We start from the raw sequence: 115,343 nt of genomic DNA on the forward strand, positions 1-115,343 counted from the left end.
TCGAGTGGTTGCGAAGTACCGGCCTGGCCGACGAGATCGTCGCGCGAGCAGGTCGCGGGCAAGCAGTCCTGGGAATCTGCGGCGGTTACCAGATGCTGGGTAATTCCATCGTCGACGACGTCGAATCAGGATCAGGGACCACCGCGGGACTGGGTCTGCTGGACCTCGATGTCGAGTTCGCTCCGGACAAGGTGCTGGCGCAGATGACCGGTACGGCAGACGGTATCTCGGTGTCCGGGTACGAGATTCATCACGGACGCGTCGTGCGCAACGGGGACCGCCCATTGCTGGCGGACTCGAGCGGTATGCCGGAAGGCAGTGTGCGAGGGCCTGTTCGAGGGACACACTGGCACGGTCTCCTGGAAAGTGACGACTTTCGGCGCAGCCTGCTGCGTGAGCTCGCGGTTCCCGGTTTTGTTGCTGCACCCGACACCGCGGTTGCCGCGGTGCGAGAACAACAACTCGACCTTCTCGCTGATCTCGTCGAGCAGCACCTCGATCAGGATCTACTCGAGAAACTGATCAACGGTGGGGCGCCTATCGGGCTCCCCGTCATTGCTTCCGCACTCGAAGCCTGAGAGCGCTCCCGCGGGTGTCGACGTGGACGCGGTAGAATAGCCAGGCCTCACTCCCGCGACGGCTCCCTAGTAGGAGTGTGCGCGGTGACAGATCAATTCGACGGCTTGCTGACCGACTTCAGTGACGAGGTGCTGGTCGACTCGGCAATGCTCGGCGATCACGCGGCCTTCGACGTCATCGTCCGCCGATACGGCCCGCACTTGTATCGATTTGCCCGTCGACTGCTCGTGAGCGAGAGTGACGTCGACGACATCGTCCAGGAAACCTGCGTCGCTGCGTGGCGCCAACTTCCGGGGTTTCAGCGGCGCTCGAGCATCAAGACCTGGTTGTTCGCGATCTGTTCTCGCAAGATCTCGGATTTCTATCGAAAAGTCGGCTCCTGCGCCGCCGATATGGACGAACTTCGGGAAGAAGCTGATCCCCGTTTGCGTGATCCGAGCGAAGAAGTCTGCGGCACAGCATTTCTCGACGCCCTGGAATCCGAACTCGATCGACTGCCGCTGCGTCAGCGTGCTGCCTGGGTCTTGCGAGAAGTGGAGGGCATGACGTATCCACAGATCGCTGTTGTCCTGGAGCTGAGTCCGGACGCGGTTCGTGGCCAGCACACTCGGGCGAGGCGGAATCTCGGTGTCGCGCTTGATCGATGGCGATGACGACTCGCCGGTTTGCCGGGTTCTGTCACCGAACTCACTCTCCTTGGTGCCCGTGAAACTGGAAGAATGCTTCGTCGTGGATACCGCTTTCGACCCCAGAGGCTTCGACCCGAGAACCGAGGATTCGGTGCCGTCGGTACTGCCGGACGATGCGACGGCAACTGGTGCTGACGTCGCCGTCGAGGCTGCGGAAACTCGGCTGACGGCACGTGCGGTCAGAGAGTTGCTGGCAGCGCTCGGGGGAAGTATCGGCGACGAGGACGAACTCGTGGTTCTACTCCAACGCGCCGTCGAAATCGCGAACGACGCCATCGACGGCGCCGACAGCATCGGCGTCACCATCGATCTTGCCGGGCAGACCTACACCGCCGTTCACACCGATTCGCGGACCCTGCGCGTCGACATCGAGCAATACGACGCCGGCGACGGACCATGTCTGCACGCGGCTCGAACCGGTGAAACCGTAGTCGTTGATGCCGAGACCAGCGCAGAACGCTGGCCGCGGTTCGCGGCGGCCGCGAAGGACGAAGGGATCAAGTCCTTTCTCGCGGCGCCGCTCTTCACGCCGGATCAGCGACTCGGTTCGTTCAACCTGTACGGACGTGCCCCAGCGGCCTTCGACAGCGTCGACGCGGAAGTCATGGAGATTCTCACGACAACAGTCTCACGCGCGATCGGAGACTTCTCCCGTTTCAAGTCCGCCAAGGCGGTAGCTGACGCCTTGCAACGCGCGCTCGAGACTCGGGCGCCGATAGAACAGGCCAAAGGCATGCTGATGGCCATCCATCGGATCGACGCCGACACCGCATTTCACATGCTGCGCAAGCAGTCTCAGACCACGAACACCAAGTTGCGTGACGTGGCAGCCGAGATCGTCGAGACGTATTCCGCGCCGCCTACCGCGGTCTAGTTCGACGGAGACCGACGTACGGCCTCGAGCGCGACGACCACGCTCGCGGCGACAACCACGTGCATCAGCGCGAGCGTGACCGTGCTGGCGGCGTCGAAGTCCGCGGCGATCGTCAGGGCGATGGTGCCGAGCGCAAACACTGCACCCACGACCTGAGCGATGCGGATGATCGGCTCCCACTTCAGTGAGATCAACATTGCGAGCGACAAACCGACCAGCAACGGCACTACCGTAAGTGTGATGACCCCGCCGGGAGCTACGCTCGCCACCTTTCCCTGATCTGTCATCTCGAACGATCCGCCCGATGCCAGGCCGATCAACCACAGGATCAGGTTGGCGACGAGGGCCATGACCGTGGCCCCGAGTACGGCACGCGGCTTGGTGAGGTGGAGGTTGTGTGCGGTTGAAGCGATTGCAGACATGATGTTCTCCCGGCTCGATGCGATGGTCTTGTGACGTCGCTCTGGTGAATAGACCCGCCGGCCGGGAGAAACTCATCGCTGGTGGTTACCGGGGGTCGTCTGTCGGCACGGCGGTGCCGGTGACCGCGATACCGCCGTCGACCGGGATCTCGACCGCGAGCACGCTGGGACGCCCGACGTGTCGGCCCTGGTGGATGGTGATCCGCCGCGGAGTGGCCGCGGGTTCGAGTTTGCGCAGGTAACCGCCGGTCGACGCCGCTGCGGACCCGGTCGCGGGATCCTCGACGATGTTTCCCACCGGAAACAGATTTCGAGCTTCGAAGGTGTTGTCGTCGAGGGGATGCAGGATCGTCACCGTGCCCGCCCACCCCTGCGCGTCCATCAGAGTTCGCATTGCGGATGGATCGAAGGTGAACTCGTCGAAGGCTGCCTGATCACGAAGTACGACGATCGGGTGCGTGTTGCCGGCGTACGAGAGCATTGCGGGATACCGCGCGTCGAGCGCAGACGAATCGACGCCGATGAGCCCGAGCAGTGCTGTCAGTACAGCATGATCGATCGGCGAGACCGATGGTTCGACGCTGGTGAAGGTCGCGGTGGACGTTCCGTCCTCGTCGGTCGCCGTGTCGATGGATACCGGTCCGATCGGTGTTTCGAATGTGAAGGTTCCGTCACCGTCTCGCTCGGTGAGCGCGATGGCCGTCGCAATAGTGGCATGACCGCAGAACGGTACTTCGGCGATAGGGGAGAAGTACCGGATCCGGCTGTGGCGCGGGTTGCCTCCGAGTACCGGTTCGATGAGGAACGCCGTCTCGGCGTACCCGACTTCGGCTGCAACGGATTGTAATTCGGAGTCGTCGAGTCCACGCGCGTCGAGCATTACGCCGGCCGGATTACCGCCGGCCGGATCCGAACTGAACGCAGTCAGCCGGAGGATGTCGCGAGAAGTTGCCATGTCGACCATCTTTGTCCGCTGTCGTCCATCGGGGGAAGAGACATCGCGCGATTGCGGTCCGCGATCTTCGAACTGGACTGCCTCCGGAACAAACCGGCCGCACGGCGTCGTTGCTGCAGACATGAGCAATGACACAGACACCGACGAAGCGTTGTTCGCACTCGTGGCCGAGGGAAAACAAGGTGTGTTGGCAACCGTCAAGCGTGACGGCCGCCCACAGTTGTCCAACATCATTTACCGCTGGGATGACGAGTCGAAGACGGCTTCCGTGTCCATCACTGCCGATCGCGCCAAGAGTAAAAATGCGATCCGCGATCCGCGGGTTTCCCTTCACGTCAGCGCGCCCGACTTCTGGAGCTACGCCGTGATGGAAGGACTTGCCGTGGTGACACCCGTCGCGGCCGATCCTCACGACGAAGTGTCTGACGCCCTGGTCGAGCTGTACCGGGACATCAGCGGCCAGGAGCATACCGATTGGGAGGAGTACCGCGAAGCGATGGTTGCGGAGCGTCGACAGATCCTCACGGTGCGCGCTGATCACGTCTACGGAATGACGAGGCTCCCCAAGCCGTCCGGTACCTAGAGCCGCGCCCCACTGGAGTTCGGCCCACCCCCACTTTCGAGCGAACGGTACGCCCGTCGCCTCAGATGCGCCGAAAGCCACTTTCGCTCGGAAGGGAGGGGGCCAAGAGCGAACAAATCGGGCCCGCAGCGGCGCGTGAATGTATGAGTGGTCATACTTCTGTCGACTCCAGGGTCCTCCACTGTGTGGATCGCGTACCGTTTCCAGACATGGAATTGACTCGAGTAGCGGTGGGCAGTGGTTCGTGCACCGTTCGGATCGACGGGCCGGTCAGCAAGCATGCGGTACTCCTGCTCCCCGGCAAGGGCGACCCCGTCGACTTGTACGACGATGTGTGTGAGCGACTGCACCATTCGGATCTGCGGACCGTCGCGGTGGAATCGATCGAGAATCTCGACGAGACCTCGGCAGTGGTACTTCTGGACGAGTTGAACATCGCCTGGGTGAACCTGGTCGGTCACCGGGAGGGCGCCGATCTCGCGTGGCTGTTGGCTGCACGTCAGTTCGGCCGCTTCGCGAGTTTGATCGCCGTGGACCGTGGACATCCGTCGGCCAGCGATATTGCCGGCGTACCGCCGGTCGAGGTTCCGACCACCGTAGTCGTGGGCAGTGGAGGTCGGGCCATCGCCGACGCCAGCGGTCGTTTCGTGTACTCCGACTTCCGCGTGACGGAACTTCCGGGTGTCGACGACGTCGTCAAGTCGGCACCGGCCGAACTCGCAACCGAGATCGTGCTGCGTACCAGCCCCTGGTGAAACTCTGACCTACGAAAAGGCGGGCGCTCCCATTGCGAGGAGTGCCCGCTTTTTCGGCGTCATAAGGGCTGCGGGGCTCAGATGTCGAGGCCGAGCAGCGCGTTCTCGACCACTTCGGCCAGGGCCGGGTGGATCCAGTACTGGCCGCGCGCCATGTCCTGAGCTGACAAACCGAAGCTCATCGCCTGAATGAGCGGCTGGATGACGGTCGGAGCCTGCGTACCCATGACGTGGGCGCCGAGGATGCGTCCGGTGCCGCGCTCGGCGATCACCTTGCAGATGCCCTCCTGATCCTCCATCGCCCAGCCGTACGCGACGTCGCCGTAAGCCTGCACCTTGACCGTGATGTCGAGTCCGGCGTCGCGAGCCTGCTTCTCCGTCATTCCGACGTCGGCGATCTGCGGGTCGGTGAACACGGCTGCCGGTACGAAGCGGTGATCGGTGCTGCGAAGCCCGGACGTGTCCTTCCACGCGTCCTGGAGCAGGTTGTGTTGAACAACGCGCGCTTCATGGTTGGCGACGTGCTTGAGCTGGTACGGCGAGGAGACGTCACCGAGTGCGAAGACGCCCTCTGCGGTGGTGCGTTGGTACTCGTCGACCACGATCGAGCCCTTGTCGTCGAGTTCGACGCCGGCCTTGTCGAGACCGAGTAGGTCACCGTTCGGCTGACGACCGACCGCGACGAGGAGAACGTCACCGGAAACGACTGTGCCGTTTGCCAGTTCGACGGCGATGTTGTCGCCGTCGCCGCGTACCGACGTGAGGGGGGAGCCCAGATGGACGTCCCACTTCTGTTCGGCCAACTCGGTGAAGCGCTCGGAGATCTCGTCGTCGAGGTGCCGCAGCAGTCGCTGGCTGCGACCGATGATCGACACGCGAGAACCCAACGCGGAGAACACGTGTGCGAACTCGGTGGCAATGAATCCTGAGCCGACGATCACCAGGTGCTCGGGAAGTTCGGGCAGTCGCATGATGTCTTCGTTGGTGTAGTACTTCACACCGCTCGACGCGATCTCTTCCGGGATGATCGGACGCGAACCGGCAGCGATGACCACCTGATCGGCGGTGATCGTCTCGCCGGTTCCGGTGTCGATCGTCTTCTCGCCGGTGAACGTTGCGTGGCCGCGGTAAACGGTGGTGTTGGGGCTGTCTTCGCTGCGATACCGCTCGCCACCTGCAGAAATGGGATCGATGCGGCCGAAGACGCGCTTGACGATGTCGGACCAACGAACGCCGTCGAGCGTGGCGTCGACGCCGTACTTCTCGGCAGTGGTGACGGTGCGTGCCACCTCGGCGGCGTAGACGAACATCTTGGTCGGGATACACCCGACATTGAGGCACGTTCCGCCGAAGGTGCCCTCTTCGAGGATTGCGATCTTCTTGCCGTCGAACCGCTCGTCTGGCAGCGAGTTTCCGGATCCGCTGCCGATGATTGCAAGGTCGTAGTGCGTCACTGCGCGATCTCCTGTGTGTTGCTTGCTGTGCTTGCCGAACTTTCTGCGGCCGGCGTGAGGTGGCCGTCGAGCCACTCCAACCACAGGTCGAGTTCGGAAAAGGCTGTGGCCAAGGGCTTCTCGGTCGAAAGGAACACGTCGTGACGGGCGCCGTCGATCGGGACGATGGTGGTGCGATCGCCGAGGCAACCGGCCCAACGTGCGATCTGCTTGACGTCGAGCACGGAATCGGCGAGGTCGACGCTCGGGTTGTACGCCTTCGCGAACTGCGACTTCTTCGAGCGCAGAATCAGCGCGGGCACTCCGATGTCTAGGCCGCGGTGAAGTTTTGCGTGACCCGCTCGGACGGCCCGCATCCAGCCGAAGGTAACGGGGCAGCCTGCCAGTGGCTTCCAGTCGAGGTTGTAATCCCAGACGCCGTTGGCCGAAACATGAAGACTGGAACCGTAAGTCGGTAGCCCAGTTCCCGGGATCACCGTCTTCGCCGATACCCGTCCGAGCGCATCGATCGCCGTAGTACCGACGTTGCGCACCACTGAGGGACCCTGAAGGTCGAACCAGGGGCTGTTGAGTACCAGCCCGCAGATTCCGGCGCCGTCGCTGCCACCGGGCTTGCGCTGCAAACGGTTCAGCCAGAGCGGAACGATCAGACCGCCGGTGGAGTGCGCCATGAGCAGCACCTCGCTGCCCTCGGTCTCGCTGCGGACGATGCGCAGCGCTTCGTTCAGTTCGGCGTCGTAGAGCGCAAGGTCGGAGACGTAATGAGCTGTGTGCCCCGGTTTGAGGGAGCGGCCGCACTTACGCAGGTCGAGTGCGAAGAAGGCGTAACCCTGCTCGGCAAAGTGCTCGGCGAGGTGCTTCTGGAAGAAGTAATCGGTGAAGCCGTGCACGTACAAAACGGCACGGTGTGTCTTCACCGCCTCCTTCTGCGGTTGGTAGCGGACCAGTGTTGCGTCCACCTCGCCTTCGCCGTCCGGATCCGTTCCGAGCGGGATCGTCAGCTGCTGATATCCGTCACCGAGGACGTCTGGAACCCAAGTAGTCACAAATCACAATCTAATCGTCGTTTCGAGTGCGCGTTGTAGAGCACAATTGGGGGTGGTGAACCGCGCGTGTACGCACGGGTAACCTATTCGGCGTAACACAGCAGGCGGATGCGCGCACGGCTAATGACAAGGAAGTCGATTCTCCAGTGTCGAATCAGAACGCGGTAGAGACGAAGACGGATGTAGTGCTCGTGGGCGCAGGCATCATGAGCGCCACGCTGGGTGCATTGCTGCGCCAGCTGCAGCCCGATTGGTCGATCTCGACCTTCGAGCGGCTCGATGCCGTCGCAGCCGAGAGCAGCGACCCCTGGAACAACGCGGGAACCGGTCACTCAGCCCTGTGTGAGCTCAATTACACACCTGAGAACTCGGACGGCACGGTCGACATCAAGAAGGCCGTCAACGTCAACGAGCAGTTCCAGGTGTCACGCCAGTTCTGGGCACACGCGGTAGAGCAGGGCGTCCTGACACAGCCCAAGGAATTCATCAACCCCATCGCGCACGTGAGCTTCGTTCACGGTGAGGCCAACGCCAAGTACCTCCGTGCTCGTTACGACGCACTTGCCGGCCACACGCTCTTCCGCGGTATGGAGTACATCGACGATTCGGCCGAGTTCAGCAAGCGTTTGCCGCTCATGGCCAAGGGACGCGACTTCTCCGATCCCATCGCCCTGAACTGGAGCCAGGACGGCACCGACGTCGATTTCGGAGCGCTCACCAAGCAGCTCATCGGCTACATCGGCAAGACCGGCGGCAAGATGTACTTCGGCCACGAGGTCACCAACCTGACCCAGAACTCGGACAAGTCCTGGACCGTCAAGGTCACCAACCGTCGTACCGGTGAAAAGCGCACCGTTCGCTCGCGCTTCGTGTTCGTCGGTGCCGGTGGCGGCGCCCTGCACCTGCTGCAGAAGTCGGGCATCAAGGAAGCCAAGGGCTTCGGTGGCTTCCCGGTCAGCGGTGCCTTCCTGCGATGCACCAACCCCGAACTCATCGACCAGCACAGCGCCAAGGTCTACGGCAAGGCTGCCGTCGGCGCCCCGCCCATGTCGGTGCCTCACCTGGACACCCGTGTCATCGGCAACAAGCCGGGTCTGCTGTTCGGTCCCTACGCTGGTTGGTCGCCGAAGTTCCTCAAGCAGGGTCGCGTCACGGACCTGCCCGGCTCGGTCAAGCCGAACAACATCCTCTCGATGCTCGGTGTCGGTGTCAGCGAGCTCGGCCTGGTCAAGTACCTGGTCAGCGAGCTTGCCAAGAACGAAGCCGGTCGCATCTGGGATCTGCGTGAGTTCGCGCCCAAGGCGCAGGCCCAGGACTGGGAACTCATCACCGCGGGCCAGCGCGTCCAGGTGATCCGCCGTGCCAAGGGCAAGGGTGGTGTCCTCGAATTCGGTACCGCTGTGGTCGCCGCTGAGGACGGTTCCATCGCCGGCCTGCTCGGTGCTTCGCCCGGTGCGTCCACGGCCGTCCCGGCGATGCTGGACGTACTCGAGCGCTGCTTCCCGACCGAGTTCCAGGGTTGGAAGGGCAAGCTCCGCGAGATGGTTCCGTCCATCGGCGTCAAGCTCACCGACAACGAAGGCCTGTTCAACCAGGTCTGGGATTGGTCCTCGAAGGTTCTCGAGCTCGATTCCGCCGGTGCTTCCGAATCGGCTCCGGTCGCGGATACCGCCGCGACTGTGTGATAGTCCAACCCATGACGGCAACAGCAGCTTTGAAGCGTTCATGGGCACTCGATCTCGACAACAAGACGTTCTACGAGTTGTTGAAGCTTCGAGTGGAGGTCTTTGTCGTCGAGCAGGCTTGCCCGTATCCCGAGTTGGACGGGCGGGACCTGCTGACGGAAACACGCCACTTCTGGCTCGAGCAGGACGGCCAGGTGGTGTGCACTCTCCGGCTGCTCGAAGAGCACGACGACGGAAACAAGAGCTTCCGAATCGGACGCCTCTGCACGTCGCGTCAGGCTCGCGGCCAGGGCCACACGACCCGCCTCCTGCAGGCCGCACTGGCCGAGGTCGGCGAAGCGCCGTGCCGGATCAATGCACAGACCTACTTGGTCGAGATGTACGCCAAGCACGGATTCAAGGCTGACGGCGAAGAGTTCATCGAAGACGGCATCCCGCACACCCCGATGCGTCGTGGTGGGGGAGAGCCTTTCGTGGCTGTCAGCTAGTTTGTTCGAGATTTGACCCTGGTCGGCTCATGGGAAAGTGAGCCGACTAGGGTTTTTTCGATACCGAATGCTCGCGGGGAAGTCCTGTTCGATTCAGGCGCGGTCCCGCCACTGTGAAAGATCTCTCCTCTACCGATTGTCCGGGAGATCTCAGCCAGGTTGCCGCGACATTCGAGTGCAGCCAAATTCTCGGCGAGGAAACCGAGAGGTGGAGGGATATCGACGTGCGAAGTGAAGAAGATCGACCAGTGGCGGGCTTCCCGTTCAGTGCTGTGGTCGGCCAGGATCAATTGCGATTGGCGCTGATCCTGTGTGCGGTGCATCCAGGGATCGGCGGGGTCTTGGTCCGCGGTGAGAAGGGAACTGCCAAGTCGACGGTCGTGCGCGCGCTGACTGCGCTGCTGCCCGCGGTCGACGACGCCGGAACGACACGACCGGCCCGCTTGGTCGAACTGCCCGTGGGCGCCACCGAAGACCGGGTGATCGGTTCGATCGACTTGGAGAAGGTTCTGCGTGACGGTGAGCGCGCATTCCAACCTGGACTGCTCGCCGCCGCTCACCAGGGTGTTCTGTACGTCGACGAGGTGAATCTGCTTCACGACCACCTGGTCGACGTGCTTCTCGACGCCGCGGCGATGGGTCGGGTTCACATCGAGCGTGACGGCATCTCCCATTCGCATCCGGCCAAGTTCGTACTCGTCGGCACGATGAATCCCGAAGAGGGAGAACTGCGTCCGCAACTTCTGGACCGTTTCGGTCTGGCTGTCGACGTCGCCGCTTCCCGCGACGTCGACATTCGCATGGAAGTGGTGCGTCGCCGACTCGACTACGAGCGTGACCCCGATGCATTTGTCGCTCGGTACGTATCCGCCGATGAGGAGTTGGCGTCCGAAATCCTCACGGCGCGTGAGAAATTGGACTCGGTCGAGCTGAGCAACCGCGAACTGCGTCGTATCGCCTCGCTGTGTGCGTCGTTCGACGTCGACGGTATGCGCGCGGACTTGGTGCTGGCGCGCACCGCGACGGCCCACGCTGCCTGGCGCGGCGACAGTGAAGTCACTGCGGAGGACGTACGAGTAGCGGCGGAACTGACGCTGCCGCATCGCCGCCGCCGCGATCCGTTCGACGAGCCCGGCTTGGATCAGCAGCAGTTGGACGATGCGCTCGAGCAGGCTGATCAGGATGCTCAGTCGCAGGTAGAGGACGACGCGCGCGACGGAGAGCCCGAACCTCCCGAAAATCACGAAGACCGTGGCCCGGAAGATGGCGGCTCCGATGACGGCGGTCCCGGACACGAAGGGCCGGACGACGACGGGCCTGACGACGACGGCCCGGACGACCCTGACGGACCTGGTGGGGGAGTACGCGCCACCGATCGCCCCTCGGCTCCACCGGCCGGCGAATTCAAGGCCAAGCTCCTCGAAGTTCCGGGAGTCGGTGAAGGTGCACCGGGACGACGCTCGCGGTCCATGTCGTCCCGTGGACGAGTTGTGCGGTCCACGCGGGAGCGTGGGCACGGATTGCATCTGACGAGCACGGTCTTTGCCGCAGCCGAGTCTCAAGTTGCCCGTGGTCGCACTGCTGGACGGTTGCGGCTGGCACCCGCTGATCTCCGCGGCGCGATACGTGAAGGGCGAGAAGGCAATCTGATCGTCTTCGTTGTCGACGCGTCGGGGTCGATGGCAGCACGCGACCGCCTCTCCGCGGTCACCGGTGCGGTTGTCTCGTTGCTCCGCGACGCCTATCAGCGCCGCGACAAGGTCGCCGTCATCACCGTCCGTGGTCGTGAAGCGGAGCTCGTACTGCCGCCGACATCTTCGGTGGACATCGCTGTCCGTCGCTTGCAGTCGATGCGTACCGGCGGCAAATCCCCACTCGCAGAGGGATTCCTGCGTGCTCGCGAAGTGGTTCTGCGTGAACGACTTCGTGACCCGCAGCGTCGCGCCCTCGTCGTCACACTCACCGACGGCCGGGCAACCGGCGGCAAGGACGCGCTGCACCGCGCCCGCGTCGCCGCGCATCTTCTCGCCGACGCGTCCGTTGCGTCCATCGTCGTCGACTGCGAGACCGGGCTCGTGCGTCTGGGGCTGGCGGCCGAGTTGGCGCGAGAACTACGTGGCGGATACGTCCGCCTCGCCGAATTGTCAGCGCAGCAGGTCGCGGGTGTCGTCCGCGCCGCAGCCTAGATCCCAGCTCAGGAGTTCACGATGCCCAAGGGTGTTCCCGAGACAGTTCCCGACGACGGTCTGACCACGCGTCAGCGTCGTAACGCGCCGGTACTTGCCGTGCACACCGGCCCGGGAAAGGGTAAGTCCACCGCCGCTTTCGGCATGGCGCTGCGTGCCTGGAATCAGGGGTTCGACATCGGCGTGTTCCAGTTCGTGAAGAGTGCTAAGTGGAAGGTCGGAGAGGAAGCAGCGTTCCGCGCGCTCGGAAACCTGCACGACGAAACCGGCGTCGGTGGGCCGGTGCAGTGGCACAAGATGGGCGAAGGTTGGTCATGGACACGCAAGGCCGGTAGCGAGGAAGATCATGCTGCTGCCGCTGCGGAGGGTTGGCAGGAGATCGCGAGAAGGCTTGCGAGCGAGGAACATCGATTCTATGTCCTCGACGAGTTCACCTATCCGCTCAAGTGGGGCTGGGTCGACGTCGACGAGGTCGTGCAGACACTGCGCGATCGTCCGGGCAACCAGCACGTTGTCATCACGGGACGCGACGCCCCGCAGGCGTTGATCGACGCCGCCGACCTCGTGACCGAGATGACCAAGATCAAGCACCCGATGGATGCCGGCCGAAAGGGCCAACGGGGCATCGAATGGTAAGTCCTTCCACTCCGGCCGTGGTGATCGCCGCTCCTGCCTCGGGTAGCGGAAAGACCACGGTGGCAACGGGATTGATCGGCGCGCTGCGACGGTCCGGTAGCAGCGTTGCACCCTTCAAGGTGGGGCCGGACTACATCGACCCGGGTTATCACGGACTCGCGGCAGGGCGGCCCGGACGCAACCTCGACACTGTTCTGGTGGGCCCGGATCGCATCGGACCGCTCTACCGGCATGGAACCGCTGGTTGCGACATCGCCGTGGTCGAAGGCGTCATGGGTCTGTTCGACGGGAAGATCGACGAGGCAAACTCGCAGCCGTCGGCGGAGGGATCGACGGCGCAGGTCGCGTCGATCCTCGGTTCGCCGGTAGTCCTCGTGATCGACGCCCGTGGGCACAGTCAGAGTCTGGCCGCCGTACTCCACGGCTTCGCGACCTACGACGCAGGTGTGCGCATCGGCGGCGTCATTCTCAATCGCGTCGGGAGCGCTCGTCACGAGCAGGTGTTGCGTCATGCGTGCGACAAGGTCGGCGTCGCAGTGCTCGGAGTTGTGCCACGGTTGACGGAACTCGAAGTTCCCTCCCGGCACCTCGGCCTGATTCCGGCGGCCGAGCACGGCGCCGCCGCTGTGGCCGCAGTGGACGCGATGTCCGACTTGATTGCCTCGCACGTCGATCTGGGTGCTGTTCGCGCACTGGCCGCCTCGAACGTGAGTGCAGCTGCATGGGATCCGGTTGCCGAGGTCGGCGCACACGCAGAGTCTCGGCCTGTGGTTGCCATGGCGGGTGGCCCGGCCTTCACCTTCGGCTATGCCGAGCACCGGGAGCTGTTGACTGCCGCCGGCGCGGACGTGCAGGTGTTCGACCCGTTGCGGGACGAGCTTCCTGCGGGAACTGCCGCTCTGGTCCTTCCCGGTGGCTTCCCGGAAGAACACGCGGTAGACCTTGCGGCCAATACCGTTCTGCTGCAGCAGGTTCGCGATCTGGCGGACGGCGGTGCACCGATTCATGCAGAGTGTGCGGGCCTGCTCTACCTCGCTCGCAGCTTGGACGGTCACAGCATGGCCGGTGTGGTCGGAGTGGATGCGACGTTCGGGAAACGCCTGACCCTCGGGTATCGCGAAGCAGTCGCGATCAGCGACTCCAGCCTCTTCGACGCAGGCTCCCGCGTCACCGGTCACGAGTTCCACCGAACGTCTCTCGTCTCGGCAGACGCGGACGGTTGCGGAAGTGCGTGGGGGTGGCGGCCCTGGGACGGCGGCAGTGTCCGCGAAGGGTTTGTTCGCGGTGGCGTCCACGCGTCGTATCTGCACACTCATCCGGTGGGGCAGCCCGAATCGATCGCGAAGTTCGTCGATGCCGCACGGCGATGACCTCTGTATAGGCGTGGGATTCACGACGAGTGTCACCGCGAAGGACATCGTCGCTGCGGTGAAGGCTGTGCCCGCGGCGCAAGGGAAGATCGTGGTACTCGCCACTGTGGCGGCAAAAGCTGAGTCTTCGGCTCTTCTGACAGCGGCCCATGAACTGGACGTCCCGATTGTGAGTTTCGCCTCGGACGTACTTGCGCGAGTTCAAGTTCCGTCACCATCGCCTCGCGTCGAGAACGCCGTCGGAACGGCAAGCGTCGCGGAAGCGGCTGCGATCCTCGCGTCCGGGGGCGGCCGACTTGTGCTGGCCAAGACTGCCAGGGATGGAGTGACCGTGGCCGCGGCCCGTAAAGTTCCCTCCAGCTTGACCAATTCTGACAACGAAACGGAGTGCGAGTGAGCGAGTCCACCGCAGACGAGACCAACTACCTGGTCGGCCTCAACCTGACCGATCGACGCGTGGTCGTGTTCGGTGGCGGCACTGTGGCTCAGCGCCGACTCGGACTGCTGGTCGCCTCTGGTGCCCGCGTTCACGTCATCAGCCGCGCGTTCACTCCGGCCGTCGAAGGTATGGCCACGGCCGGGCAGATCACGGTCGAAGAGCGTCCGTACGCCGACGGCGACCTCGAAGGTGCGTGGTACGCCATCGCCTCGACCGACGAGCCGGAAACCAATGCGGCGATCGTCGCCGAAGCGGAGCGTCGCCACATCTTCTGCGTGCGCGCCGACAACGCGAAGAACGGCACCGCCGTCACTCCCGCCAGCGCCGAGTACGACGGTATGAGCATCGGAATTCTGGCGGGCGGCGATCACCGTCGTTCGGCAGCCGTCCGCACCGCCGTCGTCGAAGGTCTTCAGTCGGGCGTGCTCGCCGATACGGCCGAGCCTGCCGCTGCGGGTGTTGCTCTCGTCGGTGGTGGCCCCGGTGATCCCGATCTGATCACCGTGCGCGGACGCCGTTTGCTCGCCCGCGCCGACGTCGTCGTGGCCGACCGATTGGCTCCGCCGGAGTTGCTCGCCGAACTGGGTCCGGACGTAGAGGTGATCGACGCCGCGAAGATCCCGTACGGCCGTGCCATGGCTCAGGAGGCCATCAACGCCGCGCTGATCGACAACGCGAAGGCAGGCAAGTTCGTGGTCCGCCTCAAGGGCGGGGACCCGTACGTCTTCGGACGGGGATACGAAGAACTCGAAGCGTGTGCCGCTGCCGGCGTTCCGGTGACCGTAGTGCCCGGAATCACGAGCGCGATCTCGGTCCCGTCGGCCGCAGGCATCCCGGTCACCCACCGCGGCGTCACCCACGAGTTCGTCGTCGTCAGTGGGCACGTGGCTCCGGATCATCCGGATTCGCTGGTCGACTGGTCGGCGCTGGCCAAGTTGCGCGGCACGATCGTGCTGCTCATGGCGGTCGAGCGCATCGATCAGTTCGCGAAGGCACTCGTCGACGGTGGACGCCCGGCAACCACGCCGGTCACCGTCATCCAAGAGGGCACGCTGCGCACTCAGCGTGAACTTCGGGCCGATCTGGCGACCGTTGCTCAGCGCGTCAAGGACGAGGAGATCAAGCCTCCGGCGATCATCGTGATCGGGCCGGTCGCGGGCTTTTCCGTCGACGCTGGGTAACGTGAAGTCTTGTGTCTGATTCCCCAACATCTGAAACCGCTTCGGCGAATGCCCCGGTAGCGACTCGAGTCATCGGGCTCGCCATCATCGTCCTGAGTGGTTTGCAGATGATGGTGGTGCTCGACGGCACCGTCGCGAACCTCGCGCTGGCGCCATTGCAGGCAGACCTCGGGCTGAGCGACAGTGGTCGCAATTGGGTGTTGACTTCGTACGCGCTTGCGTTCGGTGGGCTCATGCTCCTCGGTGGTCGCCTCGGTGACGCGTATGGGCGCAAGAAGATGTTCATCGCGGGAGTCTCGCTGTTCACGGTGGCGTCGTTGCTCTGTGGTCTCGCCCTGAACGAGGGCATGTTGATCGCAGCGCGGGCGCTTCAAGGTGTCGGCGCAGCCGTGGCGTCGCCCACCGCCTTCGCCCTTGTTGCCACGACTTTCGCCGCGGGTCCGGCTCGTAATCAGGCCATCGCGATTTTTGCCGCCATGACGGGCGTCGGATCGATCGCCGGTCTGATCATCGGCGGCGCATTGACCGAGGTGTCATGGCGACTGATCTTCCTCATCAACGTCCCGATCGGGATCGCGCTCGTCGGCATGGCGTTCCGCGCCCTTCGCGAGACGAATCAGACGCGTCTGGCTTTGGATGTCCCCGGCGCGATCCTCGCGACTCTCGGGTGCACCGGTGTTGTTTTTGCTCTCACCGAAGGCCCGGAAATGGGATGGGGGAGTATCGCCGTCATCGGGGCATTGGCGGCCGGATTGGTCGCCCTCGCCGCCTTCCTCTTCGTCGAGCGAACTGCGGACAACCCGCTCTTGCCCTTCTCGTTGTTCGCCGATCGCAACCGTGTCGCGACGTTCCTCGCCATCTTCTTCGTTGGTGGCGCGATGTTCAGCATGACGGCCTTCGTCGCGCTGTTCGTGCAGGACATCATGCAGTATTCGCCGTTGCGTGCCGGTATCGCGTTCATTCCGTTCGCGTTCGGATTGGGCGCCGCCGCGTCGGTTGCTTCCAAGCTCGCCGTGAAGGTTCAACCCCGTTGGCTGGTCCTCACCGGCGTCGTGATCATGATCGTCGGACTCCTCTACGGATCTACTCTCGATTCCGATTCCACCTACCTGGCCAACTTGTTCGTGCCCGTGATCGGGATCGGATTCGGTATCGGCCTCGCGATGGTGCCCTTGCCACTGTGCGCGATCGCCGGTGTCCCGGAGACCGAAATCGGCCCGCTGACGGCCATCGCTCAGGTTGCCCAGACGCTCGGTGGGCCACTGGCGCTGTCGGTGATCGGTGCAATGGCGACGTCCAAGACGCTCTCGCTCGGCGGCACTTCGGGCAAGGCAGCGGACATGAATCCGGCGCAATTGATCGCACTCGGAGAGGGATACACCTTCGCACTTGTGGGCTGCGCGGTCTGCGCCGTGTTCGCCGGTATCGCGGCGCTGTGCATCAGGTTCACACCTTCTCAGGTAGCCCAGGCACAGGCTGCGGAGAAGGCAGCTCAGGGAATCGCCTGATCAGTCCTGTTTTTCCGCTTCGCTAGCCGATACGATCGTTGCAGGACGTGCCGAGAGTCTCGACGGATCGGGGTGCCGTGATGCGGATCGCGGACATATTGCGAAACAAGGGCAACAGCATCGTCACGATCGACGCCCACACGACGGTCAACGGGTTGCTGTGCGATCTTGCCCGCCACAACATCGGAGCCATGGTGGTGGTCGACGACGACGCGGTGGTCGGCATCATCTCCGAACGCGATGTCGTTCGACGCCTGCACGAGCGTGGCCCGGACCTTCTCGGGATCCAGGTTTGCGAGGTCATGACCGCTCTGATGTACACGTGCGTTCCGGCAGACGCGGTGGACAGCATTGCCGCGATCATGACCGAGCGTCGAATCCGGCATCTGCCGGTGATCGAGGACGGCAACCTCCTCGGCATCGTCAGTATCGGTGACGTGGTGAAGAGCCGCATCGACGAGCTCAAGAGCGAACGCGATCAGCTCGAGTCGTACATCGATCAGGGCTGATCGATAGTCCATCGCACGGTGACTACTCTCGTGTGATGGCCGCATTCCAGGAATCCACAGCAGACACGGTCACCATCGTGGCCGGCCTCGAGAGCACGTTCGCCGACGAACTCGGCGCTCTGACGGTGCCGTGGCAAGGTGCTGCCGCCCCTGACCCGCAGTTGCTCGTGGTGAACGAGCAGCTGGCTGCGTCGTTGAGATTGGACGTAGCAGCGCTGCGAAGTGTGGACGGGATCGGCGTCCTGTCCGGCTCGACGGTGCCGGTCGGGGCCACACCGGTGGCGATGGCGTATGCGGGTCATCAGTTCGGTGGGTACGCACCAATTCTCGGGGACGGTCGGGCTTTGTTACTCGGCGAACTCGTCAGCAGTGACGGGCAGCGAGTGGACTTGCATCTGAAGGGCTCCGGGCGCACGCCGTTCTCTCGGGGCGGCGACGGGTATGCGGTCGTAGGGCCGATGCTGCGCGAATATCTCGTCAGCGAGGCGATGAATGCCCTCGGTGTCCCCACTACGCGCGCGCTGTCGGTGGTGGCGACGGGCCGAGACGTTCGCCGCAACGGCGCAGAACCCGGTGCCGTGCTTGCACGGATCGCGTCGAGTCACCTACGCGTTGGGACCTTCGAGTTCGCGGCCCGGCAGGGCGAGGTCTTGCAGCCGCTCACCGATTACGCGATTGCCCGGCACTACCCGGAGCTGACCGAACTTCCGTCGACGGGTACACACAATCGCTACCTGAAGTTCCTCGAGGCAGTGGTCGAGGCGCAGGCATCACTGGTGGCGAGGTGGATGCTCATCGGTTTCGTGCACGGGGTCATGAACACCGACAACACGACAATTTCGGGGGAGACCATCGATTACGGTCCGTGCGCCTTCCTCGACGCGTTCGATCCGGCGGCAGTGTTCAGCTCGATCGACCACGGGGGCCGCTATGCATTCGGCAATCAGCCCGCTGTACTGAAGTGGAACCTGGCGCGCTTGGCAGAAACACTGTTGCCACTGATCGATTCCACACCCGACGAAGCAATTTCCGCGGCGTCAGCAGTTCTCGAGACCTTCGACGAGCGCTACGAGGGTCACTACGCGGCCGGTCTCGCGGCAAAGCTGGGTCTGGCCCAGCCGTTTGTCGATCGGGCGCTCGTCGACGATCTGCTGACGTTGTTGGCGGAACACGGTGCTGATTGGACGGGCAGTTTCCGCGCTCTCGCCGACGAATTGCGCGGAAATTCGGTGCCTCTCGACAACCTCGTGCCACGGGAGCACATCGCGCCCTGGTTGCAGCGGTGGCAGGGAGCCCTGACCGAAAACGGACACGGGGCCGCGGAGACCGCGAGCGCGATGGATCGCGTCAACCCGCTGTACATTCCGCGTAATCATCGGCTCGACGCTGCCCTGCGCGCCGCGACCGACGGCGACCTCGCTCCATTCGAGAAGCTGCTGGAGGTGGTCACGCATCCATTCGACCGACGCGACGAGTGGGCTGACTACACCGAGGCGGCTCCGCAGTCTTTCAGCGAAACATTCCAAACCTTCTGTGGCACTTGACAGGCGAAGCCATCAATCCGTCAGGATGATCAATTCACGCTCCGACGCGATTTCGACGCGCAAGCCCGCCTTCGACGCCACCCGCGCAACACCCTTGATGTCGGTCGGTTCGGCACGCGAGACCACCAGCGCACGGGCGAGCAGACCTTTGTGGTGCTTGTTGAAGTGACTGACGACAGTGCGGGTGCCGTCCGGCTTCTCGGTGAGGACCGTTGCGATCAGTGCGTCCGGAACCGGTCCGAGGTCTTGGTAGGTGCCGGACCGTAGATCGATGACAAGGCCGTCGGCTTCGGCCGCCAAGGCCTTCGGCAACTCCGGCTTCCACAGTGAGCGGAGCGTGCCCATCCCGGGCAGCTTGGACCCGCCGGAAAGGCGGTAGGCGGGGATCAGATCTCCTGCGCGGACAGCACCGAACAGAGCGGAACCAATGGCGATCCGATCGAGCGCCTTCGCCTTCTGGGCGCGGGTGAACGACTTTGCGTCGAGGGCGTCGAAGAGCACCCCGGTGTAGCGCTGCAGCGCGGGCCGCGTCGCGGACACCCACAGCTTGGCGTTGCGTTCCACTTCGTCTGCTTGCGTCGGACCGAGCCCGAGCGCTTCGCACGACGCCTCGACGTCAGCGGCCAGATCGACCAGCGTCTGAACCAGCAATTCGCGCGTTTCGGTCAACTGTGGCATCGACAGTTCGGCCAGATCGAGGGGCGCATCCTTGCCGCCGTCGGACTTGGTTTCTGAGGGAGGCAGCAGTACAAGCACGCTGTAACCGTACCGAGGCCCGCTCGGCCGACTGCGGCGACTATCCTTACACCTCGTGATTACCCGTCTGTCCCACCTGTTCCTGCGTACCCTGCGTGACGATCCCTCGGACGCCGAAGTTGCCAGCCACAAACTGCTGGTTCGTGCCGGCTACGTGCGTCGTATCGCTCCAGGCGTCTACTCGTGGTTGCCGCTGGGATTGCGGGTGCTGCGCGAGGTTGAGCGTGTTGTCCGCGAAGAAATGAATGCCATTGGCGGACAGGAAATCCTGCTGCCTGCGCTGCTCCCGCGCGATCCCTACGAAGCGTCGAACCGCTGGACCGAGTACGGCCCCAACCTGTTCCGCCTCAAGGACCGCAAGGGCAACGACTACATGCTCGGCCCGACCCACGAGGAGCTCTTTGCTCTGACGGTCAAGGGTGAGTACAACTCCTACAAGGACTTCCCGGTCACCCTGTACCAGGTGCAGACCAAGTACCGCGACGAAGAGCGTCCGCGTGCCGGCATTCTGCGTGGCCGCGAGTTCTTGATGAAGGATTCCTACTCCTTCGACCTGACCGACGAAGGCCTGACGGAGTCGTACCAGGCGCATCGCGGCGCCTACGAGAAGATCTTCACGCGTCTGGGCGTCAAGTACGTCATCGTCTCGGCCACCTCCGGTGCGATGGGCGGCAGCGCGTCCGAGGAGTTCCTTGCCGAGAGCGAGATCGGCGAAGACACCTACGTCCGCTGCCTCGAATCCGGCTACGCCGCCAACGTCGAGGCCGTCAAGACTGTTGTTCCCGATTCGATTCCGTTCGACGGGCTGCCCGAAGCCAAGGTGTACGACACCGCGAACACACCCACCATCGACACCCTGGTGGACTGGGCGAACGGCGCTGATCTCGGCCGTACCGTCACCGCCGCCGACACACTCAAGAACATCATGGTCAAGACCCGCCTGCCCGGCGGCGAGTGGGAACTGCTCGGTATCGGCATCCCCGGCGACCGTGAGGTCGACGAAAAGCGCCTCGAAGCTTCGCTGGAGCCGGCCGAGTTCGTGATGATCACCGAGACCGACTTCAAGAACAATCCGTTCCTGGCCAAGGGTTATATCGGCCCGAAGGCGCTGCAGGCCAACGGCGTTCGCTACCTTGTCGACCCGCGCGTCGTCGACGGCACCAGCTGGATCACCGGCGCCGACGAAGACGGCAAGCACGTGGTCGGCCTCGTTGCCGGTCGGGACTTCACCCCTGACGGAACCATCGAAGCCGCCGAGGTTCGTGACGGCGACGCCTCTCCCGATGGAGCCGGCACGCTGGTCTCGGCTCGCGGTATCGAGATCGGGCACGTCTTCCAACTCGGCCGCAAGTACACCGACGTCTTCACCGTCGACGTCCTCGCCGAGAACGGCAAGCCCGTCCGCCCGACCATGGGTTCGTACGGCGTCGGCGTCTCGCGTCTGGTGGCCGTCATTGCCGAGCAGCACCATGACGAGAAGGGTCTGCGTTGGCCCGCTGAGGTCTCACCGGCCGACGTTTACCTCGTCATTGCGAACAAGGACGAGACCGCTCGCGAAGGCGCCGAAGGCCTCGCCGCGCAGCTCGACCGCGCGGGACTCGAAGTGATCCTCGACGACCGCAAGGCATCGCCGGGCGTGAAGTTCAAGGACTCCGAGCTGATCGGTGTTCCGCTGATCGTTGTCGTCGGCCGTGGTTGGGCCGACGGCAAGGTCGAGATTCGCGACCGCTTCACCGGCGAGAGCCGTGAGATCGACGCCAATTCAGCGATCGAGGAGATCATCGCCGCAGTTCGCGGCTGATTCGAATAGCTGTCCGGGCCGCCGCAGTCACCTTCCGAGGTGTCTGCGGCGGCCCTTCTTTTCTGCCACAATCGTGGCTATGGAACGCGAACCGGATTGGGCAGAAGTCGACGGCTATCTCGTTTCCACGTTGGTAGGTGAAGATCCGGTTCTCGACGCGGCACTCGCCGCCAATTCCGAGGCAGGTCTCCCGCCCATCGACGTGGCGCCGAACCAGGGCAAGCTCCTCAACCTTCTGGCGCGAATGTGCTTGGCGCGCAATGTTCTCGAGATCGGAACGCTCGGCGGATACAGCACGATCTGGCTCGCTCGCGCGGTCGGTCCCTCGGGCCAGGTCATCACGCTGGAATTCGATCCCACCCATGCGGATGTCGCTCGGGCGAATATCGAGCGTGCCGAACTGGCTGACCGTGTCGACATCCGCGTCGGCGCTGCGCTCGACAGTCTCCCGTTGATCGCGAAAGAAGAGTTGGGACCTTTCGACTTGGTCTTCATCGACGCCGACAAGGAGAACAACACCGAGTACGTGCGGTGGGCGTTGGCCCTTTCGCATCCCGGAACCGTCATCATCGTGGACAACGTGGTGCGTGGGGGACATGTGTCCAACCCGGATATCGACGACGAGCGCGTCAAAGCGAGTCGAGCGGTGTTGGAGATGATCGCGGCCGAGCCGAAACTCGACGGCACCGCCATTCAAACCGTGGGTTCGAAGGGATGGGACGGGTTTGCCGTTGCAGTAGTGAACGAGTGAGCGCAGACTCGAAGCGGTGAGGATGCTGGGGGCAGCAAAGGCGGCATGGCGATGGGTGCGCAGTGCTCCCGGTACCTACGTCTGGTTGCTGGCCCTGCTGTTCACCACGCTCTTCCTTCGGCATCTGCCCGACAATGTCGAGGAGCGTTTTCTCGGCAAGCGCTCGACCAATCTGCATCACCTGGCCGAAGACCCGCTGCGAGTCCTGTTCTCGAGTGCCTTCTGGCTCGAAGGTGGCGGTTGGTTGGGATACCTGGTTCTCTTCACCATCTTTCATGCAACGGCTGAGCGTTGGCTCGGGACGTGGCGGTGGCTGTGTGTTGTCGTCATCGCCCACGTCGGAGCCACGTACATCAGCGAAGGTGTTCTGTACGAAGGTATTCGGCACGGATACGTGGCGGAGTCGGCGGTCAACACTCTCGACGTGGGTGTGAGCTACGGTCTGGCCGGCATCATGGGGATTCTGGTGTACCGCATCGTCGATCCGTGGCGATACGTCTATCTCGCGGGGCTGTTGCTCTTCTACGGTGTACCTCTGATTTTCGCCACCAATTTCACCGCCATCGGCCACATGTCTGCGTTGTTGCTCGGGTTGGCGTGCTACCCGATCACGCGTGCTCGGGCGGGCACGTGGAATCCGATGGACCTGTGGCATTCGCGAAGAATCGCAGGTCTTCCATGAATCGCACCGCGGAAAGTTACCCGCTGGTAGTTTAGCGTCATCGACGAAAGGTAATGACGTGTCTGGCACCGATGGATTGCTCTTCAACCCCCATACTTACGACCCCGCTCAGTTCGATCCGGAGACCCGCCGTTTGCTGCGAGCCACCATCGAATGGTTCGAGAGCCGCGGTAAGAAGCAACTGCTTCAGGACGACCTCGACGCCGTGTGGGTCTCCGACTTTCTCGAATTCGTCGGCAAGGAGAAGTTGTTCGCGACGTTCCAGACTCCGGCGGCATTCGCCGACGGTGACGAGAACCGTCGTTGGGACGGTGCCCGCAACGCGGCCTTGAGTGAGATCTTCGGTTTTTACGGACTCGCTTACTGGTACGCCTGGCAGGTCACGATCCTCGGACTCGGACCGATCTGGATGAGTGACAACGACGCTGCGAAGAAGCGTGCAGCGCAGGAACTTGCCGACGGTGGTGTCATGGCGTTCGGGCTGTCCGAGCGCGACCACGGCGCCGACGTGTACTCCACCGACATGCTCCTCACTCCCACCGACGGCGACGTCGCCTTCCGCGCGAGCGGCGAGAAGTACTACATCGGAAACGGCAACGTAGCCGGAATGGTGTCTGTGTTCGGGCGTCGTACCGACGTCGAGGGCCCCGAAGGCTACGTGTTCTTTGTCGCCGACAGTGCACATCCGAACTATCAGCTCGTGGACAACGTCCTGCGCGGGCAGATGTATGTCAGCAATTTCCGCCTCGACGATTACCCGGTGCGCGAGGAAGACATTCTGCACACCGGCGTCGCCGCATTCGAGGCCGCGCTCAACACGGTCAACGTCGGAAAGTTCAACCTCTGCACCGGCTCCATCGGCATCACCGAGCATGCGTTCTTCGAGGCAATAACTCACGCGCAGAATCGAATTCTGTACGGCAATCCCGTCACGGATTTTGCCCACGTTCGCGCCGCCTTCGTCGACGCGTACTCACGTCTGATCGCGATGAAGCAGTTCAGTGCGCGGGCGGTCGACTACTTCCGCAGCGCCAGCCTCGAGGACCGTCGCTACCTGCTGTTCAATCCCATGACCAAGGCCAAGGTCACCTCCGAAGGTGAGAAGGTGGTCGGGTTGCTGCACGATGTGATCGCAGCCAAGGGATACGAGAAGTCAACGTACTTCCGCGAGGCAGCGCAGATGATCGGCACGCTGCCCAAGCTCGAGGGCACCGTCCACGTCAACGTCGGCCTGATTCTCAAGTTCTTGCCGAACTATCTGTTCAACTCGGCGCAGTTCCCGGAGATCGTCACGCGCGACGACGCCGCCGACGACGAGTTCTTCTGGAACCAGGGGCCTACCCGCGGCGCTGCGAAGATTCAGTTCCACGAGTGGAAGCCCGTCTACGAGAAGCACTCTTCGATTCCGAACGTCGCCCGTTTTTACGAGCAGGCGATCGCGCTCACCGAATTGCTCACTGCTGCAGCGCCGGACGCGCAGCAGCAGAAGGACCTCGATTTCATGCTCAACGTCGGGCACCTGTTCTCTCTCGTCGTCTACGGTCATCTGATTCTCGAACAGGCCGAGATCAGCGGGCTCGACGCCGACGTTGTCGATCAGATCTTCGACTTCCAGATTCGTGACTTCTCGGGATACGCGATCGCGCTGCACGGAAAGCCGTCGTCGACACCCGAGCAGCAGAAGTGGGCCCTGGCCGCGGTGCGGAAGCCTGTTGTCGACAGTGAACGCTTCGACCGGGTGTGGCAGCAGGTCAAGGCGTACGACGGTGCATACGAGATGCGCGCATGACCGCGCCGGTGACGCGCGAGCAGTTGATGGCCGTCGTGGAGGGATCCCCGAAAGCCGTCGGCGCGCATGACCGCTCGACCTGGGTGGCCCTGTTTGCCGGCGACGGACAGGTCAACGACCCTGTAGGTTCACGTCCGCACAACGGTCAGGCGGCGATCGAGAGTTTCTACGACACGTTCATCGCCCCCAATTCGATCACCTTCCATGTCGAGCGCGACATCGTGTGCGGCCGGACGGTGTGGCGCGATCTGAGCCTCGCTACCGAGATGTCGACCGGAGTCGTTCTCGACGTTCCGATGCACTTGCGCTACGACTTGGTGGGGGAGCCCGATTCCTTGCGGATCGGAACCCTCTACGCGCATTGGGAATTGGCGACGATGTTGAGCCAGCTCGCGACTGCTGGTGTGGCGGGGGTGAAGGCGGCCGCGAAGTTGACGCCGCAGTTGCTCTCGAACCAGGGGATCGGCGGGGCGCTCGGGTTCTCGCGCGGCATCTTCGGCGTCGGAGACAAAGGCAAGAAGGCAGCGTCGCGGTTCCTCGATGCGGCCGCTGTCGGCCGAACGCCGCCGGTACCCGTCGAGCTTCCGGCGGGGACGCAGTTGTCCAACGCTGATGTCAACGCTCTGCTCACCGGCGTGACGAAGAGCAAGATGCTGGTTGCCGGTCGCACCGTGACGGCGAGCGTCATCGTGTGCGGGGAACCGGCCATCGCATTGTTCGGCTTCGAGGCGAGCGGTCATCGACTCAATCGGGTGCGTTTCTTCACCGAGAGCTGACATAGAGCCCTCCACATGCAGGTCAGGCTCGGCGCGCCACTCCGGCGCGCCGAGCCTTCGCTTTTCTGAGAATTGTCAGATCGCCCCGAGATCCGCAGACAGCCAGTGCTGCGGATTCATGTAGATCGCTACCTGTTCGCCCAACTGTGATCGCGCGAATTCGAGATACCCGTCGACCTTGTCCGGAGCCAGGTAACGTCGCGAGACTTCGACCAGCATCTCGTCGGTGCCCGGAACGATCTTGTCGACGGATCCGCTGACGCTGACGTAACGGATTGTCGGATCGAGCCTTTCGGCCATCAACGAGAAATGCCCGGCCGACTCGATGAGTCGTGCCTTTCGCGAATCCTTGCCCGTGAGGATCCATGGTTTGCCACCGGGTGAGTACAGGTACCAGATCGGGACGGTCAACGGACCGCGCTCGGTGCCGTCCGCCACGGACAGCGCCCCGATGTGGGGTTCGGCCAGGAACTGTTCACGCTCATTTTCGGAGAGTGCCATTCCTCGAGATTACCGCGACGTTTGACATGGCGTTGTGACTCCGTACACAATCGATGTGCTCATTATGAACAGGCGTTCGCAATGCGAACACGTTTCGATCCGAACTACTGGATCCCAACCGGTCGCGAACGCCCACAAGCAGTGAATGTCGAGGATCCGATGACCGCACATACGCAGTCGAGTTCAATCACCGGTTCGCCTGGGGCGCGTGCCGCAATGTGGGTAGCACCGTTGTGTTGGATCGCTGTGCTTCTGGACGGATTCGACCTGGTCGTACTCGGCGCGGTCATTCCTTCGCTTCTCGACTACGACGCGTGGGGTTTGAGTACCGGCACGATTACGATGATCTCGACCTTCGGGCTCATCGGCATGACCATCGGCGCCCTCGTCATCGGCACTCTCACCGACGTCATCGGTCGACGCCGCGCGCTGCTGTACGCCGTTGCCGCATTCTCGATTCTGACTCTGTTGTGCGCAATTGCGCCCAATCCGTTCATCTTCGGGCTGCTGCGCTTCTTTGCCGGTGTGGGGCTGGGTGGCGCCCTACCGACGGCATTGGCTCTGGTCAACGAATTCTCGAAGAAACAAGGCGGTGGATCTGCGTCGACCATGCTGATGACCGGCTACCACGTCGGCGCCGTTGCCACCGCAGCGCTGGCGCTCGTCGTGATCGAACCTTTCGGTTGGCGAGCGATGTTCGTTGTCGGCGCACTTCCTGCCGTCGCCCTGATTGCACTCATGTTGCGGTATCTGCCGGAATCCCCGTCGTACCTTCTCGCTCACGGAAAGCGTGCCGAAGCCGAGGAAATCGCTGCCCGTTACGGAGTCGAACTCGAGATTGCGCCCACGTCCGAAGTTGAGCGCGCCGAAGCCGCCAATCCCGTTCGCGCACTGTTCTCTTCGAAGTTCCTGCGCAACAGCATCGCCATCTGGATCACCAGTTTCATGGGCTTGCTGCTCGTCTACGGATTGAACACGTGGCTTCCGACGATCATGCGTGAGGCCGGTTACAACCTCGGGGCGTCGTTGACGTTCCTTCTGATCCTCAATGCCGGCGCCGTCGTCGGACTCTTGATCGCCGGGGGCGTCGCGAACAAGATCGGCCCGCGGACTGCAGCCATCGTGTGGTTCGCCGGAGCTGCACTGTTCCTGGCGCTTCTGAGTGTGAAGGTGTCGTTCGGAATCTACGTGATGGTCTTCCTCGCCGGATGCTTCGTGTTCAGTGCGCAGGTACTGGTCTACGCCTTCACGAGCGCCAATCACCCACCTCAGATTCGCGCGACCGCGCTCGGATGGTCGGCAGGTGTCGGCCGGGTCGGTGCGATCTGTGGCCCGATCCTGGGCGGAGTCCTCCTGGGTGCGGGTTACGCCGTGCCGTGGGGCTTCTACGCTTTCGCGCTCGTCGGACTGCTCGGAGCAATTTCGATCTCCTGCACACGGGTGCGCACCTGAAATACCAGTTTTGCTGGTTGGCGTGCTACTGCTATCGTAAAACATGAGTATGAAGAGTAGCGCTATCGTCTCGCCGCAGGAACCGCTACCGATGCCATCGTCTCGATCCGGTTTGTGGTGGGGCTTGCTCGGTGTGCTGGCGTTCTCGTTCACCGTTCCGCTCACGAGGGTCGCCGTCGCGGATCTCGACCCCCTGTTCGTCGGTGCGGGCCGCGCTGTCGTTGCCGGGGCCCTTGCGATTGTGATGCTGTCGGTTACTCGCGCGACGCTTCCGACGCTTCGGCAGTGGTTGCGCATCGCACTCGTGACTGTTGGTGCGGTACTGGGGTTTTCACTGTTCACCACGTTTGCGTTGCAGACATCGCCGGCGAGTCACGCGGCAGTCGTGATCGGGCTACTTCCCGCTGCGACCGCGGTATTTGCGGTCGTCCGAGGAAAAGAGCGTCCCAGTAAGGGATTCTGGTGGGCAAGCGCCGCCGGCGCGGTATCGGTCGTAGGGTTCGTGGCGATTGCAAACGGCGGACTCGGCTCGTTTCATCTCGCTGATCTTCTTCTGTTCGCCGCGGTGGTGTGTGCAGCGCTGGCATATTCGGAAGGTGCGTTGCTGGCCCGCGAGATCGGGTCGTGGCAGACGATTGCCTGGGCATTGATTCTCGGACTGCCGGTCACGATTGCGTTGACGGTGGCGTCCATGGCCCAGGCTCCGGTCTCTGCCGATGTGAATTCGTGGCTTTCGTTTGCCTACCTGGGATGCGTGAGTATGTTTCTCGGGTTCTTTCCTTGGTACCGGGGTCTGGCGATCGGTCCCATTTCCACTGTGAGCCAAACACAGTTGGTTCAACCGGTGCTCAGCATTGCCTGGTCGGCGCTGATACTCGGTGAGACGTTGTCACCCTCGATCGTGGCCGGCGGTGTCGTCGTCATCGGGTGTGCCTGGCTTGCCCTGAAGGCGCGAGTGGCAGCGCCGCGTGCTGTGCCGGCACGCGACGCGACCACTGCTACTGATGAATCAGAAAAGCGGGCCGCCACCGAAGGCACTGCGGTGTGACGCCGGTTGTTTCCCGTTGGCGTCGGTGATTCCGTACTCGACGGCCGTCTCGGCGGTGATCAGTGTGTGACCGCTGCGCGCGTTCACTTCTGGATCGTTGGCCAATGCAGTGATGACTTGGCCGACGAATTCCGGGGTTTCGGCCTCGGCCAGTGAGAAGCCTTCGAAGCTCTCGATCCCACTCGCCTCCATCCGCTCGTTGCGGATCAACCCGAGCCAGAAGGAAAGTGCGGTGACGCCGGTCCCCTTCAATTCGACAGCCATGTCTGCGGCCATCTTGTCCAAACCTGCCTTCGACATCCCGTACAGCACAGAGTGCAGGTACCCGCGGGTGCCGAACGACGAGATGTTGCCGATCACTCCACTGCCCCGGGGAACCATCAACTTCGCCGCTTCCACCGAAGCAACGTAGTGGGCGCGCAGTCCGATTCCGATCAGCGAATCCCAATCGTCGATCGGCCTCTTCCAGAACGGATCGGCGAAGCCTGCATAACCCGCCGGGTTTGCCCAGACGTTGTTGACCAGAAGATCGAGGCGGCCTGACTGTTCCTCGGCGATGCGGGCAAACAGGTCGACGATCTGTTGATCGTCGGCGTGATCGCACTGCACGGCAATGCCGTGACCACCGCGCTCGGTGATCTCGGCTGCGGTGCGATCGAGTGGGCCGTCGTCGCCGACGGTTCCTCGGGCCGTCACGTACACCGTCCATCCGTCGCTTCCCAGCGCGAGGGCAATGCCCTTGCCGACGCTCCGGCTGGCACCGGTTACGAGCGCAACTTTTCCGTTCGTCGTCATCGCGGCCCACCCAACGAACCCTCGGCGATGTCAGCGTCCGGGGACAGGGGAGTGGTGATCGACCACGTCTCCGTGAAATGGCATTGACTCATTTTCCACATACCGTCCTCGATCACGTACTTGTCGTCGTATTCGCCGGTCATCAACTTCTCGGTGCGCCCGACGGTGTCGATCTGGCGGAACTGCAGAGCCCATCGCCCCACCGCCGACGTCTCCGAGGTCAGTGTGATGTCGGGATGCAATCCGTGATGCATGTCGAGGACCGCGTACCGGCCGTCGACCTTGCGAAGAGCGATCTTCTCGAAGATGTCCGCCATCGGCCCCGCGTCGTCGAAGGCGCCGAGGCGGCCGTAGTCGATCGACGCTCCGGAACGGATGAAGCTGTTGCGGAACCCAACTGGATCCTTGGCATCACATGCTCGCCAGTAGCCGTGCTTGAGCTTCTTGATTTCCTCGATCTGTTCGAGCGCGTCGAGGCGTTGTGCGAGATCCAACGTCGGTCCTTTTCGTCTGGGTTTCCCGGAGACATGTCGGATCGACTGTAGGGTGTCCTCAGTCACATGTGTGTAGTTTTTCCCAGTGACCGGTCAGGAATCGGTGTCGGTTTCGCTCGAGGATCCGTCGCCGGTGAGCGTGATCGCAGTCGAGTCGCTGAAGACGCTGCCCCAGAGCTCGCCGAGGGCTGGATCTTCTTCGGCGTGTTCGGGCGCCATCATTGCGAGCAGATTGTTGATCAGCATCCCGTTCGCGATGAACAAACGCGCTTGCTCGGGTGTGCAACCGGTGCGCTCGCGCAGCAAGGTGTAGATGCCGGACATGGCGTTCCGGGAGACGGCGGCGACATCATCGGTGCTGGTGGCGAAGCCGTGCAACATGACAAGCAGTAGATCTCGGTCGAGAACCAGCTCGCCGTAGGCGGATCCGAGTTCGGCCCAGAACTGCGGATTGCTCGGATCGATCGTGACCGTATCCAATTTGTCGTTGAAGGTGCGGACGATTTCGTCGAGCGCGCGCGTGAACACTGCGTGGAACAAATCTGCCTTGGTTCCGAACATGCGCACGACGTAGGGCTGCGAGACACCGGCTTCCTTGGCGACGGCGTCCGTACTGGTCCCCGAGTATCCACCCTTTGCGAATGCTCGCGTTGCCGCGGCAAGGACCAACGCGCGACGTTCCGGTGCGCTCATCCTGCGGGTACGTGGTTCAGCTGCACCGATCGACATGTTGACACGTTATCACCGGATAGCTTAGTTTCGACCTAAGTAATCATTCGATGCCTTAAGGCACCTTCACTCGAGGAATCACGATGACCGTTTTGACGAAGTCCGGATCGGACGCCGCATCTGGGTCGGAAAGCAGTGGAGGACGTAAGGTTCCGATCGCGATAGCGATGGTTGCTGCCTCTCTGCCCATGTTCATGGCCACCCTCGACAACCTCGTGATGACGAGCGCGCTGCCGGTGATCGAGAAGGAGCTGAATGCGTCCGTCGGGCAACTTCAGTGGTTCATGAATGCGTACACGCTCTGCTTTGCGACGCTGATGCTTTCGGCGACGACGCTCGGCGATCGGTGGGGGCGCCGCAAGATGTTCGTGTTCGGGATCGGGCTGTTCACGGCGGCGTCGATTGCTTCGGCGTTGTCGACGACACCAAGCCTGCTCATCGCGGCCCGAGCCTTTCAGGGCGCCGGCGCTGCCGCGATCATGCCGCTCTCACTCACTCTCCTCGTGGCAGCGGTACCGGAAGCCAAGCGTGCCATGGCAATCGGCGTGTGGGGTGGCGTCTCCGGCCTGGGGATCGCGATGGGTCCCGTGGTCGGTGGAGCGGTAGTCGACGGGTTCTCGTGGCAGGGGATCTTCTGGATCAACGTGCCGGTTGCGATCGTCGCTGTTCCTCTCGCGTTGTATGCGTTGCGTGAATCGACCGGTCGCACACAGCCTCTCGACCTTCCCGGTGTCGCACTCGCCGGACTCGGTGTGTTCCTGGCGGTGTGGGGGATCGTTCACGGCAACGACGAGGGCTGGGGGTCGCTTGGAGTAGTTGCGTCGTTGGTCGGTTCCGCAGTCGCGTTGGCACTGTTCGTGCTTCGCGAGATGACGACCTCGCATCCGGTCATGCCCCTACGTCTGTTCCGCTCACGCAGCTTCTCGATGGCGAACGTCATCGGCTTGACCTTCTCGATCGGAATCTTCGGGGCGGTGTTCCTGCTCTCGCAGTACCTCCAGATCGTGATGGGCTACAGCCCGTTCCAAGCAGGCCTGCGGACGCTTCCGTGGACGGCAGCGCCGATGATCTTCGCGCCTCTCGCCGGTTTTCTGGCGCCGAAGGTCGGGCTGCGTTCGCTTCTGCTGACCGGTCTGTTGCTCCAGGCCGGAGCATTGTTCTGGTTGGCAGCGTTGATCGGTCCCGACGTGACGTACGGGTCGCTGGTTCCGGCTCTACTGATGGCGGGAATCGGCATGGGCCTGACCTTCGCGCCGAGTTCGACGGCGGTACTCGTCGACATGGACGAGCCTGATCACGGAACGGCCAGTTCGACCAACTCGACGCTTCGTGAGATCGGTGTTGCATTGGGAATCGCGGTTCTCACTGCGGTCTTCCTTGCCGCCGGCGGTGCCCTCACGCCACTCGGTTACGGAGATGCGCTGACACCTGCACTGCGCGTCGGCGGTTGCTTCGTATTGGTTGCGGTTGTCGCGGCGTGGTTCGTGCCCTCGCATCGCAAGGCCTGAGCCGCTGTGCGCCTTTATTAACCTCCGGCGGTTAATAAAGGCGCACAGCAGTTACGAAGCCGGGTCCCCCGGGAACGCTGAGGTGGCCGGAGCGGTTCCCAGCGCGGACCGCCATCCGGCACCGCGGATTGCCGCATCGGTCAGGCCGTCGATTCCGAACGTGCGGAGTTGGTCGGTATCGACCTGTTCGACGAATGCCCGGTAGGTCACGGCGGTGTCGGATTCGATCTGTGCTGCCAGCTGTGCCGCGGTAACGGCGTCCGTCACCGGAAACGGGATCTCGTACGCTGCCGCGGCTGTCGGCGGGGTCACGCCCGCGTCGGTCGACAGGGCAACCAGCGCATCACGTCGCGCGCGGTGCGCTGCTGTGTGCGTGGCAACCTCGTTGACACGGGCAGGATTCGAAAACGCGGCAACCACTCCGTAAGCGAAGATCGCGGCATTCTCTGATTCGATTGCGGTCAGCAAGGCAGAACTCTCGGATCGACGGGTGTGCGAAGTGATCACGGAAGCAACACCGCAACCTGAGTCGAGCACGACGCGCTGATCGAACCGAGCAGGCCCGCGCGATAGCCGGACATCGTCCGAGCGAGGTCCGCGGCACTGCGCGCCGAATCGGCCAGCGAGGTACTCAAGGTTTCGACGCCCGCAGGAGCGTTTGCGACCGAGGTCGACGGGGGCGCTGTGGTCGTAGCGGCGCCGCTGCCCGCTGCTCGCGCAATCTCGGCGTCGAGTTCGAGTGCATGCGCTGTGCGTTCGGCGCTGATCGTGGTCAGTGATGCCGACTTGTCCGGTGCGAGTGCGATGGCGGCGGTTGCGGCTGCCGCGTCGGAGCGGGCTCGATCGGCCTGGGCCGTCAGCTGGTCGACTTCTGCAGCCGCCTCCGCTGTGCCGTTATCGGTGCAGGCGGACAACGAGAAGGCAGCAGCGCCCAACGCTGCTGTTCCCGTCATCTTGAGCGCACTCCGCCGGGAGAGTGGGGTAGTAGTCATGGGCGTCAGCACCAGTCCATCGTGCCAGGTGGTCGGCCGATCGTTCGAATCCGCGGCACGTGTTCAAGTGTGACGTGCGTCGGGCACTCTGGTCACGGAGACGCGCAATGAGCGGTACTCTTGGATGCTTGCAGCATGTGGCACCTGGTGTCTTTTCATGCTCGCAGCCGCCCACGTCGACAGTCGACACAAGTCGGACAATCGACGACAACTGAAATGAGGAGTTCGCGAGATGCCGGTGCCATCCAGGGAGAGGGTGATCGAGCTGATCTCCGAACTCGTGCACGCCCAGGGTTATGACGTCGAAGACGTTGTCGTGACCAGTGCGGGCAAGCACAGCGCGGTGCGCATCATGGTCGACAGCGATGCCGGGATCGAGCTCGATGCCGCCGCGGAGATCAGCAGACTCGTTTCGGAACTTTTCGACACCCTCGAGGAAATCGGTGAAACGCCGTACACCCTCGAGGTGACCTCTCCGGGAATCGATCGCCCACTGACGCTCGATCGTCACTGGCGTCGGGCTCGCGGACGTAAAGCGCGAATCGATCTGGCCGGCGAGACCGTGGTGGGCCGTATCGGAACGTTGAACGACGATTCCGTGGCAGTTGTCATCGGTGGCCGTGGCGGACTGACCGTGCGCGAGATTGCACTGGGCGACGTTCAGAAGGCTGTAGTTCAGGTGGAGTTCTCGAAGCCCAGTGAGGCGGAGTTGGAACTCGCGGGCGGCATCCCGGAGGGGCGCGCAGTTCCCTCCGATGCGGTTGACCTCACCGAGGACTCGGGCGTGGACAGTGTCGAAGACGACGAAACAGAATTAGAAGACGTAGAAAACGAAGAAGGGTTCGACAAGTGAATATCGACATTGCAGCGTTGCGAGCGATCGAAGCCGAAAAAGGTGTCTCGATCGAAACTGTGATCGCCACGATCCAGACCGCGCTGCTGACGGCGTACCGCCACACCGAGGGGCACAAGCAGAACGCTCGGATCGATGTCAACATCAAGACCGGTTCGGTGCGAGTGATGGTGCACGACACCGATGCCGACGGCAACATGATCGGTGAGGAGTGGGACGACACTCCCGAGGGATTCGGACGCATCGCGGCCACCACCGCACGCCAGGTCATCCTGCAGCGTCTGCGCGACGCCGAGCACGAGCGCAGTTTCGGTGAGTTCTCGACCCATGAGGGTGAAATCGTCGGCGGTGTCATTCAGCGTGACACGCGTGCGAATTCCCGCGGAATGGTCGTCGTCCGAATCGGCAGCGAATCCAATGGCGCCGAAGGATTGTTGCCGCCTGCAGAACAGGTTCCCGGCGAGAACTACGAGCACGGTGAGCGCATCAAGTGCTACGTCGTCGGGGTTGCTCGCGGAGCCCGCGGCCCACAGATCACCCTCTCGCGGACCCACCCGAACCTGGTTCGCAAGTTGTTCGCACTCGAGGTTCCAGAGATTGCGGACGGCAGCGTCGAGATCATCAACGTCGCGCGCGAAGCGGGGCACCGTTCCAAGATCGCCGTCGCCTCACGTGTGCAGGGGCTCAACGCAAAGGGTGCATGCATCGGCCCGATGGGTCAGCGCGTCCGCAACGTCATGAGCGAACTCGCGGGGGAGAAGATCGACATCATCGACTTCGACGAAGATCCCGCGACGTTTGTGGGCAACGCACTTTCCCCGTCGAAAGTGGTCTCCGTCACTGTCGTCGATCCCGAGGCTCGTGCGGCCCGTGTCATCGTGCCCGATTTCCAGCTTTCGTTGGCCATCGGAAAAGAGGGTCAAAATGCCCGCCTGGCTGCGCGGTTGACGGGTTGGCGTATCGACATTCGTAGCGATGCGGCACCCGTTGGCGACGCGTCCGACCGGCCCGCCACGTCCAACGGATAACGGTGGAATGCAGTGATCGAGACGGTTCGGCGGTAGAGTGGACAATGGTTCGACGTGAGTCCTCGGATTCTGCGCGCGTGAAACCCGGTTCGCCGGTCAGAACGTGTGTGGGATGCAGGGAACAAGGGTCGGCTGTCGATCTGTTGAGGGTCGTGGTTGGTGAGCAGGGGCCGGAGGGTTCCCCGCTCGTCCCCGACGTATCGCGAAGACTCCCCGGTCGAGGTGCATGGCTGCACCTGGATCCGAGTTGTCTGAGCCTGGCAGAGCGGCGCCGAGCATTCAGCAGAGCACTGCGAGTGTCCGGAAATCTGGACACGTCCGCTGTCGACCAGCTGGTCGACGCAGTTCACACAAAAGCAGTACCTCTCGAGAAGAACAGGCACAAGCACTCATGAGCACACCGTGAAGCACCAACGATGAACGTCCATCGGCGATAACCCGAGGTCGTGCGGGACCCACATCTGTGGGATGCCTCCTGCTCGACCTCATCAGTGAGGAGAGCAGTGGCAGGCAAGGCCCGCGTGCACGAGTTGGCTAAAGAACTCGGTGTCACCAGCAAGGAACTACTCGCAACGCTCAAGGAGCAAGGCGAGTTCGTGAAGTCTGCGTCATCCACAGTGGAGGCGCCCGTCGCCCGTCGTCTGCGGGAGTCATTCCCGTCGGCAGGCGGAGCAGAAACCAAGTCCGAGACCGGCGCAGCCGCTCCGGCGGCTCGCCCCGCGGCAAAGCCCGGCGCACCGTCGCCGTCGGCTGCAAAGCCTGGCGCACCGCGTCCCGGCCCCAAGCCGGCCGCACCCGCACCGGCTGCTCCCGCAGCTCCGGCCCCGGCAGCCCCCGCGGCTCCCGCAGCCGCTGCTCCGGCAGCACCGTCAGCGCCGGTCCCCACCCCGACGTTCAACGCTCCGAAACCAGCACAGCCGGCACGTCCGGCTCCGGCTGCTCCCGCAGCGTCGGCACCGGCAGCCCCCGCGGCTCCGGCCGCACCGTCCACCGGCGCAAAGCCCGGCGGACCGCGTCCGGGACCGAAGGCACCTCGCGTCGGTAACAACCCGTACTCCTCGGCACCCGCCGAGCGTCCGGCACCTCGTCCGGCTCCCGGCGCACCGCGTCCGGGCGCAGGTCAGGGCGGTTCTCGTCCGGCTCCGGGTCAGGGCGGTCCCCGTCCGGCTCCGGGTCAGGGTGGACCTCGTCCGGCTCCGGGTCAGGGCGGTCCCCGTCCGGCTCCCGGTCAGGGTGGACCCCGTCCGCCTGCAGGTCAGGGCGGACCCCGTCCCAGCCCCGGCTCCATGCCTCCTCGCCCGAACCCGGGTGCAATGCCTGCTCGTTCCGCTCGTCCCGCGCCCGGTGGCGGCGGACGTCCGGGTCGTCCCGGTGGCGCTCCCGGTGGTCGTCCGGGTGGCGGCGGCGGTGGATACCGCGGTGGCGGCGCTCCCGGCGCCGGTGCTGGTGCAGGTGCTCCCGGTGGAGCAGCTCCGGCCGGTGGATTCCGCGGTCGTCCCGGCGGCGGTGGCCGTCCCGGTCAGCGCGGCGCAGCGGCAGGTGCATTCGGTCGTCCCGGCGGAGCAGTTCGCCGTGGACGTAAGTCGAAGCGGGCGAAGCGCGCCGAGTACGAAAGCATGCAGGCTCCCGCAGTCGGCGGCGTCAGGCTGCCACGCGGCAACGGCGAGACCATCCGTCTCGCTCGCGGCGCATCTCTGTCGGACTTCGCGGACAAGATCGACGCGAACCCCGCAGCACTCGTGCAGGCGTTGTTCAACCTCGGTGAGATGGTCACGGCAACTCAGTCGGTCAACGACGAGACGCTGGAGCTGCTCGGCGGCGAAATGAACTACGTCGTGCAGGTCGTCAGCCCGGAGGACGAGGATCGCGAGCTGCTCGACAGCTTCGACCTCACCTACGGCGAGGACGCCGGCGGAGAAGAGGACCTCGAGTCCCGTCCGCCTGTGGTCACCGTCATGGGCCACGTCGACCACGGTAAGACCCGTCTGCTCGACGTGATCCGTAAGGCGAATGTCCGTGAGGGCGAAGCCGGCGGCATCACGCAGCACATCGGTGCCTACCAGGTGCTGACCGAGCTCGAGGGCAACGAGCGTCTCGTGACGTTCATCGACACCCCCGGTCACGAGGCCTTCACGGCCATGCGTGCTCGTGGTGCCAAGGCCACCGACCTCGCGATCCTTGTTGTCGCAGCCGACGACGGCGTCATGCCGCAGACGGTGGAAGCGATCAACCACGCCCAGGCGGCCGACGTGCCGATCGTGGTCGCGGTGAACAAGATCGACAAGGAAGGCGCGAACCCGGACAAGATCCGGCAGCAGCTCACCGAGTACGGACTGGTGGCCGAGGAATACGGCGGAGACACCATGTTCGTCGACATCTCGGCGAAGCAGGGTCTCAACATCGACGCACTGCTCGAAGCAGTGCTGTTGACGGCCGACGCTTCCCTGGATCTGCGCGCCAACCCGGACATGGACGCGCAGGGTGTTGCCATCGAGGCGCACCTCGACCGTGGCCGCGGCCCCGTCGCTACCGTGCTCATTCAGCGCGGAACGCTGCGGGTCGGCGACTCGATCGTTGCCGGCGATGCTTACGGCCGCGTCCGCCGCATGGTGGACGAGCACGGTCAGGACGTCCACGAGGCACTGCCTTCACGTCCGGTCCAGGTCATCGGCTTCACGTCGGTCCCCGGTGCAGGCGACAACCTGCTCGTGGTCGACGAGGACCGTATCGCTCGTCAGATCGCGGACCGTCGCAACGCACGTAAGCGCAACGCGCTTGCAGCGAAGAGTCGTAAGCGCATCAGCCTCGACGATCTCGATGCAGCTCTGAAGGAACATTCACAGCTGAACTTGATCCTCAAGGGTGACAACTCGGGAACCGTGGAGGCCCTCGAAGAGGCTCTCCTCGGAATTCCGATCGACGACGAGGTGCAGTTGCGCGTCATCGACCGCGGTGTCGGTGGCATCACGGAGACCAACGTCAACCTGGCTGCTGCGTCCAACGCGATCATCATCGGCTTCAACGTCCGCGCCGAAGGCAAGGCAACGGAGCTGGCGAACCGCGAGGGCGTCGACATTCGCTACTACTCGGTGATCTACCAGGCCATCGACGAGGTCGAGAAGGCACTCAAGGGTCTGCTCAAGCCGGTGTACGAAGAGGTCGAGCTGGGCAAGGCAGAGATCCGCGCCATGTTCCGTTCGTCCAAGATCGGCAACATTGCCGGTTGCTTGGTCACGTCGGGCAGCATCCGTCGCAACGCCAAGGCACGTCTCATCCGCGACAGCAAGGTCATCGCCGAGACGGTCACCATCTCCTCGCTCAAGCGGGAGAAGGAAGACGCTACCGAGGTTCGCGAAGGCTACGAATGTGGTTTGACCGTCACCTATTCCGATATCAAGATCGGTGACGTTCTCGAGTGCTACGAGCTTCGCGAGAAGCCGCGCGACTGATTATGTCGACACGGGCGTTGGGGCGGACGCACGTGAGTACTAGCTGACATGGACTCTCTCGGACTTGAACATACAAGTCCGAGAGAGTCCATTCGGCTCTGTATAGGGGGAAAATGTTTGTAGGGGCACTGGAGTTCGACATCCTTTTCGGCGATGTCCACTCACTCAAGGAAAAGCGTTCGATGCTGTCGCCGATCCTGACGGAACTCCGTCGATTCGGTGTGAGTGCAGCGGAGGCGGGGGAGCAGGGACGCCTGCGTCGTGCGCTCGTGGGAGTCGGTGTGGTCAGTTCGTCCGTCGATCACCTGCACGACGTTCTCGATCATTGTGAGCGGGCGGTCGCCGAGCGTCCGGAGATTCAGTTGCTGGCTGTGCGAAGGCGAATCTTCGGCCCGGAAGACTGAGCGTCATCGGGCGGTGTCGATGAGCCACGCTTCCAGACGGCGTACCGAATCGAGTTCGTCGGCAAGGGATTCGGTGGCTTCGGGACCAACTGTGGCGGTGTTTGTGCTCACGCTCGACGCATGCGACAACTGTGGAGATCGACGACGGGCCTGGCGGCGGTGGCTCGTGGTCGAAGACCTCTACCGATGGTGATTTGGTTGCCGGGTAGCCGATGGACGAGACTGTTGTCGGTAATAATTCTTGTTAACCAGAACTTTGATCGATCGAGTCACCTCGATTCGAGTGGCCAGGTAGAGGAGACTGACAGTCATGGTAGATCCAGCCCGGGCACGCAAGTTGGCAAAGCGTATCGGAACCATCGTCGCGACCGCGATCGATCACGAGATCAAGGATCCGCGACTCGCATTCGTGACCATCACGGACACCAAGGTCACCAACGATCTGCACGACGCGACGGTGTACTACACAGTCATGGGCGAGAAGGTTGATTCCGCACCCGATGTGGAAGCCGCCGCCGCAGGTCTCGAGAAGGCCAAGGGTGTTCTCCGCTCGAAGGTCGGTGCCGGAACCGGAGTTCGCTTCACACCGACTCTGACGTTTGTCGCCGATACCGTTCCCGACACCGCGCGTCATATGGAAGAACTGCTGGCCCGTGCCAAGGCCGCCGACGACGAGGTCGCCAAGGCGCGTGAGAATGCACAACCGGCCGGAGATGCAGATCCGTACAAGGAGCCGCGAGTGGCTTCGGACGAAGACGAGGCGTCGCCAGATGTTCGTGAAGCCGACTGACGCGCACCGAGAATGACGATCACCGCACTTTCGGACGTCGACCCCTGCGAGGCGAAGTTCGCTCAGGTGGCCGAGGTTCTCGAATCGGCACACACGGTGACAATTCTCTGCCATGTGCAGCCGGATGCGGACACGATCGGCAGCGGACTTGCGCTCGGTCTCGTTCTCGAGCGTCGGGGCATTTCGGTGCAGGTCGCGTTCAGTCGGCCGTCGGCGCTGCCCGAGTCGATGCGCGATTTCCCCGGTCTCCACTTGCTCGTGGCGCCCACTGATGTTCGGGAAAGTGTCGATGTACTGGTGACGGTGGATGTCGGCAGCGAGGGCCGTCTCGGTGAGTTGTCGAGTCGACTCGCCGGCGCGAATCGCACGATCGTCCTTGATCACCATCGCTCCAATTCCGAATTCGGAAGTATCAACGTCGTCGACGAAGCCGCGGCTTCGACGACGGCGCTCATCGCACGATTCTTCGATGCGTGGGGAGTCGCGATCGATCGCGATATCGCGCACTGTCTCTATGCCGGACTGGTCACCGACACCGGCTCCTTCCGGTGGGGAGGTCCGCTTCCGCACGTGCTCGCGGCGCGTTTGCTGGCGACCGGCATCGACGGCGACGCGATTGCGCGAAAGCTGCTCGACACCCATCCGTTCGGGTGGTTGCCGATGCTGGCTTCGGTACTCGGGTCCGCGGTGCTGGTCCCGGAAGCCGCGGACGGCCGTGGGCTGGTGTACGCGGTCATCCGACGCAGTGACATCGGCGATCTTCGCTCCGAGGAGATCGAGAGCGTCGTCGATATCGTGCGAACCACTTCGGAAGCCGAAGTTGCCGCCGTACTCAAAGAGTCGGTTTCCGGAAGCTGGTCGATCTCGTTGCGTGCAAAGTCGGCGATCGACGTGTCGGCGGTCGCTGAAAGTCTTGGTGGCGGCGGGCACCGGCTGTCGGCCGGATACACGTCGACCAGTTCCAGCGACGAGATTGTTGCCGCGCTCGTCGCGGCACTCGGCTGAATCCGCGGCATTGAGCGAATCTGACGCCACCTCGGCAGGATCTTCGGCAGCTGATTTCGACGTCACTGGGCGTCGAATCTTTTCCCTGGCGTTTCCGGCACTCGGGGTACTGGCAGCCGAACCCCTATATCTGTTGTTCGACATCGCCGTGGTCGGCCGACTCGGGGCACTCCCGCTGGCCGGGTTGGCGGTCGGTGGTCTGATCCTGTCGTTGGTGAGTACGCAGCTGACCTTCTTGTCGTATGGGACGACGGCGCGCGCGGCACGGCTGCACGGAGCGGGGCGCGAGCGTGATGCGGTGGGCGAGGGTGTTCAGGCGACCTGGCTGGCGGCCGCGATCGGCCTGGCCTTGGTCGTGATCGTGCAGGTGATCGCCGGCCCGCTGACTTCGGCGGTGGCCGGGACTCCCGACATCGCCGCGGCTGCGGAAAGTTGGCTCCGGATAGCGGTGTTGGGTGTTCCACTCATCCTGGTGGCCCTGGCCGGCAACGGCTGGATGCGCGGGGTTCAGAACACGGTGCGACCGCTGCGGTTCGTCCTTGTCGGCCTGGGTATTTCGGCGGTGTTGTGTCCAATTCTGGTGCACGGCTTGCTCGGTGCTCCGCGTCTGGAACTCGAAGGATCAGCTGTTGCGAATCTGGTGGGCCAGAGTGTTTCGGGTGTGCTGTTCGCCTGGGCGCTCTTTCGTGAACCGGTTTCGGCTCGACCACATTTTGCGATCATGCGGGCGCAGATGCTGATGGGCCGTGACCTGATTCTGCGCAGCCTCGCATTCCAAGCGTGTTTCGTTTCCGCGGCTGCAGTGGCGTCGAGGTTCGGTGCGGCCGTAGTCGGTGCACACCAAGTCGTCCTCCAACTGTGGAACCTGGTTTCGCTCCTTCTCGATTCCTTGGCGATCGCAGCTCAGACGCTGATCGGAGCGGCGCTCGGCGGTGGATTCGCAGCCGCGGCGAAAAGGATGACCTGGCGGATCACCGCATGGTCGACGGTATTTGCCGTGGTGCTCGCGATCTTCTTCGCCGCCGGCCACTCCGTGATCCCCGGACTCTTCACGTCCGACGCCGAGGTGCTCGGTCAGATGTCGATCGCATGGTGGTTCTTCGTCGCGATCATGCCGGTGGCGGGAATCGTCTTCGCACTCGACGGTGTTCTACTCGGCGCCGGGGACGTGGTGTTTCTGCGCAACGCGACCATGCTGTGCGCAGTTCTCGGGTTTCTGCCCGCGATCTGGCTCTCTCTCGCCTACGACTGGGGGCTCGCCGGAATTTGGGCAGGGCTTACCGTGTTCGTAGTACTTCGGATGGTCGCGGTGTCGTGGCGAGCGTTTTCCGGCAAGTGGGCAGTGACAGGTCCGGCGACGGCGAAGCGCGGAAGTTCAACTGAGGAAGCAGAGGGATCGTGGCAGCAAAGCTGATGGCGGTGAGCGACATTCATGTCGGTCACAACGGCAACAAGCCGATGACGGAGGAACTGTTTCCGGATTCGCCTGACGACTGGCTCATTCTCGCCGGAGATGTTTCCGAGAAAACTGACGACATTCGGTGGGCGTTGAAGCTCCTTCGCAGCCGATTCGCAAAGGTCATCTGGATTCCGGGCAACCACGAACTGTGGACGACCGCCAAGGATCCGGTTCAGATTCACGGAGCGCCGCGCTACGAGTATCTGGTCAACATGTGCCGCGAACTCGACGTCATCACACCCGAGGACCCGTTCCCGGTGTGGGAGGGAGACGAGGGACCGGTCACGGTCGTCCCGATGTTTCTTCTCTACGACTACTCCTTCCTGCCGGAAGGTGCGCGAGACAAGGAACACGGGCTCGAGATCGCGCGTGACAAGAACGTCGTCGCCACCGACGAGTTCCTACTCTCACCGCAGCCGTATGCGACGCGCGACGCATGGTGCCGGGCGAGGATCGAGTACACCCAGGCGCGGTTGGATGCGCTTCCCGAAGGAACAAGAACCGTTCTCGTGAACCATTTCCCGATGGTCCGGCAGCCGACGGACGTACTCATGTATCCGGAGTTCGCACTGTGGTGCGGAACCACCGCTACCGCCGACTGGCACGTGAAGTACAACGCGGTGTGCTCGGTGTACGGGCACCTGCACATCCCTCGAACCACGTACTACGACGGCGTCCGCTTCGAGGAAGTCTCACTCGGATACCCGCGCGAGTGGCGTCGGCGTGGACTGCCGGAGAAGTTGTTGCGTCAGATTCTTCCCGTTCCGGAGTACCCGCCGGGAACGCTCAACAAGTGGGGTGGCCACTTCAAGGTCACGCCGGAGCAGGAAGCCGAAGTCGAGCGCATGCGCGCCGCACGCTGAGAGGTATCGCTACGTGATCGAACAGATTCTTCCCGGTGGAGTTGCGACGGCCGAGGCCTTCGTGGATCCGCCCGGTCTGGTTCCGCACCCCAGTGAGGAGGCGTTGATCGGCCGCGCGGTCGAGAAACGTCGTCGCGAGTTCGTGACCACCCGGCACCTTGCGCGTCAGGCGATGGGCAAGCTCGGTGTTCCGTCTGCCGCTGTCATGCGCGGCGAGCGTGGTGCGCCGCTCTGGCCGCAGGGAGTGGTCGGGAGCCTCGCCCATTGCGACGGCTACCGCGGCGCTGTCCTGGCGTACTCCATGCAGGTCCGCTCACTCGGTATCGACGCCGAACCGCACGGCCCGCTGCCGGACGGGGTATTGCCCGCGGTCAGCATCGAGGCGGAACGAACGTGGTTGGACACTCAGGAAACCGGCGGTCCGGTGCACTGGGATCGAGTGCTCTTCTGCGCGAAGGAAGCCACGTACAAGGCGTGGTTTCCGCTCACCGGGCGCTGGTTGGGTTTCGAGGACGCCCACATCACGTTCGAGGCGGAGTCGGAAACGTCCGGCACTTTCAACTCGCGTCTGCTGGTCCCCGGTGAGGCGACGTCCGGTCCGCCGCTCACCTCTTTCGACGGCAGGTGGTTGGTGTCGGACGGACTCATCCTGACGGCAATTTCGGTGCAGTGAGCGCGACTGGCAGAATCGGCACACGTGTCAGCTCGTGAAAAGCCTTCCTCCGGTCTTGTCGGCGCCGGAATTCTGATTGTCGACAAAGAGGCGGGTATCACCAGCCACGACGTGGTCGCTCGGTGCCGCAAGTTGTTGAACACCCGGAAGGTGGGACACGCCGGGACGCTGGATCCCATGGCGACCGGTGTTCTCGTTCTCGGCGTCGAGCGTGCGACCAAGTTGCTCGGACTCCTGGCGCTGACAACCAAGGCGTACTCGGCGACCATTCGCCTCGGGGCAGCGACGGACACGGACGATGCCGAGGGGGAGGTCCTGACCTCCGCAGACGCTTCGCAGGTGACGGACGCGGAGATCGCGGCGATCGTGGCCACGCTGACCGGGGACATCAAGCAGATCCCGGCAAGCGTGAGCGCTATCAAGGTCGACGGTCAGCGCGCACATGCTCTGGTGCGTGCGGGAGAAACCGTCGAACTCGCGCCTCGCCCGGTAACGGTGTCGACTTTCGAGGTTCTGGCTCGGCGAGATGTCCCGGGTGGCTTCGTCGATCTGGACGTCGACGTGGAGTGCTCGTCCGGTACGTACATCCGCTCGCTTGCCCGCGACCTCGGTCGTGAGTTGGGCGTCGGCGGTCATTTGACGGCATTGCGCCGCACCCGCGTCGGGCCGTTCACTCTCGAACATGCGCGCACGCTCGAAGATCTGGCGCAGCAGCCGGGTGTGAGCCTCGACATCGATCAGGCCGCGCAGACAGCCTTTCCGCATCGGCAGATCACGGCGGAGGAAGCCGAGGCGATCAGCCAGGGGCGCTGGCTCGAGCCGATCGGGATGAAGGGGATCTGTGCGGCGATCGATCCCACCGGTCACACGATTGCGCTCCTGCAGGAGAGGGGTCGACGCGCCAGTTCGGTGATGGTCGTGCGACCGGCGACGCTTCGCGGGTGATCGTCCGCGAGCGTGTCGACGGCGACCTCGACGGCTGCGTCGACGCGCTGGCACAGGTCCACGAGTGCGACGGATATCCGAACACGTGGCCGGAACACCCGCGCCGCTGGCTCAGTTCGCCCACGGTGGTGAAGGCGTGGGTCGGTGAGAGCGACGGTCGTGTTGTCGGTCATGTGGCCGTCGACAGCGAGGTCGCAGGTGCGCCCACAACCGCGGGATCGATAGCCGTGTCGCGACTGTTCGTTCATCCTGGCTCACGTGGAAACGGCCTCAGCGATGCGCTACTCGATGCCGTGACGGATTTCGCAGCCGAGAGTCGGTTGGAACTGGTGCTCGACGTCGTCGACGACGCTCTGCCGGCGATCGCACTGTACGAGCGTCGAGGGTGGGTGTACGTCGACGAGAGGCTCGCCGACTGGACCCGGACCGACGGCGTCCGGCCCGTGGAACGCCGATACCGACTGCCGCTTTGACTACCTCGGCTAGACGAGCCAAATTGCTTGAGCGACTGGACTTCCCAAGTCGATGGTGTTGGGGCTGTCGCCGAGTCGAACGGATACTGTCCCGGCGAAATCGCGGCGCTCCTCGACGGTGATCTCGACATCGAGACTGACGCCGACGGAATCGAAGTACCGGAGCATTTCGGGATCGGAATCGGAGATCCGGGCAACGCGGCCCCGCTCACCGTTGGCGAAGTCGCTGAGCTGGCGGGCCGGGGGAGTCGGCACCGAACCGTCGGTGGCGGGAATGGGATCACCGTGCGGGTCACGTTCGGGGAAGCCCAGTTTGGCGTCCATCCGAGAGATCATCAGATCGGAAACGGCGTGTTCGAGGACTTCGGCCTCGTCGTGGACTTCGTCCCAGCCGTATCCGAGTTCCTGAACCAGATAGGTCTCGATCAACCGGTGGCGCCGGACCATGGAGACGGCGGCGGCGCGGCCGCTGTCGGTCAGGGCGATGGATCCGTAGCGGGCGTGATCGACCAGGCCCTGGTCCGAGAGTTTGCGGATCGCCTCGGAGACCGTCGAGGCCGAGACGCTCATTTTCTCGGACAGGAGCTTGGTGGAAACCCGCTCGTGGGACCATTCCTGGATAGTCCAGATGACCTTGAGGTAGTCCTGGGCCACCGACGAGAGTGCGAGCGTGTCGATTGCCGCGTCGTGCGCCGAAGTGCTGTCGCCGTCCGACGTCGATGATGCTTCCGAGGTTCCGGTCTTGTGAGCTGCCACAACGCTTAGCTTAGGCTACGAAATCCGGAACTTCCGTACGTGAGCGGCAGCACAGCGGTGATTCGCTGGGCGGGTCCGAACGTGACCCGCCGCCGGTGGACCCGTAGGCTGCCAATCGTGCTGAGATGGCGTGGTCTCGACGAAGTTCCGGCCGATTGGGGTCGTTGTGTGCTCACTATCGGTGTGTTCGACGGTGTGCATCGTGGGCATGCCCAATTGATAGCGAGAGCGGTTACCGCTGCCCGCAAACGTGGTGTTCCGAGCGTGTTGATGACGTTCGACCCGCATCCCATGGAGGTTGTGCGGCCGGGTAGTCATCCAGCCCAGTTGACGACGCTGCAACGGCGTGCGGAATTGGCTCAGGATCTGGGCATCGACGTGTTCTGCGTGATGCCGTTCACCGCTGATTTCATGAAGCTGACGCCGGAGCGTTACGTCCACGAGATTCTCGTCGAACGTCTACATGTCGCCGAGGTCGTGGTGGGGGACAACTTCACCTTCGGCAAGAAGGCGCTCGGCAATGTCGATCTTCTTCGTGAAATGGGCGCTCGCTTCGGCTTTGCCGTCGACGGCGTCCAGCTGCTCGCCGAGCATGCGGTGACGTTCTCGTCGACCTACATCCGCTCGTGCGTCGACGCAGGCGACATGGAAGCGGCTACCGAAGCTCTGGGCCGTCCACATCGTGTCGAAGGTGTGGTCGTCCACGGTGACAAGCGTGGACGCGAGTTGGGGTTCCCGACGGCCAACGTTGCACCGCCGATGTTTTCGGCGATTCCGGCCGACGGCGTGTACGCGGCGTGGTTCACGGTGCTCGGTGCCGGCGAGGAACTCGGAACCGTCGTTCCCGGTCGCCGATACCAAGCCGCGGTGTCTGTGGGTACCAATCCGACCTTCTCCGGCCGGACCCGAACCGTCGAGGCATACGTTCTCGACACCGAAGCAGACCTGTACGGACAACACGTCGCGGTCGACCTGGTTTCGCGGATTCGCGGTATGGAGAAGTTCGACTCGATCGAGTCGCTCATCACGGCGATGAACCGAGATGTCGAACGCGCACGCCGGATTCTGAGTGAGGATGCAGAACGTAGCGTCGGTTGAGTTCCTCCTGTGTCAGTGGCGGCCGCCACATTCGCTCCAGGTGGGCGAGAGCGCCTCATTGCTGCTGGTAGGATCTTCTCTCGGTGCGTGCTGCGGTTTGCGGTGGCCGCGCCCGATCTAGTTCCTTTCACGCAAACGTCATCACAGGAGTGAATCAAGTGGCCTTGACCACGGAAGAAAAGAAGGCCGTTCTCGGCGAGTACGGCTTGCACGAGACCGACACGGGATCGCCTGAAGCTCAGGTGGCAATGCTCACCAAGCGCATCACCGATCTCACCGAGCACCTCAAGACCCACAAGCATGACCACCACTCGCGTCGTGGACTGCTCTTGATGGTCGGTCGCCGTCGTCGTCTGCTGAAGTACGTGGCAAAGACCGACGTCGCTCGCTACCGCACGCTCATCGAGCGTCTCGGCCTGCGTCGCTAGATTTTTCTCACGACGCTGATCGAAAGCAACACGGCATGCTTCGGTTTGCCGAACACTCCGTCAGCCGGCGAAGCCACGCATATACTGGGCTTCGCTGGCTTTCGGCGTTAGCTGCCGCAAGGCAGTTTCCGCTGTCGGCGCTATGCACAGTTGTCCAGGCGCAGTTGTGCAGTACGCAGCCAGCACACCGTATGCACCAGAGAACGTGGTGTCGGTTGTCGGTAGTGGTTCTCCGGACCGGGCAAGTGCCCGAAAGCTCCGGCGGACTTCGATCGACGGCCGCCCGAACGTCGTGACGTCCCGAAGCAGAAATCGCTCGCATCGCAAGGAGCGTCTGCAATTCAAGAGGGGGACGTCCCTCGGTGCGCAGTTTCCACCAGGAGGGTGGAAACGCCCGCGCGGGTACGGCGAAGACGAGAGGGAAGTGAAGAGAAAAGAATGACAGAGAATTCCGTAGTAGAGGTCGACGAAGGCGTGTTCGAATCCACCGCCGTGATCGACAACGGGTCCTTCGGTACCCGCACCATCCGTTTCGAGACCGGACGCCTTGCTCAGCAGGCCGCCGGCGCCGTCGTTGCTTACCTGGACGACGAGACCATGCTGCTGTCCGCCACGAGCGCCAGCAAGCACCCCAAGGAGCACTTCGACTTCTTCCCCCTGACGGTGGACGTCGAAGAGCGTATGTACGCAGCGGGCCGCATCCCCGGTTCGTTCTTCCGTCGTGAGGGACGCCCCTCCACCGACGCGATCCTGACTTGCCGCCTCATCGACCGGCCGCTGCGCCCGTCCTTCGTCGACGGTCTCCGTAACGAGATCCAGGTCGTCGTCACGGTCATGAGCCTCAACCCGCAGGATCTGTACGACGTCGTGGCCATCAACGCTGCTTCCGCGTCGACGCAGATCGCGGGCCTGCCGTTCTCCGGACCCGTCGGTGGCGTGCGCGTTGCACTCATCGTCTCGGACGAGAACAAGACCGGCCAGTGGGTTGCATTCCCGACGGTCGATCAGCTCGAGAACGCCGTCTTCGACATGGTCGTCGCCGGCCGCGTCGTTTCCGGTAGCGGTGACAACGCCGACGTCGCGATCATGATGGTCGAGGCCGAGGCCACCGACAACGTCATCGCGAAGATCGCCGACGGCGCTCAGGCACCGACCGAGGCCATTGTCGCCGAGGGCCTCGAGGCCGCCAAGCCGTTCATCGCACGCCTGTGCGCTGCACAGGCAGCACTTGCATCCAAGGCTGCAAAGCCCACGGGTGACTACCCGGTCTTCCCGGCGTACCAGGACGACGTTTTTGCTGCCGTCGAGGCTGCTGCGTCCGAAAAGCTCAATGCCGCACTGACAATCGCCGGCAAGCAGGAACGCGACGACAAGACCGACGAGGTCAAGGTCGAGGTTCTCGAGCAGGTTGCACCCAACTTCGAAGGCCGCGAGAAGGAACTGGGAGCAGCGTTCCGCTCGCTCACCAAGAAGCTGGTTCGCCAGCGCATCCTGCGCGATCAGTTCCGCATCGACGGCCGCGGCGTCACGGACATCCGTTCGCTGTCCGCCGAGGTTGCGATCATCCCGCGCGCACACGGCTCCGCACTGTTCGAGCGTGGCGAGACCCAGATCCTGGGTGTGACCACTCTCGACATGGTGAAGATGGCTCAGCAGGTCGACTCGCTCGGTCCCGAGACCACCAAGCGCTACATGCATCATTACAACTTCCCGCCGTACTCCACCGGTGAGACGGGCCGCGTCGGTTCGCCGAAGCGTCGCGAAATCGGTCACGGTGCACTCGCCGAGCGCGCTCTCATGCCGGTTCTGCCCAGCGTCGAAGAGTTCCCTTACGCGATTCGCCAGGTCTCTGAGGCTCTGAGCTCCAACGGTTCCACCTCGATGGGCTCGGTGTGCGCGTCCACGCTCGCACTGCTCAACGCCGGTGTGCCGCTTCGCGCTCCGGTTGCCGGTATCGCCATGGGTCTGGTTTCCGACCAGGTCGACGGCGAAACCCGCTACGTCGCGCTGACCGACATCCTCGGCGCCGAAGACGCCTTCGGCGACATGGACTTCAAGGTCGCAGGTACCAAGGACTTCGTCACGGCCCTGCAGCTGGACACGAAGCTCGACGGCATCCCGTCGCAGGTCCTTGCCGGTGCACTCTCGCAGGCCAAGGACGCACGGACCACGATCCTCGAGGTCATGGCGGAAGCCATCGACACCCCGGACGAGATGAGCCCGTTCGCTCCCCGCGTGACGGCCATCAAGGTCCCCGTCGACAAGATCGGTGAGGTCATCGGCCCCAAGGGCAAGATGATCAACTCCATCACCGAGCAGACCGGTGCCAACATCTCCATCGAAGACGACGGCACCGTGTTCGTCGGCGCCACCGATGGACCGTCTGCACAGGCCGCGATCGACATGATCAACGCCATTGCCAACCCGCAGCTCCCCAAGGTCGGCGAGCGGTTCCTGGGCACGGTCGTCAAGACCACCGCCTTCGGTGCCTTCGTTTCGCTCCTGCCGGGACGCGACGGACTGGTGCACATCTCGAAGCTGGGCAGCGGTAAGCGCATTGCCAAGGTCGAAGACGTGGTCAACGTCGGATCCAAGATCCGCGTCGAGATCGCCGACATCGATGCTCGCGGCAAGATCTCGCTGATCCCGGTCGAAGAGGGCAACGACGAGGCTGCCGCTCCGGCCGCCGACGAGGCTGCTTCCGAGTAGATCTCACTTCGTACTCTGATGCGGCCCCGCGCGGATTTCCGTGCGGGGCCGCATCTGTACTGTCTGTAGACACAGAGCCTGTAGATACCTGATTGACCACTTGCACCGAGGACTGCTGAACCTTTTCATGGCAAAGACCACTCCCAACACCACGCGCAGCCGCAGCGCTGTGCTGAAATCGCCGATCGATGCGACTCCCGAATCCGGAGTACAGCGCACGGTCCTTCCCGGCGGCCTGCGCGTCGTCACCGAGTTCATTCCCGGTGTGCGTTCCGCCTCCGTCGGTGTGTGGGTCGGAGTCGGCTCGCGCGACGAGCAGCCGAGTGTGGCCGGTGCCGCGCATTTTCTCGAGCACCTGCTGTTCAAGTCGACGCCGTCACGGACGGCGTTGGACATCGCGCAGGTCATGGATGGTGTGGGCGGCGAACTCAATGCATTCACGTCGAAGGAACACACCTGTTTCTACGCGCACGTGATCGACGACGACCTTCCGATGGCGGTTGACCTTGTCGCCGACGTCGTGCTGCGAGGGCGTTGCAGAACCGCGGACGTCGATGTCGAGCGGCAAGTAGTGCTCGAAGAGATCGCGATGCGTGACGACGATCCGGAAGACTTGCTCGGCGACGCGTTCCTGACCGCGTTGTTCGGCGATCATCCTGTCGGCCGTCCGATCATCGGTAGCGTCGAATCGATCGAGTCGATGTCGCGCAATCAGTTGCATTCCTTCCATGTTCGGCGTTACACACCGCAGCGGATGGTGCTGGCCGTAGCGGGAAACGTCGACCACAAGCAGGTAGTGACGCTCGCTCGCCGTGCATTTGCCGGACATCTCGAGCGCGGGGTCAAGCCGGCGCCGCGGCGCGAAGGCACTCTGCGGTTGCGCACGATGCCTGAACTGAGCTTGACCCACCGCGACAGCGAGCAGGTCCACCTTGCGCTCGGGGTACGCGCGTTCGGCCGGCACGAGGGCCATCGCTGGGCGCTGTCGGTGCTCAACGCCGCAGTGGGCGGTGGGCTGAGTTCTCGTCTGTTCCAAGAGATTCGGGAGAAGCGCGGGCTTGCGTACTCCGTCTATTCGGGCGTCGACACCTTCGCGGACACCGGAGCGTTCTCCGTGTATGCAGGTTGCCAGCCGGAGAACCTCGGGGAGGTTGCCACGGTGATCCGCGAGGTACTCGCGAACGTGGCGACGGACGGAATCACCGATGCCGAGATCGCCCGCGCCAAGGGATCGCTGCGCGGCGGATTGGTTCTGGCACTGGAAGATTCAGGCTCACGCATGAACCGTATCGGTCGCAGCGAACTGAACTACGGCAACCATCGCAGTGTTGCGCAGACGCTCGCAACCATCGACGCAGTCACCTCCGAAGAGGTGCTCGAGGTGGCGCAGGTGCTCTTGACGAGGCCGTTTGCAGCCGCCGTCGTGGGTCCGTACAAGCGGGTTCGTGACCTCCCCGCGTCGGTACGCGGGATCGTGGGCAAGTAGTTCGAACTATCGAAATCGGGGTGTGCAGTTGAAGATCCGTGGTGCAGTGCTCGAAGAGATCGGCCGGAAGCGTCCCTTCGCAGAGTCGACTCCGATTTCGATTTCGGAACTCGACCTCGAATCCCCGGGCCCGGGTGAGATCCTGGTCAAGATCGAAGCTGCCGGGCTTTGTCACTCCGACCTCTCCGTGGTCGACGGCAATCGGGTACGACCGGTGCCGATGTTGTTGGGCCATGAGGCGGCAGGTCGAATCATCGAACTCGGCGACGGAGTTGATTCGTTGTCGGTGGGCACCCGCGTCGTGATGACTTTTCTTCCACGGTGCGGTGAATGTGCGGGATGCGCCACTGACGGCCGGATGCCTTGCACGGTGGGTAGCGCTGCCAACAACGACGGCAGTTTGCTCGGTGGCGCGCATCGACTGCGGCGCTCCGGCGAGAACGTCAAACATCATCTCGGTGTTTCGGGTTTCGCGACGCATGCTGTGGTCAACGCCAAGTCGGTTGTTCCCGTCGACGACGACATCCCGGCCGAAATTGCAGCCGTACTCGGTTGTGCGGTGTTGACCGGTGGGGGAGCGCTCCTCAACGCGGCGAAGCCTCGCCCGGCAGACACCGTGATGGTGGTCGGCTTGGGTGGCGTCGGGATGGCCGCAATCCTGACGGCGAGGGCACTCGGGGTCGAGAACGTCATCGGTGTCGACGCACTGGAATCCAAGCTGGCTCAGGCGCTGGAACTGGGCGCGACCGAGGTCTTCACACCGTCCGGCCTGTCCGAGAGTGGCGTTCGCGCAGACATCGTCGTCGAGGCCGCGGGAAATGCTCGGGCCTTCGAGACAGCGGTGGCTGCGACGGCAGCGGGTGGCACGACCGTCACGGTCGGGTTGCCGGCGCCTGACGCGCGCTCGTCGATCTCACCTCTCGGACTGGTCGCCGAAGCGCGGACCATTATCGGCAGCTACCTGGGATCTGCGGTCCCGTCCCGCGACATCCCGATCTACGCGCAGTTGTGGCGCGACGGGAAGCTGCCGGTCGAGAAGCTCATTTCCTCGCGAATCGAATTGGCCGACATCAATTCGGGTATGGACGAACTCGCCGACGGAAAAGCAATCCGACAGGTCATTATCTTCGACGCGGAGTAGGTGCACGTCGGTGTTATGCAGCGGAAATGAGGCGTTTGCGCTCCCGATTCCCTCCCGAGTCGCCACGGAAAATCGTTACCCGTTGTAACGCTCCTCTCGTACTGGACGACTACTCGAATGACGTTGCGTGACGCCCCGGGGGTCGGTCGTACGTTTTCCAAAAGTTGATTGGGGAGAAGATATGCCGGTTCGTGGGTTCTTTTCGCGACATCGAATACTGGCGGGTGCAGTAGCGCCCGCAGCGCTCGGCGTGGCCGCACTGGTCGCGGTCGCAGTTGCCGTGGATTCTCCGCAATCGCAGACGATCGAGACCGAATTGACCGCGTCTGTCACCGAGTGTCACGACACGGTCGGGATCGGTGTCGCCGGTCGCGGTGACACGCCGGTCGAGGGTACGACGAAGATGCTCGTCGGTGCGGATGGAAAGACACTCCTCCCGGCGGCGCTCACAGACGACTACAGCAGCCACTGGGTGGACCCGGTACTCAAGGCGCCCGCCGGGTCGGTCAAGGACGGCTCGTACGCCTCGGTCTACATTGCGTACCCCGCCAACATGGACAGTTACGAAGAAGCCGTGACGACGGGCGCGGACAACACGCGAGCGGTCATGAAGGCGATCAGTGCCGCATGCCCGAACACGAAGTTCTCGATTGTCGGCTACAGCGAGGGCGCTGACGTAGTGCGCCGCGTGGCGATGGACATCGGCTCGGAGTCGAGCACCTCCGGCATCAATCCGGACAACGTCGTCGGTGTGGTGATCTTCGCCGACGCCGGTCGACTCGCGGGCGAGGGCCCGTTCCCCGGCGCGAAAAACCCCTACATGAACCCTGACGGTTTCAACGAGCAATATCAGGACGGTAAGAACACCGCTTCCGGATCTGGTGCACTTCCAGGTACCAGTGGGGACTTCGGGGCCCTGAAAGGCAAGATTGCGTCGTTCTGCTCTGACGGCGACCTCACCTGCGCAGCCCCCGAGAACATTTCACTCCTGATCCTGGCGGCAAACGTCGGTCGGCAGCTCAACGTCGACCAGTTGCAAGCGCAGAATCTGACGCCCGCCACCGGCATGGATATCGCGGTTGTGATGGGACGCGTGATGTTCGACGCGTTCAACGACATCTCGAGCAATCCCACCTGGATGCAGAGCGACGAAACCTTCCTCGATGTCTTGCTGAAGGTGTCCGACCCGGCGTACAAGCCGAGCGAGGCCACCACCAAGCCAGTCGCAAAGGACTCGGTTTCCACGGAGGAAGTGTCGCCGTTGGCGTACCTGCCGCAGAAACTGTTCAAGGAAATCGTCGGCCTCATCGCCACGAACCAGAACACGATCCCCGTCGTCATGAACGATCCGTACGGCCTCACTTTGGGCCCGGACGTCGGTCACCACTTCGACTACTGGCGTGATTCGGATGCTGCAAACGGCAAGCCCCTGACGTCAGCGGAGTATGCAGCGGCGTGGCTGACTTATCTGGCCAAACAGGCGCAAGACGGCAAGCCGGTCGATTCGTCGGCGAAGCCGACCGCAGAAGAGATGGCGGATGCCATCGATGCCTTGGCTGCTTCGCCTTCGGTTACCGACTCGGCCAAGCCCACCACAACCACGGGCGCAGCTGCACAACCCGCACCCGCAGGTTCGGGATCTGCAGCACCGGCACCCGCGGTGCCGACGACGTCATCGGTTGCGCCGGCCGCGACGCCGAGTGTGACGTCGACCGTGGCGCCGTCGACTTTGGTCCAGTCGAGTGCACCGCCCGCCGCGACCACGGCGACGACAACATCGACGACAACGACGACACAAGCTGCAGCCGGCTAGAGGTTTCCGTTCGTCAAAAACGCTGTCACAGGCTGCGATCCGCAATTAGTTGCGGATCGCAGCCTGTTTTCGTGTACGGGTTACGCACAACGACCGTTGGTGCTTATCGTGGAAGGGAGGTTTCCGGATCACGAATCGTGGGTTTCACCGTGCACGAGCTGTCCATTGCGCAGAGTGTGGTCGAAGCCGTGTGTGAGCGCGCCGGCGAGCGACGAGTATCGAGCGTGCGGCTTGAAGTAGGGCAACTCTGCGCGGTGGTTCCACACTCTCTGCTGTTCTGCTTCGACGTCGTCACCGCGGGTACTCACGCCGAAGGTGCCAGCTTGCACATCGATGAGATTGCAACCAGCGCGCGATGCAAAAGCTGCGGCGTGATGTTCTCGCCGCCCGACATGTTCTTGCTGTGTGAATGCGGCAGTGCTGATGTCGAGGTGCTTGCCGGCCGAGAGTTACGGATCCTGTCGATGGAAGTGAGCTGAGCATGTGCGCGACGTGTGGGTGCGGGGACACCACAGGACCTCGGGTGTCGGTAGTCGCAGACGGAGAACACGAGCAGGAACACGACGGTCACGGGCACGGTCACGAGCATGACCATGAGCACGGCCACCCCGACCACACCGTGATTCTCGAGCAACAGGTGCTCGCCAAGAACGACGGCATTGCGGTTCACAATCGTCAGTGGATGCGGAGCCGCCGAATCACGGCGCTCAACATCATGAGTTCCCCCGGCGCGGGGAAGACAACGTTGCTGGCGCGAACTATCCGGGAGCTCGGATGTCAGCGACCGATAGCCGTGATCGAAGGTGACCAGGAAACCCGGCTCGACGCCGAGCGGATCCGAGAGACCGGCGCGTCGGTGGTGCAGGTGAATACCGGGGCCGGATGTCACCTCGATGCCGCGATGATCGACCGCGCACTGCGCGCCTTGGATCCCGCTGAAGAATCGCTGCTTCTGATCGAAAACGTCGGAAACCTGGTGTGCCCCGCGCTCTTCGACCTCGGCGAGGAAGGCAAGGTTGTCCTAATTTCGACGCCGGAGGGGGCAGACAAGCCGAAAAAGTACCCACACATCTTCGCTGTCGCGGACCTCGTGGTGATCAACAAGATCGACTTGCTCCCGTACGTCGAGTTCGACGTCGATGCCTGCGTCGAGCAGGCGAGAATACTCAATCCTGCTGTGCGCGTTGTTGTTTTGTCTGCCACGACAGGTGAGGGCATGGACGAGTGGTACGAGTGGATCGGTAGTCGTTCGGCGATTTCTCCGGTGGCCGTTGACAACTGATCTGCTCGGGTAGTTAATGAAATGAGTGGGTGCCACGCAAGTGGGCCGAGGTTCGACTCCGGTGGCGTCAGCGTTTCGGTGCCGCGGCAATTCGAGGCCACAGAGTCTTGAGGCCATAGCGTGTCAGGCCAGTCGCGGCGCTGAGAGTCAAGGCGCAAGTGCACCCGTGAAAGCGGCTGACATGGACACACAAAAATCGACTGCTGGCACCACGGCGGAACCTGCCTCCGAAAGCGCAGCTACCCCCGCAAGCGCAGCGGCCAAAGCGGAAGAAACTCTGATCCACGTGCTGTGGATCAATGCCGGTCTCAGTTGCGACGGAGATTCGGTGGCGCTCACTGCAGCCACGCAACCCAGTATCGAGGAGATCGCGCTCGGCGCCTTGCCTGGCCTGCCGCAGGTAGCGGTTCATTGGCCGCTCATCGACTTCGAATGCGGACCGCAGGGTGGCGCTGACGATTTCCTGGAGTGGTTTTGGAAAGCCGACCGCGGAGAACTGGAACCCTTTGTTCTTGTCGTCGAAGGATCGATACCGAACGAGAAACTTCACGACGAGGGGTATTGGTGCGGCTTCGGGAACAATCGCGAAACCGGCCAACCGGTCACCACGAGCGAATGGCTCGACAAGCTGGCACCGAAAGCCACTGCGGTAGTTGCGGTCGGTACGTGCGCGACCTACGGCGGCATACATGCGATGGCCGGCAATCCGACCGGTGCGATGGGCGTGCCGGACTATCTCGGGTGGACCTGGAAATCGAAGGCGGGCATCCCGATCGTCTGCGTTCCCGGGTGTCCCATTCAGCCGGACAACCTCTCCGAGACCCTGACCTACCTTCTGTACATGGCCACTGATCAGGCGCCGATGATTCCCTTGGACGAATCCCTGCGCCCGCAGTGGCTTTTCGGTGCCACCGTACACGAGGGCTGTGACCGTGGTGGGTACTACGAGCAGGGTGAGTTCGCGACGGAGTACGGGTCACCGAAGTGCATCGTCAAACTCGGATGTTGGGGACCGGTCGTGAAATGCAATGTCCCCAAACGTGGTTGGATCAACGGAGTCGGCGGGTGTCCTAATGTCGGCGGGATCTGCATCGGGTGCACGATGCCGGGATTCCCCGACAAGTTCATGCCGTTCATGGATGAACCACCTGGCGGCAAACTCTCCACCAATGCGGTGGGAATGTACGGGTCCGTGATCCACAGTCTCCGCCGGATCACCGGAAACACGTTGGACAAGGAACCGCACTGGCGCGAGCGCGGGTCGAAATTACTCACCGGTGCGACGCGTACGTGGTGACCGACCGGATACATTCAAATCAGTTCGTGAGCAACGTCTCTGGGAGGCACTGCAATGACGGCCATCGTTCCCGAACCCACCTCGACTGCGGACCGCGACGGTCTTGTCGAGATGGCGTGGGACCCCATCACCCGAATCGTCGGCAGTCTGGGCATCTACACCAAGATCGACTTCGCCAATCGCGAAGTGGTGGAGTGCCACAGTACGTCGTCGATCTTTCGCGGGTATTCCCTGTTCATGAAGGGGAAGGACCCGCGCGACGCGCATTTCATCACCAGTCGTATCTGCGGCATCTGCGGTGACAATCACGCCACATGCTCGTGCTACGCACAGAACATGGCGTACGGCGTCAAGCCGCCGCATCTGGGCGAGTGGATCGTCAATCTCGGCGAGGCCGCCGAGTACATGTTCGACCACAACATCTTTCAAGAGAATCTTGTCGCCGTCGACTACTGCGAGAAGATGGTCTCCGAGACGAATCCCGGTGTGCTGGCGCAGGCAGAGAACACGCGCTGCCCGCACGAGGAGCAGCACGGGTATCGCACGATTGCGGACATCATGCGGACTCTCAATCCGTTCACGGGTGAGTTCTATCGCGAAGCGTTGCAAGTCTCGCGTTCGACTCGCGAAATGTTCTGCTTGATGGAGGGAAGGCACGTTCACCCGTCGACGCTCTATCCCGGCGGCGTCGGCACCGTCGCGACGATCGAACTGATGACGGACTACATGTCGCGGCTGATGCGGTACGTCGAATTCATGAAGAAGGTCGTGCCGATGCACGACGACCTGTTCGACTTCTTCTACCAGGCGCTGCCTGGTTACGAAAAGGTTGGCCTGCGGCGGACCCTGCTGGGTTGTTGGGGATCGTTCCAAGACCCCGAGTACTGCAATTTCTCCTACAAGGACATGACCGACTGGGGCCGGAAGATGTTTGTCACTCCCGGTGTGGTTGTCGACGGAAAGTTGGTCACCACGGATCTGGTGGACATCAACCTCGGTATCCGAATCATGCTGGGCTCCTCGTATTACGAGGACTGGAGTGATCAGGAGATGTTCGTCAAAACCGATCCGCTGGGTAACCCGGTCGATCGCAGGCACCCGTGGAATCAGCACACCAACCCTCACCCGCAGAAGCGGAACCTCGAGGACAAGTACAGCTGGGTCATGTCACCGCGATGGTTCGACGGAAAAGACAACCTTGCTCTGGATACGGGCGGGGGAGCATTGGCTCGTCTGTGGAGCACCGCTCTGGCCGGCCTGGTCGACATCGGATACCTGGAGTCGACCGGACACAGTGTGAAGATCAATCTTCCGAAAACAGCACTGAAGGGTCCTGTCTCGCTCGAGTGGGTGATTCCCGAACATGGCAGCAATACCCTCGAAAGAAACCGCGCGCGAACGTATTTCCAGGCATACGCAGCCGCGGCTGCCCTTCATTTCGCCGAGAAGGCGCTTGTCGAGATCCGGGCCGGCCGGACCAAGACGTGGGAGTCGTTCGAGGTCCCGGACGAGGGTATCGGTTGCGGATTCACCGAAGCCGTCCGCGGAGTTCTCTCACACCACATGGTGATTCGTGACGGAAAAATCGCGAACTATCACCCGTACCCACCGACACCGTGGAATGCGAGCCCGCGCGACAGCTACGGAACCCCCGGTCCGTACGAGGATGCCGTGCAGGGTCAGCCGATCTTCGAGGAGAACGATCGAGACCACTTCAAGGGCATCGACATCATGCGGACCGTGCGTAGTTTCGATCCCTGCCTGCCGTGTGGTGTTCACATGTATCTCGGCGGTGGCAAGACCCTGGAGAAGTTGCACTCTCCGACGCAGTCCGTGACCGGGGAGTGATCGATGGAGCAATCGGCCGACTACTGGCGCGGAGCGGGTGAGCGCATCGAGACGTTGTTGCAGGCCAACGCCGGCGCAGGCCCGGTGGCGAGAGATCGCGCCGAGCAACTGGTGCGTGAGGTCGTGCAGTTGTACGGCGCAGCACTCGAACGCACCGTCGCTCTGGCAGATCCGGCCACGATGGATGCGATGGTTCGCGACGATCTGGTGTCCAGCCTGCTACTGGTGCACGGACTTCACCCGCACGACGTGGAGACCCGCGTCCGCACTGCGCTCGACAGCGTGCGTCCGTACCTCGGTTCGCACGGAGGCGACGTCGAACTGATCGAGGTGGCGGACGGCGTAGTGCGACTACGGCTTCTCGGAAGCTGTAACAGTTGCCCTTCGTCCTCGGTGACCCTCGAAACCGCGGTCCAGGACGCGGTGCAGGCGGCGGCACCCGAGACCACCGGAATCGACGTCGAAACACCGGATTCGCATGAGCTGAAGTCGGGTGTGATTTCGGTCGAGTCCCTGTTCTCGCACGTTCACGCCGACGGGGGAGGTACGCACTGGGTGGAGGTCCCCGAATTCGCCGAAGTCGAGGTGGGAGAGGTCGCGGGCTTCCGCGTGTCGGGCACCGATCTGTTGGTCTGCCGCTCCGGTGACGATCTGTACGCGTATCGCGACCGTTGCCCGGTGTGTGAGCACTCGATGGCGGGGGCTGTGCTCGAACGCATGATGGGCCGTCCTGCCCGAGACGCCGCTGTCCTCACCTGTCCGACGTGCTCTGCCCACTTCAGTGTGTACGGGGCGGGAGCGCGGGTGGGCACCGGCTCCGAGCACCTGGCGCCAGTGCCGGTGCTGATTCGCGACGGAGTGCTCTCGGTCGCGCTTGCTGACGAGTCTGTGATACCGGTGACCTAGCCGTGAACGCAGCCCCGTCATGAAAGTCACTGTGGGAGAGGTGCTCACACGAATCGCCTCGTCGCGTGTCGTTCCGACCGGACCGAGGTGTGAGATGTGTGCGGCGGGCATAGGCGACGAACACCAGCACGTCGTGGACGTACAGGTCCGGAGCCTGATGTGCGTGTGCCGACCGTGCTATCTACTCTTTGCACCGGTCGACGCGGACCTTCGATACAAAGCGGTTCCCGATCGGTACCTCGAGTTTCCGGACTTCGACCTCGGCCCTGGCCGGTGGGAGTCTCTGGAAATCCCCGTCGGCCTGGCATTCTTCTTCCGCAACTCACTCCTCGACAAGTACATAGTCTTCTATCCGGGACCGGCCGGAGCTACCGAATCCGAGTTGCCCATCGACTCGTTCGAGACTGTGCTCGAGGAGAATCCGGGGCTCGCGCAGATGCGGGCCGACGTCGAGGCGTTGATCGTGTCGGTACCCACGTCAGGACAATCGCCGAGATGCTTCGTTGTTCCCATCGACGCCTGTTACGAACTGGTGGGACGATTGCGCACCGTGTGGCGCGGATTCGACGGTGGCCAGGATGCCGCACGCGCAGTGGACGAGTTCTTCGGGCGCGTCGAGGCGCGAAGCAGGTCGGCATGACTGTTCTCGACTTCTCGATCGACAACATGGAGGTGGAACCGTACGCGGTTACGCCGAATCTGACGGTGAGATTGAGAATGTCGGAATCCACCGGCACGACCGTCCGTGCGGTGGCTCTGCGCGCGCAGGTACGAATCGAACCACACCGCCGACCGTACTCCGACGCCGAAGGCGAAGGTCTGCGCGATCTCTTCGGTCCGCGGGAGCGTTGGTCGAGTACGCTGCGCACCTTCCTGTGGATGGAATGTTCCACTGTCGTTCAAGGATTCACCGGAACAACGGTCGCGGCCTTGCCCATGGCGTGTACGTACGACTTCTCGGTGACGGCGTCGAAGTACATGCACGCACTCGGAGACGGAACGATTCCGATCGTGGTTCTACTGAGCGGCACGGTATTCACCGACGGACCGCGTGGGTTCTCCGTGCAGCAGATCCCGTGGGACAGATCTGCTGCCTACGAATTGCCGGTCGACGTGTGGAAACAGCTGATGGCTGCGCATTATCCGGCGTCTGGTTGGGTACGCCTCGACCATGAGACGATTGCCGATCTCGTGCGGTTCAAGGCAGCGCACGGCCTCACGGACCTCGATTCAGCCGTGCGGCAGTTGCTGACGGCGAGCCAGGTGCCGCGATGACTCGAACGGGGATGGATCACGACGTTCGGGCCGTGGCCGACGCCGTCCTGTACGAGGGATATCTTCTCTATCCCTACCGGGCCGGCTCGGCGAAGAATCAATCCCGTTGGCAGTTCGGGGTTCTCGGACCGCCCGGCGCCGCCGAGGTCGGAGTCGGCGAGGAACCGTCGATGTCCGCGCAATGTCTGCTCGGCGAATTCGAGCGGAACGGCGTCGAGGTTTCTGCGACTGTGAGATTTCTGCACCACCAGTCGCGGACGGTTGAACGACTCGGCGCCGGCGGGGCGTGGATCCCGGTCGATCGGTTGGTAGTCGGCGAGCGGGAGTCGATCTCGTGGGACGAAGCCACCGAGTCCGAGATCGTGTTGGGTCCGTGGGGTCTGGACGAACTCGAGGCCGGCGTCGAAGAAACCTTCTGTGCGGCCGGAGTTGTCGAAGGAGAGACTTTGTCGGACTCTCGGGGCAGGGTGGTCGGACGGATCGTTCGGACACGGCTTCCGGTCAATGGCCTCTTGGCAGTGAGCGCCTCCGCCGGGGACGGACGCACGGTGATTTCCGTGGAGATCATGAACGCCACGAGCGTCTACGCACGGGACAAGGGCACGGCCACCGCGCAATCGATGCTGGGGACTCACGTCATTGTGAACTGCACAGGCTCGAGGTTCCTGTCGTTGTTCGAAGAAGCAGATCACTCGGAGCAGTTGCGGCAAAATCGCTGTTATCCGGTGCTTGCGGGGACCGAGAACCCCACTCACCCTGGCACATCGCCCACCGTTCTGGTGTCACCGATCATCCTGTACGACTTTCCCGAGATTGCGCCGCAGAGCGAGGGATCTCTCTTCGACTCGACCGAGATCGACGAAATTCTCACCCTGAGAATCCTTGCCATGACCGACGAGGAAAAGGCGCGGGCGCGAGCTACCGACTCCAGAGCTGCCGACATCATCGACCGATGTGAGCGATTGACGGACGACGATCTAGCCGGCCTGCACGGCGTGCTGCGAGATTCGAATGCCGGTTCTGATCTGATACCCGAGGTGCCTGACGGTGTGGACTGGTGGACCCCGGAAGCCGACACCAGTGTTCAACCACGCACCGACGCAGTTCTGATCAACGGCGTCCGTGTCTCTGGTGGAACTACGGTTCGGCTCCACCCCTCACGCCGCGCTGATGCTCAGGACCTGTTCTTCGACGGCCGGATCGCCCACGTCGCCACCATTCATGAAGACGTGGACGGCGACATTCATGTTGGGGTGACACTGTTGGACGATCCGGCCGCCGATCTGCACAACTGGTACGGCCGCTACCTGTACTTCGCGCCGGACGAGATAGAGCCGATGCCGCGCGACAGCGCGTGACGTACTCACAGCTATCGAACTTCACAGCTATCGAGAGGAGAACTCGCCATGAGGAGCATGGGATTGCTGTCGACGGCACTTCTCGGCGCCACCGCGATCGCAGCCGCGATCGTCCTGGTGGTGTCGATGCCGGACATCCAGCGCTATCTGCGAATGCGAAAGATGTAAAGCGCTGTGCGCGTGCTGATTGCAGGTGTCGGAAACATTTTTCTCGAAGACGACGGATTCGGCCCCGAAGTTGTTCGGGCGCTGCAGCATGAGAATCTCCCATCGGGAGCTCGCCTGGTCGACTACGGGATTCGGGGCGTGCATCTGGCGTACGACTTGTTGGAGTCGTGGGACGCCCTGGTCCTGATCGATGCCTTACCGGCGACCGGAGTCCCGGGCAAGCTCGCGATCATCGAAGTGGACCCCGAAAGTGAAGGCCCGCAAGGAGGTTTCGACGCGCACTCGATGCATCCGAGTTCGGTGTTTGCCAGCCTGCAGGCCCTCGGCGGAACACTCCCGCGGACGTTCGTGGTGGGGGCACATGCGAAATCGATCGGCGACGGAATCGGATTGAGTGCGGAGATGCGTGATTCGGTAAGGCAAGTCGCTTCTGCGGTGCTGGCACTCGTCCGGTCCATCGACGTGGACTGTGATGCCACCACACTGGGGCCGGAGGTGTGAGTCATGTGTCTGGGGATTCCGGGACGGGTACGCGAACTACTGGACGGATACGGAGGTCAACTCGCTCTCGTCGACGTGGAGGGGGCACCACGCAAGGTCAACATCGGAATGCTCGACGAAGGCACCGTCACGGCAGGTGACTGGGTGGTGATCCACATGGGCTTTGCAGTCGAGAAGGTCGACGAGCAGGGAGCTCGCCACGCTCGGGCCGGCCTCGAACTGATGGGCCGTGGTGGCCACGACGGTGAGGTAGTCGACTCCGATACTGGTAACGGCGAGGTCGGGACATGAAGATCGCCTGCCGTGTCATCGTTCGTGGCGTAGTCCAGGGGGTGGGCTTCCGGCCGTTCGTCCATGCGACCGCCACCGAACTGGGACTGTCGGGTTCGGTGGGAAATTCTGCTCTCGGTGTCGTGATCGACGTCGAAGGCGACGGAGAGACAATCGATGCATTTGTCGCTCGGGTGCGAAACCGCCCCCCACCGCTGGCACGGGTGGAGTCGGTAGAGCGCGAGGACTCGCGGCCGGTTGGTCGTGAGGGGTTTCGCATAGTCGAGACGGATGCGGGGTCGGTCGGGCGAACCTTGGCGCCGGCGGATGTCGGGATCTGCGACGACTGCCTCCGGGAACTGACTGATCCGAGCGATCGGCGATATCGTCATCCATTCATCACCTGCACCAACTGCGGTCCGCGATTCACGATCATCGAATCGCTGCCCTACGACCGGGCCGCTACGACGATGAAGCGATTCCCGTTGTGCGCGAACTGTGCGGCGGAGTACGTGGATCCCGCCGACCGCCGGTTTCATGCGCAACCGATTGCCTGCCCGCAGTGCGGTCCAACGCTATCGTTCGTGGAAGGGGACGCGCCCGCCGTGACCGGTGAGGGTGCACTGCTACGAGCCCGATCCCTACTGCGAGACGGGAAGATTCTTGCTGTCAAGGGAATCGGAGGATTTCACCTGGCTTGTGATGCCCGCGACGACCGCGCGGTTCACGAGTTGCGTGAACGCAAGCATCGAGCAAGCAAGCCGTTGGCGGTGATGGTGCGCGATGTGCCAGAAGCCAGAGAGTTGGGTGTGGTCGGTGATGCCGAGGCTGATGCCATGTCCTCGCGCGAGCGCCCGATTGTGCTGGTTGCCAAAGCGTCTGGATACGCGCTTTCCCCCTTGATTGCCCCCGGCATTCCGGATATCGGAATCATGCTGGCCTACAACCCGATTCAGCATCTTCTTCTGGGTTTGGCCGGAGAAGAGGCGGGCCCAGCGGTGTTGGTCATGACATCGGCGAACATCGGCGGTGAGCCGATTCTGTACTCCGACAACGATCTCGAACGATTGGGTGACCTGGCCGACGGGGTATTGACCCACAACCGTCCGATCTTGATGCCGTGTGACGACTCGGTGATGCGAATAGTCGGCAGTGGAAGACAGTTGCTTCGTCGCTCGCGCGGATATGCTCCGCTGCCTGTCACCGCGCCGTTCGACGTACCGCCTACCTTGGCGGTCGGGGCCGACCTGAAGAACACCTTCTGTCTTGCCGAGGACGGATATGTGTGGCCGAGTCAGCACATCGGAGACATGGGCGACCTCGCTGTCATCGACAGTTTTGCTGCGTCGGAGAGTCACTTCGAATCGATCACGGGGGTGGTGCCGCACCAGATCGCCTGTGACGAGCATCCGCGGTATCGCTCGTCCTCGTGGGCTCGCAGTCGTAGTGGTGACCGACCGGTGCGCATCGTCGGGCATCACCACGCACATGTGGCTTCCGTGATGGGGGAGAACGGCCGGGACGGGAGCGAACCAGTTCTCGGAATAGCGTTCGACGGCACCGGCTACGGGGCGGACGGCGCAGTGTGGGGAGGGGAACTACTGCTGGCGACGTACAAGGGTTATCGCCGTCTCGCGCATCTGGGATACGTACTGCTGCCCGGGGGCGATGCCGGAGTGGAACGGCCGTACCGAATGGCGCTCGCCCACCTGTGGCATGCCGGGTTGGACTGGGAATCCGACCTCGCGCCCGTGGCAGCCTGTCCGCCCCGAGAGCAGTCGGTCCTACTTCACCAGATGGAAACCGGTTTCGGGTGCGTGGACACCTCGAGCATGGGGCGGTTGTTCGACGCAGTCTCCTCGCTGACCGGGGTCCGTCAGAGGGTCGACTACGAAGCGCAGGCTGCCATCGAGTTGGAGGGGGTGTCGAGGGGAGTCGACAGCGCCGGTTCGCGGTACACCTTCGATTGGACGCAGTCGGACGACGATTCGTGGACAGCAGATCCGCGGTCGGTCATTCGGGCTGTTGTCCGCGATCTCCGGGAGAAGTTGCCCGCTGAAGTGATCGGCGCCCGTTTCCACGAATCCGTAGCGCACCTGGTGCTCGAGTGGGCAATTCGTGGCCGGGAACTGGCGGGAGTGGACGAGGTAGTACTCACCGGAGGTGTCTTTCAGAACCCTCTACTGCTCGTTCGGGCGTGTGCTCTGCTCTCAGACGCTGGATTCACGCCGTTGACAGGACTGGAGTTGCCGCCGAACGACGGCGGTCTCGCCTACGGCCAAGTGCTGGTGGGGAGTTCGTCATGAGGTCAGGAGTTGTGTCATGTGCCTAGCCGTACCGGGACGTATCGAGTCCCTGGAGGAACGCGATGGAACGACGATGTCGGTGGTGAACTTCGGTGGCGTCCGAAAAGAAGTGTGCCTCGAGTACATTCCGGGCGCCCAAGTCGGCGAGTACGTCGTGGTGCACGTCGGATTTGCCATCCAGCGACTCGACGAGGAATCCGCTCGCAGCACGCTGGCGGAATTCGAGCACCTCGGCGTACTGGAAGAGGAATTCGGTGACGGGTTCGAAAGGGCTGCCCGGGCCGCGGGGATCGAACCGAAGGAGACGGAATCATGAAATATCTGGACGAGTTCTCCGATCCGGAACTGGCCGGCAAACTGCTGGATCAGATCCGTGCGCTGGCCACACGGCGATGGGCGATCATGGAAGTGTGTGGTGGTCAGACACATTCGATCATCAGACACGGCATCGATCAATTACTTCCCCAACAGATCGAGATGATCCACGGACCCGGATGCCCGGTCTGTGTCACCCCGCTCGAGATCATCGACAAAGCTCTCGAAATCGCGGCAAGACCCGATGTCATTTTCTGCTCCTTCGGGGACATGTTGCGAGTTCCGGGGAGTTCGTCGGATCTGTTCCGCATCAAGAGCGCCGGCGGTGACGTGCGGGTGGTGTACTCACCGTTGGATGCACTGACTATTGCCAAGGAGAATCCGGGCCGGCAAGTGGTGTTCTTCGGGATCGGATTCGAGACCACCGCGCCGGCCAACGCCATGACCGTCTATCAGGCCAATCGCCTGGGTATCGAGAACTTCTCGCTACTCGTTTCGCACGTTCTGGTCCCGCCGGCGATGGCCGCGATCATGGATTCGCCAGAGTGCCGCGTGCAGGCATTTCTGGCGGCCGGGCATGTGTGCAGTGTGATGGGAACGTCGGAGTACCCGGCGCTGGCCGAGAAGTACAAGGTCCCGATCGTCGTCACCGGATTCGAGCCGCTGGATCTGCTGGAGGGCATCCGAAAGACGGTGCTGCAGTTGGAATCGGGTCGATACGAGGTCGAAAATGCCTACGCCCGTGCCGTCACGGCGCAGGGCAACACCGCAGCGAAAGCGATGCTCGAGGATGTGTTCGCCGTGTCGGACCGGACGTGGCGCGGCATCGGATCGATCCCGGACAGCGGTTGGCAGCTGGCACCGAAGTATGCGTATTTTGATGCCGAAGAGCGTTTTTCGGTGACCGATATCCACACTGACGAGTCGAGCGTCTGCCGTTCCGGAGAAGTGTTGCAAGGTTTGATCAAGCCACACGAGTGCAGTGCCTTCGGGAAGGAATGCACTCCGCGGAATCCGCTCGGTGCCACGATGGTGTCGTCCGAGGGGGCGTGCGCCGCGTACTACCTGTACCGGCGCCTGGAACTTCAGGAGGCGGGTCATGCCGGCTGAGGAGACCGCTGTCGTGGACTTGTCGGCGTGGGTCTGCCCACTGCCGCTGCGTGATTCGCCGAACATCGTCATGGGGCACGGTGGTGGAGGAGCGATGTCCGCCGAGCTCATCGAGCACCTGTTCCTGCCCTCGTTCGGAAGCGCTGCCGATGCAGAACTCGGTGACTCGGCCGTATTCGACGTCGGCGGGGTGCGACTCGCGTTCTCGACCGACTCGTATGTCGTCAAACCCATGGTGTTTCCCGGCGGAACTATCGGCGATCTCGCTGTCAACGGAACGGTGAACGACCTGGCGATGACTGGAGCGCAGCCATTGGTGATGTCGACGGCATTCATCCTGGAAGAAGGGACGGCACTGACCGACATCGCGGGAATCGCGAAGGCGCTCGGTGAGGCCGCGCACGTTGCCGGCGTTCGGCTGGTGACAGGTGATACCAAGGTCGTCGATGCCGGTCACGGCGACGGAGTCTTCATCAACACCGCAGGAATCGGGATTGTCGCAGACGGGGTGGACATCAGCCCCACTCGCGCACAAGTGGGTGACGTCGTGATCGTCAGCGGCGACATCGGCGTTCACGGCGTGGCCGTGATGAGTTGTCGCGAAGGTCTCGAATTCGGGACCGAAGTGCGCAGTGATTGTGCGGCCCTGAACGGCGTGGTGGCCGACATGATTGCCACCGGTGTCGACATCCACGTCCTGCGCGACCCTACGCGGGGCGGAGTCGCCGCGACCCTCAACGAGATCGCTCAGGCGTCGAACATCGGGGTTGCGCTGGTGGAGCGAGATCTGCCGATTCCCGCTGACGTGCGCGACGCCTGTGGGCTACTCGGCTTGGATCCGTTGTACGTCGCAAACGAGGGCAAGTTGATCGCTTTCGTTCCACGCGAAGATGCCGCCCTGGTTCTGGAAGCGATGCACGGCAATCCACTGAGTGTGGGAGCCGCCGTGATCGGGGAGTGCGTGGCCGAACATCGCACAATGGTGGTGGCGCGTACGGCATTGGGAGGCAATCGGGTAGTGGATTTGCCGGCAGGTGAACAACTTCCTCGGATCTGCTGATGACTGCCGTCGGTATGAACGGGCCGGCGTTGTTTGCCCGCTACGCGTATCCGCCGAACGAGTTGGGTTACTGCGGACCCGACGATCCTTCAGTGCTGCTTCGTCTGGCCAGCGGCAACTCGGGCAGCGGCGACCGTGATCACGCTCGTCAATTCGACGGTGCGTGGCCGTACCTCGAGGCATTGGCTGTAGGAGCGGGCATCGACGACCCCCTGGATTCGCGAGTGATCGAAGCCTATTGGGTGGGAGGTGATCTCCTCGACTCTCTCGATTCGGGGAAGTTGTTACAGCACTTGAGGGGGGCATTCGGTGAACGCGAGAACACCGGGTTCCTCCCCGTCCTCGGGGGTCGGGACCGCGCGCTCGCGCACCACAGTTTTCACGTATTTCTGGTGTATCCGTGGGTCAAGCTTCTTCGGAAGCGCGGTGCGGTCCCACTGTCCGTCCTCCAGAACTGCCGGATCAGATGGGGAGTGGTCGAGGACGTCGGCGAGGAGCATGCATTGGTGGTTTCGTCCCCGCTCGAGTTCGACGGTGAGCAACTCGCACGCGGCCGACCGGCAACGCAGAGAGTGCGGTGGAGGGTCGAGGGCAACGCGCTTGCGGCGATGCCCGTCCCCGGCGCTGTGGTGACGATGCACTGGGATTGGGTGTGCGACAGGATAACGGCAGAGCAATCACGTGCATTGGATGCCGCGGAAGACTCGGGATTGCGGATCGCGAACCGAATGCTGTCGACCGATATGTGATCGTCAGTTCCCCTCCAGGACGGAGGCTACGGTGAATTGGGGTAGCGCGGTAACGGACAGCGCACTGTGGTTGGCAGAGGCATATGCGATCACGGTAGCGGTTCTCGTCGTCACCGCGCTGCTGCTAGCTCGGTATACCCGCTGGGGCAACCAGTTTCGGCGAATGGCTTGGCCCTACTTCGATCCCCGGCGCACCGTCATTCCGCTGTCGATTCTCGCGTTACTGCTGCTGCTCACGATATTCGGTGTCCGCGTGACGGTGTTGTTCTCGTACTGGTACAAGGATTTCTACGACGCCATTCAGAACCTCGACGAAACCGCTTTCTGGCACTACCTGCGAGTGTTCGCGATATTGGCCGCAGTCCACGTCGCTAGCTCACTCGTCGTCTACCTGGTGGGCCAAACACTGGATATCAATTGGCGCAGTTGGCTCAATGACACATTGACCGACGATTGGCTCGACGGCCGCGCCTACTATCGCGGAAACTTCCTGGAGAACCCCGTCGACAACCCGGACCAACGTATTCAGGCAGACATCACCGCATTCGCGACGTCGTCCCGCACGTTGTCCATGGGCGCCGTCGCCGCAATGGTCTCGATCGTCAGCTTCACCAAGATCCTGTGGGATCTGTCCGGGCCGTTGACTGTTTTCGGTGCCGAGATTCCGCGAGCGATGATCTTTCTCGTCTACATCTACGTGTTGGTGACCACGGCACTCGCATTCTGGATCGGCCGGCCTTTGATCATGCTGAACTTCTTGAACGAGAAACTCGGCGCCACCTTCCGGTACGCGTTGGTTCGACTACGGGAGTACGGCGAAAGCATCGCCTTCTATCGCGGAGAGAACGTCGAACGACGCACGCTCGGACTACGTTTTGCTGCAGTGATCCGCAATATGTGGGCGATCGTCTTCCGGACGCTCAAGTTCAGTGGCTTCAATCTAGCAGTGGATCAGACAGCGGTGGTGTTTCCGTTTCTGGTCCAGGGATCTCGATTGTTCAGCGGGCAGATCACTTTCGGCGACGTGATGCAAACTGCTCAAGCATTCGGCCAGGTGCACAATTCGTTGTCGTTCTTTCGAGAGTCCTATAGCGATTTTGCAAGTTTCCGGGCCACACTGATCCGTTTGACCGGGCTCGCCGATGCCGATCGTCGTGCCCGCGCACTTCCCGTGCTCGACGCGTTCTCCGCTGGCAGTCATTTGGTTGTTCGGGGACTCGACGTGCGCACGCCGGTTGGTGAGGCGTTGATCTCCGAACTCGACATGTCACTGGGGCCCGGCGATGCACTGCTGGTGAAGGGTCCGTCGGGTAGCGGCAAAACCACGCTGCTCCGCAGCATCGCGCAGTTGTGGCCGTACACAAACGGTTCCGTGACCACCCCGGTCGGAGACGTCCTGTTCCTCTCACAACGGCCATACCTACCATTGGGTTCTCTGCGCGCGGGTTTGGCATATCCGGACCAGTTGCCCTCAGGTCAGCCGAACACCGGGCGCTCGGACTTCGACGACCGCAGGCTCCACGACGCGCTCGCCGAGGTGCATCTCGCACATTTGATCGGTCGGCTCGACGAGCCGGCTGATTGGACTCGAATTCTGTCGCCGGGCGAACAACAACGGTTGGCGTTCGCCCGAGTCCTCCTGATCCGACCGCGAACCGCATTTCTCGACGAGGCGACATCCGGAATCGACGAAGGCCTCGAGTACACGCTCTACGACATCCTTCGCCGTGAACTGCCCGACAGCATCATTGTCAGCGTCGGGCATCGCAGCACCCTCGACGTTTTTCACAATCGACAACTCGAACTGCGCGGTGCGGGACACTGGACTCTCGCTGATCACGAAGGCTGAGCAAACTTTCGACGGTCGGATTCTTGCGACAGGATTCGGCCGGGTTACCCGCCGCGCCGCGATCGATCGAAGACACCGACCGTCACGAGGTCGAAGGGTTGCGGAAGTCGTTTGTGTGCTGGAGCACCCAGGCCGCAATCCTGGTGCGCGAGTCGTACCCCAGTTTGTTCAGTATGTGATCGACGTGGCCGTCGACAGTGCGCTGAGAAATGACCAGCTTGTCCGCGATTGCTCGGTTGGTCAGGCCCTGTGCGACGAGTTCGGCCACCTGCTGCTCCCGCGGAGTCAGCACTTCGTCAGCCGCCGATTTCGGTGATCCACCGGGCGGTTGCTCTCTCAGCGCGCGGGCCGCTGCGTCGTCGAGAGTCAGAGCTCGTCCATGATCGAATGCTGTTTGAAACACCCTGTCTCCGATCCGGTTACGAGCCTCGGTCACGCTGTTTTCGTGGTACGGGACCATGCTCCTGAAGGTGTCTATCGGGCTGCCCGTGGCGGTGAACAGCGTGTCGGCAGCTCCCATCAGTGTGGCTGCCAGCTTTGCGTCCCGGTCGACAAGCGTCCACGCGATTTCCTCGAGGCACCATGCACATCCGAACTGGTTACCCAGCCCTCGAAGCAATCGGAGAGAATCTTCGAGTAGCTCGATACCGCGAGCGTGGTTGCCATGACGCCACAGGGCGGATCCGTAGTCCGACATCGTCATCGACCGCCACAAGATTTCGCCGCGCGATTCGGTGAGGGCCAACTCCTCCTCGTAAATGCTTGCAGCCCGGTCGGTTTCGCCGAGTGCGTCGACGACGAAGGCGAACCAGTAGAGCGCGGGTACCAGACGGGCGATGTCGTCGTTTGCCCGGAATGCTGCGACAGCCTGCTCCAGGTACTCGGCGCCGCGCACGAGATCGCCGTCGGCGACCGCGACGAATCCGAGCGTGTACCGCGCCAGTATGCGACCGTCGTCGTTCCGCTGCATCTCGGCCTGTCGCCGAGCCTCTTCGGCAATGCTTGTCGCCGAAGCGATATCTCGTTGGAGGGCTGCCAGCAGTGCGCCTGTCGCGGCGGCCTCGACTACCGCCTCACCGAGAGTGCCCTCGGTCAGTTCGGGCACCTCGGCCAGGGCGCGACCCAACCAGTAGCGACCTTCGTTGAATCGACCACGTGCAAGCCAGTAATCATGCAAGGCACTTGCGGTACGCAATGTGGCTTCGACCGAGTCGGGTTCGGTCAGACCGAATTCCAACGCGGTGCGCACGTTGGGTAAGTCGCGGTCGATCCGCGTCATCCAATCGATTTGGTGCGGCCCCGTCCAGTCGACTCCGGCGCGGAAGACGAGTTGCCTGAACCACTCACTGTGCCTGCGCTGCAGCGAGACCCACTCGTCGACTGACACCAGTTCACGCCCGTAGTCGCGAAGAGTCTCGAGTAGGCGGTAGCGGACGTACGAGCCGTTTTGTTCACGGATGAGGATCGACTTGTCGACAAGGGACATCACGAGATCGCCCAAGTCGTCGTTCTGTGCTTCGTCGGCGAGAATTCCTTCGACGGACCCGAGATCGAAGCTACCCGCAAATACGCTCGAGTTCGCCCACAACGACTTCTCCGGCGGCGTACACAGATCGAAGCTCCAGTCGATACTCTGTGCAAGCGTTTGTTGACGCGCTGGAGCGTTCCGGCTGCCCCGCGTCAGCAGTTGGAAGCGGTCGTCGAGTTTTGCAGGATCTGATCGACCGACATCGCCCTCAATCGGGCAGCCGCCAACTCGATCGGCAGCGGTAGTCCTTCCAACCGGCGGACGATCTTCTCCACAGCCGCGCTGTTCTCGCTGGTGATGCGGAAGTCCGTCACGGAGGAATGTGCCCGCTGCTCGAACAGCATCATCGCATCACCATCACGGGTGTCGGTTGGCGACGGCGCCTCGGTGGGAAATCGCAGAGGCGGCACCCGTAATACCATCTCGCCGGGAATGTCGAGCGGTTCTCGGCTGGTCGCCAGAAGTGCCAATCGGGCACAGCACCGGAGAAGTTCGGCGGCGGTGTCGGCAACCCAGCCGATGAGGTGTTCGCAATTGTCCAGAACAAGCAGGACACGTTCGTCGACGAGACGGCCGATCAGTACCGATCGCGGTGACCGCGTAGATCGGTCTTGTACTCCGAGTGCGGCAAGAATCGTCTGATCGAGAAGTGCCGGCTCCCGCAGTTCGCTGAAGTCGACGAACCAGACGCCCCCGGGAACGCACGGGAGGAATCATCGGCGGCACGGAGCGCCAAGCGGGTTTTGCCGACCCCACCCAGGCCCGTAAGGGTCATAAGCCGGTAGTCCGACAGCAGGCGTCGGACTTCTTTGGCCTCGGACCGACGACCGACGAAACCGCTCAGTTCGATCGGTAGGTTTCCTCGTTTTGCCGCCATGAGAATCGCGCCGAATTTGTACGTGCTGAGTGGATTGACCCCACACAGTGTACGCGGAATCGCGTGTGTGAAATCTGTCAAGGCACCACCGGTGTTCGCCCGTGATTGCCGTTGGGCCGAAGCTTTTCGGTGCATGACGCGGAATAGCGAACACTTTCCACCGACGTAGTTCGCGCCTCATTCGAAAGGGATGAGAGGCGCATTTCATCTTTCTGGCGCACTTACGATTCGGGCATGAAACGTGTGTGGGAAGGTGTGCGGCGCTACGGCAAGACGCTGCACTCGGTCGGGTTGTCGTTCGGTCTGGTGTTTTTCGTCCTCTCGATGAGCCCGTCCCTCTTACCGCGCGCGTGGTACCTGCAGGGCGTGGCAACCGGTATTTCCGTCGCCACCGGGTACGGCATCGGTGTGAGCGTGGCGTGGATGATCCGCAAATGCGGAGTCGAACCGACATGGTCGGACCGGACCAAGCGGATCGGTTGGGCCGTACTCGCCGTACTGGCAGTGATATTGGTGCCTCTTTTTCTGATCTTGGGTTCGTGGTGGCAGCAGATCGTCCGTGATCTGGTCGAGGCGCCTCGCGTGAACCGGGCGAACTATCTTCTGGTGCTGCTGGTTTCGCTAGTGGTGTGGTTGATCTTGCTGGAGGCGGGTCGCGGTCTGCGGCATCTCACCAGAGGACTCGCTGCCGTTGCTCTGCGGTTTGTTCCCAAGGAAGCAGCGAAAGTCGCGAGCTTGGTCGTCGTCTTCGCGTTGGCGATCTTCGTCGTCAACGGTGCCCTCTACAACGGGCTCATCGCTTTTGCGAACTGGAGTTTCTCCGGCGCGGACAACGACACGCCCGATGGTATCGACCAGCCTCTGATCGCCGAACGCAGTGGTTCACCCATGTCTGCGGAGGCATGGGATTCGCTGGGCAAGGAGGGTCGCACTTTCGTGGGTAGCGGGCCGTCTGCGGTGCAGATTTCCGCGCTGACCGGCCGGGACGCGAAGCAACCCATCCGCGTGTACGCCGGCCGTGAGTCGTCGGATTCCGTCGACGGTGTCGCGCAGCGGGTCGTCAACGAACTCGAGCGCACCGGCGGCTTCGACCGTGCCGTCCTGGCAGTAGTGACCACCACCGGCCGCGGCTGGGTGAACGACGACGTGGCGTCCGCTTTCGAATACGTCCAGGGCGGCGATACCGCCATCGCGGCGATGCAGTACTCGTTCCTTCCCAGCCCTTTGGCATTCATCGCCGATCGCGAAACCCCGATGGCCGCAGGCCGGGCGCTGTTCAACTCTGTCTATGCGAAGTGGATCGATCTGCCGCTCGACAAGCGCCCCAAGCTTGTCGTTTTCGGCGAGAGCCTCGGATCGTACGGGGGACAGGCCGCGTTCGCGGGAGCACAGGACATGGCGACGCGGGTGGATGGGGCGTTGTGGTCGGGGACTCCGAACTTCACCGCTCAATGGCAGGAGATCACCAGCAGTCGTGACTCCGGCTCACGGGAAGCCGTGCCGGTGATCGACGACGGGCAGTCGATTCGTTTCGCTGCCTATCCGGAGGATCTCGAACTGGATGCGCCGTGGAACGACTCACGCGTCGTGTACTGGCAGCACGCCAGCGACCCAATTGTCTGGTGGTCTTTCGACCTGCTTCTGAACAAGCCGGACTGGCTTGCCGAGCCTCTCGGCCGTGATGTCGATCCGGGAATGACGTGGATACCGTTCGTGACATTCTGGCAGGTGACACTCGACATGGTCTTCTCGGCGGACGTTCCGCCAGGTCACGGGCACAACTACGGTGCCGACGCGGCGGACATGTGGGCGCGGATCCTGCACCCCGACAACTGGTCTCAGTCGGACACCGACGCGATTCGCGGCGCTCTGACGAACGACTTTCAACCCACCAAGTAGTAGTGCGGACCTCGTGACGGTCTCTCGTCGTTGGACCGGGAGTACTCGCTCTAGATCGTTCTATCACTGTTTGTCAGCTAACTAACAAGGAGCGCGATGCATTCATCAAGAACACTCGTAGCTGCGGTGGCGCTGAGCGCGATCACTGTATTTGCCGGGGCTGGGTCCGCGGTTGCCGCGCCGGCGGTCGGATCTGTCGATTTCGGTTCGTCGAGCGGATCCGGATCAGGAACCGGTTCGGCTAGCGGATCCGAATCTGGTTCTGTCGATTTCGGATCCGGCGGACCGGACGTCGAGCATCCGGTGTCGACCTGCTTCTGGTCCGTGCCGATCAATCCCGAGCGCGCGGACCCACAGCTCAACTACGCCTTTCCTGACACTGCGGCGATTTACTGGGCTGCGCAGTTCACAATCCCCGAGAACGCCGAGTTGGTTATCCGAGGGCAGTATGCGCATGCGCGCTATCAGTCGTTGAACTCGTACAACGCAGCAACCGCGATGCCGACCGCCGTCCTCAATGACATTTCGACAGCTCCCGACGCAGGTTCGCGCAACACCTATCTTCCCGGTGCCGATCGATCGAACGAAAGTGCCAGGTCGTACACGGCTTCCGTCCTCAACGAGGCCTCACCTGCTGAGCCGAAACCCAACACCTTGTATGCCGGTGTGCCAGGTCAGGACCGGATAAGCCTGCTTTATCGCATCTACCTGCCGGACAACGGGCGTGATCTCACCGGCGGCGTTGGACTGCCGGAGCCAGAGCTGCACCTTTCCGGTGGTCAGGTGTTGCGCGGGCAGGATCTGTGTTCAGCGGTCGGTGCGGACAACGGAATCTTGAAGCCGGCTTCGCTGCCGCTGGACACGTACAAGGCATTGCGTGACCAACCGGGCAAGCCTGCGACATTCCCTTCCGAGCAGACACCAGTCTGGCGGGCGTACTACAGCGCCGAGTTCACGCTCGGCTGTACCTATCTCGGCAAATGCGATGGCACACCCCAGCGGGTGGGCGGGCAGTACTCCAACATCGACAACAGCTACGTCACCGCCGAAGTCAACCGTGGGTTCGGCGAAGTTCTAGTACTTCGGGGAGAGTTGCCGAGGACTCCGAAGACGACAGGCGGCGCAAAGAATCTCGACAGCGCAGTCGACATGCGGTTCTGGTCGATGTGCAGCAATGAATCGCTGGCAACGACGAAGGTAGCGACGTGTCTGTTCGACGAGCAGATGGCCACTGATGCGGATGGTCGCTACACGATTGTCGCGTCGCTCCCAGAAGACCGACCCGCAAACGCTACGAAGGAATGTGGGGTGTCATGGCTTTCGCTCTCGCCGGCCGGTGACGGCGCAGGGCATCCCGACGATTCCCTCTTGATCATGCGGAACATGCTGCCGGCCAAGGACTTCAGCCACGCTGCACACGACACCAAGACGCCCGGTGACGAGAAGGCAGTGATGGGAGAGTATTTGCCGGACGGGCAATATACGTCCAAGCTCGCGTTCGAGGGCAGTGGCTGCGCGAAGTAACCCGTCCCTACGCGTGAGGTCACTACTCGAGATTGTGTCTGGTGATCCTCCTCGATGATGTCGGCTGCGCTCTGCTGCGAGCGCAGCCGACACACCGTTGGCCAAGTCTTTTCGCGATCTTCGGTGGGGAATCGAGGCCTGCGGTTCAGGCACTCATCCCTTTCGAATGAGGCATGAACTACGCAGGCGCTCGCAGTGTCAGCATTATCGCGCAGCGGTATCGGCTGTGCTCTGTTGTCCGTCGTGGCGGACAGGGGCGGCTTTTCTCGCCTACTGCCTATCCTGCTTGCCGCAATCAGAAATGAGTTTTGACATGGGTTCCGTTGTCGGAGAACTTCTCCCATTGGCCGTCGGTGTCGCCGTGTCGCCGGTGGCCGTCATCGCCACTATCTTGATGTTGCTCTCCAAGCGAGCGGGTAGCACCAGCGCCGGGTTCGCGGTGGGCTGGTTACTCGGAATCTTCATCGCTACAGTTCTTTTCGTCATCTTGTCCAGTGCCGTCAGCACGTCAGACGACGGACCGTCCGCCACGGTTTCGTGGATCAAACTAGCTCTCGGTGTCCTCCTGTTGGCCGTCGGGGTCAAGCAGTGGCGGGGGCGCAGCGGCGAGCACGAAACACCGAAGTGGATGCAAGCCGTCGACGAGATGACCGCGGTCAAGGGATTGGGCCTTGGATTCGCGCTCGCCGCGATCAACCCGAAGAACCTGCTCATGTGCATCGCGGCCGGAGTGTCGATCGGCTCGGCGTCGTTGGCGACCAGCGGAGCGATCACCTCGATTCTCGTATTCACGGTCATCGCCAGTTCAACTGTCGCGATCCCGGTCATCGGATACCTGGTGGCTGCTGATCGCCTGCGAAAGCCATTGGCCAATCTCAAAGTCTGGCTCGAGGACAACAACACCACGGTGATGAGTGTGTTGATCTTGGTCGTCGGAGTTGTTCTGATCGGCAAGGGAATTGGCGGAATCTTCTGATACCCGCTCTTTCGCGTGGTGTGAACGCGCGATTCCCGGATGATCGTTCGATCAGGCGCGCTTGACCGCGTAGTCGCCGTCGGCGTGACCGATCAGTTGCCATCCGCCCTCGATCGGGGACAGTCGGACGTCGGAGAGATTCGTGGTCTCGAGCTGTGGCCGGTCGGTGCCGGGGTACCAGGCCTCGACCCGTCCGGTGCCGCTCCCGTCAAACCCGTCACGCGATACCTCCGTCAGCGAGCCGGGCGCTGCCCGCGGATACGCTCGCGAGAGTGGCGCGGCGAATCCCTCTACGAGCCCGAGTGATTCACCGGACGGGCAGTCGATGCGATTCAGATTTCCCTGCGGCTGGTGGGTATTGCCGTCGCGAACCGGGTGGGGGTCACCGCACGCTTGTGTCCACGACCACCACGCGCCGCCCATCCGGTACCTGTCGGTGGCATCGACGAAGCGGTCGACGTCTGCTCTCTGCTCGTCGGCGTCGCCGAACCAACCCCATTCACCCGTCCACAACGGTGCGTCGTACCAGGCGGCAGCGAGGTCGGCGATCTTGAATCCGTCTTCGATTCCGGGAAATTCGCTACTGACCGTTATCGATTCGCTGTAGAGATGGGGCGAGAAGACCACCAGGGGATCGGTCAGGTAATGGCGTGGAGGCAGCGCGTCGAGGCCGAAAGCCGACCAGATCGCGCTGGGCTCGAAGAACACGAGGTGTGGAAATCCTCCTGCTTCGGCCTGTCTGATGGCGTCGGTGGCCCGCTTGTAGAACTGCCCGATCTGATCAGCTGCCGTGAATGGATCGCGCAGGCCGGGGTTCGGTTCGTTCAACAGGTCGTATCCGGCTACAGCTGGTTCGTCTTTGAACTCGGCAGCCAACCGCGCCCACGTCGCGACGAGGCGACTCTGGATTCCTTGCTCGTCGTCGTAGAACGCCTGGAAGGCATGGGCGATCGCGGGTGCGGCTTCCCTGAGCCCACCGATGTTGCAGGTTGTCCATCCGCCGGTCAGGGTTGCCCACTCGGGTGCGCCGTCCCAGCCGACTCCCGGCCGCATGAATGACGGGCACGACTGGTCGCTCGGAGTGCCGACGTACGGGCCCCATGCATCCTGATGCATGTCGAGAACGGTGTAGATGCCGTGGTCTTTTGCATCCTCGACCGCTACTCGAACGCGGTCGACGTACGCAGTGTCGAATGCACCGCGGGTCGGTTCCAGGAGGGACCACGCGACGTTGAGCCGGACGACGTTGAAGCCCAGCGCTGCCATCTGCGCGAAGTCCGTTCTTCCCAGCGGCGTAACGGTGGGTAGACCGGTGCCGTTGGTTGCGTAGTCATTGAGACCGTTGGCGTTCACGCCGCGGAGCAACACCGTTCGTCCGTCGACGTCCTTGATCGTTCGATCTGCGACGGTCAGTTGGGGGAGAGTCCAGCCCGGATCCGGTGGTGCAGCGTTCGCCGCCGGAGTTGCAATCTGGAGGACCAGGATTGCGAGGGTGGCAAGCAACAGCGCACGCATCCATCGACCTTTCTAGACAAACGTCCAATTCCGAGTCGAGGCTAGCGTGAGAAGACCTCTTTCCGGCGCGGTTTGCTCATACCTGTCACGGCCCCGCGTTGCCGAGAACACGTCGGACACGTGCTCCTGCTGGAGGTGTCATCATTGTCGACAAGTCTCGACCCGAGGGAGCCCTGGTGAAGCTTGCATTGACTGATCTGATCGAACAAATGCCTCGTGACGATTTGGCGAGTACGCGAGCGTTCTATGCGTCGCGGCCTGCCGGTGTCGGTCCGAGTTCCCTGCAGGAACTGCTTGTGGTGCGAGCATCCAGGGTGGTTGATCCCACGGCGAGCCGGGCTGTTGAACACACACTCGACATCGAGGGCCGATCCGTTTCGGTACGCGTAGTCACTCCGAAAGACGGCGATGTCAACGGGGTCTATCTGTATCTTCCGGGTGGGGGTTTCTACATGAGTTCAGCGGCCAGCGCTGACGCCCGAAGCATGAGACTTGCCGACGAGGTCGGGGTGGTAGTGGTTACCGTCGATTACCGGCTTGCACCGGAATTCCCTTGGCCGGCAGCGCCGGACGATTGTGAGGCAGTCGCCTTGTGGCTGCTTGAGGTCGCTGCCGAACGGTTCGGGACGACCAGGCTCGCCATCGGTGGCATGTCGGCGGGAGCAACCTTGGTGACGACGACGTTGCTGCGCCTTCGTGATCGAGGTCTGGCCAAGGCATTTTCGGGTGCGGTTCTGGAAGCGGGCACGTACGACGTCAGTGCCCAGACTCCCGCGGGCCGCACCATCAGCGACGAATACTTCATCGAAGCCTACGTCGGCCATGTCGATGATCGCACTCTTCCGGATATTTCTCCGACATTCGGCGACCTCAGCGGCCTGCCGCCGACCCTCGTTGTCGTTGGATCAGAAGACGTGGTCCTGGCAGAGAACCTTGCCATGGTGGCGCGACTGTCGGCGGCCGGAAACGACGTCGACTTGCGTCTCTATCCTGATGTCCCGCATGGATTTACAAACCATCCAACGCCTGTTGCCCGCCGCGCTGCGTCGGATATGGGTGCCTGGCTTGGGCAATGTCTCGACGGCGAGTCGGAGTGACAAGCACGGGCGCGGCCGCGGTCTGTCGTTCGAACGGGCCCGGCGTGGTCGATGGCGACGCAGTGACGGGCAAGAGTTTCTTCCTGCAGGATGGCGGCTGGCCGGGCACCTGAACACATGTCCGGTTTCTGGAGCAAAGTCGGGACGAGGAGCGTGCCACCCTTGTAATCTCGCACGGGAGTTTGCGGGGCGCGGGGTATCCCGCACAGCGAATGAGAGGATGAAGGTGACAACTGTCTACACGCGCCGCCGAGGGGCGCGCCCTTTCGGAATCGCCCTCGCTGCGCTGGTCGCTATGGGTGCGGCCCTGACAGGCCCCACACTCGCCTCCGCTTCGAGCGGCGACCTGCAATTGGGTTCGAGTCAGTTCGGATCGTCCGGGGAGCAACCGCCGCTGCCGGAGATCCCACCGCCGTCCGCGGCCGAGATCAGGCTCGACGAGGCGCGGAACTTCCGCGATATCGGCGGGTATCGGACTACCGACGGCAGGACCGTCCGGACAGGCCTGGTGTTCCGTTCCAACAAGCTCAGCTCGCTCAATGAGACTGATCTGGCAAAACTCACCGCCGCGAACCTGACCCTCGACGTCGACCTGCGCAACGCCTCCGAACGTGCGGAGGATCCCGATCGGATCCCCGCCGGGGTCACCTACCAGGTCGCCGACGTCGTCAGTATCGAACACGGCATCGCGTTCCACGAGTTCGTTCCCCTGACCCTCGGTCGCGCGTTGATCGACGGCGCAGTCAAGGGAACCTCGAACATCGGCCAGAGCATCGGCTACCCGTTCATGGTCAACTACCGTGGTTCCGATGTCGCCTTCCGTGACCTGCTGACTGCGATCGCGAACAACTCCGACGGCGCAACCGTCTACCACTGCAGTGCAGGGAAGGACCGCACCGGTTGGGGTACCGCGATCCTGCTGACCATTCTGGGTGTCCCGCGTGAGTTCATCAGTGCCGATTTCATGGCGTCGAACACGTACCTGGGCCGGGACGACGCGGTGGACCTGTCGTGGCTCGATGCGGCGTATGCACAGGTGGACCGGCTCTACGGCGGTATGGATACTTACGTACGGGAGGGCCTCGGCGTCGACCAGGGCACTGTCGACTCTCTGCGCGCCAAGCTTCTCCTCTAAGCGGAGCTCCACGCCCGGCTTCTTGCCTACTCGGACCTTCTTCTGTCCCAGTGCGACCTGTGGTTGCGGGAGCGCGCGATTGTGTGGCGCCGCTCCTGGGGTGGGCCCGAGGTTTCTTGGCCGTGTGCGATCACCAAGTGGCGCAAGAACTTGGCGCGCAAGAATCACGACTGGTCATGGACTCGACGCTGGCCAATTGGTCAGCATCGAATCGAGAGCCTCGAGGATTCTTGCCCAGCTTTCGGCGCTGTCCGGTGCACTGTGGCTGAACGATCCACCCAGCTCGAGGCTGGCGTACCCATGAAAAACGCTGCCGAGCAACCGAACTGCGTGGGTCTGATCGAGATCGGTGAGGTTGTACCCGCGCAGAATCGATCGCATCATCTGCGAGTGTCTGAAACCCGCGCTCGCGGCCGCGGCCTCCGGGGTGAGGCGCATCTGTGACGCGGCGTACCGACCAGGGTGTGACCTCGCGTAGTTGCGGTACACGTTCGCGAAGGCGGTCAAGGCGTCGCGGCCGGACCGACCGGCCACGGCGTCGGCAGCCTGGTCGGCCATCTCTTCCAAGGCAAGCAGCGCGATTCTGGTTTTGAGGTCGTTCGAACTTTTCACGTGCGAGTACAGGCTTGCGACCTTGACGTCGAACGCTCTGGCGACCGCCGATACGGTCACCTGCTCGAAGCCCACCTCGTCGGCCAATTCGGCGCCCGCCACGGCGAGGCGTTCGGGTGTCAGTCCTGCGCGAGGCATGTCCGTTGGTCCTGTTCGTCGAGAAGTGAAACCGCTTGCCTAAATAGTATAGGCAAATTACTGTGTGCTGTAGTTAAAACCTTCGCAACTTATCTACAGGTGAATGAGATGAACAGCCAGAGCAGCTGGATTACTACCGTAATTTCCGAGGACATCGTGCGCGGAGCCCTCGAGCTCGAGCGGACCGAACGCGGTGTGCTGACACACCGTCTGCCTGCCAGAGCTCGCACGCAATTCGCTGACGGGCAGATGGCAATGGCGCAATCACAACCGTCCGGAGTGCGGCTGGTGTTCCGAACCAGCGCTACGGCCATCGAACTCGACACTCTGCCCACGAAAATGATCTACATCGGTGCTCCGCCGAGGCCGCAAGGGGTGTACGACCTGATCGTCGACGGCGAACCAACCGGGCACGCAATCGCTGAGGGTGGCAACACGGTGACGATCGACATGGCGACCGGTACCGCTCAGAGACAATCCGGACCCGTCAGCACCATCCGCTTCGCGGACTTGCCCGCGCGATCCAAGACCGTCGAGATCTGGTTGCCGCACAACGAAACCACCGAACTTGTCGCATTGCGAACCGACGCCCCGCTCGAACTCGCAGTCGGCACGAAGCGTGATGTGTGGCTCCATCACGGAAGCTCGATCAGTCAAGGCTCCGGCGCTGAAAGTCCCTCCCGCACTTGGCCTGCTCTCGCAGCCTCTCTCGGCGGCGTGGATCTGATCAACCTCGGGTTCAGCGGCAGCGCTCTGCTGGACCAGTACGTCGCCCGCGCTATGCGAGACACTCCTGCCGACCTCATCAGCATCAAGATGGGCATCAATCTGGTCAACTCCGACGTGATGCGCCTGCGGGCCTTCACGTCGGCAATGCACGGCTTCCTCGACACGGTCCGCGACGGTCATCCAGTGGCTCCACTGCTGGTCGTCTCGCCTGTCTATTGCCCGATTCACGAAGACACGCCTGGACCTGGTGCATTCGATTTCGACGCGCTTGCCAGAGGCGAAATGCGATTCGTTGCTACCGGCGATCCCGCCGAGCGCGCAGCCGGAAAGCTGACGCTGCGCTCTATTCGGGAAGAGTTGGCGCGCATCGTAACCCAGCGATCGGCGGATGATCCCAATCTGCATTACGTCGACGGGTGCGATCTCTATGGTGCGGCCGAGAACGAAGAGTTGCCGCTTCCCGATCAGCTCCATCCGGACGCTGCGACGCACCGTCTCATCGGCGAACGCTTTGCCCAACGGGTATTCGCAGACGACGGCGCATTCGCACGCACGGTGTGATCGCGCAATCTGGTTCGATCGGATTTCACACGATTTGACCCTGACGTAGCGTGAGGGCTCACGATGGCTTCATGACCGATACTTACCCGGCATTCGACATCAGCCCCGTCCCTGTCCCCGCTACAGACGCCGTGCCTCCGGAACAGTTCCGAGGTCTCTACGGAATGCCCATGTTCGTGTCGGTTCCGACATCGGATCTGGCCGAATCTGCCGACTTCTGGATCCGTGGGCTCGGTTTCTTCGACCTCTTTTCGGTACCGGATCGACTGACGCACCTGCGACGCTGGGCATTTCAAGACGTTCTGCTCGTGCCCGGCGAATGTGCAGATTCACCACCGTCCGTCAGTGTGAGCTTTGCGTGTGTGCTGAGTCAGATGGACCAGATAGCACAGGCGTGTGAGGAATTGCGGCCCGGATGCACCAGCGGTCCACATCTGAAGCCGTGGAATTCACTGGAGTTGGAGATTGTGACACCGGAGAACGCGCGCGTGATCATGACGGCCGCTCGTCCGTACGACCCGAACAGTGCCGAGGCCGAGCATCTGCGAGGCATGGGAATTGACGGACCCGACGACTGAACCGAGGTCTGACGCTGTGGCCTCCCGAACCGCGTCTGTCAGACTGGATCACGTGACGGACCAACTCTTCGGAGACGAGGCAGACAGTGCTCTCACTGTCGGTGCTGCCGCATCACGACTAGGCATAACCGTACGTACCCTCCATCATTGGGACGCAATCGGTTTGGTGCGTCCGTCCGGGCGCAGTGACGGGGGCTACCGGCTGTACACCGACGCGGACCTCGGTCGCATCGGCCGGGTGCTTGTCTACCGTGACGTGGGTTTGTCGCTCGACGAGATCGGGATATTGCTCGATGCGCCCGCAGCCCACGTGGACGAGACGCTGCGTGGGCAGCGCGCCGAGTTGCGGCAACGGATAGCCGACTTGGAGGAACTGGGCGAGTCCTTGGATCGCATCATCGATGCCAGGAAGTCGGGTGTGCTGTTGCCGGCACACGAGCAGGTCTCGATCTTCGGCCGACACTGGCAGCCGTCATGGGGACCTGAGGCGCACGAGCGTTGGGGTGACAGTGCGCAGTGGGCGCAGCACGCGGAACGGTCGGCGGGTAGGACCGCTGAGGATTGGCAGAAGATCGCCGACTGCGTCGAGACGCTCAACGAAGATCTGGCGCTGGCCTGCCGATCCGGTGTCGAACCGGGAAGCGGCGAGGCGAATTTGCTGGCAGAACGGCACCGAGCGTCGATCGGGGTTTACTTCGACTGCACACATTCGATGCAGGTGTGTCTGGGACGGATGTACGTGGCCGATCCGGGATTCACCGCGTTCTACGAGCAGGTCGAGACCGGTCTGACAGTGTGGCTCCGCGCTGTCATCGATGCGAATGCTCGGGCCAACGGGGTTGCCCCCGAATCGGCGACGTGGGTGTGAGTGAGCTGGTGGTCGCTCGTCAGTCCAAAGACGCACACGCAGTGCACCACGGTCGGCCGTCGACTCCGTGGGCACGATGGGACACTGCGATGCGCGCGGCCAAAATGCAGCTTTCGTTGTCGTGATAGACGTCGAGATCCGAAGGAACCGTCGAGTGGAACGCCGGGACCTTCATGTCTACCTCCGTTGTGGCTCGCCAGGGAGTTGGCTCGTTGCGGCAATCCTCCCACCACAGAGATCATCTCGCCTGTCGGCAGAAGCAGGGCCGTTGCTCGGCCAAATTGCCAGGGGTCGACACGTGCGGTCCCGTCCGCGCGATTGTGCAGCCCCGCAGCGACTTACAGGTGTGGTTACTTGATCGCCCTGCCTTCCGAACAGATGCGCACTGCGCGCGGGGTGTGATCTTCGACGGCGCTCACCGCAGAGAATCCCGCAGGGATAGGCTGGACGGATGCGTGGAGAGTACAAGGTTCCTGGTGGAAAACTGGTCGCGGTCGACGTCGAGGTGGCGGACGGTCGGCTGTCCGAAGTCGCAGTCTCGGGGGACTTCTTCCTCGAGCCCGACAGCGCGCTCGACGACATCAACGCGGCGTTGCGCGGAATGCCCGCCGACTCGGATGCAGAACAGTTGGCGCATGCCATCTCCACTGCGCTCGACGAGTCCGTCTCGATGATCGGCTTCACGCCGCAGTCGGTCGGCATCGCGATCCGGCGCGCACTCGGCCACGCCACGAGCTGGGCGGATCACACCTTCGACCTCATCCCGCCGGTGGTTCTCGATCCCGCGATGCACGTCGCGCTGGACGAGGTCATCGCGCGTGAGGTCGCATCGGGTGAGCGTCCGCCGACATTGCGTTTCTGGGACTGGGACTCGCCCTTGGTCGTGATCGGATCGTTCCAGTCCGTGCGTAACGAGGTCGACTCCGAGGCGGCTGCGCGGTACGGCATCGGGGTGGTGCGCCGAATCTCCGGTGGCGGCGCGATGTTCATGGAACCGGGCAACTGCATCACGTACTCGTTGGCAGTACCGGCGTCATTGGTCGAGGGTTTGAGTTTCGAGCAGTCCTACGCGTTTCTCGATCAGTGGGTCATGGGAGCGCTTGCCGAGGTCGGTATCAACGCTCGGTATGTGCCGCTCAACGATATCGCCTCGGACAAGGGCAAGATCGCCGGCGCCGCTCAGAAGCGATTCGCGTCCGGCACTGTGCTCCATCACGTGACCATGGCCTACGACATCGACGCTGAGAAGATGACGCAGGTGTTGCGAATCGGACGAGAGAAGATGTCGGACAAGGGAACCAAGAGTGCGGCCAAGCGCGTCGATCCGCTGCGTTCGCAGACCGGAATGACGCGTGCAGCAATCCTGGAGTCGTTTGCGCAGCACTTTCGAGGTCAATACGACACCCACGACAGCGATTACACGGACTCGGAGTTGGAGCAGGCGCGCAAGCTGGTGGACACGAAGTTCAGAACCGAAGAGTGGACTCACCGCGTCCCGTGAAACCGAGAAACCGGGACGAGACCCGAGCGGTCTCGTCCCGGTCGCCTAGGTAGCCGGAGTCGCTGAGTTTGCCCCGAGGAGCTCGGCGTCGGCCGTCCCGGAGTTCCGCTTCGGAATGGTGAAAGTTGCGCTCACGCACAGGATTGCGATGACGAAGCACGCCACTGTGTACCAGAGGTTCCCGATGGGATCTCCAGCGCTGGTGGAACCGTCGACCGCGTCGAAGAAGTCGGGAAGCGCACTCGCCCACAGGACGGCCATGACAACCAGGTACACCACGCTGTAGATCTGCACGAACCTGTTGGTGTGTTCAGGAGTGTTCGATTCTGCCGAGCGCAGGTGCGTCCATTGGCGGACGAGAACCACGATCGCGACCACTGTGAGGACTGCAAGTTCAGCGGCGTAGAGGAACCCGCGGACAGTGTCGCTTCCCATACCGAAGACCGTCGCCGGGAGCGGGAGAATGAACGTACCCAGCGAGGCCAGCAGGCCGATCACGATGGTGCGCCATACCAATTGAAGTCCGGAGAAGTGCTTGCCGGCATCGACGTGCCGTCCGACGAAGTACTGGACGCAGAATGCCAACGACATCGGCCACAGCGCGGCGAAGACGACCACGCTGGGAAGTGGAACCGCGTCGAACATGGGTTGGTTGATCGGGTTCGACGTCGACCACTCCCACCACCGCAACTGGGGCCCCAGGTGGTCGAAGATTTCGTAGAACGCATGGTGGACGAAGCCGACGCAGACAGCGCCCAGTAGTGGACCGTATCTGCGGAAAACGCCGAGCATTCTGACTATTTCGAAGGCCAACGTCGCCATCAGTGGATAGATGGCAACGATGTACAGCGGCAGTCGACCCCACATGAAGTCGACGGTGAACACGTTGTGCGCGAACATCGTGTCCACTTGTTCTTCGATGCCGAACGCCGCCGGGAAGTACAGCGGAGGCTCGATGATGAACAGGTAGGCGGTGGCGCCGAACCAGAGGACCAGGTTGGTGGGGTCGCCGTTGCGGCGCAACCGCACGATCGCCAGGACCAGTGCGAGCACCGAGCCGACGATGATGGTCCATTCGAGGACGGGCAGGGTCCAGTTCTCCAGCGCCGCCGGGTTACGGAACTCGACGAGTCCACCTGCTTCCTGACAGGAGAAACCGAGTTCTGTTGCGAGCTGGGAAAACGTGGGGGAGCAGTGTTCTGCCATCAGTTGGCCCCTGACGTGATCGACTCGGCTTGTGCCTGAGATTCGGCGGTGTACCAGCGTGTGCAGTCGTAGCCGTCGTCGTAACGCTTGAACCACTGGTCGGCGAGTGCGGGGAGTTTCTCGTGGTCCGGGTTGTGATTGGGCATCTGGCTGCGGAAGACACCGCCGAGTGCGACGAGTTGTTCTCCGAGTTGAAGGTGATCGAAGGCGCGAGGCATCGTGCCCTTGGTCAGATACGGAGCGAACGACGTCAGAATCTTCTGCTTGGTGCGGTGGGTGGCGAACATCGACAGTGAGTCGACTTGCCGCTCGGAGAGCGGAACGTGCTGGTTGAAGCCTGCGCAGGCGATACGAATCACCTTCATGACGTGTGCGAAGATCGACGGCGCCATTCGCATCCGGTAAAGCTCGCTTCCGACAACGGAATTGAAGATGATCAGTGCCGAGCTGCGATGCTCGACTTCCTCGACGAAGTGCCAGATGAACAGCGACGCGACGCGGTCGTCTCCCGGACGGAACAAGGTCGCCTCGTTGTCGAGCATCAGTTTGAACACCGGTGTGAAGGTCGCCTCCAGATCTGCGGTGTATGCAAGCCGGTAGTTCAGCGAGGTCGCCTCGGTCAGTAGATCGAATTCACCGATCACAGCGTCGAGCGTGTTCTGCAGTCCGGGGTAGCGCCTGATCAGAGCCTTCACATGCTGGCGGTGCGCGGTCGAGTGATGGCCTTCCTGACGCATGAACGCCACGGCTTCCTCGGCCACCTCAGGATCGCTGATCCGCGACTTGGTCTGCATGATCATCTTCACGATCATCTTCTCGAAACCGATGGCCAGGAACGAGACCGCGTTGGACATGCTCGACCAGGCCGGATTCTCCGGGTTCCACAGGAAGGGAACGTCCTGATCCTCGAATCCGAAGTCCATTTTTCGGGGTTGAAGGTTGGTCACTTGTCGAACCTCGTCTTTCGGAGGGGCTGGTCAGGTGGCCGCTCTGGCACTCGAAGCCACGTGTGGCGGTAATCATACATATTGGTGTGCAGTTGTATGTTCACTTTCGGCGAGGGGAGTGAATTCGAGGGGCGCAGATGCAAAACCTGCCTGTGTTAGCCTGTGGCTCTTGGACTTCGAGCGCAAAGACATGGTTCGAGCCTCGTTCGAGCGAGGAAGTGGGCAGTGGCACGAAGGCGTGGGTGGGGCGGCAATCCACCGGACAGTGACGAAGATGCGTCTCGTCGCATTGTCGAGGCCGCGGTCGAGTTGATCGCACGGACGAGTTCGGAAATCAGCATCGGCGACGTCGCCGAGTCACTGGGCGTGATCCGGCAGACCGTGTATCGATACTTTCCCAGCGCCGACGCTCTGATGCGGGCAGCTGCAATCGCGTCGGTCGACGGCTACCTCGATCGGCTCACCACACACGTGAGCGGCATCGAAGACCCCGTCGAGGCGATGACCGAGGGTGTCGTCTACACCCTGACCCAGGTCCACCGAACGCCCCATCTCGGCATTCTGCTCACCAGCACGAATTCGAGTCTTCATCCCGAAGGCCTGACCTCTCAGGAGGCGCAGGCCTTCGGAATGGCGATGATCACCCGCTTCGACGTGGACTGGGTGCGTTTCGGATACGACGACGCATCACTTCAGGAACTGGTCGAATACGTCCTGCGGACGATGCAGTCGTTTTTCCTCGCGCCCGGCGACCCGAAGCGGAGCGACGAAGAACTGCGGCGATACCTACGGCGCTGGATGGGTTCTGCGATCATCGCCCAGGGAAATTCTGTCAGCGGTGACCCGATCAGCGCAGAACCAGAGTCAAAACAACCGCGCTGACGCACGCGGCGGTGACGACGGTCAGTGCGACGAGGTCGGCGAGCTGAGGGCGCTTGGGGTACACCGCGATCAAACCGGTGCCCCCGCGAGCGGAGATCGCTTCACCCATCTCGGCAGAGCGCCGAATTGCCACCGACATGGTCGTGGTGATCAGATCGACTATCGAATTGTCGGCAGCGCTGTTCACCACAGCTTTCGGGCGTAGTCGTCGCGCCGCCACCAGGGTGAGCATCTCGTCGATCAAGAGCGGAAGTGAACGAATGCAGAGGGCCGTCGCGATCGCCCACTCGTCGACCGGGATCTTGAGGAATCGCAGCGGTCTACCGAGCGTTGCCAGTGCCGGCGCCACATCGCTCATCGACGTGGTCCATGCCAACATCAGTGAGACGCAGAGCAATACAAGACCGAACGTCACAGCTTGCAGGTAGATGAAGACTGCGTCGAGGCCGATCGGAAGATTGATCAACGCGCCGAGCAGGATCAGCGCCCACAACCACCACGGAGGTCGCGGAACTGCAGTCGGGGGGATGCGTCCGATCACCGCGGTCAGCAACAACAATCCGAGTACGACGCCGATCGCCGGCCAGGACGGAGCGGTCACGACCACGATGCTGACGAGAACGACGGCAACGATCTTCGTTCCGGCCCACAATCGGTGGATCGGCGATGAAGTCGGGACTTCGCGCAGAAGTGTTGTCACGTCGTCGATCCTTCCAAGGCGCTGCTGGCGGCAGGGTCGAGGATGCGACCCTCCGACAGTCGAATTGTTCTGCTGCACACGGCGTCCATGCCGTCGACATCGTGGGAGATGACGACTACTGCGGTTCCGTTCCGACGAATCCACCTGAGTACGTTCAGGATTTCGTGTCGACCGGGTGGATCGAGACCGGCCAACGGTTCGTCGAGTATGAGTACCCGCGGTTGGCGCACGAGGAGACCGGCCAGGACGACGCGTCGCATCTGTCCGCCGCTCAACTCGTCGATGCTGCGGCCGGCGATGTGACGGTCGAGTCCGACGGCGTCGAGCGCCCACGAGACTTGCACCGATCCGATCTCCGGACCTCCGGCGGCCTCGATGTCTTCGGCGACGGTTCGGCGTTGCAGCTGCAGTCGCGAATGCTGGAACGTGAGACCGACGGTGCCGAGTTGGCGTGAGACGGGTTTGCCGTCGAAGACTGCGGTTCCCTTGCTCGGTGCGATCAAGCCCGCCATGATCCAGGCCAGAGTCGATTTACCGGAACCGTTGCCGCCCAGAACCAGCAGCCCGTCGCCGTCGCCGATTGTGAGATTGACGTCCGACAGTGCGCGCCGCGACCACGGAGTCCGGTCGTTGTACGTGTGGGTGACATCGGTGAGTTGGAGGACAGCTCGAGTGCTGACCGGCCACGGCGCAGACGGCGGACCCCCGAACGTCGACGTCATCCAACCGGGTTGGTGATCGATCTGCCGTCCGCGTTGTAGTTGAATCACCCGATCTGCGTTGCGGGTGTCGGCGTGGTGATGGGTGACCAGTACCACGGCCATCGGGTGGCGTCGCGGAAGTTCGGCGAGGAGCGAGACCAATTCCTCCCGGCCGGCCTGATCGACCATCGCGGTGGCTTCGTCCGCGATCAGCAGAGCGGGGCGCCGCGCCAGCGCGGCTGCAACAGCCAGACGTTGCATCTCGCCACCGGACAGCCCGGAGGTCTCACGCATACCCATGCCCGCGAGTCCCACCTCGGCCAGCAGTGCATCGACGTCGGGATGCGACTCGGGGGGGAGCCCCCAGACGACGTCGTCCGCGACGCGGGTTCCGAGGATCTGGCTTTCGGGTCGTTGGAGGACGACGGCGGTTCCGCCGTGTCGGCCGAGACCGGCGGACCCGGGTCTCGTCAGCGTCCCGACAGTCGGCGCGCGCCCGGCGAGCAACCGGGTCAGTGTGGACTTGCCCGAGCCGTTGTGGCCGACGACGGTGACGAACTCTCCTCGTCGCACGGTGAAGTTGACGTCGACGAGGGCCGGTGTCGTTGCACCCGGATAGGTGAAGCCCACGTGATCGAAAGTGACCGGCAACGGATCGATCGGACGGTCGTCGGGTGCTGTCTGGAGCGGGTCGGCCGAAGGGAGTGCAGCCAATCGGTCGAGGACGGCGCCGAGGACAAAATAGGAGACGACGGTACTGAGGACGATTCCGGAGATGATGGACACGCCGATCCACAACCACCAGTAGTCGATGATCGAGCCGATGCTGTTATCGATCCATTCGGCTGCGCCGACCAGTGTGGGGGCACGCTTCAAGATCTCGGCCACGCCCAACGCGGTGTTCTCGAGCGAGGTCAACAACAAGGTGCGCAGCGGAGCGAGAACAAGCAACAGGACTATGGAGAACAACGCCAGCGCGGGCCCGATGACCAATGACGACAGCAATGCGGAGACGAAGCCGAGACCGCGCCGCTTGACCGTACCGATGATTCCGCCGAGGAGAGCGCTCAATGCGACCGCCGCCGCAGATCCCGAACCCGCCGCGACGAAGGCGACTGCCGTGGCCGAGATACCGGCTGTCGTCACGGCGCGGACTCGGAAGCGTTGGGCAACAATTCCCATCGGAACGGCGGCCACGAGGTTGAGGGCGCTGGCCATGGGGATGACCGTGGCAATGACGGACAACGCGACCGTGAATCCGGCCATGACGGCACCCGTTGCCAACTCGAGTGGTCGAAGGTTGCCGGTTTCGCGGACTTGCGGACGGTTGCTCACTACGTCCAGTGTGCCAGTGGTGACATAACTCCCGCCCGACTGATGGTGAGCGCATCGGGGTGATTGCGTAGGCTTCACCTCAAACAATGCATCGGACGGAGCGTGGAAGACGTGAGTGCAGCACCCATCAGGGTCGGGGTTCTGGGAGCCAAGGGCAAGGTCGGTCGAGCGATCTGCGAGGCAGTGGAAGCTGCTCCCGATCTGGAACTTGTCGCTCAGGTCGACACCGGTGATCGCATCGAGACGTTTGTCGACACCCGCACTCAGGTAGTGGTCGATTTCACGCACCCCGACGTCGTCATGGGAAATCTGGAATTCCTCGTGGCCAACGGAATTCACGCCGTGATCGGCACCACCGGTTTCGACGAGTCCAGGCTGGCGACTGTGCAGTCCTGGCTCGACGAGCAGCCTGCAACGGGTGTTCTGATCGCCCCGAACTTCGCCATCGGTGCTGTGTTGTTGATGCGCTTCTCGGCTGCCGCGGCGCGCTTCTTCGATTCCGTCGAGGTCATCGAACTTCACCACCCCAACAAGGCAGATGCTCCCTCGGGCACCGCATACCGAACGGCCGCCATGATCGCCGAAGCTCGCGCGGAAGCAGGCGTCGGACGCAGCCCTGACGCCACCACGACCGAGCTCGAGGGTGCGCGTGGAGCCGACGTCGACGGCGTCCGGGTTCACTCCGTGCGGATGGCCGGACTGGTCGCGCATCAGGAAGTGATTCTCGGAACTCAGGGCGAGACGCTGACCATTCGCCACGACTCGATCGACCGGAATTCGTTCGCGCCGGGCGTTCTGCTCGGTGTCCGCCAGATCGGCTCGCGTCCGGGTCTGACGGTCGGTATCGATTCCTTTCTCGATCTATGAACAAGACCACCCGCACCGTCGCACTGATCGTCGCGATTTGCATCGCGCTCGCGGTGTACTTCGTGCTCCTCGGTCAGCGCGGAATCCAGCTCATCCAGGACGGTGGCGGCGCCGCGATCGGTCTAGGGATCGGCGTGCTGATCCTGCCGTTCCTGGGGCTGTGGCTCGTCATCGCCACGCTCCGTGCCGGCTTCACGCACCAGCGCCTCGCGCAGCAGATTCACGACGAGGGCCTCGCTGTCGACGCGTCTGCGCTTCCGAAATTGCCTTCGGGCCGGATCGAGCGAGCGGCTGCCGACGAGTTGTTCGCCCAGATCAAGGTCGACTGGGAAGCAGACCCGGACAACTGGAAGCAGAACTTCCGACTTGCTCGCGCCTACGACTATGCCGGTGACCGAAGCCGGGCTCGGGAAACCATGCGACGGGCAGTCGAACTGGAACGCCGTTCACGAGGCAAGTAGGTGTCTGCGCCGCGAAGCGGGGCCTGCTGAGACGCTACCGCTCCGGAACGGTTGTGGGAGATGACGGATCCGGAGTGGTGGGGTCGAATGGCGGCGGGTTGTTCGGGTCGAAGCTCGTCACCGGCACCGAACAGGTCGCGCCCACTTCGGGATACGTGTTCGGGTTGACGCGCAGAGCCGAGACGAACTGATCGATGCGCGCGTCCGCGGCGTTGTCGAGCTTGAGCTGACGGCCCCACGACTGCAGCGAGATCGGCGAATCCAGGGTCGGATACGGCGACATCAACGTGTAGCTCATGCCCTCGACTCGCTGTGCCAAGCGAGCCTGATCCTCGCTCGAGACGAGGTCGGGGTTGTACGTGATCCACACGGCCCCGTGCTCGAGAGAATGGACCGCATTCTCGGTCCGAATCGCTTGTGGATAAACAACTCCGGTGCAGTTTGCCCAGACCGAGTCGTGACGGCCGCCGAAGGGCGGTGAATATGTGTACGCCACGCGTTCGTTCGGGCGTACGTGTTGGGCTGCTGGGTAGTCGACCGTGACAACTCCGTCGATGGCTTCGGACGGATCCGGGTTGTCGATGCTCGGAACAAACGCATCCGGGCGCGGTGATCCTTCGAGGGAATTCGCACACGAAGCCAGTGCAAGAACTGCCGAGACCACCACTGTCGCTCGAAGTTGTTTGTTCACTCGGCCATGATAGCGGCGCCTGTCCGCTTTCCCGGGGACGCGAATCGACTACGACCCGAGAGAGCCGCTCGCTCCGCCCGACAGTGCGATGTCGCTGGCGCCGCGAAGAATTCGGATTGGTGGTAATGGCCCTCGGTATGCCTCGGAGCCACTGATCAGATCACCGGCAGCGTCGAACGCGATCGCCTCACCTTGTGGCTCGTCTGTAAGGGGGACGCGAATCGGGTTGGTGTTCAACGCTTTCACGATATCGCCGTCGGGAGCTGCGTACAGGTAAGCGTCGGTATACGTGCGGAGCGCTACCACCGTGCCGTCCTTGCTCACGGCGCCGCCGGTGACAGCCATCGTGCCGGCGTGGGGGACGGGCCCACCGGGTGTGAGGGTGGGAGTAAATCTGAGCTGACCTACTTTGGCCAACATGGTCGGCGAGCCCGTACTCAGATCCTGAACCTGCTGTCGCTCAGCGGTTGTGTAGACCACGCTTGCACCCAGGTAGTCCTTGGTGACGATGACGGGAACCCCGTCGCTCTGGATCAGTAGTGTCTCGGCGTCGTGCGCGCCGTCGGGATAGACCAGGGGGTAGGAGGTCGCCGCACCTGAAGCCGGATCGAGGTCGATCAGCCCGACCGACGTTCGTACCGCGTTGTTGTCGCCGATGTCTGCCAGCCACAGATGGCCGTCGGGAGTCGACGACAGATCCTCGACGTCGACACGAGGGGTGCCCACGCTGATCCAGCGCTGCACGTGGCAGTTCGAATCGAGTTCGGCGACCCGATCGTCGGAGCCGCTGTCGCCGATTGCGTACATCCCGGCCGCGGTGACGGTGAGTCCGGACAGCTCGGAAAGGCCTGCATCGGTGGGTGTGCACAGTACGTCGAAGACGCGGGCCTGTTGCGCCGCCGCAGGAACGGTGTGAACGCCGACAATCGCGGCGGCGAGAACAACCGATCCGGCAGCCCAAGCGACTGAGTGGGTGAGCGGTCGATTCCAGATCACGATGCAGTCCTCCAGGCCGAAGAATCGGGACTTAGTACCCAGAGAATACTGGACGTCCGTCTCACTTTGACAGAAACTGCAAGAAATCGCCTATGCCGAAACGTCGTGATGCGTCAGTGATTCACCGAGTGAATCCGCGTGCAGGAGGGGATACTCGACTCACCGGAGATCGGCGGCGACGAGCAGGAAGTGACGAAGCGATGGCGAAGAGTGAGTCCGACAAGCAAGGCGCAGATTCCCCGTCTCGGTTGATCGACCAGCGAATCGAGGAACTCGGAGACTGGCGGGGCGAGATGCTCGCCCGGATACGAACTCTGATCAAAGAAGTGGATCCGGATGTGGTGGAGGAATGGAAGTGGCGAGGTGTTCCCGTGTGGTATCACGCCGGAATGATCTGTACCGGTGAGACTTACAAGAGCGCAGTGAAGGTGACCTTTGCCAAAGGCGCATCACTCGACGACGCTTCAGGACTCTTCAACTCCAGCCTCGAGGGCAATACGCGACGGGCGATCGATTTCCACGAGGGCGAAGCCGTCGACGAAAAGGCGTTCAAGGCACTCGTTCACGCCGCGATTGCCCTGAACACCTCGAAGAAGTGACGCCCTGTCAGAGATGATGTTCAGCGAGATCGAACGCACTGAGTAGCGTGCGGAATTTTGTACTGGTCTCTCTCAATTCGATTTCCGGGTCGGAAGTAGCGACGATGCCGCCGCCGGCGTAGGCCCGCGCCGAGAGGCCGTCTGCTGCGATCTCGGCGCAACGAATAGCTACCATCCACTCGCCGTCTCCAGTCCGGTCGCACCAGCCCACGGCACCGGCATAGAACCCACGATCGGCTTCGGTTGCGGTGATGTGCTCGCGTGCGGCGACCGTCGGTGTGCCGCAGACAGCGGGGGTCGGATGCAGCGCCATTGCGAGTTCGAGCGAGGTCAGGCTCGGGTCGATCAGGACACCTTCGATCTTGGTCCCGAGATGCCACAGTTGCGGTGTCCGAAGGATTTCCGGTGCGCTGGGTGCATTGAAGGACGTGCACAGTGGTCCGAGTATCGCGCTGATGGAGTCGACGACAAACGCGTGTTCGGCCAGATCTTTGGTCGACGCGCGGAGTTGCTCGGCATTCGCCTCGTCCTGATCCGAATTCGGATGGCGTGCAATCGAGCCCGCCAGCGGGTGGCAGGTGACGACGCCGCCTCGCCTTTCGATCAGAACCTCGGGCGTCGAACCGACCAGCGATCGCCCGCGGTACTTTCCTCCGGCGGGGGACAGGTCGACGCAGAAACCGTTGTGCGCGTGATCGAGTGCAATCAGTTTCTCGGCCAGAGCGGCGGGGAAGATCGTGGACTCGGCCTCGATGGTCAGGGAGCGTGCGAGGACAACTTTGTCGAGTTCGCCTGCTCGAAGTCGCTCGATGGCTCCGCGGACCCTGTCGGTGTGGATCTGCGGGCTGGGTTCGAATCCGGCTACCCGCGAAGTGGGTAGTGACGGGATGTTCGAGTGATATAGATCACCGCGGACTCGTGTGAAACTCAGTGGCGCGGTGAGGGCGGACGGCGTCTCCGGGGAGAACGGCAGGGCGCCGACGACCGAGTCGATGCGCCCGGTCTTGAGGGCTTCGGCAGCGTCGAAGGCCGAGTCGAATTCTTCGACTACTCCCGAAGTGCGGATCGACGTTTGCCTACGTGAGAGCAGGAAAACGGAGTCCGTTTCATCGTCAGTCCGGTTGTTGCGCAACGGGAATTCGGAGACTTCGGCGAGTGCTGACATGGACACCCTTCCAGTTCGACAGATTGCTTGCTATGTTGAGGCTAGCCTTAGTTTGGGTGAATTTGTGTTGCGAGCGTCTGGGTTGTGTACTTCCGTACCGTTATGGTTAGGCTGGCCTAAAGTCAAGGCGTGCGGACGGGGTCGACACGAGGGTTGGGTTGGCTCGATCTGAGCGCGTCTACCACTACTCGAGGAGACCGATGAGCAACACCGTGGACCGTGACCAGATCGTGCGCGACGTCGCCGAGGTTCTGTCGATGAGGGCAGAACAACTCGGCGACGACGCGGACCTGGGTGACGAAGGCCTTGACTCGGTTCGCTTGATGACGCTCGTCGAACGGTGGCGGGGAGCGGGCGCGGATGCCGACTTCGCGGAGTTGGCAGAAGAGCCCACGATCAATGCCTGGGTTCAGGTCCTGTGCCCGCAGTGAGCGAGCGCCGAATCGCCGTGGTCACCGGTGCTGCGGCGGGGATCGGCGCCGCAGTAGCCCGTACGCTTGCGCGCGACGGGTATTCGCTGGCGTTGCTCGATCGCGACGACGTCGAATTGAAGCGGGTAACTGCGGAATTGGCAGAAACAATCGTCGAAGGCGCCGATATCGAGAGTCACGTCGTGGACGTGACTGATCGGCAGGCAGTCGACGCTGCAGTGGCCTCGACGATGGACACGTTCGGCCGGATCGACGCGCTCGCGCACGTCGCCGGAATTCTCGACACCGGATCGGTGCTGGACTCCGATCCAGACCAGTGGCGGAAGATATTCGGCGTCAACGTCTTCGGATTGCTGAACGTGCTGCAAAGCGTGGGACTGGAAATGCGTCGCCGTCGGGCCGGGGCGATCGTGGTCGTCTCGTCGAACGCGGCCGGTGTCCCACGTATCGGGATGGGTGCTTACGGTTCGTCCAAAGCTGCTGCCACCATGTTGGTTCGAACCGCTGGACTGGAGCTGGCTACTGACGGCATTCGTGTCAACGTGGTCGCTCCGGGATCCACCGACACAGCGATGCAGCGGTCATTGTGGTCGGACCCTTCCGACGATTCGGGTGCCGACGCGGTCATCGAAGGCAATCTGGCGAGCTATCGCCTGGGTATTCCGCTCGGAAAACTGGCCACCGCAGACGATATCGCGGACTCGGTGCACTTCCTGCTGTCCGACCGGGCGGCCCACATCACCATGCAGGCGCTGTACGTCGACGGTGGAGCGACGCTCAAAGCGTGAGACGTATTTGCTGACAGTACTTTCGAACAGGAGTCACTTGCATGACCTCGAGGATCGCTCGCGAGCCCTTGGCACCCGTCGCACAGTATCCACCCGATTTGGTGACGCATTATCGGGAACGAGGCTATTGGACTGACGAGACGCTGGCCGGATTCGTCACGGCCGCGGCCGCACGGCATCCCGACAACGAAGCGGTGGTCGGCAGCGATGCCTCTGGCACACAGACACGGCTGACGTATTCCGACCTCGATCGTCGCAGCTCGGCCGTGGCCGGAGGCCTGTCCGGCTTGGGTGTTCGCGCCGGTGACCGGGTGCTTCTGCAGCTGCCGAACATCGTGGAATACGTCGAAGCATTGTTCGGTGTGTTGAAGCTCGGCGCCCTGCCGGTATTCGGGTTGCCGGCGCATCGCCGAACCGAAATCGGATACTTCTGCCAGTTCGCTGATGTCGCTGCCTATATCGTCGCCGACCGTCATGGCGGGTTCGACTACCGCGCGCTGGCGCGTGAGGTGAACGAAGGCCTCGAGACTCCGCCTGTTGTGATCGTGGCCGGTGACCCCGAAGAGTTTGTCGGTTTCGATTCGCTGCGCGGATACGAGGTTCCCGTTCTTGCCGACGTCGATCCGTTGTCGGTCGCCTTTCTTCAGCTTTCCGGTGGCACGACCGGTGTTCCGAAGCTGATTCCGCGAACGCACGCCGACTACCTCTACTCGGTGCGAGCGTCCAACCCGATCTGTGGCGTCGACGACTCGACGCGCATGTTGGTGGTTCTTCCTGCAGCGCATAATTTTCCGATGAGTTCGCCGGGCATCCTGGGTGTTCTCCACGCGGGCGGCTCCGTGGTTCTGGCGCCGGACACCATGCCCACCACAGCTTTCGGTCTGATCGAATCAGAGCGAGTCACGCACGCTTCCTTGGTTCCACCGATCGCATTGGCCTGGATGGCCGCCCCCAGCAAGGCAGATCACGACCTGTCGAGCTTGCGGGTTCTCGGCGTCGGCGGAGCGAAGTTCAGCGCCGAAGCTGCCGCACGCGTACCCACGGAGCTGGGCTGCACCCTTCAGCAGGTGTTCGGCATGGCTGAGGGTTTGGTCAACTACACCCGCCTCGACGACACGCAAGAATTGATCGTCAGCACTCAGGGCCGGCCCATTTCACCCGACGACGAGGTTCGTGTGGTCGACGACGAAGGCGCGCTCGTCGCGCCCGGAACCACGGGGCACTTACTGACTCGGGGTCCGTATACGATCCGTGGCTATTACCGGGCGGATGCGCACAATGCCGAGGTCTTCGACGCCGAAGGTTTCTATCGCACCGGCGATCTGGTCAGCGTCACCGATACGGGACACCTGATTGTCGAGGGCCGCGCAAAGGACCAGATCAACCGCGGCGGCGAGAAGGTGGCCGCCGAGGAGATCGAGAACCACCTGCTCTCGCATCCGGCTGTCCACGATGCGGCCGTCGTCGCTGTTCCCGACGAGTACCTGGGCGAGCGAACCTGCGCCGTTCTGGTGATTTCCGGAGATGCCCCGACCGTCGGCGAGATCAAGCGATACATACGAGGCCGAGGCGTTGCGGCGTACAAGGTTCCGGATCGAGTGGAGTTCGTGACCGAGTTCCCCGTCACCGGCGTCGGAAAGACCAGCAAGGCGGCCTTGCGCCGTGTTCTCAGCGAATCGATTGCTGCACAGACTCTGTCGAGTTGATCGGTTCCCACCCCCACATTTTCGAGGAGATTCATCATGGCGCTACCCACAGCAGTGCGATACGAGATGCCCACCGAGTTTCCGCAGAATCGGGTCGACTGGACTCTCGATCCTTCCCGAGCGGTGCTGCTTCTGCACGACATGCAGGAATATTTCGTGAACGCGTACGACCGAAGCGTCGACCCGCTCCAAACCGTGGTTCCGAACATCGACCGGCTTCGTTCGTCGGCGCGAGCTGCCGGAATCCCGATCGTCTACACCGCGCAACCCGGTGATCAGGATCCCGAGGAGCGCGCGTTGCTGTCGGATTTCTGGGGACCGGGTCTGAAGGCAGATCCCGCTCACACCGACGTGATCGCCGAGTTGGCTCCGCATCCGGACGACGTGATGCTCACAAAATGGCGCTACAGCGCTTTCATCAAGACAGATCTGCGTGAGCGGCTGCGCGAGAGTGGGCGTGACCAGCTGATCATCACCGGAATCTATGCCCACATCGGTTGCCTGACTACCGCTTTGGACGGGTTCATGCAAGACGTGCAGATCTTCTTCGTGGGCGACGCGGTAGCCGACTTCTCCCTGGACGAGCATGTCGGTGCGCTCGAGTACGCGGCCGGGCGCTGCGCCTCGGTCACCCGAACCGACGACCTGGTCAAGGCGATGAGCGCGGAAACCGTTTCGGCGTAGGCGTGAACGGCGACGGGTGCGCCACCCGTCGCCGTATTGTCAGGTGTGTGAAGACTCTGTTGGTGGTTCACCACTCGCCCTCGCCGACAACCCACGAATTGTTGGATGCGGTCCTGGCCGGGGCTCGCGATCCCGAGATCGAGGGCGTCGAGGTGAAGGTGATGCCGGCGTTGGCGGCGACGGTGCCCGACGTCCTCGCTGCTGACGGCTATCTTTTCGGAACCACCGCCAATTTCGGTTACATGTCGGGCGCGCTGAAATACTTCTTCGACACCACGTACTACCAATGCCTCGGCGCGGTTTCGGATCGACCGTACGGCCTGTGGGTTCACGGCAACAACGACACTGTCGGTGCAGTGTCCTCGGTGCGCAAACTCGCCACCGGGCTCGGATTGGTCGCGGTGGCGGATCCGCTCGAAGTGACTGTGAGCGTGGACAAGTCTGTCCGCGATGGTTGTTATGAACTGGGCGGAACCGTCGCGGCAACGCTGATGGACTAGCCTTCACTTTCTCGTTTCGATTCACGAAAGAGACTGTCCCGCAAGTGGTTGTAGAAGCGCGTGTCCTCTGATTGACGCGTCGGGAGCCGTCGGTTCTCGGGTCACCGGCGAGGCGGATTCCCCGATTCATTGACATTTAGTTTAGGCTACCCAAAACGACGTTAGGTCACCCTTGGGTGACGTGTGTCCACAGACGAGGGGATCAGTGTGAGCGTTCTTCCAGGTTCGAACTCCGGAGCGGCGAGCGAAGCTACGTTTGCTCTCACAGGAGCTCAACTCGGGATTTGGAACGCACAGAGGCTTGATCCCGAATCTCGGAGCTACCTCGTCGGTGAGGTGCTCGAAATCTCGGGCGACGAACCGATCGACACCGAACTGCTGACAGCCGCCATCACGGCGACGATCGGTGAAGCCGAAACCATGCGGCTGCGGATGATCGAGACGGCGGACGGCCCGCGTCAGTACATCTCCGACGAGCCGGTTGGCATCATCCCGATCACCGACGTCCGTGACGAGCGCGATCCCGTAGCCGTGGCGCACGCACTGGTCGACGCCGAGCGCAGCCGGGCGTCCGAGTACTGCCGCCTGATGGTGGAGCGTCCGCTGTACACCTACTCGCTGATCAGGCTCTCCGATCGCGAGATCTGGTGCATTCAGCTCTATCACCACCTGATCGTCGACGGATACAGCGCAGCAATGATTTCGCGCCGAGTCGCCGCGCACTACACGGCCGCGAAGAAGGGAACCGAGGTCGCGCCAACGCGATTCGGTTCTATGACAGATCTGGTCAGCGAGGACGAGGCGTACCGGGCTGGCGAGCAGTTCGCGGAAGATCGTGACTACTGGCGTGATGTCCTGACGCCGTTGCCCGCGTTGGACGGACGCGGCCAGCAGGTCACCGGTCCGGCGGAACGAACGATCCAGGTTCGCGAGGTCATTACCGCCGACGCCCTCAGCTGCCTCAAAGAGGTGGCAGACGCGACGGGAACAACGTGGGCCGAGGCACTGATCGCCTGCTACGGCGCGTTTCTCCACCGACTGCTCGGCGAGACGGATGTTGTCATCGCGATGCCACTCATGGCGCGCGTAGGCCGCACGGCACTCAAGACGCCGGCCATGGCAGTCAACGTTCTGCCTCTCCGGTTGACGATTCGCAGCCACGATCGACTCGGTGACCTGAGCAAGCAGGTGGCCGCCACGATGAAAAGCCTGCGCGCACACCAGCGCTACCGCGGTGAGAATCTTGCTCGGGACCTGGGCGTCGCCGGCACCGGCGCACTGCTTCACGGGATCGGAATCAATCTCAAGGCTTTCGACTTCGCCCTCGATTTCGCCGGCGCTGTGGGTGTACTGCGTAACGTCGCCGGGGGACCGCCGGAGGACCTGGGTTTGACGGTGACGCCCATTGCGGACGGCGAAGTTCTACTCGGATTCGAAGTGGACGCGCGTACCAATACTCGGGAATCGGTTCAGCGTCGCCTCGCCGGTTTCGTCAGCATCGTCAACGCGATGGTCGGGGAGGGAGATCCTGCCGTCGGTCAGGTGGAGATGATGCCTGCGGCCGAAGCCGCGCGGATTCTCGCCGGCCGCGAAACTGCACCGCTGCCCGGCTCGGTCGAACTCGTTCCCGACGTGTTCGACCGCATCGTCGTCGAGCACGCGGATGACACAGTCCTCGTGTGCGGTGACGAAACAGTGACAGGCGAAGAACTCGGTGGCCGCGTCCACAAGCTCGCCCGGTTGCTTCGGGCCCGCGATGTCGGCCCGGACGACATTGTCGGACTTGCGCTTCCGCGTACTTCCGAGATGGTGGTGGCTCTGCTCGCGACATTGAACGCGGGCGCAGCGTACGTGGCCCTGGATCCGCAGCACCCGGCCGAGCGGTTGCGAGATCTGATCGACGATGCGCAGCCGAAGGTCGTGATCACCACTTCCACTCTGGCCGAGCAACTCGTCGGAGGTTTTCGGCCCGACCCCCTCGTCGTCGATTCCGACGCAGTCCGCGAAGAACTCCGTGCTAATTCCGAGCTTCCACTCGAACTCGGTGAACTGGCGACAGCACGGCATGGTGATCACCTGGCGTATGTCATCTACACCTCGGGATCGACAGGCAAGCCCAAGGGTGTGCTGGTCAGAGGCGGTGGATTGGCGCACCTGCTTCACCACCATCGCGCCACCATCTACCGGGACACCGCCGAGCGCGTCGGGAACCGCCAACTGCACACCGCGCACACAGCGTCGTTCGCCTTCGATGCGTCTCTCGATCAACTGTTGTGGCTGCTGTGTGGTCATCGTGTGCACGTATACGACGAGGAACTGCAGAAGGACGCGGTTGCTCTGGTCGCGGCGTTCGAGCGAGATCGCGTCGACGTGGTCGACACGACGCCGTCGATGGCGGCAGCGATGGTGGACAACGGGTTGCTGCGTACGCATCGGTTGCAGCTCCTCGTCGTGGGTGGCGAGGCGGCACCGCCCGCACTGTGGGACGCGATCATCGAATCCGGTGTTCCGGCTCGAAACCTGTACGGCCCCACCGAAACGACGGTCGACGCGATCGCGACCACGGTCGAAGGTGCCGGACCGCGTATCGGGTACCCCCTCGCGGGTACCCGTGCGTACCTGCTCGACAGCGCGCTCGAGCCGGTCGCCGACGGTGAACGAGGTGAGCTCTACCTGGCCGGACCGCAAATGGCCAGGGGCTACCTCGGCCGCGCCGGCGCGACCTCCGAGCGTTTTGTCGCAGATCCTTTCGGGGCTCCGGGAGATCTGATGTACCGCGCCGGGGACGTGGCGCGGTGGGTGCCGGGGCGGGGCTACGACTTCATCGGTCGCAGCGACAAGCAGGTGAAGATTCGCGGACATCGAGTCGAGTTGAGCGAGGTCGAGGCTGTTCTCGGATCGGTACCCGGAATCGGCGCCGCTGCCGCGCTGATCCGTACGGATGGGGGACGGCCCAGCCTCGTCGGCTACGTTGTAGCCGCCGCCGGCGCGACGCTTCCGCCGCAGGAAGAATTGCGCCGTGACCTCGCCGGTCGCGTACCGGATCATCTCGTTCCCGCCGCAATCGTCGTTCTGGACGAACTGCCCGTCACGGTGAACGGAAAGCTCGATCGTGCGGCACTACCTGCCCCGGCTGCCGAATCGGAAGGTCGCGCTGCATCCACACCACACGAGGAAATCCTCTGTGACGTGGTGGCCGAGGTGCTCGGCCGCGAACGCGTCGGCGTGGACGAGGATTTCTTCGGCCTCGGTGGTGACAGCATCACGGCAATCAGTGTCAGCAGTCGACTGCGGGTGCGTGGTCTGATCGTTGCTCCCAAAGAACTACTGGCACAGCGAGATCTGGGAACCATCGCCGCTGCGGCGCGTGAGATTGCCGATGACGCCGACGCCGTAGCCTCGGTTGCGGACGTGGCGACCGGCACCGTGATCGCCCCGCCGATCGTTCGAGCACTGATCGACAAGAATCCGACAGACGAGGCAATCGCGGGCTACGCGCAATGGACCGCAGTGCGCATCGACGACAGCCTTTCACTGGGTGACCTGCAGTCCGGCGTGCAGACGATCCTCGATCACCATGACGCTCTACGCCTGCTCCTGCGCCGTGACAACGACAGCGGCACTGCCGAATTGATCGTCCGGGACGCCGGTGCAGTGCGCAGCGAGGGACTCGTTCGCGAGGTGTCCGACACCTCCGAGCCGTCCCGGATCAGAGAGCTCGCGGAGGCGTCGGCGGCGAGTCTCGACCCACGCGCCGGTGAACTCCTGCGAGTCGTACTGGTCAATACCGAGGCCGGTCGACCCGACCAATTGATCGTCGTGGCTCACCATTTGATCGTCGACGGTGTGTCCTGGCGAATTCTGCTTCCAGACCTCCACGAAGCTACCGATGCAGCGCGCGAGCGTAGGTCGGCCCGGTTGGCTGCAGGCGGAAGTTCGTGGCGTCGATACGCAGGGTTGCTCGCGGAATTCGGGGCCTCTGGCAGCAGGGCGTCAGAGCTCGAGTACTGGAAGTCCGCGTCGGTACAGGCGGACGACGAGCCGATCGGCAGTCGTCGTCTCGACCCGAAGATCGACGTGACCGCAACCGCCTCTCGCACGACAACCATTGCGCCCCCGGCCGTCACCGACGCGCTGTTGACCACGCTTCCGGCGGCGTATCGAGCCAAGGCCGACGAAGTGCTTCTCTCGGGTTTGATGCTTGCCTTGCGCTCATGGCAGCACGGCCGCGGCCTCATCGGGCTGCCCGCGCAGACAGTTACCGTCGAAGGTCATGGCCGCGACGCGCTCACCAGCGACACCGACTTCGCCGGAACCATCGGGTGGTTCACCAGTGAGTTCCCCGTCCGGGTTCCCACCGATGCACTGCTCACCGCAGACGATCTTGCCGACGCACTGAGCGGCGGAGCAGCTGCGGGGCATCTCCTTCGTGCGGTGAAGGAGGCAAAACGCGCCGTACCCGGAGGCGGAGTCGGCTATGGAGTTCTGCGGCATCTGGATCCCGACACCGCACCTGACCTTTCCGCGTGCGCTACACCCGAACTGCTGCTCAACTATCTGGGCCGCTTCCCGTCCTTGCCCGGAACCGGATGGCGATTGCCGGAGCAGGATCCATTCGCGGTCATCGAGCCGGCGACGAAGGTTATGTCGGAAGTGCTGGCGCTCAACGCATTTGTCCGAGAGGACGACTCGACGACGCTGGCAGTCGAATGGACTGCGGCGGGTTCAGTGCTCGACGGCGCGACGATCGTCGAGCTGCAAGAGCATTGGGAACGTGCGCTCGCTGCCCTGACCGCGCATGCCGCGCTCTTCGAGGGTGGTTTGACGCCTTCCGATTGCTCGGCGACGATCTTCGGCCAGGGCGCGGTGGTCGATCAGGCAGGGATCAACGAACTCGAAGCCGTCCACGGACCGCTTGCCGACGTCCTTCCGCTCTCGCCGCTACAAGAAGGTCTCCTGTTCCATGCGGTCCGTGACGGAGTCGCAGACGTCTACACGCTCACTGCACGCTTCGACCTCTCCGGGCCACTGGACGAGGCGAAGTTGGCCGACGCGTTCGAGACCGTGATCGACAGGCACCCGAACCTTCGCGCAGCTTTTCACTACGAGCAGTTCGAACGGCCCGTTCAGATCATTCCGCGCGGCGCAAAAGTCGAGTGGCGTTCGGTCGATCTGACCTCCGTTCCAGCTGACACTGCATTCCGCTCTGCAGATCAGCTCGAGGACGAGGCCGCCAAGCATGTCTTCGACGTCAGTACACCGCCTCTGCTGCGTGCACTACTGGTTCGGCTGCCCGGCGGGGTGCACCGTTTGGTCCTCAACGCGCACCACCTGCTCACCGACGGTTGGTCGACTCCGATCGTCCTGCGCGAGCTGATGAACGTCTACCACGACGGCGACAGCCGCCTCCCTGCGCCGACGCCGTATCGCGACTACTTGGCATGGATCGCCGGCCGTGATCAGGACTCTGCCCGCGCAGCGTGGAGCGAGCGTTTGCGTGGGCTCACCGCGCCGACTCTCGTTGCCGATGCCGGAGCGCCGCGAAGTGTGCCCGTCGCGCTCGAGGTTCCTCTCGCGACATCGGACGCCGAAGCGCTGATCGAACTCGGCCGTGCGCGAGCGCTGACGGTCAACACCCTGGTTCAGGGTGCGTGGGCAGCAGCGCTCGCCGAAGCGACAGGACAGTGGGACGTCGTGTTCGGGGCCACGGTGTCCGGCCGACCTGCCGAACTCTCGGGGGTGGAGGGAATGGTCGGGTTGTTCAGCAACACGATTCCGGCCCGCCTCGACATCGTCGCGGACCGGCCTTTGCTCGATCAGTTCGTCGATCTCCAGAACGCCCAATTCGACATCGTGGACGTCGAACACACCAGTTTGGCCGAGATCGAACGCATCGCCGGAATCGGGCAACTGTTCGACACGCTCCTGGTGTTCGAGAACTTCCCGAACTCCGGTGCAGGACAGCCTGCATCGCACACACTGCGGGTCGAGGGATTCACCAACCGCGGAGTCACGCACTATCCGATGACGTTGATGGCGCCGCCGAGCACCGGTCTGGATCTGGTTCTGTACCACGATCCGGCAGTTGTCTCCGACGCCACGGCGGAGCGAATGGTCACACGGCTCGCGGAGATCCTGCGTGGGTTGCTGACCGAGCCGACAGCTCCCGCATCCGCGGTGCTCACGGTAGTCCGACAGGCAGCGTCCGTTGCCGATGCGGTGTCTGCCGCGAAAAATGTCGCTGTCACGAAAAAGGTGGCCGCGTCCGAACCTGCGATCGATGTCGATCCCGCGGTCGTGGATGCAGTGTGCGCCTGTGTCGCAACGGTGTTGGAGATTCCCGACGTCGATCCGGGCGACAATTTCTTCACTCTCGGCGGTCACTCGCTCACTGCGATGCGGTTGGTGGGAAGCCTACGCAAGCTGGGAATTCGCGTCGTCGTCTCGGATGTCTTCGACACCCCGACCCCCCTCGGTCTTGCCGTGGCCGCACGCGTCGATCGGACGAAGTTCTCGCCGGATTCGGTCGTTGGCGTCGATCGACCCGTCGTGACCGTGGCGACGTTCCGCGCCCCGGCGGTGGCGGGAAATCCTGATCACGAGCGGTACTGGGTTCGCACGCTCGCGGACCTGCCCCTCGAAACGGACCTTCCGTATGACCGCCCGCGCGGCGAAGAGTACCGCCCGCACACCTACCTCCGTCAGCTACGCGATGCCCGGTTCGGTGACGAACCAGGATTCGACGCGGTGCTGTTGGCCGCCGTGGCGGCGACGCTGAACAGCTTCGGCGGTGGTCGGGACCTTGCGGTCGGACTGGTCTCGGAAGGGACTGACACCCTGATTCGGGTCGACCTGTCCGGTCGGCCGAGAATTGCCGATGTCGTTCGGCGAGTCGAAAACGCTGTCACCGAGGCACTTGCGCATTCCGATGTCAGCCTCGACCGAATCGCCGATCTACTCGGGCGTCCGACGAGCAGCCTGTTCGCTGCCCGTGTCGGTCACTCGCCTGGAAAGAGCGTCGACCTCGAATTCGTCCGAACCGCAACAGAACTTCGATTGACGGTTGATGCCGGGCTGTTCGACGCCGCGACTGCGGACGCATTGCTCGACGGTGTGATCGCGGTCCTCGGTCACGAAATCAGCACTGTCGTCGCGGATCTGCGACTGGCGGAAAACAAGCCGGATCGCGACCCGGGCCGACGCGCGACGCCGCCGTCGGGGATCTCGCAGTTGTTCGCTCGACACGTCAGCCGCCACCCCGACGACATCGCGGTGATCTCCGGCGAGGTCGGAATTACCTACGGGGAACTGTCGGCGCGCGTCGACGAGCTGGCCCGCGAACTTCTCGCGGTCGGCGCCGGACCCGAGAAGGTAGTCGCCGTCGCGCTGGATCGAAATGCGGATCTGGTGGCCGGACTGCTCGCGGTACTGCGCATCGGCGCTGCGTACCTGCCACTCGACGTCGATTACCCGACTGAGCGGCTCGAGTTCATGATCGAGGACGCGGCTCCGGTGTGTGTCCTGACCAGTATCGACAGCGCCGGGCAACTTCCGTTGACGGTCGCCACGAGTGTCTTCGTGGACGGTGAGTTCACCAACTCGGGTGTCGTGCTTCCTCCGCCGCCCGCGGCGGGTGATCACCTCGCCTACATGATCCACACCTCCGGTTCGACGGGTCGCCCCAAGGGCGTGATGGTCTCGACGGGCAACCTCGCAGCCTTCGCGGACACGGTACTCGAGGATTGCTGGATCAGGCCGGGCGATCGCATCGTCGCGGTGACAACGGTGTCGTTCGACATCGCGGCACTCGAGTTGCTGTGCCCGCTCGCGGCGGGCGCGACTGTCGTGATCGCAGACCGCAGGACGGTTCGCGACCCGGATGCGTTGTCGGCGTTGATCATCGCAAGCGATGCGACAGTGATGCAGGCAACGCCGGCGCTGTGGCGAGTGGTCACCGAACACGAGAACGCAGTCGGACTCGCCATGGTGCGAGCCCTGGTGGGAGGGGAAGCCCTCCCGCAGGATCTGGCCGACGATCTGGTGGCCAACGCTGCTTCGGTCCGGAATGTCTATGGACCCACCGAGGCCACGGTGTGGGCGACATCTTCGGTCATCACGACCGGCGACCGAGTCACGATCGGTCAGCCCTGGACCGATGTGCACGTGCGAATCCTCGACGACGACCTGCGTGAGGTTCCGGAAGGCGTTGCGGGCGAGCTGTATCTGGGCGGTGCGCAGGTGGTCCGCGGATACCTGAACCGCCCCGATCTGACCGTCGCTCGGTTCGTCGCCGATCCTTCTCTGCCGGGGGCACGCCTCTACCGCACCGGCGATCTGGTCCGACGCCGGCGAGGGGTTTTGCACTTCCTTCGTCGTGCGGACGATCAGGTGAAGGTTCGCGGTTTCCGCATCGAGCTCGGCGAAGTCGAAGGCGCGCTCGGATCGGTGGCAGGTGTGTTTCGCGCGGCAGCCACCGTTCGCGTCGATGCGGCGGGTACCGGAAGTTTGCACGGGTATGTGGTTCCCGAAGGTGCAACCACGCTCGATTCGGTACTGGTGCGCAAGGAGATTGCGCGGCTCCTACCCGAACACATGGTGCCGCAGACCATCACGGTGCTCGAGGCACTACCACTCACCCTCAACGGGAAGGTGGACCGGAAGGCATTGCCCGACACCGCGCCGGATCGCGTGCAGAGTCCGCTCGTGGCCGTCGATGCGGATCGTCGGGCACGGCTCGAGTCGCTGAGCCCGGGCTGGCAGGACGTGCTGCCACTCGGTCCCTTGCAGGAAGGCATGTACTTCCAGTCGGTTCTCGACGGCGCCGGCGGCACGGATGTCTATCACATGCAGCCGCGATTCGAGTTCTCCGCCGATGCCGCCGTCGACGTTCGCTCAATCCGAGCAGCGGGGGATGCGCTCTTGCGGCGCTATCCGAACCTGCGGGCCGGCTTCACACACGCCGGTTTCGACGCTCCGGTGCAGTTCGTGCCCAGGGCAGCCGAAATGCCTTTCCGCGAAATCGATCTGAGCGCAGTCGCACCCGAGGACTTGGATATCGAGGTCCGCGCCGTCGACGAGGCCGAATTCGGCAGGCTGTTCGACTTGAGTGCGCCGCCACTCATTCGAATGGTGTTGGTCTGGTTGCCAGGTGGGGGAGCGCACCTCGTCTTCACTCAGCACCACCTGCTGACCGACGGTTGGTCGCAGACCTTGATGTACGCGGAGTTGTTTGCGCTCTACGAGTTTGCTCGCACACACGGCACGGACCCGGTTGGACTCGACGGCGCGCTCGACAAGCCTGCGGACTTCCGTGATCACCTGCGATGGATCGCCGAAGCGGATCGCACGGACGCCATCTCGTCCTGGAAGGACTACCTCGCGGATCTCGAGCAACCCACACTCGTGGGTGGTACGGGATCAGGCGGGCGCGCTCCGTTGCCGGTGTTCACCCGGGTTCAGCTCGAACAGAGCATCACCGAGCACGTACGCGAGCTGGCCAGACGTAGCGGAGTGACGCTGTCCACCGTGGTTTCTGCGGCGTGGGGCCTGGCATTGCGCGCCGTGACGGGCCGTGACGACGTGGTCTTCGGATCGACGGTTTCGGGACGTTCACCCGAGGTCGAGGGCGCCGACCGCATGGTGGGCTTGGCGCTCAACACCATTCCCGTGCGTGTCCGGGTCCGGCCAGGCGAGGAGATCTCGGCGTTGCTCGGACGCCTGTTCCGTGAACAAGGTTCGCTGCTGGGGCATCACCATCTCGGGCTCGGCGACGTGCAGCGAAGTGCAGGGTTCGCCACGCTCTTCGACACGCTCTACGTTTTCCGCAACACCCCTCGCGACGAACAGGCACGTCGAGACACGTTCGGTCGCAGTGGAATCGTCGGGTTCGATGCGGTGGACGGCACGCACTATGCGCTCACGCTCGACGTGGATCCGGGTGTCGGGGACGCGGCGATGGCGCTCACACTCGAAAACCGTCCTGACCTGATTCCGCACGACGTGGCTCAGGACATCCTGTCCCGCACCATCACGATTCTCGAAGTGATGGCGAATTCCGATACCGCCACGGTGGCGGACACGGCGGTTCCGCTTTCGCGCACCCCCGCGGAATTCGCTTCGGAGTACGTCGTGATGCCACGGCCGGACCAGGCCGGCGGTAGCGTGGACGCACTACTGCGCGAAAGGGCAGCGGCAACTCCGGACGAGACGGCGCTGGTCTTCGGAGACGTCACACTGAGCGCAGCCGAGATGAACTCTCGGGTGGACAGACTGGCACGGATACTCGCTTCGGCGCTGGGGCAGTCGGTACCAGGCGGGGGACCGACCCGTGTTGTCGCGCTCGCGCTTCCGCGTACTGCCGATCACGTCGTCGCGATCTTCGCCGTCATGAGAACCGGAGCGGCCTACCTTCCCTTGGATCTGGCTCACCCACCGGCACGCCTGCGCGAACTCATCCTCGACAGCGATGCGGCGCTGGTAGTCACCACGACTCGGACGCGTGACCTCGTTGTTCCCGATGGACAGGCATGTCTGGTACTCGACGACCCGGACGTGGCCGGGGTACTCGACGGGCAGTCTTCGGCACCAGTTGTCGACGAGGCCGCGGTCTGCGGGCCGACCTCACCGGACCAGCCTGCCTACGTCATCTACACCTCGGGCAGTACCGGAAGACCCAAGGGCGTCGTGGTGGGTCACCGCGGGTTGACGACGATGTATCACAATCACAAGGCCGAGATATTCACTCCGACCGAAAACAGTGTGGGTGGCCGACGTCTGCGCATCGCGCATACGGTCTCGTTCTCGTTCGACATGTCGTGGGAGGAACTGTTCTGGTTGCTCGCGGGGCACGAAGTTCACGTGATCGACGAGCAGGCGCGACTGGACCCCGCGTCTCTGGTGAAGCATTACCGCGAAGTCGGTATCGACGTCGTGAATGTAACCCCCTCGTATGCACGGGAACTGATGGCCGCCGGTCTCCTCGACGGTGAGCGGACGCCGGTGTTGGTGATGCTCGGCGGAGAAGCTGTACCTGCCGAGTTGTGGTCGCGATTGCGCGATCAGGACGGTGTCGACGGGTACGACCTTTACGGGCCGACGGAGTTCACGATCAACGCGATGGGATCCCCGGTTCAGGGGAGCGAGACACCCTGCTTGGGTCGTCCGATTCTGAACGCGTCTGCGCGGGTACTCGATTCGGGTCTGCGGGAGGTACCGATCGGAGCGGCGGGCGAGCTGTACATGTCCGGAGACGGAACGGCGATGGGTTACCTTCACCGGACCGCGTTGACCTCCGCTGTGTTCGTTGCTGATCCCTACTCCGTCGGCAAGCGCATGTACCGCACGGGTGATGTCGTACTGCGTCGTCGCGACGGTGAACTCGAATACCTGGGTCGCGCGGACCATCAGGTCAAGATCCGAGGCATTCGGATCGAATTGGGTGAAGTGGAATCCGCGTTGGCGTCGTTGCCGGGAGTGTTGCGAGCGGCAGCGTCCGTCCGTAGCGAAGGCGGTGCGCCGCCGAGACTGGTCGGCTACGTCATCGAAGAACCCGGTGCCGATTCAACCGATCTGCGAGCTGCGTTGCGGGAACGCGTACCGGCACACCTGGTTCCGTCGGACATCGTCGTCGTGGATTCGATTCCGCTGACGCCCAACGGAAAACTGGACCGCGGTGCGTTGCCGGCACCCCCCGCCCGAGTAGCGGCCCGAGCACCGCGAACCGAGATGGAAAGGCAACTGTGCCAGGTCTTTGCGCGGGTACTCGGCGTCGAGGCAGTCGATCCCGAAGAGAGTTTCTTCGATCTCGGCGGCGACTCGCTTCGAGCAATGCGACTGGTGGGGGAGATGGAGCACGACCTGTCGGTGAGCGTCGGTGTGGCAACGCTGATGGCCCGTCCGACAGTCGCCGAGCTCGCAGCACACCTTGACGAGTCGGCGTCCGAAATCGATCTGAGTCGTGATCGCCTCCTGACACTGCGAGCCGAAGGCAGCGGAGAACCACTGTTCTGCGTGCATCCGGCCGGTGGATTCGCTTGGCCCTTTGCGCCTTTGACCGGTGTTCTCGAGGCCGACCGTCCACTGTTCGGCCTGCAACTGCCCACAGTTGCCGGGGAGCCACTCGAACCGACGAACGTGGACCAACTGGCAGCGATGTACGTCGACACGATTCGCGGCGTGCAACCGAGCGGGCCGTACCACCTGCTCGGCTATTCGTTCGGTGGCAACGTCGTTGCCGCGATGGCGGCTCAGCTGGTCGATATCGGCGAGACAGTGGAGTTCGCCGGTCTGATCGATACTCATCCACTGGGAGATCGTGACGATCGCGGTCGCGACGATGCCGACGACCGAGATCTGGCCGCCGCCCTGCCACCCGAGATCCTCACTCAGGCACCGGGACTGGTCGACGCTGTTCGGGCGGGTTTTGATGCCACTCGTTTGCTCGTGGCCAGTTCGACCGACACAACCTACGACGGACCGGTTACTCTGATCACCGCCGACGCCGAGGCGTCCGGACAGCTGCTGGCCGATCGCTGGCGCAGAGTCCGCGGGGACCGGGACATGGCAGTACACCATCTGCCGTACGACCACGCCGGATTGGTGACCCCAGCCGGGTGGGCGGCGATCGCCCCGCTGCTCGACAGCCATTTGTCGAAACGCACGGCCACATAGTTCGAAAACCACACAGTTGAAACACAATGGGAGCTCAATGATGAAGTCCACACCGCCCCTCGCGATACGGAGTTGGCGACGATTCGTCGCCATCGCAGGGTTGCTGATCGTCGCACTCGTGGCGATGATCGGTTGCAGTAGCGATTCGAACGACGAACCGACCAAGGCTGCAGAGCCCACGACCCGCGTGATCGAGACCGAGAAGGGCTCGGTCACCGTGCCCGCGTCGGCGGAGCGCATCGTGGTTCTGAGCGGCGGTCTCGCCGGATACCTGTATGCCCTGGACGCACCGGTGGTTGCCACCGATACCCGCGTCCTCGGTGTCACGAACCTCGACGGTGGATTCCCGCCGGCTTGGGCGGACGCCGCAAAGGCGCAGGGCACCAAGGAATTGCCGGCCGGCGAGCAGCTCAACATCGAAGCCGTCGCGGCGGCTGAGCCCGACCTGATCATCGGCGGTGGCCAGGGAATCACCTCCGTTCAGTCCGAGGAACTCTACGATCAGCTCACTGCTATCGCACCCACCGTCTTGGTCCCCAAGACGGTCGCCGCGTGGGACAAGCAGCTCGAAATCGTCGCCGACGCGGCGGGCCGTTCCGACCAGGTTCCGGCGCTGATGAGCGCATACGAGGACAAGGTCAAAGAGGTCAAGGGCAAGATCAAGGTTCCCGAGGGCAACGTCGTCTACTTCCTCTCGGTCTCGAGCAACAAGCCGTACCTCGTTCCGCCGACGGCCGCGCTGCCCGCGATGCTCGCCGAGCTCGGTTTCAAGGCCGACGACGTCATGGCCAAGGCCGGCAACCCGCAGCTCTTCGGCTCGGGTGACTCGTTCGAGGTCAGCCCGGAACTGCTCTCGCAGGTCGCCGATGCTCCTGTCGCCTTTGTGATTCCGGTGTCCGGTCGCCCGATGGCCGAACTTGCCACCGATCCGCTTTACTCGCAGTTGCCGTCCTTCAAGGCAGGCACGACGTTCGAGCTCCCCGCCAGCAGCTACCGTCCTGACTACGACGGCGCAATGGCTACCCTCGACCTGATCGGCCAGACCTTCGCATGACTCGATTCGGTGGGCTGGTGATCGATGTTTCACCCTTGCGGACCAGCCGTCCCTTCAGGTACGCCTTTTCCGCGCGATTGATCTCGCTGCTCGGGATCGGACTGCTCGTCGTAGCCGTCCCCGCGCAGACGTACCAGCTCACCGGCTCGACCTTGCAGGTTGCCGGAGTGTCCACGGCGATGGCCATCGCCATGTTCTTCGGCAGCCTGTTCGGCGGCGTGCTCGCTGACCGTTACGATCGGCGACGCACCATCCAGTTGGCCCGCAGTGCTGCGGGTCTCGGCTTTGTCATTCTCGGGTGCAATGCGCTCTTGCCACACCCGTCGATGTGGGTCATCTACGTCGCGGCAGCTGTCGACGGATTGGCCGGCGGTGTCAGCAGCTCGGCCTTGATGGCTTTGATGCCGACGTTGTTGCCGCGCAACAAGATGGCTGCGGCCGGCGCTTTGGTAGCGCTGACCACCGACATCGGGACGATGATCTCGCCGGCAATCGCCGGCGTGATCATCGCCTCCGGCGGCATTCCCGCGACATACTTTGTTGCTGCGGTGGCCACCGCAGCAACTGTCACGTTGTTCCAAGCCATCGGCCCTTCTCCTGCACCGGGCACGAATCACGAAAGCCCGATGCGCGCGCTGGTGACCGGCGTGAAATTCGCCGGCACGCACACAGTCATTCGCGGCATCCTGATCAGCGGTCTGTTGGTCATGTTCGTCAGCGGGCCGATGGTGTTGCTGCCTGCCTTCGTCGACCAGGTCCTCGGCGGCGGACCCACCATG

102 protein-coding genes and 1 pseudogene (1 of these 103 running past the window's edge) are annotated in these 115,343 nt (G+C 63.0%); 79 read left to right on the forward strand and 24 right to left on the reverse strand.

The genetic code is table 11. The features are described 5' to 3' along the window. From QRN54_RS04555 to QRN54_RS04565, 3 genes and pseudogenes are all read left to right on the forward strand, one after another. A pseudogene (locus tag QRN54_RS04555) lies at positions 1-578 on the forward strand (cobyric acid synthase); the annotation flags it as partial. A gap of 84 nt (positions 579-662) precedes the next feature. Then, positions 663-1,232 (forward strand): RNA polymerase sigma factor, encoded by a 570-nt coding sequence (locus QRN54_RS04560; protein WP_050656474.1) that lies wholly within the window; start codon positions 663-665, stop codon positions 1,230-1,232. A gap of 76 nt (positions 1,233-1,308) precedes the next feature. Beyond that, complete coding sequence (locus QRN54_RS04565; RefSeq protein WP_030535633.1) at positions 1,309-2,142, forward strand: GAF and ANTAR domain-containing protein; 834 nt, start codon at positions 1,309-1,311, stop codon at positions 2,140-2,142. Here the strand turns inward: QRN54_RS04565 and QRN54_RS04570 are convergent. Continuing rightward, positions 2,139-2,564, reverse strand: a complete 426-nt coding sequence (locus QRN54_RS04570; protein WP_007734977.1) for a DUF6069 family protein — start codon at positions 2,562-2,564, stop codon at positions 2,139-2,141. The genes QRN54_RS04565 and QRN54_RS04570 overlap by 4 nt on opposite strands. 85 nt (positions 2,565-2,649) lie before the next feature. Further along, the gene (locus tag QRN54_RS04575; protein WP_238565257.1) at positions 2,650-3,519 is read right to left on the reverse strand and encodes a PhzF family phenazine biosynthesis protein; all 870 of its coding nucleotides are present in this window, start codon (positions 3,517-3,519) and stop codon (positions 2,650-2,652) included. 121 nt (positions 3,520-3,640) lie between these two features. Here QRN54_RS04575 and QRN54_RS04580 point away from each other — a divergent pair, with 121 nt between their 5' ends. Both QRN54_RS04580 and QRN54_RS04585 read left to right on the forward strand, forming a co-directional pair. Continuing rightward, positions 3,641-4,102: a PPOX class F420-dependent oxidoreductase gene (locus QRN54_RS04580; RefSeq protein WP_285181670.1), complete on the forward strand. Its 462-nt coding sequence runs from the start codon at positions 3,641-3,643 to the stop codon at positions 4,100-4,102. Between the two features lie 209 nt (positions 4,103-4,311). Then, a complete protein-coding gene (locus tag QRN54_RS04585; RefSeq protein ID WP_003942671.1) occupies positions 4,312-4,857 on the forward strand; it encodes an alpha/beta fold hydrolase in 546 nt (181 codons plus the stop codon). A 77-nt stretch (positions 4,858-4,934) separates the two neighbouring features. On the opposite strand, the gene mtr is transcribed toward QRN54_RS04585, so the two are convergent. Together mtr and QRN54_RS04595 are read right to left on the reverse strand one after the other, a co-directional pair. Continuing rightward, positions 4,935-6,311 (reverse strand): mycothione reductase, encoded by a 1,377-nt coding sequence (gene mtr / locus QRN54_RS04590; RefSeq protein WP_063316563.1) that lies wholly within the window; start codon positions 6,309-6,311, stop codon positions 4,935-4,937. Beyond that, on the reverse strand, positions 6,308-7,357 hold the full coding sequence (locus QRN54_RS04595) for an alpha/beta hydrolase (RefSeq protein ID WP_003942674.1): 1,050 nt from the start codon (positions 7,355-7,357) through the stop codon (positions 6,308-6,310). The genes mtr and QRN54_RS04595 overlap by 4 nt, the downstream gene beginning before the upstream one ends. Before the next feature lie 146 nt (positions 7,358-7,503). Here QRN54_RS04595 and mqo point away from each other — a divergent pair, with 146 nt between their 5' ends. The 10 genes from mqo (at position 7,504) to QRN54_RS04645 (ending at position 18,903) form a co-directional block, all read left to right on the forward strand. Next, positions 7,504-9,042, forward strand: coding sequence for a malate dehydrogenase (quinone) (gene mqo, locus QRN54_RS04600; RefSeq protein WP_285181673.1), 1,539 nt, complete (start codon positions 7,504-7,506; stop codon positions 9,040-9,042). A gap of 11 nt (positions 9,043-9,053) precedes the next feature. After that, on the forward strand, positions 9,054-9,530 hold the full coding sequence (locus QRN54_RS04605) for a GNAT family N-acetyltransferase (protein WP_003942808.1): 477 nt from the start codon (positions 9,054-9,056) through the stop codon (positions 9,528-9,530). A 224-nt stretch (positions 9,531-9,754) separates the two neighbouring features. Continuing rightward, positions 9,755-11,716, forward strand: coding sequence for a magnesium chelatase subunit D family protein (locus tag QRN54_RS04610; protein WP_064112716.1), 1,962 nt, complete (start codon positions 9,755-9,757; stop codon positions 11,714-11,716). Between the two features lie 21 nt (positions 11,717-11,737). Further along, complete coding sequence (gene cobO / locus QRN54_RS04615) at positions 11,738-12,352, forward strand: cob(I)yrinic acid a,c-diamide adenosyltransferase (RefSeq protein ID WP_003942784.1); 615 nt, start codon at positions 11,738-11,740, stop codon at positions 12,350-12,352. Further along, the gene (locus QRN54_RS04620) at positions 12,346-13,722 is read left to right on the forward strand and encodes a cobyrinic acid a,c-diamide synthase CobB (RefSeq protein ID WP_064444481.1); all 1,377 of its coding nucleotides are present in this window, start codon (positions 12,346-12,348) and stop codon (positions 13,720-13,722) included. Before cobO ends, QRN54_RS04620 begins: the two co-directional genes overlap by 7 nt. 13 nt (positions 13,723-13,735) lie before the next feature. Beyond that, positions 13,736-14,119 (forward strand): cobalamin biosynthesis protein, encoded by a 384-nt coding sequence (locus QRN54_RS04625; RefSeq protein ID WP_285181674.1) that lies wholly within the window; start codon positions 13,736-13,738, stop codon positions 14,117-14,119. Then, the gene (gene cobA, locus QRN54_RS04630) at positions 14,116-15,342 is read left to right on the forward strand and encodes a uroporphyrinogen-III C-methyltransferase (protein WP_285181675.1); all 1,227 of its coding nucleotides are present in this window, start codon (positions 14,116-14,118) and stop codon (positions 15,340-15,342) included. Before QRN54_RS04625 ends, cobA begins: the two co-directional genes overlap by 4 nt. 11 nt (positions 15,343-15,353) lie before the next feature. Continuing rightward, complete coding sequence (locus tag QRN54_RS04635; protein WP_020907421.1) at positions 15,354-16,850, forward strand: MFS transporter; 1,497 nt, start codon at positions 15,354-15,356, stop codon at positions 16,848-16,850. A gap of 80 nt (positions 16,851-16,930) precedes the next feature. Continuing rightward, a complete protein-coding gene (locus QRN54_RS04640) occupies positions 16,931-17,359 on the forward strand; it encodes a CBS domain-containing protein (protein ID WP_003942785.1) in 429 nt (142 codons plus the stop codon). Between the two features lie 35 nt (positions 17,360-17,394). Next, positions 17,395-18,903 (forward strand): protein adenylyltransferase SelO, encoded by a 1,509-nt coding sequence (locus QRN54_RS04645; protein WP_285181676.1) that lies wholly within the window; start codon positions 17,395-17,397, stop codon positions 18,901-18,903. A 12-nt stretch (positions 18,904-18,915) separates the two neighbouring features. Here QRN54_RS04645 and yaaA read toward each other — a convergent pair whose 3' ends face one another. Further along, positions 18,916-19,659 (reverse strand): peroxide stress protein YaaA, encoded by a 744-nt coding sequence (yaaA, locus tag QRN54_RS04650; protein WP_007735009.1) that lies wholly within the window; start codon positions 19,657-19,659, stop codon positions 18,916-18,918. A 55-nt stretch (positions 19,660-19,714) separates the two neighbouring features. On the opposite strand from yaaA, the gene QRN54_RS04655 reads away from it, so the two are divergent. The 5 genes from QRN54_RS04655 to QRN54_RS04675 all read left to right on the forward strand — a co-directional run bounded on the left by QRN54_RS04655 (position 19,715) and on the right by QRN54_RS04675 (position 25,458). Then, the gene (locus tag QRN54_RS04655; RefSeq protein ID WP_042450750.1) at positions 19,715-21,460 is read left to right on the forward strand and encodes a proline--tRNA ligase; all 1,746 of its coding nucleotides are present in this window, start codon (positions 19,715-19,717) and stop codon (positions 21,458-21,460) included. Positions 21,461-21,539: 79 nt separating this feature from the next. Continuing rightward, positions 21,540-22,211: an O-methyltransferase gene (locus tag QRN54_RS04660; RefSeq protein WP_042450748.1), complete on the forward strand. Its 672-nt coding sequence runs from the start codon at positions 21,540-21,542 to the stop codon at positions 22,209-22,211. A gap of 22 nt (positions 22,212-22,233) precedes the next feature. Further along, entirely contained in the window at positions 22,234-22,893 is a 660-nt protein-coding gene (locus QRN54_RS04665; protein WP_021343988.1) for a rhomboid-like protein, read from the forward strand. Between the two features lie 58 nt (positions 22,894-22,951). Then, the gene (locus QRN54_RS04670) at positions 22,952-24,682 is read left to right on the forward strand and encodes an acyl-CoA dehydrogenase family protein (RefSeq protein WP_007735018.1); all 1,731 of its coding nucleotides are present in this window, start codon (positions 22,952-22,954) and stop codon (positions 24,680-24,682) included. After that, the gene (locus QRN54_RS04675; RefSeq protein WP_030535621.1) at positions 24,679-25,458 is read left to right on the forward strand and encodes a nuclear transport factor 2 family protein; all 780 of its coding nucleotides are present in this window, start codon (positions 24,679-24,681) and stop codon (positions 25,456-25,458) included. Before QRN54_RS04670 ends, QRN54_RS04675 begins: the two co-directional genes overlap by 4 nt. Positions 25,459-25,533: 75 nt before the next feature. On the opposite strand, the gene QRN54_RS04680 is transcribed toward QRN54_RS04675, so the two are convergent. Beyond that, positions 25,534-25,959 (reverse strand): pyridoxamine 5'-phosphate oxidase family protein, encoded by a 426-nt coding sequence (locus tag QRN54_RS04680; protein ID WP_003942732.1) that lies wholly within the window; start codon positions 25,957-25,959, stop codon positions 25,534-25,536. A gap of 159 nt (positions 25,960-26,118) precedes the next feature. On the opposite strand from QRN54_RS04680, the gene QRN54_RS04685 reads away from it, so the two are divergent. Continuing rightward, positions 26,119-27,411: an MFS transporter gene (locus QRN54_RS04685; RefSeq protein ID WP_285181677.1), complete on the forward strand. Its 1,293-nt coding sequence runs from the start codon at positions 26,119-26,121 to the stop codon at positions 27,409-27,411. A gap of 91 nt (positions 27,412-27,502) precedes the next feature. Further along, positions 27,503-28,459 carry a DMT family transporter gene (locus QRN54_RS04690; protein WP_007735024.1) on the forward strand — a complete coding sequence of 319 codons (957 nt, stop codon included), beginning with the start codon at positions 27,503-27,505 and terminating at the stop codon, positions 28,457-28,459. On the opposite strand, the gene QRN54_RS04695 is transcribed toward QRN54_RS04690, so the two are convergent. From QRN54_RS04695 to QRN54_RS04705, 3 genes are all read right to left on the reverse strand, one after another. Beyond that, positions 28,421-29,254 carry an SDR family NAD(P)-dependent oxidoreductase gene (locus tag QRN54_RS04695; protein ID WP_003942723.1) on the reverse strand — a complete coding sequence of 278 codons (834 nt, stop codon included), beginning with the start codon at positions 29,252-29,254 and terminating at the stop codon, positions 28,421-28,423. The two genes, QRN54_RS04690 and QRN54_RS04695, sit on opposite strands and share 39 nt — an antisense overlap. Beyond that, on the reverse strand, positions 29,251-29,748 hold the full coding sequence (locus QRN54_RS04700) for a nuclear transport factor 2 family protein (protein WP_007735030.1): 498 nt from the start codon (positions 29,746-29,748) through the stop codon (positions 29,251-29,253). The genes QRN54_RS04695 and QRN54_RS04700 overlap by 4 nt, the downstream gene beginning before the upstream one ends. Positions 29,749-29,841: 93 nt before the next feature. Next, positions 29,842-30,477 carry a TetR/AcrR family transcriptional regulator gene (locus tag QRN54_RS04705; protein ID WP_007735033.1) on the reverse strand — a complete coding sequence of 212 codons (636 nt, stop codon included), beginning with the start codon at positions 30,475-30,477 and terminating at the stop codon, positions 29,842-29,844. A gap of 83 nt (positions 30,478-30,560) precedes the next feature. Between QRN54_RS04705 and QRN54_RS04710 the strand changes: the two genes are divergently transcribed. Then, the gene (locus QRN54_RS04710) at positions 30,561-31,985 is read left to right on the forward strand and encodes an MFS transporter (RefSeq protein ID WP_007735035.1); all 1,425 of its coding nucleotides are present in this window, start codon (positions 30,561-30,563) and stop codon (positions 31,983-31,985) included. A gap of 51 nt (positions 31,986-32,036) precedes the next feature. Here QRN54_RS04710 and QRN54_RS04715 read toward each other — a convergent pair whose 3' ends face one another. Continuing rightward, positions 32,037-32,492, reverse strand: a complete 456-nt coding sequence (locus tag QRN54_RS04715) for a ferritin-like domain-containing protein (protein ID WP_080726667.1) — start codon at positions 32,490-32,492, stop codon at positions 32,037-32,039. After that, positions 32,489-32,938 carry a hypothetical protein gene (locus tag QRN54_RS04720; protein WP_063316736.1) on the reverse strand — a complete coding sequence of 150 codons (450 nt, stop codon included), beginning with the start codon at positions 32,936-32,938 and terminating at the stop codon, positions 32,489-32,491. The genes QRN54_RS04715 and QRN54_RS04720 overlap by 4 nt, the downstream gene beginning before the upstream one ends. A 271-nt stretch (positions 32,939-33,209) precedes the next feature. On the opposite strand from QRN54_RS04720, the gene rimP reads away from it, so the two are divergent. From rimP to QRN54_RS04780, 12 genes are all read left to right on the forward strand, one after another. Beyond that, positions 33,210-33,830 carry a ribosome maturation factor RimP gene (rimP, locus tag QRN54_RS04725; RefSeq protein WP_063316556.1) on the forward strand — a complete coding sequence of 207 codons (621 nt, stop codon included), beginning with the start codon at positions 33,210-33,212 and terminating at the stop codon, positions 33,828-33,830. Beyond that, a complete protein-coding gene (nusA, locus tag QRN54_RS04730) occupies positions 33,827-34,858 on the forward strand; it encodes a transcription termination factor NusA (RefSeq protein WP_285181678.1) in 1,032 nt (343 codons plus the stop codon). The genes rimP and nusA overlap by 4 nt, the downstream gene beginning before the upstream one ends. A 44-nt stretch (positions 34,859-34,902) precedes the next feature. Beyond that, a complete protein-coding gene (locus QRN54_RS04735) occupies positions 34,903-35,253 on the forward strand; it encodes a YlxR family protein (RefSeq protein ID WP_019748063.1) in 351 nt (116 codons plus the stop codon). A 108-nt stretch (positions 35,254-35,361) separates the two neighbouring features. Further along, complete coding sequence (gene infB, locus QRN54_RS04740) at positions 35,362-38,307, forward strand: translation initiation factor IF-2 (protein WP_030535614.1); 2,946 nt, start codon at positions 35,362-35,364, stop codon at positions 38,305-38,307. A gap of 113 nt (positions 38,308-38,420) precedes the next feature. Further along, the gene (locus tag QRN54_RS04745; RefSeq protein ID WP_003942205.1) at positions 38,421-38,711 is read left to right on the forward strand and encodes a DUF503 domain-containing protein; all 291 of its coding nucleotides are present in this window, start codon (positions 38,421-38,423) and stop codon (positions 38,709-38,711) included. A gap of 310 nt (positions 38,712-39,021) precedes the next feature. Beyond that, positions 39,022-39,501: a 30S ribosome-binding factor RbfA gene (rbfA, locus tag QRN54_RS04750; RefSeq protein ID WP_003942248.1), complete on the forward strand. Its 480-nt coding sequence runs from the start codon at positions 39,022-39,024 to the stop codon at positions 39,499-39,501. A gap of 12 nt (positions 39,502-39,513) precedes the next feature. After that, positions 39,514-40,506 carry a DHH family phosphoesterase gene (locus QRN54_RS04755; protein WP_054188570.1) on the forward strand — a complete coding sequence of 331 codons (993 nt, stop codon included), beginning with the start codon at positions 39,514-39,516 and terminating at the stop codon, positions 40,504-40,506. Positions 40,507-40,516: 10 nt separating this feature from the next. Beyond that, positions 40,517-41,920 (forward strand): MATE family efflux transporter, encoded by a 1,404-nt coding sequence (locus QRN54_RS04760; RefSeq protein ID WP_054188593.1) that lies wholly within the window; start codon positions 40,517-40,519, stop codon positions 41,918-41,920. Next, positions 41,905-42,828 carry a metallophosphoesterase family protein gene (locus QRN54_RS04765; protein WP_007735051.1) on the forward strand — a complete coding sequence of 308 codons (924 nt, stop codon included), beginning with the start codon at positions 41,905-41,907 and terminating at the stop codon, positions 42,826-42,828. Before QRN54_RS04760 ends, QRN54_RS04765 begins: the two co-directional genes overlap by 16 nt. Before the next feature lie 13 nt (positions 42,829-42,841). Beyond that, on the forward strand, positions 42,842-43,501 hold the full coding sequence (locus tag QRN54_RS04770) for a 4'-phosphopantetheinyl transferase family protein (protein WP_003942126.1): 660 nt from the start codon (positions 42,842-42,844) through the stop codon (positions 43,499-43,501). 24 nt (positions 43,502-43,525) lie between these two features. After that, positions 43,526-44,446: a tRNA pseudouridine(55) synthase TruB gene (gene truB, locus QRN54_RS04775; RefSeq protein WP_285181679.1), complete on the forward strand. Its 921-nt coding sequence runs from the start codon at positions 43,526-43,528 to the stop codon at positions 44,444-44,446. Next, the gene (locus tag QRN54_RS04780) at positions 44,443-44,919 is read left to right on the forward strand and encodes a GNAT family N-acetyltransferase (protein ID WP_219467601.1); all 477 of its coding nucleotides are present in this window, start codon (positions 44,443-44,445) and stop codon (positions 44,917-44,919) included. Before truB ends, QRN54_RS04780 begins: the two co-directional genes overlap by 4 nt. A 9-nt stretch (positions 44,920-44,928) precedes the next feature. On the opposite strand, the gene QRN54_RS04785 is transcribed toward QRN54_RS04780, so the two are convergent. Beyond that, on the reverse strand, positions 44,929-45,675 hold the full coding sequence (locus tag QRN54_RS04785) for a metal-dependent transcriptional regulator (protein ID WP_030535607.1): 747 nt from the start codon (positions 45,673-45,675) through the stop codon (positions 44,929-44,931). Positions 45,676-45,792: 117 nt separating this feature from the next. Between QRN54_RS04785 and QRN54_RS04790 the strand changes: the two genes are divergently transcribed. The 23 genes from QRN54_RS04790 (at position 45,793) to QRN54_RS04895 (ending at position 70,644) form a co-directional block, all read left to right on the forward strand. Then, positions 45,793-46,773: a bifunctional riboflavin kinase/FAD synthetase gene (locus QRN54_RS04790; protein WP_003942148.1), complete on the forward strand. Its 981-nt coding sequence runs from the start codon at positions 45,793-45,795 to the stop codon at positions 46,771-46,773. Between the two features lie 158 nt (positions 46,774-46,931). Further along, on the forward strand, positions 46,932-47,201 hold the full coding sequence (gene rpsO / locus QRN54_RS04795) for a 30S ribosomal protein S15 (RefSeq protein ID WP_007735061.1): 270 nt from the start codon (positions 46,932-46,934) through the stop codon (positions 47,199-47,201). 438 nt (positions 47,202-47,639) lie between these two features. Further along, complete coding sequence (locus QRN54_RS04800) at positions 47,640-49,910, forward strand: polyribonucleotide nucleotidyltransferase (protein ID WP_003942275.1); 2,271 nt, start codon at positions 47,640-47,642, stop codon at positions 49,908-49,910. A 127-nt stretch (positions 49,911-50,037) separates the two neighbouring features. Then, a complete protein-coding gene (locus tag QRN54_RS04805) occupies positions 50,038-51,396 on the forward strand; it encodes a M16 family metallopeptidase (protein WP_003942169.1) in 1,359 nt (452 codons plus the stop codon). 28 nt (positions 51,397-51,424) lie between these two features. Beyond that, positions 51,425-52,537: an alcohol dehydrogenase catalytic domain-containing protein gene (locus QRN54_RS04810; protein WP_007735068.1), complete on the forward strand. Its 1,113-nt coding sequence runs from the start codon at positions 51,425-51,427 to the stop codon at positions 52,535-52,537. Positions 52,538-52,718: 181 nt separating this feature from the next. After that, a complete protein-coding gene (locus QRN54_RS04815) occupies positions 52,719-54,350 on the forward strand; it encodes a cutinase family protein (protein WP_042450727.1) in 1,632 nt (543 codons plus the stop codon). Between the two features lie 149 nt (positions 54,351-54,499). Beyond that, a complete protein-coding gene (gene hypA, locus QRN54_RS04820; protein WP_073512368.1) occupies positions 54,500-54,829 on the forward strand; it encodes a hydrogenase maturation nickel metallochaperone HypA in 330 nt (109 codons plus the stop codon). A 2-nt stretch (positions 54,830-54,831) separates the two neighbouring features. After that, complete coding sequence (gene hypB / locus QRN54_RS04825) at positions 54,832-55,632, forward strand: hydrogenase nickel incorporation protein HypB (RefSeq protein ID WP_047271374.1); 801 nt, start codon at positions 54,832-54,834, stop codon at positions 55,630-55,632. 181 nt (positions 55,633-55,813) lie between these two features. Further along, complete coding sequence (locus QRN54_RS04830; RefSeq protein WP_042922651.1) at positions 55,814-56,929, forward strand: NADH-quinone oxidoreductase subunit B family protein; 1,116 nt, start codon at positions 55,814-55,816, stop codon at positions 56,927-56,929. A gap of 54 nt (positions 56,930-56,983) precedes the next feature. After that, a complete protein-coding gene (locus QRN54_RS04835) occupies positions 56,984-58,777 on the forward strand; it encodes a nickel-dependent hydrogenase large subunit (RefSeq protein ID WP_285181680.1) in 1,794 nt (597 codons plus the stop codon). 3 nt (positions 58,778-58,780) lie between these two features. After that, complete coding sequence (locus QRN54_RS04840; RefSeq protein WP_047271376.1) at positions 58,781-59,683, forward strand: NifU family protein; 903 nt, start codon at positions 58,781-58,783, stop codon at positions 59,681-59,683. Between the two features lie 19 nt (positions 59,684-59,702). After that, positions 59,703-60,323: a DUF5947 family protein gene (locus tag QRN54_RS04845; protein ID WP_042922570.1), complete on the forward strand. Its 621-nt coding sequence runs from the start codon at positions 59,703-59,705 to the stop codon at positions 60,321-60,323. Beyond that, positions 60,320-60,958 carry a DUF6084 family protein gene (locus QRN54_RS04850; protein WP_007735081.1) on the forward strand — a complete coding sequence of 213 codons (639 nt, stop codon included), beginning with the start codon at positions 60,320-60,322 and terminating at the stop codon, positions 60,956-60,958. The genes QRN54_RS04845 and QRN54_RS04850 overlap by 4 nt, the downstream gene beginning before the upstream one ends. Then, positions 60,955-62,316 carry a hypothetical protein gene (locus tag QRN54_RS04855; protein WP_285181681.1) on the forward strand — a complete coding sequence of 454 codons (1,362 nt, stop codon included), beginning with the start codon at positions 60,955-60,957 and terminating at the stop codon, positions 62,314-62,316. Before QRN54_RS04850 ends, QRN54_RS04855 begins: the two co-directional genes overlap by 4 nt. A 48-nt stretch (positions 62,317-62,364) precedes the next feature. Next, positions 62,365-62,484: a DUF6893 family small protein gene (locus tag QRN54_RS33725; protein WP_003942178.1), complete on the forward strand. Its 120-nt coding sequence runs from the start codon at positions 62,365-62,367 to the stop codon at positions 62,482-62,484. Between the two features lie 6 nt (positions 62,485-62,490). After that, the gene (locus QRN54_RS04860; protein WP_285181682.1) at positions 62,491-62,985 is read left to right on the forward strand and encodes a hydrogenase maturation protease; all 495 of its coding nucleotides are present in this window, start codon (positions 62,491-62,493) and stop codon (positions 62,983-62,985) included. 3 nt (positions 62,986-62,988) lie between these two features. Then, positions 62,989-63,276 carry a HypC/HybG/HupF family hydrogenase formation chaperone gene (locus QRN54_RS04865; protein WP_007735086.1) on the forward strand — a complete coding sequence of 96 codons (288 nt, stop codon included), beginning with the start codon at positions 62,989-62,991 and terminating at the stop codon, positions 63,274-63,276. Continuing rightward, the gene (hypF, locus tag QRN54_RS04870) at positions 63,273-65,561 is read left to right on the forward strand and encodes a carbamoyltransferase HypF (RefSeq protein WP_050655148.1); all 2,289 of its coding nucleotides are present in this window, start codon (positions 63,273-63,275) and stop codon (positions 65,559-65,561) included. The genes QRN54_RS04865 and hypF overlap by 4 nt, the downstream gene beginning before the upstream one ends. A gap of 16 nt (positions 65,562-65,577) precedes the next feature. Further along, positions 65,578-65,877, forward strand: coding sequence for a HypC/HybG/HupF family hydrogenase formation chaperone (locus QRN54_RS04875; RefSeq protein WP_003942168.1), 300 nt, complete (start codon positions 65,578-65,580; stop codon positions 65,875-65,877). Next, a complete protein-coding gene (gene hypD / locus QRN54_RS04880) occupies positions 65,874-66,986 on the forward strand; it encodes a hydrogenase formation protein HypD (RefSeq protein ID WP_007735088.1) in 1,113 nt (370 codons plus the stop codon). The genes QRN54_RS04875 and hypD overlap by 4 nt, the downstream gene beginning before the upstream one ends. Continuing rightward, positions 66,976-68,046, forward strand: coding sequence for a hydrogenase expression/formation protein HypE (gene hypE / locus QRN54_RS04885; RefSeq protein ID WP_058038669.1), 1,071 nt, complete (start codon positions 66,976-66,978; stop codon positions 68,044-68,046). The genes hypD and hypE overlap by 11 nt, the downstream gene beginning before the upstream one ends. Further along, on the forward strand, positions 68,046-68,795 hold the full coding sequence (locus tag QRN54_RS04890; protein ID WP_054825611.1) for a DUF6390 family protein: 750 nt from the start codon (positions 68,046-68,048) through the stop codon (positions 68,793-68,795). The genes hypE and QRN54_RS04890 overlap by 1 nt, the downstream gene beginning before the upstream one ends. 31 nt (positions 68,796-68,826) lie before the next feature. Continuing rightward, positions 68,827-70,644: an ABC transporter ATP-binding protein/permease gene (locus QRN54_RS04895; RefSeq protein ID WP_081557759.1), complete on the forward strand. Its 1,818-nt coding sequence runs from the start codon at positions 68,827-68,829 to the stop codon at positions 70,642-70,644. A gap of 82 nt (positions 70,645-70,726) precedes the next feature. Here QRN54_RS04895 and QRN54_RS04900 read toward each other — a convergent pair whose 3' ends face one another. Both QRN54_RS04900 and QRN54_RS04905 read right to left on the reverse strand, forming a co-directional pair. After that, positions 70,727-72,232, reverse strand: coding sequence for a LuxR C-terminal-related transcriptional regulator (locus QRN54_RS04900; RefSeq protein ID WP_285181683.1), 1,506 nt, complete (start codon positions 72,230-72,232; stop codon positions 70,727-70,729). A gap of 92 nt (positions 72,233-72,324) precedes the next feature. Next, positions 72,325-72,519, reverse strand: coding sequence for a hypothetical protein (locus QRN54_RS04905; protein ID WP_285181684.1), 195 nt, complete (start codon positions 72,517-72,519; stop codon positions 72,325-72,327). 764 nt (positions 72,520-73,283) lie between these two features. Here QRN54_RS04905 and QRN54_RS04910 point away from each other — a divergent pair. The 3 genes from QRN54_RS04910 to QRN54_RS04920 all read left to right on the forward strand — a co-directional run bounded on the left by QRN54_RS04910 (position 73,284) and on the right by QRN54_RS04920 (position 77,448). Further along, entirely contained in the window at positions 73,284-74,948 is a 1,665-nt protein-coding gene (locus QRN54_RS04910; RefSeq protein WP_162113608.1) for an alpha/beta hydrolase, read from the forward strand. Between the two features lie 96 nt (positions 74,949-75,044). After that, positions 75,045-76,472: a hypothetical protein gene (locus tag QRN54_RS04915; RefSeq protein ID WP_054827139.1), complete on the forward strand. Its 1,428-nt coding sequence runs from the start codon at positions 75,045-75,047 to the stop codon at positions 76,470-76,472. A gap of 313 nt (positions 76,473-76,785) precedes the next feature. Beyond that, positions 76,786-77,448, forward strand: a complete 663-nt coding sequence (locus tag QRN54_RS04920; protein ID WP_042922581.1) for a GAP family protein — start codon at positions 76,786-76,788, stop codon at positions 77,446-77,448. A gap of 51 nt (positions 77,449-77,499) precedes the next feature. On the opposite strand, the gene QRN54_RS04925 is transcribed toward QRN54_RS04920, so the two are convergent. After that, on the reverse strand, positions 77,500-78,963 hold the full coding sequence (locus QRN54_RS04925; protein ID WP_064444503.1) for a glycoside hydrolase family 5 protein: 1,464 nt from the start codon (positions 78,961-78,963) through the stop codon (positions 77,500-77,502). 176 nt (positions 78,964-79,139) lie between these two features. On the opposite strand from QRN54_RS04925, the gene QRN54_RS04930 reads away from it, so the two are divergent. Then, positions 79,140-80,060 (forward strand): alpha/beta hydrolase, encoded by a 921-nt coding sequence (locus tag QRN54_RS04930; protein WP_047271403.1) that lies wholly within the window; start codon positions 79,140-79,142, stop codon positions 80,058-80,060. A gap of 220 nt (positions 80,061-80,280) precedes the next feature. After that, positions 80,281-81,195 (forward strand): tyrosine-protein phosphatase, encoded by a 915-nt coding sequence (locus QRN54_RS04935; RefSeq protein ID WP_007735104.1) that lies wholly within the window; start codon positions 80,281-80,283, stop codon positions 81,193-81,195. 174 nt (positions 81,196-81,369) lie between these two features. Here the strand turns inward: QRN54_RS04935 and QRN54_RS04940 are convergent, their stop codons facing one another. Beyond that, a complete protein-coding gene (locus tag QRN54_RS04940; protein ID WP_030535586.1) occupies positions 81,370-81,945 on the reverse strand; it encodes a TetR/AcrR family transcriptional regulator in 576 nt (191 codons plus the stop codon). Between the two features lie 108 nt (positions 81,946-82,053). Here QRN54_RS04940 and QRN54_RS04945 point away from each other — a divergent pair, with 108 nt between their 5' ends. The 3 genes from QRN54_RS04945 to QRN54_RS04955 all read left to right on the forward strand — a co-directional run bounded on the left by QRN54_RS04945 (position 82,054) and on the right by QRN54_RS04955 (position 84,681). Further along, entirely contained in the window at positions 82,054-83,235 is a 1,182-nt protein-coding gene (locus QRN54_RS04945; RefSeq protein ID WP_030535585.1) for a GDSL-type esterase/lipase family protein, read from the forward strand. 71 nt (positions 83,236-83,306) lie between these two features. After that, positions 83,307-83,813, forward strand: coding sequence for a VOC family protein (locus tag QRN54_RS04950; RefSeq protein WP_030535584.1), 507 nt, complete (start codon positions 83,307-83,309; stop codon positions 83,811-83,813). 52 nt (positions 83,814-83,865) lie between these two features. Then, on the forward strand, positions 83,866-84,681 hold the full coding sequence (locus tag QRN54_RS04955; RefSeq protein WP_047271490.1) for a MerR family transcriptional regulator: 816 nt from the start codon (positions 83,866-83,868) through the stop codon (positions 84,679-84,681). A 19-nt stretch (positions 84,682-84,700) separates the two neighbouring features. On the opposite strand, the gene QRN54_RS04960 is transcribed toward QRN54_RS04955, so the two are convergent. After that, positions 84,701-84,856, reverse strand: a complete 156-nt coding sequence (locus QRN54_RS04960; RefSeq protein WP_165638325.1) for a hypothetical protein — start codon at positions 84,854-84,856, stop codon at positions 84,701-84,703. 276 nt (positions 84,857-85,132) lie between these two features. Here QRN54_RS04960 and lplAB point away from each other — a divergent pair, with 276 nt between their 5' ends. Beyond that, positions 85,133-86,182, forward strand: a complete 1,050-nt coding sequence (lplAB, locus tag QRN54_RS04965; RefSeq protein WP_003942269.1) for a lipoate-protein ligase LplAB — start codon at positions 85,133-85,135, stop codon at positions 86,180-86,182. A gap of 45 nt (positions 86,183-86,227) precedes the next feature. Here lplAB and QRN54_RS04970 read toward each other — a convergent pair whose 3' ends face one another. Continuing rightward, positions 86,228-87,388, reverse strand: coding sequence for a DUF7802 domain-containing protein (locus QRN54_RS04970; protein ID WP_285181685.1), 1,161 nt, complete (start codon positions 87,386-87,388; stop codon positions 86,228-86,230). After that, on the reverse strand, positions 87,388-88,335 hold the full coding sequence (locus QRN54_RS04975) for a metal-dependent hydrolase (protein WP_030535581.1): 948 nt from the start codon (positions 88,333-88,335) through the stop codon (positions 87,388-87,390). The genes QRN54_RS04970 and QRN54_RS04975 overlap by 1 nt, the downstream gene beginning before the upstream one ends. A 225-nt stretch (positions 88,336-88,560) precedes the next feature. On the opposite strand from QRN54_RS04975, the gene QRN54_RS04980 reads away from it, so the two are divergent. Then, on the forward strand, positions 88,561-89,217 hold the full coding sequence (locus QRN54_RS04980; RefSeq protein WP_050655771.1) for a TetR/AcrR family transcriptional regulator: 657 nt from the start codon (positions 88,561-88,563) through the stop codon (positions 89,215-89,217). Here QRN54_RS04980 and QRN54_RS04985 read toward each other — a convergent pair. Both QRN54_RS04985 and QRN54_RS04990 read right to left on the reverse strand, forming a co-directional pair. Next, a complete protein-coding gene (locus tag QRN54_RS04985; protein WP_285181688.1) occupies positions 89,183-89,917 on the reverse strand; it encodes an energy-coupling factor transporter transmembrane component T family protein in 735 nt (244 codons plus the stop codon). The genes QRN54_RS04980 and QRN54_RS04985 overlap by 35 nt on opposite strands. Then, positions 89,914-91,953: an ATP-binding cassette domain-containing protein gene (locus tag QRN54_RS04990; protein WP_007735113.1), complete on the reverse strand. Its 2,040-nt coding sequence runs from the start codon at positions 91,951-91,953 to the stop codon at positions 89,914-89,916. The genes QRN54_RS04985 and QRN54_RS04990 overlap by 4 nt, the downstream gene beginning before the upstream one ends. 111 nt (positions 91,954-92,064) lie before the next feature. Here QRN54_RS04990 and dapB point away from each other — a divergent pair, with 111 nt between their 5' ends. Further along, on the forward strand, positions 92,065-92,820 hold the full coding sequence (gene dapB, locus QRN54_RS04995; protein ID WP_020907482.1) for a 4-hydroxy-tetrahydrodipicolinate reductase: 756 nt from the start codon (positions 92,065-92,067) through the stop codon (positions 92,818-92,820). Then, positions 92,817-93,281 (forward strand): hypothetical protein, encoded by a 465-nt coding sequence (locus QRN54_RS05000; RefSeq protein ID WP_003942246.1) that lies wholly within the window; start codon positions 92,817-92,819, stop codon positions 93,279-93,281. The genes dapB and QRN54_RS05000 overlap by 4 nt, the downstream gene beginning before the upstream one ends. A 34-nt stretch (positions 93,282-93,315) precedes the next feature. On the opposite strand, the gene QRN54_RS05005 is transcribed toward QRN54_RS05000, so the two are convergent. Then, positions 93,316-93,972, reverse strand: coding sequence for a thioredoxin-like domain-containing protein (locus QRN54_RS05005; protein WP_003942235.1), 657 nt, complete (start codon positions 93,970-93,972; stop codon positions 93,316-93,318). Between the two features lie 48 nt (positions 93,973-94,020). Continuing rightward, positions 94,021-94,968, reverse strand: a complete 948-nt coding sequence (locus QRN54_RS05010) for a hypothetical protein (RefSeq protein WP_285181689.1) — start codon at positions 94,966-94,968, stop codon at positions 94,021-94,023. A 200-nt stretch (positions 94,969-95,168) separates the two neighbouring features. On the opposite strand from QRN54_RS05010, the gene QRN54_RS05015 reads away from it, so the two are divergent. After that, complete coding sequence (locus QRN54_RS05015; RefSeq protein WP_037130001.1) at positions 95,169-95,567, forward strand: DUF1801 domain-containing protein; 399 nt, start codon at positions 95,169-95,171, stop codon at positions 95,565-95,567. Positions 95,568-95,574: 7 nt separating this feature from the next. Here QRN54_RS05015 and QRN54_RS05020 read toward each other — a convergent pair whose 3' ends face one another. Continuing rightward, positions 95,575-96,732: an isochorismate synthase gene (locus tag QRN54_RS05020; protein WP_020969440.1), complete on the reverse strand. Its 1,158-nt coding sequence runs from the start codon at positions 96,730-96,732 to the stop codon at positions 95,575-95,577. A gap of 200 nt (positions 96,733-96,932) precedes the next feature. Here QRN54_RS05020 and QRN54_RS05025 point away from each other — a divergent pair, with 200 nt between their 5' ends. The 8 genes from QRN54_RS05025 to entS form a co-directional block, all read left to right on the forward strand. Continuing rightward, positions 96,933-97,163 (forward strand): phosphopantetheine-binding protein, encoded by a 231-nt coding sequence (locus QRN54_RS05025; RefSeq protein ID WP_003942230.1) that lies wholly within the window; start codon positions 96,933-96,935, stop codon positions 97,161-97,163. Continuing rightward, complete coding sequence (locus tag QRN54_RS05030; protein WP_003942103.1) at positions 97,151-97,951, forward strand: 2,3-dihydro-2,3-dihydroxybenzoate dehydrogenase; 801 nt, start codon at positions 97,151-97,153, stop codon at positions 97,949-97,951. The genes QRN54_RS05025 and QRN54_RS05030 overlap by 13 nt, the downstream gene beginning before the upstream one ends. A 41-nt stretch (positions 97,952-97,992) precedes the next feature. Beyond that, a complete protein-coding gene (locus tag QRN54_RS05035) occupies positions 97,993-99,657 on the forward strand; it encodes a (2,3-dihydroxybenzoyl)adenylate synthase (RefSeq protein WP_285181690.1) in 1,665 nt (554 codons plus the stop codon). Positions 99,658-99,693: 36 nt separating this feature from the next. Continuing rightward, the gene (locus QRN54_RS05040; protein WP_007735125.1) at positions 99,694-100,341 is read left to right on the forward strand and encodes an isochorismatase family protein; all 648 of its coding nucleotides are present in this window, start codon (positions 99,694-99,696) and stop codon (positions 100,339-100,341) included. A gap of 47 nt (positions 100,342-100,388) precedes the next feature. Further along, complete coding sequence (locus tag QRN54_RS05045; protein ID WP_285181691.1) at positions 100,389-100,841, forward strand: flavodoxin family protein; 453 nt, start codon at positions 100,389-100,391, stop codon at positions 100,839-100,841. A 207-nt stretch (positions 100,842-101,048) separates the two neighbouring features. Continuing rightward, entirely contained in the window at positions 101,049-113,510 is a 12,462-nt protein-coding gene (locus QRN54_RS05050; RefSeq protein ID WP_285181692.1) for a non-ribosomal peptide synthetase, read from the forward strand. Between the two features lie 40 nt (positions 113,511-113,550). After that, positions 113,551-114,564 carry a Fe2+-enterobactin ABC transporter substrate-binding protein gene (locus tag QRN54_RS05055; protein WP_003942170.1) on the forward strand — a complete coding sequence of 338 codons (1,014 nt, stop codon included), beginning with the start codon at positions 113,551-113,553 and terminating at the stop codon, positions 114,562-114,564. After that, positions 114,561-115,343 carry the 5' portion of an enterobactin transporter EntS gene (entS, locus tag QRN54_RS05060; protein ID WP_007735127.1) on the forward strand. It continues 519 nt past the right edge of the window, so 783 of the gene's 1,302 nt are visible here — the first part of the coding sequence; the start codon lies at positions 114,561-114,563; its stop codon lies off the right edge, out of view. The genes QRN54_RS05055 and entS overlap by 4 nt, the downstream gene beginning before the upstream one ends.

It is taken from the genome of Rhodococcus sp. MEB032 (assembly GCF_030208925.1).
In the GTDB taxonomy this organism is placed as follows: domain Bacteria; phylum Actinomycetota; class Actinomycetes; order Mycobacteriales; family Mycobacteriaceae; genus Rhodococcus_F; species Rhodococcus_F qingshengii.

Bases quoted from the DNA above. Each gene is read 5' to 3' on its own strand.
- QRN54_RS04570 (WP_007734977.1), bottom strand. From the start codon at position 2,564: ATGTCTGCAATCGCTTCAACCGCACACAACCTCCACCTCACCAAGCCG.
- QRN54_RS04575 (WP_238565257.1), bottom strand. From the start codon at position 3,519: ATGGCAACTTCTCGCGACATCCTCCGGCTGACTGCGTTCAGTTCGGAT.
- QRN54_RS04580 (WP_285181670.1), top strand. From the start codon at position 3,641: ATGAGCAATGACACAGACACCGACGAAGCGTTGTTCGCACTCGTGGCC.
- QRN54_RS04585 (WP_003942671.1), top strand. From the start codon at position 4,312: ATGGAATTGACTCGAGTAGCGGTGGGCAGTGGTTCGTGCACCGTTCGG.
- QRN54_RS04605 (WP_003942808.1), top strand. From the start codon at position 9,054: ATGACGGCAACAGCAGCTTTGAAGCGTTCATGGGCACTCGATCTCGAC.
- cobO (WP_003942784.1), top strand. From the start codon at position 11,738: ATGCCCAAGGGTGTTCCCGAGACAGTTCCCGACGACGGTCTGACCACG.
- QRN54_RS04620 (WP_064444481.1), top strand. From the start codon at position 12,346: ATGGTAAGTCCTTCCACTCCGGCCGTGGTGATCGCCGCTCCTGCCTCG.
- QRN54_RS04640 (WP_003942785.1), top strand. From the start codon at position 16,931: ATGCGGATCGCGGACATATTGCGAAACAAGGGCAACAGCATCGTCACG.
- QRN54_RS04645 (WP_285181676.1), top strand. From the start codon at position 17,395: ATGGCCGCATTCCAGGAATCCACAGCAGACACGGTCACCATCGTGGCC.
- QRN54_RS04660 (WP_042450748.1), top strand. From the start codon at position 21,540: ATGGAACGCGAACCGGATTGGGCAGAAGTCGACGGCTATCTCGTTTCC.
- QRN54_RS04665 (WP_021343988.1), top strand. From the start codon at position 22,234: ATGCTGGGGGCAGCAAAGGCGGCATGGCGATGGGTGCGCAGTGCTCCC.
- QRN54_RS04675 (WP_030535621.1), top strand. From the start codon at position 24,679: ATGACCGCGCCGGTGACGCGCGAGCAGTTGATGGCCGTCGTGGAGGGA.
- QRN54_RS04680 (WP_003942732.1), bottom strand. From the start codon at position 25,959: ATGGCACTCTCCGAAAATGAGCGTGAACAGTTCCTGGCCGAACCCCAC.
- QRN54_RS04685 (WP_285181677.1), top strand. From the start codon at position 26,119: ATGACCGCACATACGCAGTCGAGTTCAATCACCGGTTCGCCTGGGGCG.
- QRN54_RS04690 (WP_007735024.1), top strand. From the start codon at position 27,503: ATGCCATCGTCTCGATCCGGTTTGTGGTGGGGCTTGCTCGGTGTGCTG.
- QRN54_RS04695 (WP_003942723.1), bottom strand. From the start codon at position 29,254: ATGACGACGAACGGAAAAGTTGCGCTCGTAACCGGTGCCAGCCGGAGC.
- QRN54_RS04705 (WP_007735033.1), bottom strand. From the start codon at position 30,477: ATGTCGATCGGTGCAGCTGAACCACGTACCCGCAGGATGAGCGCACCG.
- QRN54_RS04710 (WP_007735035.1), top strand. From the start codon at position 30,561: ATGACCGTTTTGACGAAGTCCGGATCGGACGCCGCATCTGGGTCGGAA.
- QRN54_RS04720 (WP_063316736.1), bottom strand. From the start codon at position 32,938: ATGACGGGAACAGCAGCGTTGGGCGCTGCTGCCTTCTCGTTGTCCGCC.
- rimP (WP_063316556.1), top strand. From the start codon at position 33,210: ATGCCGGTGCCATCCAGGGAGAGGGTGATCGAGCTGATCTCCGAACTC.
- QRN54_RS04735 (WP_019748063.1), top strand. From the start codon at position 34,903: ATGGTTCGACGTGAGTCCTCGGATTCTGCGCGCGTGAAACCCGGTTCG.
- QRN54_RS04745 (WP_003942205.1), top strand. From the start codon at position 38,421: ATGTTTGTAGGGGCACTGGAGTTCGACATCCTTTTCGGCGATGTCCAC.
- rbfA (WP_003942248.1), top strand. From the start codon at position 39,022: ATGGTAGATCCAGCCCGGGCACGCAAGTTGGCAAAGCGTATCGGAACC.
- QRN54_RS04755 (WP_054188570.1), top strand. From the start codon at position 39,514: ATGACGATCACCGCACTTTCGGACGTCGACCCCTGCGAGGCGAAGTTC.
- QRN54_RS04800 (WP_003942275.1), top strand. From the start codon at position 47,640: ATGACAGAGAATTCCGTAGTAGAGGTCGACGAAGGCGTGTTCGAATCC.
- QRN54_RS04805 (WP_003942169.1), top strand. From the start codon at position 50,038: ATGGCAAAGACCACTCCCAACACCACGCGCAGCCGCAGCGCTGTGCTG.
- QRN54_RS04815 (WP_042450727.1), top strand. From the start codon at position 52,719: ATGCCGGTTCGTGGGTTCTTTTCGCGACATCGAATACTGGCGGGTGCA.
- hypB (WP_047271374.1), top strand. From the start codon at position 54,832: ATGTGCGCGACGTGTGGGTGCGGGGACACCACAGGACCTCGGGTGTCG.
- QRN54_RS04830 (WP_042922651.1), top strand. From the start codon at position 55,814: ATGGACACACAAAAATCGACTGCTGGCACCACGGCGGAACCTGCCTCC.
- QRN54_RS04835 (WP_285181680.1), top strand. From the start codon at position 56,984: ATGACGGCCATCGTTCCCGAACCCACCTCGACTGCGGACCGCGACGGT.
- QRN54_RS04840 (WP_047271376.1), top strand. From the start codon at position 58,781: ATGGAGCAATCGGCCGACTACTGGCGCGGAGCGGGTGAGCGCATCGAG.
- QRN54_RS04845 (WP_042922570.1), top strand. From the start codon at position 59,703: ATGAAAGTCACTGTGGGAGAGGTGCTCACACGAATCGCCTCGTCGCGT.
- QRN54_RS04850 (WP_007735081.1), top strand. From the start codon at position 60,320: ATGACTGTTCTCGACTTCTCGATCGACAACATGGAGGTGGAACCGTAC.
- QRN54_RS04855 (WP_285181681.1), top strand. From the start codon at position 60,955: ATGACTCGAACGGGGATGGATCACGACGTTCGGGCCGTGGCCGACGCC.
- QRN54_RS33725 (WP_003942178.1), top strand. From the start codon at position 62,365: ATGAGGAGCATGGGATTGCTGTCGACGGCACTTCTCGGCGCCACCGCG.
- QRN54_RS04865 (WP_007735086.1), top strand. From the start codon at position 62,989: ATGTGTCTGGGGATTCCGGGACGGGTACGCGAACTACTGGACGGATAC.
- hypF (WP_050655148.1), top strand. From the start codon at position 63,273: ATGAAGATCGCCTGCCGTGTCATCGTTCGTGGCGTAGTCCAGGGGGTG.
- QRN54_RS04875 (WP_003942168.1), top strand. From the start codon at position 65,578: ATGTGCCTAGCCGTACCGGGACGTATCGAGTCCCTGGAGGAACGCGAT.
- hypD (WP_007735088.1), top strand. From the start codon at position 65,874: ATGAAATATCTGGACGAGTTCTCCGATCCGGAACTGGCCGGCAAACTG.
- hypE (WP_058038669.1), top strand. From the start codon at position 66,976: ATGCCGGCTGAGGAGACCGCTGTCGTGGACTTGTCGGCGTGGGTCTGC.
- QRN54_RS04890 (WP_054825611.1), top strand. From the start codon at position 68,046: ATGACTGCCGTCGGTATGAACGGGCCGGCGTTGTTTGCCCGCTACGCG.
- QRN54_RS04905 (WP_285181684.1), bottom strand. From the start codon at position 72,519: ATGATGCTGTTCGAGCAGCGGGCACATTCCTCCGTGACGGACTTCCGC.
- QRN54_RS04910 (WP_162113608.1), top strand. From the start codon at position 73,284: ATGAAACGTGTGTGGGAAGGTGTGCGGCGCTACGGCAAGACGCTGCAC.
- QRN54_RS04915 (WP_054827139.1), top strand. From the start codon at position 75,045: ATGCATTCATCAAGAACACTCGTAGCTGCGGTGGCGCTGAGCGCGATC.
- QRN54_RS04920 (WP_042922581.1), top strand. From the start codon at position 76,786: ATGGGTTCCGTTGTCGGAGAACTTCTCCCATTGGCCGTCGGTGTCGCC.
- QRN54_RS04925 (WP_064444503.1), bottom strand. From the start codon at position 78,963: ATGCGTGCGCTGTTGCTTGCCACCCTCGCAATCCTGGTCCTCCAGATT.
- QRN54_RS04935 (WP_007735104.1), top strand. From the start codon at position 80,281: ATGAAGGTGACAACTGTCTACACGCGCCGCCGAGGGGCGCGCCCTTTC.
- QRN54_RS04940 (WP_030535586.1), bottom strand. From the start codon at position 81,945: ATGCCTCGCGCAGGACTGACACCCGAACGCCTCGCCGTGGCGGGCGCC.
- QRN54_RS04945 (WP_030535585.1), top strand. From the start codon at position 82,054: ATGAACAGCCAGAGCAGCTGGATTACTACCGTAATTTCCGAGGACATC.
- QRN54_RS04950 (WP_030535584.1), top strand. From the start codon at position 83,307: ATGACCGATACTTACCCGGCATTCGACATCAGCCCCGTCCCTGTCCCC.
- QRN54_RS04960 (WP_165638325.1), bottom strand. From the start codon at position 84,856: ATGAAGGTCCCGGCGTTCCACTCGACGGTTCCTTCGGATCTCGACGTC.
- lplAB (WP_003942269.1), top strand. From the start codon at position 85,133: ATGCGTGGAGAGTACAAGGTTCCTGGTGGAAAACTGGTCGCGGTCGAC.
- QRN54_RS04970 (WP_285181685.1), bottom strand. From the start codon at position 87,388: ATGGCAGAACACTGCTCCCCCACGTTTTCCCAGCTCGCAACAGAACTC.
- QRN54_RS05000 (WP_003942246.1), top strand. From the start codon at position 92,817: ATGAACAAGACCACCCGCACCGTCGCACTGATCGTCGCGATTTGCATC.
- QRN54_RS05015 (WP_037130001.1), top strand. From the start codon at position 95,169: ATGGCGAAGAGTGAGTCCGACAAGCAAGGCGCAGATTCCCCGTCTCGG.
- QRN54_RS05020 (WP_020969440.1), bottom strand. From the start codon at position 96,732: ATGTCAGCACTCGCCGAAGTCTCCGAATTCCCGTTGCGCAACAACCGG.
- QRN54_RS05025 (WP_003942230.1), top strand. From the start codon at position 96,933: ATGAGCAACACCGTGGACCGTGACCAGATCGTGCGCGACGTCGCCGAG.
- QRN54_RS05035 (WP_285181690.1), top strand. From the start codon at position 97,993: ATGACCTCGAGGATCGCTCGCGAGCCCTTGGCACCCGTCGCACAGTAT.
- QRN54_RS05040 (WP_007735125.1), top strand. From the start codon at position 99,694: ATGGCGCTACCCACAGCAGTGCGATACGAGATGCCCACCGAGTTTCCG.
- QRN54_RS05055 (WP_003942170.1), top strand. From the start codon at position 113,551: ATGAAGTCCACACCGCCCCTCGCGATACGGAGTTGGCGACGATTCGTC.